Origin of the sequence: Bacillus basilensis, assembly GCF_050630465.1 — a bacterium.
In the GTDB taxonomy this organism is placed as follows: Bacteria; Bacillota; Bacilli; order Bacillales; family Bacillaceae_G; genus Bacillus_A; species Bacillus_A basilensis.
Genome location: NZ_JBNTQO010000002.1, coordinates 516,425 through 611,642, shown reverse-complemented (window position 1 = coordinate 611,642; position 95,218 = coordinate 516,425). Strand labels below are relative to the sequence as shown.

General features: G+C 34.8%; 86 protein-coding genes, 3 pseudogenes and 1 riboswitch (1 of these 90 only partly in view). Of the genes and pseudogenes, 17 read left to right on the top strand and 72 right to left on the bottom strand.

Annotated elements, in window-relative coordinates; translation table 11 throughout:
• On the top strand, positions 1-1,773 hold a 1,773-nt coding region (locus ACQVV1_RS06570; RefSeq protein ID WP_431168693.1), incomplete at its 5' end, for a Gly-Xaa-Xaa repeat protein.
• A gap of 80 nt (positions 1,774-1,853) precedes the next feature.
• Here ACQVV1_RS06570 and hfq read toward each other — a convergent pair.
• Together hfq and miaA are read right to left on the bottom strand one after the other, a co-directional pair.
• Positions 1,854-2,078, bottom strand: a complete 225-nt coding sequence (gene hfq, locus ACQVV1_RS06565) for an RNA chaperone Hfq (protein ID WP_000813896.1) — start codon at positions 2,076-2,078, stop codon at positions 1,854-1,856.
• Positions 2,079-2,099: 21 nt separating this feature from the next.
• Entirely contained in the window at positions 2,100-3,053 is a 954-nt protein-coding gene (miaA, locus tag ACQVV1_RS06560) for a tRNA (adenosine(37)-N6)-dimethylallyltransferase MiaA (RefSeq protein WP_242251937.1), read from the bottom strand.
• 182 nt (positions 3,054-3,235) lie between these two features.
• On the opposite strand from miaA, the gene ACQVV1_RS06555 reads away from it, so the two are divergent.
• Complete coding sequence (locus ACQVV1_RS06555) at positions 3,236-3,481, top strand: hypothetical protein (protein ID WP_242251938.1); 246 nt, start codon at positions 3,236-3,238, stop codon at positions 3,479-3,481.
• Between the two features lie 62 nt (positions 3,482-3,543).
• On the opposite strand, the gene entD is transcribed toward ACQVV1_RS06555, so the two are convergent.
• From entD to gabP, 8 genes are all read right to left on the bottom strand, one after another.
• On the bottom strand, positions 3,544-4,476 hold the full coding sequence (entD, locus tag ACQVV1_RS06550) for a cell wall-binding protein EntD (RefSeq protein WP_242251939.1): 933 nt from the start codon (positions 4,474-4,476) through the stop codon (positions 3,544-3,546).
• A gap of 348 nt (positions 4,477-4,824) precedes the next feature.
• Complete coding sequence (locus tag ACQVV1_RS06545; RefSeq protein WP_242251940.1) at positions 4,825-6,684, bottom strand: PTS fructose transporter subunit IIABC; 1,860 nt, start codon at positions 6,682-6,684, stop codon at positions 4,825-4,827.
• Between the two features lie 13 nt (positions 6,685-6,697).
• The gene (gene pfkB / locus ACQVV1_RS06540; RefSeq protein WP_242251941.1) at positions 6,698-7,609 is read right to left on the bottom strand and encodes a 1-phosphofructokinase; all 912 of its coding nucleotides are present in this window, start codon (positions 7,607-7,609) and stop codon (positions 6,698-6,700) included.
• On the bottom strand, positions 7,606-8,358 hold the full coding sequence (locus ACQVV1_RS06535) for a DeoR/GlpR family DNA-binding transcription regulator (RefSeq protein ID WP_048530344.1): 753 nt from the start codon (positions 8,356-8,358) through the stop codon (positions 7,606-7,608). Before ACQVV1_RS06535 ends, pfkB begins: the two co-directional genes overlap by 4 nt.
• Before the next feature lie 158 nt (positions 8,359-8,516).
• On the bottom strand, positions 8,517-9,680 hold the full coding sequence (locus tag ACQVV1_RS06530) for an iron-containing alcohol dehydrogenase (protein ID WP_242251943.1): 1,164 nt from the start codon (positions 9,678-9,680) through the stop codon (positions 8,517-8,519).
• A gap of 117 nt (positions 9,681-9,797) precedes the next feature.
• Positions 9,798-10,340, bottom strand: a complete 543-nt coding sequence (locus ACQVV1_RS06525) for a DUF420 domain-containing protein (RefSeq protein WP_242251944.1) — start codon at positions 10,338-10,340, stop codon at positions 9,798-9,800.
• A 317-nt stretch (positions 10,341-10,657) separates the two neighbouring features.
• Entirely contained in the window at positions 10,658-10,996 is a 339-nt protein-coding gene (locus ACQVV1_RS06520) for a hypothetical protein (RefSeq protein WP_242251945.1), read from the bottom strand.
• Positions 10,997-11,130: 134 nt separating this feature from the next.
• Positions 11,131-12,525 (bottom strand): GABA permease, encoded by a 1,395-nt coding sequence (gene gabP / locus ACQVV1_RS06515; protein WP_242251946.1) that lies wholly within the window; start codon positions 12,523-12,525, stop codon positions 11,131-11,133.
• Positions 12,526-12,795: 270 nt separating this feature from the next.
• Between gabP and ACQVV1_RS06510 the strand changes: the two genes are divergently transcribed.
• Complete coding sequence (locus ACQVV1_RS06510) at positions 12,796-13,878, top strand: chitinase (protein ID WP_309259231.1); 1,083 nt, start codon at positions 12,796-12,798, stop codon at positions 13,876-13,878.
• A gap of 154 nt (positions 13,879-14,032) precedes the next feature.
• On the opposite strand, the pseudogene ACQVV1_RS06505 reads toward ACQVV1_RS06510, so the two are convergent.
• Positions 14,033-14,272: pseudogene (locus ACQVV1_RS06505) on the bottom strand (amidohydrolase); the annotation flags it as partial.
• 97 nt (positions 14,273-14,369) lie between these two features.
• Positions 14,370-15,275, bottom strand: a complete 906-nt coding sequence (locus tag ACQVV1_RS06500; protein WP_242251948.1) for a metallophosphoesterase — start codon at positions 15,273-15,275, stop codon at positions 14,370-14,372.
• A 193-nt stretch (positions 15,276-15,468) separates the two neighbouring features.
• Here ACQVV1_RS06500 and ACQVV1_RS06495 point away from each other — a divergent pair, with 193 nt between their 5' ends.
• Together ACQVV1_RS06495 and ACQVV1_RS06490 are read left to right on the top strand one after the other, a co-directional pair.
• Positions 15,469-16,284, top strand: a complete 816-nt coding sequence (locus tag ACQVV1_RS06495) for a formate/nitrite transporter family protein (RefSeq protein ID WP_242251949.1) — start codon at positions 15,469-15,471, stop codon at positions 16,282-16,284.
• 140 nt (positions 16,285-16,424) lie between these two features.
• Positions 16,425-16,697: an HU family DNA-binding protein gene (locus tag ACQVV1_RS06490; protein ID WP_001043904.1), complete on the top strand. Its 273-nt coding sequence runs from the start codon at positions 16,425-16,427 to the stop codon at positions 16,695-16,697.
• Between the two features lie 30 nt (positions 16,698-16,727).
• On the opposite strand, the gene ACQVV1_RS06485 is transcribed toward ACQVV1_RS06490, so the two are convergent.
• The 11 genes from ACQVV1_RS06485 to ACQVV1_RS06435 form a co-directional block, all read right to left on the bottom strand.
• The gene (locus tag ACQVV1_RS06485; protein WP_242251950.1) at positions 16,728-17,195 is read right to left on the bottom strand and encodes a GNAT family N-acetyltransferase; all 468 of its coding nucleotides are present in this window, start codon (positions 17,193-17,195) and stop codon (positions 16,728-16,730) included.
• A gap of 170 nt (positions 17,196-17,365) precedes the next feature.
• Positions 17,366-19,783, bottom strand: a complete 2,418-nt coding sequence (locus ACQVV1_RS06480) for a heavy metal translocating P-type ATPase (RefSeq protein ID WP_431168692.1) — start codon at positions 19,781-19,783, stop codon at positions 17,366-17,368.
• 96 nt (positions 19,784-19,879) lie between these two features.
• Complete coding sequence (gene copZ / locus ACQVV1_RS06475) at positions 19,880-20,086, bottom strand: copper chaperone CopZ (RefSeq protein WP_060631903.1); 207 nt, start codon at positions 20,084-20,086, stop codon at positions 19,880-19,882.
• Between the two features lie 203 nt (positions 20,087-20,289).
• Positions 20,290-20,592: a metal-sensing transcriptional repressor gene (locus ACQVV1_RS06470; RefSeq protein ID WP_063221009.1), complete on the bottom strand. Its 303-nt coding sequence runs from the start codon at positions 20,590-20,592 to the stop codon at positions 20,290-20,292.
• A 326-nt stretch (positions 20,593-20,918) separates the two neighbouring features.
• Positions 20,919-21,146, bottom strand: coding sequence for a hypothetical protein (locus ACQVV1_RS06465; protein ID WP_000849103.1), 228 nt, complete (start codon positions 21,144-21,146; stop codon positions 20,919-20,921).
• 275 nt (positions 21,147-21,421) lie between these two features.
• The gene (locus tag ACQVV1_RS06460; protein ID WP_242251953.1) at positions 21,422-22,240 is read right to left on the bottom strand and encodes an alpha/beta hydrolase; all 819 of its coding nucleotides are present in this window, start codon (positions 22,238-22,240) and stop codon (positions 21,422-21,424) included.
• A gap of 13 nt (positions 22,241-22,253) precedes the next feature.
• Positions 22,254-23,075 (bottom strand): ABC transporter ATP-binding protein, encoded by an 822-nt coding sequence (locus ACQVV1_RS06455; RefSeq protein WP_242251955.1) that lies wholly within the window; start codon positions 23,073-23,075, stop codon positions 22,254-22,256.
• Positions 23,076-23,089: 14 nt separating this feature from the next.
• Entirely contained in the window at positions 23,090-24,112 is a 1,023-nt protein-coding gene (locus ACQVV1_RS06450; protein ID WP_029439532.1) for a FecCD family ABC transporter permease, read from the bottom strand.
• Complete coding sequence (locus ACQVV1_RS06445; protein ID WP_242251958.1) at positions 24,105-25,112, bottom strand: FecCD family ABC transporter permease; 1,008 nt, start codon at positions 25,110-25,112, stop codon at positions 24,105-24,107. Before ACQVV1_RS06445 ends, ACQVV1_RS06450 begins: the two co-directional genes overlap by 8 nt.
• Before the next feature lie 27 nt (positions 25,113-25,139).
• Complete coding sequence (locus ACQVV1_RS06440) at positions 25,140-26,105, bottom strand: iron-hydroxamate ABC transporter substrate-binding protein (RefSeq protein ID WP_242251960.1); 966 nt, start codon at positions 26,103-26,105, stop codon at positions 25,140-25,142.
• Positions 26,106-26,405: 300 nt separating this feature from the next.
• On the bottom strand, positions 26,406-27,164 hold the full coding sequence (locus tag ACQVV1_RS06435) for an exodeoxyribonuclease III (RefSeq protein WP_242251962.1): 759 nt from the start codon (positions 27,162-27,164) through the stop codon (positions 26,406-26,408).
• 154 nt (positions 27,165-27,318) lie between these two features.
• Here ACQVV1_RS06435 and ACQVV1_RS06430 point away from each other — a divergent pair, with 154 nt between their 5' ends.
• Genes ACQVV1_RS06430 through ACQVV1_RS06420 form a run of 3 tightly spaced genes read left to right on the top strand, consistent with a single transcriptional unit; the run spans position 27,319 to position 29,334 of the window.
• Complete coding sequence (locus tag ACQVV1_RS06430) at positions 27,319-27,915, top strand: bifunctional transcriptional activator/DNA repair enzyme AdaA (RefSeq protein WP_242251964.1); 597 nt, start codon at positions 27,319-27,321, stop codon at positions 27,913-27,915.
• The gene (locus tag ACQVV1_RS06425; RefSeq protein ID WP_242251966.1) at positions 27,896-28,426 is read left to right on the top strand and encodes a methylated-DNA--[protein]-cysteine S-methyltransferase; all 531 of its coding nucleotides are present in this window, start codon (positions 27,896-27,898) and stop codon (positions 28,424-28,426) included. The genes ACQVV1_RS06430 and ACQVV1_RS06425 overlap by 20 nt, the downstream gene beginning before the upstream one ends.
• Positions 28,423-29,334, top strand: coding sequence for a DNA-3-methyladenine glycosylase family protein (locus tag ACQVV1_RS06420; RefSeq protein WP_242251967.1), 912 nt, complete (start codon positions 28,423-28,425; stop codon positions 29,332-29,334). The genes ACQVV1_RS06425 and ACQVV1_RS06420 overlap by 4 nt, the downstream gene beginning before the upstream one ends.
• A 37-nt stretch (positions 29,335-29,371) precedes the next feature.
• On the opposite strand, the gene pepT is transcribed toward ACQVV1_RS06420, so the two are convergent.
• Entirely contained in the window at positions 29,372-30,604 is a 1,233-nt protein-coding gene (gene pepT / locus ACQVV1_RS06415; RefSeq protein WP_063221019.1) for a peptidase T, read from the bottom strand.
• A 195-nt stretch (positions 30,605-30,799) separates the two neighbouring features.
• On the opposite strand from pepT, the gene ACQVV1_RS06410 reads away from it, so the two are divergent.
• Positions 30,800-31,444, top strand: coding sequence for a YczE/YyaS/YitT family protein (locus ACQVV1_RS06410; protein ID WP_242251968.1), 645 nt, complete (start codon positions 30,800-30,802; stop codon positions 31,442-31,444).
• Positions 31,445-31,536: 92 nt separating this feature from the next.
• Here ACQVV1_RS06410 and ACQVV1_RS06405 read toward each other — a convergent pair whose 3' ends face one another.
• The 3 genes from ACQVV1_RS06405 to ACQVV1_RS06395 form a co-directional block, all read right to left on the bottom strand.
• On the bottom strand, positions 31,537-31,854 hold the full coding sequence (locus ACQVV1_RS06405; RefSeq protein ID WP_242251969.1) for a hypothetical protein: 318 nt from the start codon (positions 31,852-31,854) through the stop codon (positions 31,537-31,539).
• Between the two features lie 319 nt (positions 31,855-32,173).
• A complete protein-coding gene (locus tag ACQVV1_RS06400) occupies positions 32,174-32,749 on the bottom strand; it encodes a histidine phosphatase family protein (RefSeq protein ID WP_242251970.1) in 576 nt (191 codons plus the stop codon).
• A 30-nt stretch (positions 32,750-32,779) separates the two neighbouring features.
• Positions 32,780-33,595, bottom strand: coding sequence for an alpha/beta fold hydrolase (locus ACQVV1_RS06395; RefSeq protein ID WP_242251971.1), 816 nt, complete (start codon positions 33,593-33,595; stop codon positions 32,780-32,782).
• A 439-nt stretch (positions 33,596-34,034) separates the two neighbouring features.
• Here ACQVV1_RS06395 and ACQVV1_RS06390 point away from each other — a divergent pair, with 439 nt between their 5' ends.
• Positions 34,035-36,755 (top strand): putative bifunctional diguanylate cyclase/phosphodiesterase, encoded by a 2,721-nt coding sequence (locus tag ACQVV1_RS06390; RefSeq protein ID WP_431168691.1) that lies wholly within the window; start codon positions 34,035-34,037, stop codon positions 36,753-36,755.
• Between the two features lie 98 nt (positions 36,756-36,853).
• Here the strand turns inward: ACQVV1_RS06390 and murG are convergent, their stop codons facing one another.
• From murG to ACQVV1_RS06370, 4 genes are read right to left on the bottom strand one after another with little or no spacing between them, the layout of a single operon-like run.
• Complete coding sequence (murG, locus tag ACQVV1_RS06385) at positions 36,854-37,918, bottom strand: undecaprenyldiphospho-muramoylpentapeptide beta-N-acetylglucosaminyltransferase (protein ID WP_242251973.1); 1,065 nt, start codon at positions 37,916-37,918, stop codon at positions 36,854-36,856.
• A gap of 48 nt (positions 37,919-37,966) precedes the next feature.
• Positions 37,967-38,284, bottom strand: a complete 318-nt coding sequence (locus tag ACQVV1_RS06380; protein WP_242251974.1) for a DUF6572 domain-containing protein — start codon at positions 38,282-38,284, stop codon at positions 37,967-37,969.
• Positions 38,285-38,309: 25 nt separating this feature from the next.
• Positions 38,310-39,221 (bottom strand): SDR family oxidoreductase, encoded by a 912-nt coding sequence (locus tag ACQVV1_RS06375; RefSeq protein WP_242251976.1) that lies wholly within the window; start codon positions 39,219-39,221, stop codon positions 38,310-38,312.
• Entirely contained in the window at positions 39,218-40,204 is a 987-nt protein-coding gene (locus ACQVV1_RS06370; protein WP_063221028.1) for a UDP-N-acetylglucosamine 4,6-dehydratase family protein, read from the bottom strand. Before ACQVV1_RS06370 ends, ACQVV1_RS06375 begins: the two co-directional genes overlap by 4 nt.
• Positions 40,205-40,502: 298 nt before the next feature.
• Here ACQVV1_RS06370 and ACQVV1_RS06365 point away from each other — a divergent pair, with 298 nt between their 5' ends.
• A complete protein-coding gene (locus ACQVV1_RS06365; RefSeq protein WP_242251978.1) occupies positions 40,503-41,681 on the top strand; it encodes a DUF2515 domain-containing protein in 1,179 nt (392 codons plus the stop codon).
• The gene (locus ACQVV1_RS06360) at positions 41,587-42,057 is read left to right on the top strand and encodes a CBO0543 family protein (RefSeq protein ID WP_336584245.1); all 471 of its coding nucleotides are present in this window, start codon (positions 41,587-41,589) and stop codon (positions 42,055-42,057) included. The genes ACQVV1_RS06365 and ACQVV1_RS06360 overlap by 95 nt, the downstream gene beginning before the upstream one ends.
• A gap of 26 nt (positions 42,058-42,083) precedes the next feature.
• Here the strand turns inward: ACQVV1_RS06360 and ACQVV1_RS06355 are convergent, their stop codons facing one another.
• The 11 genes and pseudogenes from ACQVV1_RS06355 to ACQVV1_RS06305 all read right to left on the bottom strand — a co-directional run bounded on the left by ACQVV1_RS06355 (position 42,084) and on the right by ACQVV1_RS06305 (position 51,239).
• Entirely contained in the window at positions 42,084-42,941 is an 858-nt protein-coding gene (locus ACQVV1_RS06355; RefSeq protein WP_242251979.1) for a PhzF family phenazine biosynthesis protein, read from the bottom strand.
• A gap of 165 nt (positions 42,942-43,106) precedes the next feature.
• The gene (locus tag ACQVV1_RS06350) at positions 43,107-43,532 is read right to left on the bottom strand and encodes a YfmQ family protein (RefSeq protein ID WP_242251980.1); all 426 of its coding nucleotides are present in this window, start codon (positions 43,530-43,532) and stop codon (positions 43,107-43,109) included.
• Positions 43,533-43,553: 21 nt separating this feature from the next.
• The gene (locus ACQVV1_RS06345; RefSeq protein WP_242251981.1) at positions 43,554-44,225 is read right to left on the bottom strand and encodes an LrgB family protein; all 672 of its coding nucleotides are present in this window, start codon (positions 44,223-44,225) and stop codon (positions 43,554-43,556) included.
• 23 nt (positions 44,226-44,248) lie between these two features.
• On the bottom strand, positions 44,249-44,605 hold the full coding sequence (locus tag ACQVV1_RS06340) for a CidA/LrgA family holin-like protein (protein WP_242251982.1): 357 nt from the start codon (positions 44,603-44,605) through the stop codon (positions 44,249-44,251).
• A 33-nt stretch (positions 44,606-44,638) separates the two neighbouring features.
• Positions 44,639-46,072, bottom strand: a complete 1,434-nt coding sequence (gene pdxR / locus ACQVV1_RS06335; RefSeq protein WP_242251983.1) for a MocR-like pyridoxine biosynthesis transcription factor PdxR — start codon at positions 46,070-46,072, stop codon at positions 44,639-44,641.
• A gap of 76 nt (positions 46,073-46,148) precedes the next feature.
• Positions 46,149-46,922, bottom strand: a complete 774-nt coding sequence (locus tag ACQVV1_RS06330; RefSeq protein ID WP_242251984.1) for an alpha/beta fold hydrolase — start codon at positions 46,920-46,922, stop codon at positions 46,149-46,151.
• Positions 46,923-46,945: 23 nt separating this feature from the next.
• Complete coding sequence (gene bshB2, locus ACQVV1_RS06325) at positions 46,946-47,626, bottom strand: bacillithiol biosynthesis deacetylase BshB2 (protein WP_242252296.1); 681 nt, start codon at positions 47,624-47,626, stop codon at positions 46,946-46,948.
• A gap of 53 nt (positions 47,627-47,679) precedes the next feature.
• Positions 47,680-47,871 carry a hypothetical protein gene (locus ACQVV1_RS06320; RefSeq protein WP_242251986.1) on the bottom strand — a complete coding sequence of 64 codons (192 nt, stop codon included), beginning with the start codon at positions 47,869-47,871 and terminating at the stop codon, positions 47,680-47,682.
• Positions 47,872-48,085: 214 nt separating this feature from the next.
• A pseudogene (locus ACQVV1_RS06315) lies at positions 48,086-48,199 on the bottom strand (GntR family transcriptional regulator); the annotation flags it as partial.
• 31 nt (positions 48,200-48,230) lie between these two features.
• The gene (gene plcA / locus ACQVV1_RS06310; RefSeq protein ID WP_242251988.1) at positions 48,231-49,220 is read right to left on the bottom strand and encodes a phosphatidylinositol diacylglycerol-lyase; all 990 of its coding nucleotides are present in this window, start codon (positions 49,218-49,220) and stop codon (positions 48,231-48,233) included.
• Positions 49,221-49,397: 177 nt separating this feature from the next.
• Positions 49,398-51,239, bottom strand: coding sequence for a S8 family peptidase (locus ACQVV1_RS06305; protein WP_242251990.1), 1,842 nt, complete (start codon positions 51,237-51,239; stop codon positions 49,398-49,400).
• Between the two features lie 294 nt (positions 51,240-51,533).
• Here ACQVV1_RS06305 and ACQVV1_RS06300 point away from each other — a divergent pair, with 294 nt between their 5' ends.
• From ACQVV1_RS06300 to ACQVV1_RS06290, 3 genes are all read left to right on the top strand, one after another.
• The gene (locus ACQVV1_RS06300) at positions 51,534-52,331 is read left to right on the top strand and encodes a cell wall hydrolase (RefSeq protein WP_242251991.1); all 798 of its coding nucleotides are present in this window, start codon (positions 51,534-51,536) and stop codon (positions 52,329-52,331) included.
• 265 nt (positions 52,332-52,596) lie between these two features.
• Complete coding sequence (locus tag ACQVV1_RS06295; protein ID WP_242251993.1) at positions 52,597-53,934, top strand: NAD(P)/FAD-dependent oxidoreductase; 1,338 nt, start codon at positions 52,597-52,599, stop codon at positions 53,932-53,934.
• Positions 53,935-54,403: 469 nt separating this feature from the next.
• Entirely contained in the window at positions 54,404-56,323 is a 1,920-nt protein-coding gene (locus ACQVV1_RS06290) for an LTA synthase family protein (protein ID WP_242251995.1), read from the top strand.
• A 99-nt stretch (positions 56,324-56,422) separates the two neighbouring features.
• On the opposite strand, the gene ACQVV1_RS06285 is transcribed toward ACQVV1_RS06290, so the two are convergent.
• On the bottom strand, positions 56,423-59,206 hold the full coding sequence (locus tag ACQVV1_RS06285; protein ID WP_242251996.1) for a dynamin family protein: 2,784 nt from the start codon (positions 59,204-59,206) through the stop codon (positions 56,423-56,425).
• Positions 59,207-59,778: 572 nt separating this feature from the next.
• On the opposite strand from ACQVV1_RS06285, the gene ACQVV1_RS06280 reads away from it, so the two are divergent.
• On the top strand, positions 59,779-59,958 hold the full coding sequence (locus tag ACQVV1_RS06280; protein WP_242251997.1) for a hypothetical protein: 180 nt from the start codon (positions 59,779-59,781) through the stop codon (positions 59,956-59,958).
• A 219-nt stretch (positions 59,959-60,177) separates the two neighbouring features.
• Positions 60,178-60,376, top strand: a pseudogene (locus tag ACQVV1_RS06275) (GNAT family N-acetyltransferase); the annotation flags it as partial.
• Between the two features lie 186 nt (positions 60,377-60,562).
• Here the strand turns inward: ACQVV1_RS06275 and mutL are convergent.
• The 29 genes from mutL to ACQVV1_RS06130 form a co-directional block, all read right to left on the bottom strand.
• Positions 60,563-62,506, bottom strand: coding sequence for a DNA mismatch repair endonuclease MutL (mutL, locus tag ACQVV1_RS06270; protein WP_242251998.1), 1,944 nt, complete (start codon positions 62,504-62,506; stop codon positions 60,563-60,565).
• Positions 62,507-62,514: 8 nt separating this feature from the next.
• Positions 62,515-65,193 (bottom strand): DNA mismatch repair protein MutS, encoded by a 2,679-nt coding sequence (gene mutS / locus ACQVV1_RS06265; RefSeq protein WP_242251999.1) that lies wholly within the window; start codon positions 65,191-65,193, stop codon positions 62,515-62,517.
• Between the two features lie 181 nt (positions 65,194-65,374).
• Positions 65,375-65,917, bottom strand: coding sequence for an outer spore coat protein CotE (cotE, locus tag ACQVV1_RS06260; protein ID WP_001288800.1), 543 nt, complete (start codon positions 65,915-65,917; stop codon positions 65,375-65,377).
• Positions 65,918-66,041: 124 nt separating this feature from the next.
• Complete coding sequence (locus ACQVV1_RS06255) at positions 66,042-66,473, bottom strand: YlbF/YmcA family competence regulator (protein WP_016086647.1); 432 nt, start codon at positions 66,471-66,473, stop codon at positions 66,042-66,044.
• Between the two features lie 3 nt (positions 66,474-66,476).
• Positions 66,477-68,006, bottom strand: a complete 1,530-nt coding sequence (gene miaB, locus ACQVV1_RS06250) for a tRNA (N6-isopentenyl adenosine(37)-C2)-methylthiotransferase MiaB (protein ID WP_242252000.1) — start codon at positions 68,004-68,006, stop codon at positions 66,477-66,479.
• A gap of 428 nt (positions 68,007-68,434) precedes the next feature.
• Positions 68,435-69,301: a 2-oxoacid:ferredoxin oxidoreductase subunit beta gene (locus ACQVV1_RS06245; protein WP_000190154.1), complete on the bottom strand. Its 867-nt coding sequence runs from the start codon at positions 69,299-69,301 to the stop codon at positions 68,435-68,437.
• Positions 69,288-71,045, bottom strand: a complete 1,758-nt coding sequence (locus ACQVV1_RS06240) for a 2-oxoacid:acceptor oxidoreductase subunit alpha (protein ID WP_242252001.1) — start codon at positions 71,043-71,045, stop codon at positions 69,288-69,290. The genes ACQVV1_RS06245 and ACQVV1_RS06240 overlap by 14 nt, the downstream gene beginning before the upstream one ends.
• A gap of 226 nt (positions 71,046-71,271) precedes the next feature.
• Entirely contained in the window at positions 71,272-72,195 is a 924-nt protein-coding gene (locus ACQVV1_RS06235; RefSeq protein ID WP_149293650.1) for a dipeptidase, read from the bottom strand.
• Positions 72,196-72,259: 64 nt separating this feature from the next.
• A complete protein-coding gene (gene spoVS, locus ACQVV1_RS06230; RefSeq protein ID WP_000404341.1) occupies positions 72,260-72,520 on the bottom strand; it encodes a stage V sporulation protein SpoVS in 261 nt (86 codons plus the stop codon).
• Positions 72,521-72,669: 149 nt separating this feature from the next.
• Complete coding sequence (locus tag ACQVV1_RS06225) at positions 72,670-73,464, bottom strand: TIGR00282 family metallophosphoesterase (RefSeq protein ID WP_003199419.1); 795 nt, start codon at positions 73,462-73,464, stop codon at positions 72,670-72,672.
• Between the two features lie 164 nt (positions 73,465-73,628).
• Positions 73,629-75,191 (bottom strand): ribonuclease Y, encoded by a 1,563-nt coding sequence (gene rny / locus ACQVV1_RS06220; RefSeq protein WP_063221052.1) that lies wholly within the window; start codon positions 75,189-75,191, stop codon positions 73,629-73,631.
• Positions 75,192-75,673: 482 nt separating this feature from the next.
• A complete protein-coding gene (gene recA / locus ACQVV1_RS06215) occupies positions 75,674-76,705 on the bottom strand; it encodes a recombinase RecA (protein WP_001283854.1) in 1,032 nt (343 codons plus the stop codon).
• A 143-nt stretch (positions 76,706-76,848) separates the two neighbouring features.
• Complete coding sequence (gene cinA / locus ACQVV1_RS06210; protein WP_242252003.1) at positions 76,849-78,087, bottom strand: competence/damage-inducible protein CinA; 1,239 nt, start codon at positions 78,085-78,087, stop codon at positions 76,849-76,851.
• A gap of 20 nt (positions 78,088-78,107) precedes the next feature.
• Positions 78,108-78,686, bottom strand: a complete 579-nt coding sequence (gene pgsA / locus ACQVV1_RS06205) for a CDP-diacylglycerol--glycerol-3-phosphate 3-phosphatidyltransferase (RefSeq protein ID WP_060631950.1) — start codon at positions 78,684-78,686, stop codon at positions 78,108-78,110.
• Between the two features lie 63 nt (positions 78,687-78,749).
• A complete protein-coding gene (locus ACQVV1_RS06200; protein ID WP_242252004.1) occupies positions 78,750-79,661 on the bottom strand; it encodes a helix-turn-helix domain-containing protein in 912 nt (303 codons plus the stop codon).
• A gap of 21 nt (positions 79,662-79,682) precedes the next feature.
• Positions 79,683-80,468, bottom strand: a complete 786-nt coding sequence (locus ACQVV1_RS06195; protein WP_000574107.1) for a DUF3388 domain-containing protein — start codon at positions 80,466-80,468, stop codon at positions 79,683-79,685.
• 139 nt (positions 80,469-80,607) lie between these two features.
• A complete protein-coding gene (locus ACQVV1_RS06190) occupies positions 80,608-80,856 on the bottom strand; it encodes a DUF3243 domain-containing protein (RefSeq protein WP_029439572.1) in 249 nt (82 codons plus the stop codon).
• 75 nt (positions 80,857-80,931) lie between these two features.
• Positions 80,932-81,645, bottom strand: coding sequence for an elongation factor P 5-aminopentanone reductase (gene ymfI / locus ACQVV1_RS06185; RefSeq protein ID WP_242252005.1), 714 nt, complete (start codon positions 81,643-81,645; stop codon positions 80,932-80,934).
• A 103-nt stretch (positions 81,646-81,748) separates the two neighbouring features.
• Entirely contained in the window at positions 81,749-83,035 is a 1,287-nt protein-coding gene (gene yfmH, locus ACQVV1_RS06180; protein WP_098554995.1) for an EF-P 5-aminopentanol modification-associated protein YfmH, read from the bottom strand.
• Positions 83,036-84,310, bottom strand: coding sequence for an EF-P 5-aminopentanol modification-associated protein YfmF (yfmF, locus tag ACQVV1_RS06175; RefSeq protein ID WP_242252006.1), 1,275 nt, complete (start codon positions 84,308-84,310; stop codon positions 83,036-83,038).
• Between the two features lie 198 nt (positions 84,311-84,508).
• Positions 84,509-85,468, bottom strand: a complete 960-nt coding sequence (locus ACQVV1_RS06170; RefSeq protein WP_000008857.1) for an ABC transporter permease — start codon at positions 85,466-85,468, stop codon at positions 84,509-84,511.
• Positions 85,469-86,527, bottom strand: a complete 1,059-nt coding sequence (locus ACQVV1_RS06165) for an ABC transporter permease (RefSeq protein ID WP_060631955.1) — start codon at positions 86,525-86,527, stop codon at positions 85,469-85,471.
• Positions 86,520-88,052, bottom strand: coding sequence for an ABC transporter ATP-binding protein (locus ACQVV1_RS06160; RefSeq protein WP_242252007.1), 1,533 nt, complete (start codon positions 88,050-88,052; stop codon positions 86,520-86,522). The genes ACQVV1_RS06165 and ACQVV1_RS06160 overlap by 8 nt, the downstream gene beginning before the upstream one ends.
• A 117-nt stretch (positions 88,053-88,169) precedes the next feature.
• Positions 88,170-89,246, bottom strand: coding sequence for a BMP family lipoprotein (locus tag ACQVV1_RS06155; RefSeq protein WP_242252008.1), 1,077 nt, complete (start codon positions 89,244-89,246; stop codon positions 88,170-88,172).
• 90 nt (positions 89,247-89,336) lie between these two features.
• Complete coding sequence (locus tag ACQVV1_RS06150; RefSeq protein WP_000114176.1) at positions 89,337-90,062, bottom strand: GntR family transcriptional regulator; 726 nt, start codon at positions 90,060-90,062, stop codon at positions 89,337-89,339.
• Between the two features lie 232 nt (positions 90,063-90,294).
• Positions 90,295-90,396: riboswitch (purine riboswitch) on the bottom strand.
• Positions 90,397-90,599: 203 nt separating this feature from the next.
• Positions 90,600-92,981: a DNA translocase FtsK gene (locus ACQVV1_RS06145; protein WP_063221062.1), complete on the bottom strand. Its 2,382-nt coding sequence runs from the start codon at positions 92,979-92,981 to the stop codon at positions 90,600-90,602.
• A gap of 211 nt (positions 92,982-93,192) precedes the next feature.
• Entirely contained in the window at positions 93,193-93,396 is a 204-nt protein-coding gene (locus tag ACQVV1_RS06140) for a YlzJ-like family protein (protein ID WP_063221063.1), read from the bottom strand.
• On the bottom strand, positions 93,393-94,142 hold the full coding sequence (gene tepA, locus ACQVV1_RS06135) for a translocation-enhancing protein TepA (RefSeq protein ID WP_060631960.1): 750 nt from the start codon (positions 94,140-94,142) through the stop codon (positions 93,393-93,395). The genes ACQVV1_RS06140 and tepA overlap by 4 nt, the downstream gene beginning before the upstream one ends.
• 104 nt (positions 94,143-94,246) lie before the next feature.
• Positions 94,247-95,218, bottom strand: partial view of a ribonuclease J gene (locus tag ACQVV1_RS06130; protein ID WP_063221064.1) — the 3' portion only. It continues 699 nt past the right edge of the window; only the last 972 of its 1,671 coding nucleotides appear in the window; its start codon lies beyond the right edge, outside the window — the gene reads right to left on this strand; the stop codon is at positions 94,247-94,249.

Below are 95,218 nucleotides of genomic sequence, written 5' to 3'. Positions count from 1 at the left end.
GCTACTGGCGCTACTGGACCTCAAGGTAACACTGGCGCTACTGGCGCTACTGGACCTCAAGGTAACACTGGCGCTACTGGCGCTACTGGACCTCAAGGTAACACTGGCGCTACCGGTGCTACTGGTGCTACTGGTGCTACTGGTGCTACTGGTGCCACTGGCGCTACCGGTGCTACTGGTGCCACTGGCGCTACTGGTGCTACTGGTGCTACCGGTGCTACTGGACCTCAAGGTAACACGGGTGCTACTGGTGCTACTGGTGCCACTGGACCTCAAGGTAACACTGGCGCTACCGGTGCTACTGGACCTCAAGGTAACACGGGTGCTACTGGTGCTACTGGCGCTACTGGACCTCAAGGTAACACTGGCGCTACCGGTGCTACTGGACCTCAAGGTAACACTGGCGCTACTGGTGCTACTGGTGCTACTGGTGCCACTGGCGCTACTGGACCTCAAGGTAACACTGGCGCTACCGGTGCTACTGGACCTCAAGGTAACACTGGTGCCACTGGCGCTACTGGACCTCAAGGTAACACTGGTGCCACTGGCGCTACTGGACCTCAAGGCGTTCAAGGTAACACTGGCGCTACTGGCGCTACTGGACCTCAAGGTGCTCAAGGTAACACTGGTGCTACTGGTGCTACCGGTGCCACTGGCGCTACTGGGCCTCAAGGTGTTCAAGGTAACACTGGTGCTACCGGTGCTACCGGTGCCACTGGCGCTACTGGGCCTCAAGGTGTTCAAGGTAACACTGGTGCTACTGGTGCTACTGGTGCTACTGGTGCTACTGGACCTCAAGGTAACACGGGCGCTACTGGTGCTACCGGTGCTACTGGACCTCAAGGTAACACTGGTGCTACCGGCGCTACTGGACCTCAGGGACCTCAAGGTAACACTGGCGCTACTGGTGCTACTGGTGCCACTGGACCTCAGGGTGTTCAAGGTAACACTGGTGCTACTGGTGCCACTGGGCCTCAAGGCGTTCAAGGTAACACAGGTGCTACTGGGCCTCAAGGTGCTCAAGGTAACACAGGTGCTACTGGGCCTCAAGGTGTTCAAGGTAACACAGGTGCTACCGGCGCTACTGGACCTCAGGGACCTCAAGGTAACACGGGCGCTACTGGTATAGGAGTTACCGGACCTACCGGACCTTCTGGTGGGCCTCAGGGACCTACTGGACCTCAGGGACCTCAAGGTAACACAGGTGCTACTGGACCTCAAGGTGTTCAAGGACCAGCTGGTGCTACCGGCGCTACTGGACCTCAAGGTGCTCAAGGACCAGCTGGTGCTACCGGCGCTACTGGACCTCAAGGTGTTCAAGGACCAACGGGCGCTACTGGTATAGGAGTTACCGGACCTACTGGGCCTACTGGACCTAGCTTCCCTGTAGCAACAATTGTTGTAACAAACAACATTCAACAAACAGTACTCCAATTTAACAACTTCATTTTTAATACTGCAATTAATGTAAACAATATTATCTTCAACGGCACAGATACAGTTACTGTTATCAACGGTGGTATTTATGTAATTAGCGTATCCATCTCTACAACTGCACCAGGATGCGCTCCACTCGGAGTAGGAATTTCAATAAATGGAGCAGTCGCAACTGACAACTTCTCTTCAAATCTAATAGGCGACTCACTTTCATTTACTACAATCGAAACATTAACTGCCGGCGCAAACATTTCTGTCCAATCTACTCTTAACGAGATTACGATCCCCGTAACAGGAAACACTAACATTCGTCTAACTGTATTTAGAATCGCTTAAATTTCACTATTTATTGTTTATGGCAAATAAAAAAAGAGCGAGAAACTCGCTCTTTTTTTGTTATGTACAATAATTCATTACTACTCTAATTCAATTGAAACATTTTTTTGTGGAACAAATGTAGAAATTGCATGTTTATAAATAAGCTGTTGCTTACCTTCTGTTTCCAGTAGGACTGTAAAATTATCAAATCCTTTAATTAATCCACGAAGCTGGAAACCATTTAATAAGTACAGCGTAACAAACGTATTCTCTTTACGGAGTTGATTTAAAAACTGATCTTGAATATTGATTGATTGCTTCATGTCGAATCCTCCTCTTTTTCTCTACTTACTATTATTCGACTTTAGTTGTAACTTTCCTTCTATGTATCGTAAAATTTCTGACGTTTTTTCACCGTCTGTAACATCAAACCATGTGACATCCATCTTATTACGGAACCACGTTAATTGACGCTTTGCATAACGACGTGAATTCGTCTTTAATTGTGATACCGCTTCTTCTAAAGAGACACGATCCTCAAAATAATTATATATCTCTTTATACCCAATTGCTTGAATAGATTGACAATCACTTATCCCTCTATTATACAATCCTTCTACTTCTTCTAATAAACCTTGGTCCATCATTATATCAACTCGTAAGTTAATGCGATCGTATAGCATTTCTCGATCCATTGTCAAGCCAATCAAGGAAACATTGTATAACAACTCGTTTTCTTGTTTTTCAAGTTGATCACTCATTTTTTCACCCGTCGTGTGGAAAATTTCTAACGCTCTAATGACACGGCGTACATTATTTGCATGAATACGCTCAGCGCTTTCTGGGTCTACTTCTTGTAATTTCTTATGTACATATTCCACACCACGTTCTAATGCTAATTTTTCCATTTGCTCTCGATATATAGTATCACCAGCATCATCCGTAAACTGATAATCGAATAAAACAGATTGTATATACAGACCAGTTCCACCAACGATAATTGGCAATTTACCACGCTCTGTAATCTCTCGAATATGCTTACGAACACGTTCTTGAAATTCGGCAACTGAAAATGATTCTTCCGGATTTTTTATATCGACCATATAATGTGGAATTCCGTCCATCTCTTCTTTCGTCACCTTTGCAGTTCCAATATCCATCGTACGATAAATCTGCATGGAATCTCCACTTATAATTTCACCATTCAACGCTTTGGCAAGATCAATACTTAACTTCGTCTTCCCAACAGCAGTTGGTCCAATGATGACAGCAACTTTTTCACGTTGCACTTCTCCCATATCATTCAACTCTCTTTATGTAATGTACTCCATCTATTGATTATATCCAATCTTACCAATTTTAACGGCATGATTGCAAGTTCTTTCATTTCGGTACATGAAATTATAAATAAAAAAAGAACATAGTTTGTCCAATTCCGCATATACATGATTAAAAGTACCTTCGAGAGGATGAGTTGACTATGAAACAAACCACCATTAATTTTTCATCTTTAACAAAAGACCTCATTTTAGCTACTGCTACAAAAGAACAAAATTGTTCACAAGAAGAATTATACTTCGCCTTAAATTGTTTGCTACGCTCTTTTCATTCTACTCTCCAAGAAACAACATTACATCCAGAAAATAAAGATACAGAGTATATACAAAATCAATTTTGCAGTGCATATAAAATTATTACAGGTAAAACTATTTATCCTTTTCAATAATCCATAAAAGGCGGTTGCTTACATACTTTCAAGCAACCGCCTTTTATATTAATACATATACACTACTGGATAACTTTCACTTTTACAGATTTGCGCCCCCAGCTATTAGCAGTACCATCTGAGCCTACTAATACATCAATACGATTTCCTTTAATCGCACCACCAGTATCTCCAGCAATCGCTTCTCCATATCCTTCTACCCACACTTTTGATCCTAGTGGAATTACTTTAGGATCAACAGCAATTACTTTCATGTTTGGATTCGCTGTTAAATCATGCCCCATTGCAGTTAATACACGACCACCATACGTACCATTCTCACTTGGATGCGCTGTATACGCTGTCGCTTCTACTGTTATTTCACGTCCACCAGCAGGTGCACTTGTTTCAGTAGATTTCGCAACTTGTTTCGTAGTTGACTGCTGTTTTGCCACAGGTTTACTTGAATCTACATTCTTAACAGATTCTTTACTCTTAACTACTTTATTATTTTTAACCGGCGTATTTACCCTTACCGGCGCTTCTTCTTGCGTTACAACTTCTTTCTTTTCAATCACTGGTGCCGTTCCTGTTAAAAATGGCACGTGAACATATCCAACTTTTCCATTGTAGTCGAATTGTAACCATTCATTTTGAACCTGATTTGTCGTTTCAATTACATCATCTTTATTCAGTTTACCAAGAATTTCAGAGTCAGTATTCGCTCCGGCACGAACATTTAACACGCCTGCCGTTACATAATATGTACTTTTTGTAAATTCAGCACTTACAAACGCTTCTTTACCATTTACTTTAATTTTTGTCCATCCATTTTCTGTATTTATAACGTCTAATTTATTTCCACTTAACATTTTACCTACAAGCTTTGACTCTACAGTTGGGTTTTCTCTAACATTTAATACGTCTGTTGTTACAATCGTTTCTGCTTTCGCAGAACCTGTAAAAATCCCAAGACCAAAAACTGCCGCCGTTGCTATACCTAATAATTTTTTCATGAATAGCCTCCATTTGCTTTGTTTTCGTATTTTCATTATAGCAACGGATTTTTAAAATTTTTAGAAAACACACAATTACAAACCATTCGTAATATACGATTAATGATTTGTAACATAAATTTCCATATTAATGAATTACATTTCCAATAGAACCCCCAATAGTTTTCATATATTTTCCACATACAAGCACCAGAATTTTTTTCCAGAAAAAATTACAGTATTACTTTTTTGTTACAAAAAAACCATATTTCATTACATCTTTTACTAAAATTCATCTTTCTTCAATTATTAACCTCCTTTCTTGTAATAAAAGGGAGCAGCTAATAAAAGCTACTCCCTTTACACGTATTATTTAACTTTCTTTTTCCAAATTCCCATCATAAGAGCAGAAACAACTGCCCCTATCAATATCGAGAAAATATATAACACTGGTTTATTTACTAATGCGATAACAAACAATCCACCATGCGGTGCCGGTAATGTAATTTGGAATAACATAGATAATGCACCTGCAATACTTGAACCAACAACACAACTTACTATTACTCGAACCGGATCTGCAGCTGCAAATGGAATCGCACCTTCTGTAATAAACGATGCTCCCATAATATAATTTGTTAAACCAGACTTACGTTCCGCTTCTGTAAACTTCGATTTAAAGAATGTAGTTGCTAATGCAATTGCTAGCGGCGGTACCATACCACCAGCCATAACTGCTGAGTGAACACCAAAGTTCCCTGCTGAGATTGCAGCGATACCAAATGTAAATGCTGCTTTATTAATTGGTCCCCCCATATCGATTGCCATCATCCCACCTAAAATTAAACCTAATAGTATAGCATTTGTACCACCTAAACTATTTAACCAACTCGTTAACATTTCGTTTAACGCAACTACAGGTGGATTAACTACTTTTAACATGATAACACCTGTAATTAATAACCCTAATACCGGATAAATCAAGACTGGTTTAATACCTTCTAACTGCGCTGGTAAACTAGAAAATAATTTTTTCAAACCAACAACAACATATCCAGCTAAGAACCCAGCAATTAACCCACCTAAAAAGCCAGCATTTGCTTGCGCTGCTAAAAATCCACCTACAATACCAGGCATAAAACCAGGTCGATCAGCAATAGAACTTGCAATAAATCCAGCTAAAATTGGTACAAGGAATAAAAAGGCTCCTTTTTCTCCACCGCCAATAGTCATTAATATTTCAGCAATAGGACCTTCCGCCTTAATTCCACCGAACATAAATGCTAATGCGATTAAAATCCCGCCACCAACAACGAATGGAAGCATATTACTTACACCGTTCATTAAATGCTTATAAATTCCTAATCCTTTTTCTTTCTCCGTATTTTCTGCCTTTCCATCCTCTTTTACACCTTTAAAGATTGGTGCATCTTGTTTTACAGCACGATTAAGAAGATTTTCAGTTTTTCTAATCCCGTCAGCGACTGGCACTTGAATGACATGCTTCCCAGCAAAACGGTTCATTTCTACTTGTTTATCTGCCGCGACGATAATAGCCGTTGCACGTTCAATATCCTCTTTCGTTAAACCGTTTTTTATACCTGTTGATCCGTTTGTTTCAACTTTAATTACTATTCCTAACTCTGCTGCTTTTGCTTTCAAGCTATCCGCAGCCATGTATGTGTGAGCGATTCCAGTTGGGCAAGCCGTAACTGCTAATACGTACGGTTCATTTCCTTCTGGTTTTGCAACTTCAATATCAGCTTCTTCTTTTTCATTTTCTTTTTCATCAAATAAACGAAGAAGTTCCTCTTCATCCTTTGCTTCTAACAATTGCTTACGAAACCCTTCATCCATTAATAGTGTAGATAGGCGTGATAACGTTTCTAAATGAGTATTATTCGCCCCTTCACTCGCAGCAATCATAAAGAATAAATGTGCAGACTGTCCGTCAAGCGATTCATAGTTGATACCGCTTACACTTCTACCAAAACAAATCGCTGGTTGCTTAACAGCTTTTGTTTTCGCATGAGGTATAGCAATCCCTTCACCAATGCCGGTTGTACTTTGTGACTCCCGCTTTAAAATAGCTTCTTTAAATTCGGCTTTACTATTTAAACGATTTGCCCCGTTTAATTTCTCAACTAATTCATCTATGACAGCTTCTTTATTTGAAGCTGTCAAATTCATAATAACTGTATCCCTTTTTAATAGTTCTGTAATTTTCATATGTTACTTCCCCCTATCGCTTAGTTACAATTACTTGCGACAATAATTCTTCTACTTTTTCCTTTTCACATAAATCAGCTGAAAATGCTGTTGCACTCCCTGTAGCAACGCCATATTGAAATGCCTTTTCAATATCTTTTGTCTGTTCATATTTACCTATAAATCCCGCAACAAGAGAATCTCCAGCCCCAACCGAATTAATTACAACACCTTTTGGAACAGTTGCTTCATATATACCTTCTGCCGTAAACAATAAAGCTCCATCTCCGGCCATTGATACGATAACGTGCTCTACACCTTGTTCAATTAATTTTCTTCCATACGGTAAAATATCTTCTACTGTTGAAATCTCTACTCCAAATAACTCACCAAGTTCATGATGATTTGGCTTTATTAAAAATGGTTTGTTTTTAATTACATGCTGCAGCGCATTACCACTTGCATCTACCACTACACGAATGCCTTTTCCAGCTCCGAACGCTGCGATTGATTCATAAAAAGTAGTTGGGATAGACGCGGGTACACTTCCAGCTAGTACAACACAATCTCCCTTTTGCATACTTTCAATTTGTTCCATTAATTGTTCAAATTGCTCATTTGTCACACTAGGTCCTTGCCCATTTAATTCCGTCTCTTCTTGCCCTTTTATTTTCACATTAATTCGAGTATCTTCATTTACTTGGATGAAGTTTATTATTACCCCTTCATCATGTAATACATCTTTAATAAATTGACCGGTAAATCCACCAGTAAATCCAAGCGCTACATTTTCAACACCTAAACGATGAAGAACGCGAGAAACATTAATGCCTTTTCCTCCAGGAAACTTCATATCTTTCTCCGCTCGATTTACTTCTCCTAAATCGAAGGTATTAACTTGCACTACATAATCAATAGATGGGTTTAAAGTAACTGTATAGATCATTGTTTATCAGCCTCAATTACATTGGTTTGTCTTTTATATTTTTCTAAATCGATTTCTAAATGGTTTGTAATAATATTTGCATCTTCAACATTGGCAATTTTCGCAAACGCAACTTCTGAAAACTTACTTTCATCAATTAAGAAATATCCTTCGTTTGCTAATGTTAATGCCATTTGCTTTAAAAGTGCCTCTTCTGGATCTGGAGTTGTAAAACCAAGCTGTTCATGTACACCATTCGCCCCTAAAAAACATTTATCAAAGCGATATTTCTGTATACTTTCCTGCGCCATTGCACCGATTAAAGCTTTCGTCCTACTCTTCATCATCCCGCCTAGTAAATATGCACGAATATTATTTTCAACTAAAGCTTCAATATGCATAAGTCCATTCGTAACGACTGTAACATCTTTATTTATTAAAAATGGAATCATTTCAAATGTTGTACTTCCTGCATCTAAATAAATACAATCACCTTGTTCAACTATGTTAGCCGCATACTTCGCAATTTGTTGTTTTATTTGAATGTTTTTGGATGATTTTTCAACCATCGTTGGCTCCTGTCCTTTTCCTGTTAAAACAGCAGCACCACCATGAACTCTCTTTAATAACCTTTGCTTTTCCAATTGTGCTAAATCACGACGAATTGTTGATTCAGAGCTTTCTGTTCTTTCCACTAATTGTTGTAATTTAACAACCTTCTGCTCTTTTACAAGTTGTAATATCATTTGATGACGTTCAGGAGTTAACATTTTACTCACCTCTTCTTTGATTACAGTATAATGAAAACGATCACAAAAATCAACCATAAACATTCACAAATAACCAAAAACAATCAAAAACGGTTATAAACAACAAAAAAGAAACCCATTTGATCGTTATATCAAATGGGTTTCTTTACTCAATTCACTTATAAGGAAGCTTTATATATACTGAAAACATCATCTTTATTTAATTTTTTAAAGTTACCAAATTCGCCATAAGCCATCGCTTTATCCGCCATTAAATCAATTTCATTTTCACCAATAGCGTAATCAGATAATGTTACTGGTGCCTCAATCGAAGTCCAAAATTGACGTAACGCCCCAATTCCTTCTAACGCAATTTCTCGATCAGTCTTTCCATCTGTTTCTACATCGAATACACAAATAGCAAACTGTTTAAAACGACTTACATTTTCATCTACAACATGCTTCATCCAGTGCGGGAATAGAATTGCAAGGCCACCCCCGTGTGGTATATCATGAACAGCTGAAACTGCATGCTCAATATTATGAGTTGCCCAGTCTCCTTTTACTCCCATCGCTAAAATGCCGTTTAACGCCATAGTACCGCAATATAAAATAGTTTCTCTATGCTCATAATTTTCTAGATCACTTAAAAGCTTAGGAGCTGTCTCAATTACTGTTTTTAAAACAGATTCACAATAACGATCTTGTAGTTCTGTATTTGTTCCATGGTGGAAATATTGTTCTAATACGTGCGACATAATATCCACCATACCATAAATTGTTTGATCTTTCGGTACAGAAGCAGTATGCACTGGATCTAAAATTGAAAACTGCGGGAAGGTAACTGAGCTACCCCAACCATACTTTTCATTCGTTTCCCAGTTTGTAATGACAGAGCCAGCATTCATTTCAGATCCTGTTGCTGCAAGAGTAAGCACAGTACCAAATGGTAATGCCTCACTAGCAAATGTTTTTTTCGTTACAATATCCCACACATCTCCATCGTACTTACTACCAGCTGCAATTGCCTTCGTACAGTCGATTACACTTCCTCCACCAACTGCTAAAATAAATTCAACACCATTATCTTTACAAATTTGAATTCCTTTCTTTACAGTTGATACACGTGGATTCGGTTCAACACCTGTCAATTCAAATACTTCTGCATTTATATCCTTTAAAATAGAAATTACATTATCATAAATACCGTTTCTTTTAATGCTGCCTCCCCCGTATACGAGAAGAACTTTTTTACCAAAATGTGGAATTTCAGTTTTTAACTGTTCTAATTGACCTTTACCGAAAATAAGTTTCGTTGGATTACGAAATACAAAATTTTGCATATTCCTTTACCATCCCTTCTATATGAAAAGCAACTATACTTTTGTATACCATATTTTTTTCATTTCACAAAAATATTTGCTTAATAAAAAAATCCCAGCCTACAGGCTGAGATTTTTTTATTGGTAATAAGGTGAGATCATTAAGTAAACAATAACACCAGATAAACTTACATATAACCAAATCGGCATCGTCCAACGTACAATTTTACGGTGACGTGTTAATTGATTTGTAAAACCAAATACAAGTGCAAACAATGCAAGTGGTACAATAATTGCTGCTAGGATAATATGTGTAATTAAAATAATGAAATACACATATTTAATAAATCCTTCTCCACCAAAATGTGTTGCTGGCGCTAAGTAATGATACGATAAATACGAAACACAAAATAGCAACGTTGTTATAAATGCTGCTAGGATGAAACCACGGTGCATTTTCACATTCTTCTTAATAATAGAATATAAAGCAGCTAATAAGAATACGAACGTAAAACTATTAAAAATTGCGTTTAACATTGGTAAAATCGTTACATCAAAATGTACTTCTCCTTCATAGCCAACAGGTCCAAAGAACAAAAATAAAATAATCGCATTTACAATTACAGAAAGCGTTATCACAATAGGAGCATAGCTTTTCTGATTTGTTGATTGATCTACCAAAATGGTCACTCCTTCTTCCTTCAAATATGTATACGTAACCTCACTATTTTAACATACTATTCACAGTGTAAATGTGACAATAGTTTGACACAGCAAGACAAAACAAAGAAAAAATCCTTCTTAATAAAACTTCTTAAGAAGGATTTTATCGCTTTATTATTCAAATAGCAACGCGATTAGTTTTTGTTAAAAAATGTATCGCTATATGCTTGAAAAATTTCAGACACTTGATATCCCATTAATGAAATTGCTGTTAATGAAAAGAAACCAATCATAAGAAATCGAAACCACATATAAATCTCCTCCTTGTATTTAGCTTAAAAAACATTCGCTATATTACAAGTTGAATGGCACTCTTCATCGTCACTTTCCTTTTTCTTTACAATTGCTGTAATAAATCGAATCATAAAGAAAGCTACAAAAGGAAATTGTTCGTAATTTACCTTGGCATAGTTCAGCAACGGCTCGCGTTGCACATCGAACGGGGATGAGAAAGAATAGAACATACCTTGCTCTTCCATATATACAATTACAATCTTCATACAAAATACGATTCCTAGAAACGAAACAATATCTTGCCATTCTGTCGTATATAACAGGTTATACAGCTCTAATACGTACTCTTCCATCTTCATCCCCCCTTCCTTTTTTACCATTTTGCTCGCCTTCGTATAAAAAGTCAAGAAAAAAGTTTATATTCACTATGACAATAGTAATTACTCTTTTCTTTACTTATATATGAATCTTTTCTACTAATGATTGGATGTAGCATTTCTTAGAAAACAAGAAATTAGAATCGAACAGATTCCTCATTCTTACTTTTAGTATTCAACACTGTACTATTTTTATTTCTATTAAAAAGAAAATAAGAAATGATTATAAGAACTGTAACAAGCATCGTCAAAAGTGCTTGTGAACGTAAAGATTCAATTGCAAGCATCGCAACTAAAACTACTATAATAGCTGCAATTGTAACATACGTCACATACGGGAAGAACCACATTTTCACTTTCAAATTTTGTTGTTCCACTCTTCCCATTTTTTTACGAATCTTTAAATGCGAAACAGCAATAACGAGATAAACGAGTAACGCAATCCCGCCAGATGCATTCACTAAAAATAAAAAGACTTTATCTGGAGATATGTAGCTAAAAACAACTCCAATATAAGCGAAGAACGTTCCGAATAAAACTGCCCGGACTGGAACACCACTACTGTTTAATTTCAAAAACGCCTTTGGAGCATCTCCTCTTTCTGCCATCGAAAAAAGCATTCTTGAGTTTGTATATAAACCCGAATTTAAACATGAAAGTACAGCTGTTAAAACGATAAAATTCATAATTTGTGCTGCCGCTGGTATTCCTATATGTTCCAGTACCGCTACAAACGGACTTTTTAGTATGTTCGCTGAATTCCATGGAAGAAGTGTAACAACTACAGCGATAGATCCAATGAAAAATACGAGAATACGCCAAATCACGCTATTTGTTGCTGTTTTAACTGCTTTTACAGGTTCAGCAGATTCACCAGCTGCTACTGCAACAATCTCAGATCCCATAAATGAAAATATAACGACAGTAATTCCAAGTAGCACCGAACTTATACCGTTTGGCATAAATCCTCCTTGTCCTACTAAATTCGAAGTACCAGGTGCTTCCGTTCCTGGTACAAATCCTAAAATAACAGCTAGTCCAAGACAAAGGAACAAAACAATACTAATTACTTTAATAAAAGAAAACCAATATTCAAACTCTCCAAATGATTTCACCGAAAAAACATTCGTCAATGTTAATAAAATCGTTAATATTAGGCTTAATAACCAGAGTGGGATTTCTGGAATCCAGTATTGAATAATACCAGCACCTGCTGTGGCTTCAATCGCAATAACAATTACCCAGAAAAACCAATATAGCCATCCAATTGTATAACCTGCCCATGGCCCAATTGCTTCTCGTGCATATGTTGCAAATGAACCACTTGTCGGGTTAATAGCCGCCATTTCTCCTAACATTCTCATAACGAAAATAACTAGTAGGCCTGCTAAAGCATATGAAACGATAGAGCCCGGTCCTGCTGAATGCACAACTGCACCGCTCCCAACAAACAAACCAGCTCCTATTACGCCGCCAATTGAGATCATTGTAATGTGGCGTATTTTGAGGTCTTTCTTAAGATTTTTATCCAACTCTTGTACATCCCCTTCCAAACTTAATTTTGAAATTTATGTAAGAGTATTATGCGAAAAACCTTGTCCCATACTTTAAAATATATCAAAATATTCTGAAATTAACAATTGTAATGCAATCTCCTATAGAAATTATTACATTAGGTTTAATATTTTTCCATGCACAATTGTTGAGAAAATTATAGCCACCTTACAAAAGGAAGAATTTTCAGATATTATTAAATTGACAAGATTATACATCTAGACAACTTTTTGTATAGGAGTGTTAATATGTTAAACAAGTTCAAATTCATTTGTTGTACTTTAGTAATCTTCTTACTGCTACCGCTGGTTTCCTTTCAAGCACAAGCAGCAAACAATTTAGGATCAAAATTACTCGTTGGATACTGGCATAACTTCGATAACGGTACTGGCATTATTAAATTAAAAGACGTTTCATCAAAATGGGATGTAATCAACGTATCTTTCGGTGAAACTGGTGGTGACCGTTCCACTGTTGAATTTTCTCCTGTATATGGTACAGATGCAGAGTTCAAATCAGATATTTCTTATTTAAAAAGTAAAGGAAAGAAAGTAGTTCTTTCAATAGGCGGACAAAATGGGGTCGTTTTACTTCCTGACAATGCTGCTAAGCAACGTTTTATTAATTCCATACAATCTCTGATCGATAAATACGATTTTGATGGAATAGATATTGACCTTGAATCAGGTATTTACTTAAATGGAAATGACACTAATTTCAAAAACCCAACTACTCCTCAAATCGTAAATCTTATTTCAGCTATTCGAACAATCTCTGATCATTATGGTCCAGATTTTCTATTAAGCATGGCTCCTGAAACAGCTTATGTTCAAGGTGGTTATAGCGCATACGGAAGCATCTGGGGTGCATATTTACCAATTATTTACGGAGTGAAAGATAAACTAACATACATTCACGTTCAACACTACAATGCTGGCAGTGGCATTGGAATGGACGGTAATAACTACAATCAAGGTACTGCAGACTACGAAGTCGCTATGGCAGATATGCTCTTACATGGTTTTCCAGTAGGAGGTAATGCAAATAACATTTTCCCAGCTCTTCGTTCGGATCAAGTAATGATTGGACTCCCTGCAGCACCAGCGGCAGCTCCAAGTGGCGGATATATTTCTCCAACTGAAATGAAAAAAGCTTTAGATTATATCATTAAAGGCATTCCTTTCGGCGGAAAGTATAAACTTTCAAATCAAAGTGGCTATCCTGCCTTCCGCGGTCTAATGTCTTGGTCTATTAATTGGGATGCAAAAAATAACTTTGAATTCTCTAGTAACTATAGAACATATTTCGATGCTATTCCCTTTCAAAAATAATAAAAAACAACAATAGGTTATAGGACCTATTGTTGTTTTTTATTTATGTAAATTACTTTTTCACTTCTACATGATGAAGAGATTTTTTTCGATCTCTTACATAACTATTTACAAGGCTTAAAAGTAATTTACCACCAATTAACATCGCGCGTTCATCAAAATCAGCACGTAACGCCATCGTCTCTCCAGGTCTTTCACCTTCAATTACACCGATTACCCCTCTTCCCCCAACATCTGTTGTCACATCAATATGAAAACTTTTTAAGATTTTAGCTATTTTTTTCGGCGTTTCTATTTCTTGAAACGATAGCTCTGGGTATTGATGAAAATCTCTTCGCCACAAAACCATTTGGTTATATAAACTTTCCAATTCTTTATGCCATGTTTCTATCATAGAAATTCCCCTTTCTTTTTTAACACTTTAAATAAAAGTTACATAATATTCTGTTTTTAATCAATAAAAAAGAGAACTTTCTCTGAAAGTCCTGCTACTATTGAATAGGCAAGTTACTATTTTGCTTCAACACAAATACTGAAAGTTCAGGCACACTCCAAAATCTAACAGGCATTCGAGTTGTCCCAATACCACGATTTACGTATAAATGTAACTGCTTATTCTTCCCTTCTAATTCATACATACCTTCAACATGACTTTCAGCTAGTTTTGTAGTAATTAATGGACCTATAAAAGGAATTTGAACTTGTCCTCCGTGACTATGTCCTGACATTTGAAAATCAACCGGATAACGAGCTACTTTATCTACAACATCCGGCTCATGTACTAATAGCATATTGAAATCTTGTTGCCTTACATGTTTTAAAGTCGAGTCTATTTGCGGCTTACCTAATAAGAAATCATCCAAACCTGATATTGTAATATATTTACCGTTTTCCGCTTTAATTTTCTGCACTTCATTTACTAACACAGAGAAACCAGCTTCCTCCATATACTTTTTATAAAATAAACTACCTCCACCGCCCCTGTCATGATTCCCAAACACAGCATATTTCCCTAAGGGCGCATGTATTTTCTGTAAAATACTTTTCGCTTCTTCTCTTTCTGCTTTATACGATCCAAACTTATCTATTAAATCCCCTGTGAAAACTACTACATCTGGACTTAATGCATTCATCTTCTCCACCAAATTTTCTAGTTGTTTCAATGTGAATTCTGGCCCTAAATGTACATCTGAGAACTGCAATATTTTTTTATTATTAAACTCTTTAGGAATTGTAGAAGCTTCTATTTCATTCCACGTAACTGTTACTAGTTTTCGTTCTATTTCTGTCGCATAGAAATACAAACTTATAGAAATCATTACTATACTTATGAAACTGATTATAGATATCTTGACGATTGATTTTTTTTGTTCTTCTTTTACATGATACGTATTCATGTTCTCACCTCTAGACGTACTTTAAAGCCTTATTGTTACATTAATGTGACAACACGAACAACATTAGTTATATCCAATTCCACCCCTGCTCACTTTGACAAATTTATACAGAAGTCATAACATATTTTTATAATACATAGATTCTTAAAAATGTTCCATTTATTTTTATCATTTTATTAAGGAGAGATTATTCATGTCTGTATTTACACCAGAAGAAATTACGGAACTTGCTGCTAATTCTGGAAGAAAAAAAGCTCATTTATCATTACTCCCTATGCTAATTCTCGGTTTTTTTGGCGGTGCTTTCATAGCATTAGGGTATTTACTCGATATTCATGTTATTGGAACAATGCCAAAGTCTTGGGGATCATTTACTAGTTTTCTAGGTGCTGCTGTATTCCCTATCGGACTTATACTCGTTATTCTTGCAGGCGGTGAGTTAGTAACTGGAAATATGATGACCGTTTCAATGGCGTGGCTTCATAAAAAAATTGACTTATTTCACTTCATTCGAAATTTAGTTATTGTTACGTTTAGCAACTTCATAGGTGCTGTATTCGTTGCTTATTTTTTCGGTCATATCGTCGGATTAACAGAGGGAGCTTTTTTAGCGAAAACAATTTCTATTGCGCAAGCTAAACTACAAGATACACCACTACAAGCTTTCATTTCTGCAATCGGATGTAATTGGCTCGTTTGTTTAGCTGTTTGGCTCAGTATGGGAAGTAAAGAATTTATCGGAAAGATTATCGGCATTTGGTTCCCAGTTATGACTTTTGTTGCGATTGGATTTCAACACGTTGTAGCCAATATGTTTGTCATCCCAGCTGCAATTTTTTCCGGTCATTTAACTTGGGCTGAATATTTTCCAAACTTCATTTTTGTTTTCTTCGGAAACTTAGTAGGCGGTATGTTCTTTGTAGCATTACCTTATTTCATATCTTATAATAAGAAACTATCTCTAAATAAAGAGAAGAATGAAATAAAGAACAAATCTGTATCGGCTTAAATTAGAGGTCTATAAAGTGACTCTAAAAATATTACAAATTTCATTTTTTTTGCGAATATATGTACGTACACTTGTTCTCGAATGTTTTATACGTTATAATAACAACTTAAATAGCATTATTTACATATGAGGTGAAAAACATGAACAAAACAGAATTAATTAAAAACGTAGCACAAAATGCTGAGATTTCTCAAAAAGAAGCTACTGTAGTTGTACAAACTGTAGTAGAATCAATCACTAACACTTTAGCTGCTGGTGAAAAAGTACAACTTATCGGATTCGGTACATTCGAAGTTCGCGAAAGAGCTGCTCGTACAGGCCGTAACCCACAAACTGGTGAAGAAATGCAAATCGCAGCTTCTAAAGTACCTGCTTTCAAAGCTGGTAAAGAACTAAAAGAAGCTGTAAAATAATGAAAAATAGCCTTCTCGTTTACGAGAGGGCTATTTTTTCATTATATAATTAATAAAAATCTGACCATTATGCTGTTTCTTTTGTTCCTTTATGCAAATAAAACCTTTACTTTCAAAGAAAGGTTTTGCTGTAATACTCGCCTCTGTATATATCTCCCTATGTCCCAAGTTCACTGCTTCTTTTTCTAACTTCTGTAATATGGATGAAGCTATCCTTTTCCCTTGATAATCTTTATGTGTAAATAAGCGATCTACGTAATAATCCTCATTATAATCTCCAAATCCGACTATCACACCGTTATGATCCGCTACATAACTAATATTCTTCTCTAAAGACTTTAACCAGCTTTCCCTATCTAGTTGATCTGATGCCCATGCCTGTAACTGTAACACGTTATAATCTTTTGCATTAATTGTATGAACTGTTTCATAGAACAACTGTAATACTTGGTCTAAATCGTCTTTATGGAATGTCCTAATGATCGTATCTTTTAACATATTTGAGCCTCCTTACTAAACTATCATTTAACTTTTCTACCATTTACGATTCAATATTTCTGCTTTATTATAACTTTTTTCTTCCTATATAAACAAAAAACAATACTTATTTCAAAGTATTGTTTTTTGTTTAAAAGCATATTCAATTACTCTATAGATTTACATTTTTATTATTTTAATTTCACTCTTTGCAATCGTAATGCATTTAATACGACCGATACAGAACTAAATGCCATAGCCGCTCCTGCAACCCAAGGTGCTAAGAAGCCGAACGCTGCAATCGGGATTCCTAAGCCGTTATAAGCTAGTGCCCAGAATAAATTTTGCTTAATATTTCTTATCGTCATCTTACTCATAAAGATTGCATCAGCAATACTATTTAAATCACCACGAATTAACGTAATATCTGCTGCTTCCATCGCTACATCCGTTCCTGTTCCAATTGCCATACCGATATCCGCCGTAGCAAGAGCAGGTGCATCATTTATTCCATCTCCAACCATTGCTACTTTCTTACCTTGCGCTTGAAGTTTTTTCACTTCTTCTGCTTTTCCTTCTGGTAATACTTCTGCAATTACGTGATCAATACCAACTTGCTTAGCGATTGCTTGAGCAGTTTGTGTATTATCTCCTGTAATCATAACAACGTCTAGACCCATTTTCTTCAGTCTAGCGATTGCTGCTTTTGAAGTATCTTTTACAGTATCTGCAACAGCCACTATACCAGCATATTCTTTATTGATCGCAATAAGCATTGCTGTTTTTCCTTCTCGTTCTAGCTCTTCCATCGATTTAGAAATTTCTTCAATATCAATATCGAATTTCTTCATTAATCGACGTGTACCAATTAATAGTTGTTTCCCTTCTACAACTGATTCGATACCGAATCCCGGAATCGCTTCAAACGTTTCTGAACTTGGGATATCAATTTTCTTTTCTTTAATTCCTTCTACAATCGCTTCTGCGAGTGGGTGTTCAGAATTTTTTTCTGCCGCACCTACTAAACGTAGTATCTCTTCTTCGTGGAATCCATCTGCTACAATTACATCTGTTAACACTGGTTTCCCATTTGTCACAGTACCTGTTTTATCTAGAATAACTGTATCTAATCGATGCGTTGCTTCTAAATGCTCCCCGCCTTTAAATAAAATGCCATACTCAGCTGATCTTCCTGATCCAGCCATAATAGATGTAGGTGTCGCAAGACCTAGTGCACATGGACATGCGATAACAAGTACTGCTATCATTTTCTCAAGTGCCCCGCCAAAATCACCTGGTGTAACAAATATCATCCACACTACAAATGTAATAATAGCAATTACAACTACAACCGGTACGAAAATACCTGAAATTTGATCTGCTACCCTTTGAATAGGAGCTTTTGAACCTTGAGCCTCTTCTACTACTTTAATAATTTGAGCTAATGCAGTATCTCTTCCTACCTTAGTTGCTTTCACTTTTAAAAATCCATTTTTATTCATTGTAGAACCGATTACTAAATCCCCAATTGTTTTATCAACTGGAATACTTTCACCCGTTAACATCGATTCATCAATTGCTGATTTCCCTTCTACAATCTCACCATCTACCGGAATTTTTTCACCAGGCTTTACATAAACGATATCACCAGCTACTACTTCTTCGATTAAAATTTTCATTTCTGTTCCATCTCGCACAACTGTAGCTGTCTTTGCTTGTAAACCCATCAATTTTTTAATTGCTTCTGATGAACGTCCCTTTGCTTTTGCTTCAAATAATTTACCTAAAATAATTAGTGTAATAAGTACCGCGCTTGTTTCAAAATATAAATCTGTCATATGTTCCGAAGAACCGATAGATTGAATGCTTAAATATACACTATAGAAATAAGCAGCCGATGTTCCAAGCGCCACAAGAACATCCATGTTAGCACTTTTATTACGTAACGCTTTATAAGCCCCAACATAAAACTGTCCACCAATGATAAATTGAACTGGTGTTGCAAGAGCTAGCTGCACCCAAGGATTCATAAGCATATCAGGTAAATAAATAAACGATGTAAATGAGAAGTGACTTACCATTGCCCACAGTAACGGGAATGATAAAATAAACGAAATGATAAACTTTTTCTTTTGTCGCTCAATTTCTTGTAAGCGATGATCAGTTGATCCATCTTGCTCATCTGATTTCACTTCCAATTTATATCCTAATTTTGTAATTGCACTCTTCATTTCATTTACATTAACTTCATCAGGATTAAAATCTACTGTAGCCGTTTCCAAAGCGAAATTTACTGTCGCTTCATTCACACCTTCTAATTTATTTAAACGCTTTTCTACTCTATTGGCACATACTGCGCATGTCATTCCTGAAACAGTAAATTCAGCTTTATCACTTAAAATTCCATATCCTAACGATTCAACTTTTTCCTTAAATTGTTGTGGATTTGTTTTTTGGGGATCATACATTATTTTTGTTTTTTCAAGTGCAAAATTTACATTTGCATCATGAACACCTTCTACTTTTTTTAGACCTTTTTCAATTCTATTTGCACACGCCGCACATGTCATTCCTGATATTTGAAGATTGGCCTCTTTTTTTTCATTCATGTCTCTCACCTCTACATACCCTTATGAGGTATAATTATTAGCAAAATAAATCGTACTTCCTATAAAGTACGATTTATTTCCATATCTAAAAAATAATTATTGAACATCGTATCCTTGATCTTCGATTACAGCAACGATATCTTTTAATGTTATAGCAGACGAATCGATAGTAACTTCAACAGTTCCTTCTGCCAATTGAACCTTCACTTGTTCAACACCGTTTAACTCTTTCACACTGCTTTCGATAGCATTTACACAATGTCCACAAGACATACCTTCAACTTTTAATGTTAACTGTTCCATTTAAAATCCTCCTCTTGTTTATTCATTGTTTGTTAATCACAACCTCATCTTACCATACCCCCCTAAGGTAATCAATGGTTTTGTGTCATGATTTTTCAATTATTTTCTAAAAATTTATTTTACACACACTTTTTCACACCAATACCTCGAAATCCTATATAGAGGTAAATAAAAAAACAAGCCAGTTACATACTAGCTTGTTCTTACGCTTTTGAAAAACGTTCAAATACTGTCATTAATTCTTCAATTGCTTCGTCACCATTACCGTTTTTAATAGCACCCGAAACACAATGATTCGTATGGTTTTTGAGAACACCCATCCCTACTTTTTTCATTGCTGCATTAATCGCTGAAATTTGCACTAAAATATCCACGCAATAACGATCATTTTCAATCATATTTTGAATACCACGAACTTGTCCTTCGATTCTCTTCAATCTATTTATAATTTGCTCTTTTTCTTTTTCTGATCTATGTGTTACTGATTCATGCTCTTTATGATCCATATTATCACCTTCTTAAAAGTTCTCTTCATCCAATAAAACAATTGATTTTATGAGTATACCAATTATAGCATTAAATATCTATGTATGATACCCCATATGAGTATATTTCCACTTTATGATTATTCTTAACACATTATTAGCTTCTCAGTCTCAATTTTCATGATACCCTTTCCTTTTTGTCAAAAAATCATTATATGTCCGATCAAAATCCAATAAATTAAAACAATAATAAGCGAGGATTATCCATCCCCGCTTATTATTCGTCTACAAATATAAAAGCCTCAATCTTCACATATTTGAATTGAGACTTTTTTCTCCCTATATAATTATTGCTGATCACATACTTTTGTATCATTCACTACTGAAGTTCCTTCAACGGTTACCGTATGAAAACAATCATTCACTCGAACTGTCACAACATTATCTTGCCGATCAATGATATGATATTCATTAAAATTTTTATTCAGAGCACTGCGAATTTGTTCTCCTTCATAAATTGGGATGCCATGCGATAAAACCCAAATAAGTCCAGCGATAGCAAGAATAGTTTTCATACGATCTACCTCCTTGGGAATATAGTGAACTTTTCATCCATGCTTTTTCAGCTCTACGAATCCTGCTTGTAATAAACCAAGCCTTTTGGAAATAAGTTCATTTCGTCTATTTTATGTTTATGCTAATTGCGACCGAATTGTGACAACTTTTTGTCTCTTTAGACGAAAAGTTGAAACAAAACTTTCAAAAAGGACAATTCTACTTGCACAAACAAAAGGCTATGGAGAATTTCCCATAGCCTTTTGTTTGCATTTTATTAGATATTCATTTCAATTTATAGGTAACTAATAAATCTTAATCCTTTACTTAAAGAAGTCGGCACAATAGATGCATGATTTTCCCCTTCAGCCTCATAAAACGCAAATCGAAACTGGTCGTTTTTTACCTGAAGAAGGCGCTCTGATAATTCGTTTGCACCTACAACCATATGCTCTCGTTCTAGTGAACCAACTGTAAGAAATACTCCTGTTTTAACTTTTGCATTGTTTAATTCATTTATAAGATTCTCTTCTTTTTCAAGCACAGATTGGTTATTCCACCAAATAGATGGACTACTAATAAAGTAATTTTGAAAGGCATTTACGTTTGTAAATAATATATGTAAAGCAAATAGACCACCTAGCGAATGCCCAAATAATGTTTGTTTTCTTTCATTAATTTTATAATGTTTTTCAATTTGAGGTTTCAGTTCTTCTTCTATAAAAGTAAAGAAGTTATGCGCACCTCCTGTTTTAGGCCACGGTTTACCGTCTGGTTTTAAAGGCGCATCTTTTGAAATTACGCTAGGCGTAAAATCATAGCACCTTTCTTCACCTGAAAATGCCCCTTCAATACGATAACCAATCCCTACTATAACGGCTGGTGAAACACCTGTTTTTTCTGCTCTAACTGATTGTATTTTAACTGCTTCATGGAATGTTTGAAAAAAGGCATTGCCATCTAATACGTATATAACAGGATATCCTGACTCTGGTGCTGGCTGTCTCGGCTTTGAAATATGAATTTGATATTCCTTACCTTCTAATTTTGAATACATGTTCCACTGCTCTGTATTAGATGTTATAATCTGCTGTTTTTCAATAGTAGTATTCATCTTATATCCCCCCTTAACTCGTTACATATATTCCCACTTTTTCATCTTGAGGTACAACGCTATCGTATCCAAAACAAACAGGAGACCCATTATACGGATCAATCATGACACGTGCATCAATATGAAATACTTCTTTTAACACTTCATTTGTAATGATTTCTTCTGGGCTACCAGTTGTAACGATTTCCCCTTCCTTCATTGCAATAATTTCATCTGAAAACCTCGCTGCATGGTTAATATCATGTAGTACCATTACGACCGTACAATTATGCTCTTTGTTTAATTTTTCTACAATTTGTAATACATCTAATTGATGAGACATATCAAGATATGTAGTTGGTTCATCTAGTAGTAACACTTCTGTCTCTTGTGCTAACGCCATCGCTAGCCATACCTTTTGTCGTTGACCGCCTGATAAATTTGCAATTTGTCTCGTTCGAAATTCAGAAGTTTTCGTTATATCTAATGCCCAGTCAATCATCTCTTTATCTTTTGAAGTTAGCTTATTTACATTATTTCGATGTGGATAACGTCCATAAGAAATTAATTCTTCTACTTTCAGCTCTCCTGGCGCAATTGGAGTTTGCGGGAGTAAAGCTAACTGCTTCGCAATTTCTTTCGTTGGAATTGTATTTAAATCCTGTCCTTGCAAATATACTTTACCGCTCTTTTGCTTTAAAATTCTTCCCATTGTTTTTAACAGTGTCGATTTACCGCACCCGTTTGGTCCTATAATTGTCGTTACTTTTCCTTCTTGTATTTCCACATTTAAATCGCGAAACACTGTAAGCTTTTCATAACTTGTTTCTAAATTTTTTGTACTTAAAATACTCACTTTTATTCCTCCTCTTACGCTTTCGCCTTATAAAGTAAATATAAGAAATAAGGTACACCGACAATAGAAATAACGATTCCAACTGGTAACTCTACAGGTGTGAAAACTGTTTTTGCAATAAAGTCTGAAGCAATTACAAGGAACATTCCGATTACTCCGCACGTCGGAATGATATGCTTATGCTGAATACCGACAAGTCGTTTCGCTATATGCGGTGCCATTAGTCCAATGAAACCAATACTTCCTGAAACAGCAACACATGCGCTCACAAGTCCAATACTACTTAGTAGTAAAATTGATTTCTCTCTTTCTACTGAAACACCTAAACTTGTAATACTCGTTTCTTCCAATTGAAATAAATCTAATAAATAAGCTTTCTTTTGTATGAGAGGAATTAATATAATAAGCCATGGCAACATAGCAATAATATATTTCCAGTTTGCATTATAAATACTTCCAGACACCCATACTGCAGCCATTTCAAAATCAGTTGACTTCATTTTGAGTGATAAGTACATAGAAAAGGCTCCAAATCCTGATCCAATCGCAATCCCTGTTAATAAAAGACGCTGCGAATCTAACTTACCGTTTTTCCAAGAAAACAGATAAATAATGATAGCTGCACCTAATCCGCCCACTAAACCAAACATTGGCATCATCATAATAGAAACCCAGTCTGTACTTTTTAATTGTCCTTGAAAGAAAAACATAAAAATAACGATGGCTGTTCCTGCTCCGGCATTTACGCCTAAAATACCTGGGTCCGCCAATCCATTTCTCGTAATCCCTTGAATTACAGCACCGGCAACGCCGAGACCTAATCCTACTAATCCAGCAATTACAATGCGCGGAAGACGAAACTCAAAAATAACTAAATCATGGTCTGGCACTGGATCTATTCTAAGGAGTGTTTTAAATACATCTGTAATTGTAATATCAAACGTACCATTCGTTAAACTTATGTAAATAGCACATAGTATTAAAAATATAATAATCCCCATCGTCATTCCAAAACGTTGACTTGAGCTTTTAAGCATGTCTCTCTCCTCCTCTTGTACGGATTAAATAAAGGAAGAAAGGAATTCCAATTAAAGATGTTACGACTCCGATTGGCGTTTCAAATGGATAATTTACAAATCTACTTAAAACGTCACATAATGCTAAAAAAACGCCGCCAATAACGCCTGCACATGGTAAAATCCATTTATAATCTACCCCAATTATAAAGCGAGTAATGTGCGGAATAATTAAACCTACAAAACCAACTTTCCCCACTAAAGCAACTGCAGTTCCTGTTAAAAAGATAACTGATAAAATAGCCATCGCTTTAACTAGTTTTGTACGCTGTCCTAGATTAATAGAAACTTCTTCTCCTAAAGAAAGAATAGTAATAGATTTTGAGATTAACAGAGCTAAAACTATTCCTATTATCCCAAAAGGTATCGTGATTTTAATTATATTAGGATCGACTTGATCTAATTTTGCATTAAACCAAAAACTAACATTTTGAGAAATTTGGAAATATGAAGCCATTGCAGCAGATACACTGCTTAAAAATGTTCCAATAACTGTCCCTATAATTGCTAACCGAACTGGTGATAAGCCATTTTGAAGAAGCGAACCAAAACCAAACACAATACCGGCTCCGAGTGCAGAACCAATCATTGAACATAAAACCATGCCAATTGAGGACATTCCTGGAAGAAAAATCATACAAAGTGTAATAACAAAGGCTGCCCCATCCGTCACACCCATAATAGAAGGGGATGCAAGATAGTTTCTTGTCATCCCCTGCATAAGTGCTCCTGATATGGCTAGAAATGCTCCGACTAAAAGAGCTGCAACTACCCTTGGCAAACGTGAAGTAATAATAATATTATGATTTACATCGCTTGAATCAAAATGAAATAATGCATTCCACACTGTTTGAGCATCGATGTTTTTCGCACCATATAATACAGAAAGTATAACTGTAAATAAAATCAATACGGGCGCTATACATAAAATGGTTACTGGTACCGCATTCGTTTTCTGCATATCATTCAACGCACCTTACTTATTATATTATTTAGATAAATTTTTCACTGCTTCTTTTAAGAATGCTGTTTTACTCCAAGCTGTACCACCTTGTGCCATTGGGTCCACAACGTTTACAAATACTTTCTTTTCTTTCGCAGCATTCATACTTTGCCAAATTGGATTGCCTTCAATTTCTTCTAGCACTTCCGGGTTTTTATTTTCAGTTGTCTCATATTGTAAGAAAATATAATCTGGGTTAAGTTCAGCAAGTTTTTCAAATGAGATTTTCTCTTGTGCTTTTACTGTTTTCAATTGTTCTGGAGCAGTTAATCCAAGATCTTTATAAATTACAGGGTTGAAGTACACTCCTTCTGGATATAGGAATAATTCGTTTGCTCTTAGTCTAATGACAAGTACTTTTTTGTCTTTTAACTTATCTCCTAGTTTTGCTTTTGCTTTTTCAGCATCCGCATTGTAATCTTTAATAATTTTTTCTGCTTTATCTTTTTTACCAGTTAATTCTCCCATTAACTTTAAGTTATCTTCCCAATTTGTTGAAACGTGTGATACCGGGAATGTCGGAGCTACTTTCGTAAACTTTTCAGCTGTTTCTGCTGGGAATTTCGTACTTGATGTAATAACATCTGGTTTTAATTGAAGTAATGTTTCGAAATTTGGTTGCATTTTCTCACCAACAGATTTCGCACCTTCTAAATCTTTCTCAAGATACTTTGGTAATTTTCCACCTACAGTAATCGCACCTACTGGTTTAATTCCAAGTACCGCTGCATCTTCCATTGACTCTAAACTAGCTGTCGCAATTTTATCTACTTTTGCTGGTACTGTATATTCTTTACCTAAGTATGTAATTTTTCGTTTTTCGTCTTTTTTCGTCTCACTAGCCTTTGTCTGTTGTGTTTTTTCTCCTGAAGTCTTATCCGCACTATTACATGCTGCTAGTCCTACACTTAAAACTGTAACCATCCCTAATGTAAATAACTTCTTATTCATCTTTATATATCTCCTCTCGAGTTTTCAAAACTATATTCTCAATAAAATTTAACTATATGAAACTTGTCTTACATATATATTTCATTAGATTAATAATTCTATCCAGAACTCATTCTCGTTCACTTCCCCTAGGATATAATTCTTTTACACCTCATCCATTGATAATCTTTTCCATTGATAATGATTATCGTTACTAAGTATATATTTAATATGCAATTATTTCAAGAAAGATTTGAAAAATTTTAACAAACTGAATTAAAAAAGAAGTATCCGCCTAATCTTAGGGGGATACTTCTTTTTTTAGAAATTTATATGTAATTCAACTGGGCAATGGTCTGATCCCATTACTTCACTATTAATTTTCGCCTCTGTTATTTGGTCTTTCATTCTTTCGGAAGCAACAAAATAATCTAAACGCCATCCAATATTTTTTGCTCTCGCTCCCATTCGATACGACCACCACGAATATGCGCCTTCCTGATCAGGATATAGATGACGATACGTATCAATAAATCCTTCTTCTAAAATACATGTAAACTTCTCTCTTTCTTCATCAGAAAACCCAGGATTTTTACGATTACTTTTTGGATTTTTCAAATCTATTTCTTTATGAGCAACGTTTAAGTCTCCGCAAAAAATAACTGGTTTTTTCTCATCTAATCGTTTAATATACGCCCGGAAATCATCTTCCCATTTCATTCTGTAATCTAATCGTTCTAATCCTCGTTTTGAATTTGGTGTATATAACGTAATTATGTAAAAATTTTCGAACTCTAAAGTAATAACTCGTCCTTCTTGATCATGCTCTTCAATGCCCAAACCATAAGTAACAGAAAGCGGTTCTTTTTTCGTGAAAATAGCCGTTCCTGAATAGCCTTTTTTCACAGCATAATTCCAATATGTATAATATCCCTCTGGATTTAAATCGATTTGCCCATCTTGTAATTTAATCTCTTGTAAACAAAATATATCTGCATTAGATTCCTCGAGATATTCTAAAAATCCACCTTTTGCGATAACTGCACGTAAACCATTTACATTCCATGAAATGAACTTCATTTATAGTCCTCCTCTTGATGTTTATTTCCAAATTTCATGCTATCACAAAATAGAAAAACAATCATATTTTCACCTTTGTAATCTTGCTCTTACATTTGTGAATACATACATACGTACATTATTCAGGTTATACTAATTTCAGAGGTGATGTTCTTTGCACAATGAAGGGTTTACGTTAACAAGTGAGCATTGGCAAGCAATTATTCATAATGATTCTTCCTATGATAACAAATTCTTTTATGCCGTGAAATCAACCGGAATCTTTTGCAGGCCGTCATGCAAATCAAGAATACCGAATAAAAACAATGTACGAATTTTTCTTCATGCAAATCAAGCATTAAGTGAAAACTTTCGCCCATGCAAACGTTGTAAACCAAATGGGCTCACTTTACCTAATGAAGAGTGGATAGAACAAATTAAAAATTATATTGAAAAGCACTTTGAAGAATTATTAACTCTCGACATACTTGCGGAAATGTGCCATGGTAGCCCCTTTCATTTACAACGTACTTTCAAAAAAATGACAGGAATAAGTCCAATAGAATATATACAACAATTCAGGATTGTTAAAGCAGAAGAATATCTATCAAATACAAATCAATCTATTAAAGAAATTAGTACTGCTGTCGGGATAGAAAACCCGGAGTATTTCGCAACTTTATTTAAAAAGAAAACCGGATTTACTCCTACTGAATATCGAAAAAAGAACGAAATGAAAGAGGGATACAATAATGAATTCCTACAAAAATAATTATATATATTGGACACTACTTACACATAAAAATTGGCATTTTCATATTGCTGCGACTGAAAATGGACTATGTTTCATTGGATCACAAAACGAAAACTTTGAAGAATTAAATATATGGGCTAGCAAAAAACTACCCCATCATATATTGATCCATAGTCCAGATTACTTGCAAATATATACGAAAGAAATTATCGAGTATTTAGAAAACAAGCGAGAAACTTTTACATTCTCTATCGATGCTTACGGAACTGACTTTCAATTATCTGTTTGGAATACGGTACGTGAAATTCCTTATGGAAACACATATTCTTATACAGAAATTGCCGAAAGAATTCAAAAACCTAAAGCTGTACGTGCCGTTGCTTCTGCTATTGCTGCCAACCCTCTTCTCATTACAATTCCTTGTCATCGTGTTATCGGGAAGAATGGTAAACTAACTGGTTTTAGAGGGGGATTAGAAATGAAGAAAGAATTGCTTGCATTAGAAAAGTTACAGGTGGAATTCATATGACAGCAAAATATAATAACGCATTAACTTTAGCAGTTCCAACAGAATTTAGTTTCCAAGAAAATTTGCGCTATCTATCCCGCTCTAACAATGAATGTATGTTTCACATTGAAGATAACAAAATTTATAAAGTTATCCCTGTTCACGATGTAAATCCTTTAGTTGAGATTAGTATGAATACGGATGATACTATTCAAATACGTTTTTTAGGAGAATCCTATATCTCTGAAAAGTGGATATGCAACGCTGTAGCTAACTATGTAACTGAATGGTTTGATTTAAATACTGATTTGGCTCCCTTCTATCAATTAGCTAAACTTGATCCACTCCTTCGAGGTCCTATTCAAAAGTTTTATGGACTTCGAACTTTAGGTATTCCTGATTTATTTGAGGCACTTTCCTGGGGAATTATTGGTCAGCAAATTAATCTTACATATGCTTATACGCTAAAAAGAAGATTAGTCGAGACATTTGGAAGTTATGTAGAATGGGACGATAGAAAACATTGGATATTCCCTTCTCCTGAAACGATTGGAAAGCTACATGTAGAAGATCTCAAAAAGTTAAAAATGACAACTAGAAAATGTGAATATTTAATCGGGGTTGCAAAGCTTATTACAGAAGGAAAACTATCAAAAGAATCTTTACTACAAATACAAAATATAAAAATCGCTGAAAAACAATTAACTGCTATACATGGTATAGGACCATGGACTGCCAACTATGTTTTAATGCGCTGTTTACGCTTTCCTTCCGCTTTTCCAATTGACGATGTCGGCTTGCACAATGCAATTAAATGCATAACAGGTTCCAAAAGTAAACCGACTAAACATGAAATAAAAGATTTTGCGGCAAATTGGATCAACTGGGAGTCTTACGCAACTTTTTATTTGTGGCAAGTTTTATACTAAAGAACCAAGTAGCACATCTGTACTACTTGGTTCTTTTTTAAGCCTGTTCTTCGAATCGTCTTGCAATTTCTACAATAACTTGAACTGCTTTTTCCATCGTATCTACCGAAACATACTCAAATTTACCGTGATAGTTTTCACCACCAGTGAAAATATTCGGCGTTGGTAATCCCATATATGATAATTGTGATCCATCTGTTCCTCCGCGAATTGGATGAATATTTGGTTCAATGTCTAAACTTTTCATTGCTTCATAAGCAATATCAACAATTTCTCTCACCGGTTCGATTTTTTCAAGCATGTTATAGTATTGATCATTCATTTCTAAAACGACTGCATCTTTCCCATACTTCTCTTGCATTTGTTTCACAATATTTTCAATGGTATTTTTACGTGTCTCAAAATTTTCACGATCAAAATCTCGAATAATATAATATGCTTTACTTTGCTCAACATCACCATTTAAAGAGAGTAAATGGTAGAATCCTTCGTATCCTTCAGTATACTCTGGTGCCTCTTCTACTGGTAAATGTCTATTAAACTCCATAGCAAGTTTAGTTGCATTACGCATTTTATTTTTTGCTGTCCCAGGATGTGTATTTGTTCCGTTAAACGTTAACTTAGCACCTGCAGCATTAAAGCTTTCATATTCTAAGCCACCTAATGGACCTCCATCCATCGTATAAGCAAATGATGCACCAAACGCTTCTACATCAAAATGAGCTGGTCCACGGCCGATTTCTTCATCTGGCGTAAATGCCACTCTAATTTTCCCATGCTTAATTTGTGGATTATGTATTAAATAATTCATTGCAACCATAATTTCTGTAAGACCAGCTTTATCATCTGCTCCTAGCAGTGTTGTACCATCAGTTGTAATAATCGTATGCCCTTTATAAGATGGTAATTCTGGGAACTGTTCCGGCGTTAACACAACATTTAGCTCTTCATTTAACGTAATCGCATTACCATCAAAGTTTTCATGAATTTGTGGCTTTACGTTTTTCCCCGTAAAGTCTGTTGCTGTATCTAAATGTGCTAAAAAGCCAATTACGGGAACATCCTTGTCCGTATTAGCCGGAAGTGTTGCCATTACATAACCATTATCATCCATCGTTATCTCTGTTAACCCAATTTCTTGTAGCTCTTCCACTAATAATTTACCAAACTCAATTTGCCCAGTTGTTGTTGGAACTGTATGGCTTTCCTCATTTGATTGCGTATCAATTTTGACATATCTCGTAAATCTTTCAATAAGCTCTTGTTTCAAATTTGTTCACTCCCTTTTATATTTCTTTCTTCATTATAATCCTTAAGACGAAATTTTTTAACTTTTTTGACTCTGAAAGTATATATTCCATTTACATTTTTAAAGATTTAAATAAATCAACAGAAGTCATAACATTTGTACATTTAAACTTTAACATGTAACATTCATAATTATAAAATATAGGAGGTATGAAAGATGAGGCTAACCCTCTTTCGCTATTTTCTTTTTTTCTTAGGATTAATTTTCTTTGGCCTTGGAAATGCTCTTGCAGTCAAAGTTAAATTTCTCGGTTTACATCCTTGGGAAGTTTTAAACATGGCTCTCTACCAAAGGTTTGGATGGACGATTGGTACGTGGAGTGTCATATGTGGGTTATGTCTCGTTCTCATTTCTTTACTAGTAGATCGAAAATATATAAATGTGGGAACATTTTTAAATACACTACTTATCGGTCCTATTATGGACTTTTTCTTACAATCAAATATTCTTCCAAATGCTAGTGATTATTTATGGATAAACTTACTCATTTTATTTTCTGGTATTGCCATTACAGGTATCGGTGGAGGTATGTATGTTGCAGCTGGAATTGGCGCTGGACCTCGTGATGGATTCATGCTTACTATTTCCGATAAAACAGGTCTATCTATTAGCCGTGCTCGAATCATTGTAGAATGCGTTGTACTAGTTATTGGATTTATGCTCGGTGGTCCTGTTTTTATCGTAACTTTTCTATACACTTTTATTCAAAGTCCAATCTTTCAGCAATCATTTAAAATGTTTCAAACACTCCTACATACTTTACAAAACAAAAACAAAGAGCAAATTAATGAAAATTTATAAAACACAACTTCATAAAAATAAATTCACCCTATCTACGATTCTTACCGCAAATAGGGTGTTTCTTTTTTCATCTCACAGTTTAAGAATATATACTATTTATTCACAATAAAAGTATATACATCATCATAAATACAACCGTTTACTCTAATAACATACTTCCCGGGTTTACTAAAACGAATTGTGTATTTATTTAGCTGAATTGCTTCTTTATCTCCAGAAAGAATATCAATACTTCTACCACTCAATACATAAAATTCACTTTGATTCATTGTTACATCAATTGTATTGAAATTTCCTTCTTTCACCTGCTGTATTTCCGCAGCGCTTACACTTGGTTCTAAAAACAGTAGTCCACTCAATCCAATCGTACCCGCTAAAGCTACTCCCGCAAACTTTTTAATCTTTTTCATCACAATGCCCTCCTTATAAATTTTGTGTAAAGGCAATATTCCCCTTTACACCACAAAGCCTATATGTAATGAAATGAAAAGTAAACGGGGACCGTAAGACAAAATTCTACATCTTTTTTTCCAATTGAATAGAAATCCAACGTTTGGAGTTTTGTCACATTTAAAATTGTTTTCTTAAGGAAACTTCCATTTGTATTATTCAGAAATTGAATAATTACTTATTGATTTAACATTCTAAAAATAGTTGATAAAAATGCATTCTATTAAAAAAGAGTGTGTTTTATAAGTACGAATTAAAACACACTCCATATATTCAGTTTCATTCTCTTATCCTTAATCTTTCTACATTCAATAATTGTTCATCATTAAATTCCAGCTTATATATGTCGGGCTTTGATGTATGTATTAGAAATTCAAATCCGTATTGATTATCAAAGTAATTCATCATTTGTGTCATTACAAGTCCATGTGTGCCAATTACAATTTTTTGCCCTTGAAAATCCATTAATATTTCCTTTAACACTTTCACTACCCGTCTCTGACAATCCTTATATGACTCTCCTTCCATATGTGCAAAGTCAGGATTAGAAAACATCTTCTTTACAAGTGGATACACCTCTTTATCTGGTATAATCTGATCCTCACTTGCAAACCTACATTCTTTGAGATTTTCATATACTATTATTTCTTTTTCATAGAAATTAGCTGCCGCTTCAATCGTTAACATAGCCCGATTATAAGGACTTGAAATAAAAGTATCAATTCCCTCCATTTTTAATACGTCAGTCACTCTATGAGTATCCATTTTTCCTTTTTCAGTTAATCCCCGTGTTCTTTCACTCCCTTCTAATTTTGGTGATTCACCATGCCTAACCATATAAATATATGTATTCATACTTCCTCCTTGAAAATATTCATTCGTTTTTTATAAACTTTGCTGATCTGTTCTTCTAATCCATTCTCCTACTAAACTCTCGAATAATTCAGGCTGTTCAATTTGCAAATTATGCCCTGCCATATCTAACACTGCTAATGTCGCTCTTGGATAATCATCAATAATTCCTATAATATCTTTATAACCGACCGATATATCTTGTCTTCCGACTAATAAAAGAACGGGTTTCTCATATGTCTTATGATGAAAATTCATAGTAAGAGAGTAATTCTTTTGCAATCTATCAATAAATTCATAATTAGCAATTGTTAGTCCTGGCTTAATCTCCTCTTTAAACCTCTTATATGTATATTCATTCGCGACCACTGCTAACTTGCAAAACTCTTCTCTATCAGTGGAAGTTAGTGTATTTAAAAACTCCTTATCCTCTACAATTACCTGTTTATTCGGACGAGTCCTTTTTTCTTGCTCCGCTACAACAACAGGGCATACTAATAGTAATCCATTAACTCTTTCGAACAGCTTTGTGAGTATACCTCTAGCTAAATATCCACCATAGGACTCCCCTACTAATAAAAAGCTTTTAGATGGAATGATTTTTTCAATACATCCAATTAACAGTTCTAACATATGATCTGAACTATTTATCCAATCCGGAGCATTCGATTTCCCCATGCCAGGTAAATCAATATATATTCTTTGGTAACCTTTATATTTTGCGAATACTGATTCCATGCACCTCTGCATTAACCTATGATCAGGAGCACAGCCATGTATGATAATGACTGGTTTACCCTCTCCCACAATTTCATAGTATACTTCTGCACCTTTCATTCGAAATAACATAAAAATCCCTCCCTATTTAGTAAAGATGCTATCCACTCTGTAAGAATACACGTTCTTATTTTATATCTCCATTTAATATTTTTACAAATGTTAATTTTCAGACCGAAAATAAAAACCTTACTTAAAATAAGCCTATAACAATCAAAAATCAGCTAGAAAAAAGATTCTCATCATTTTATATGCAATTGTGCATCTCCACTTACAAATTACTAAAAAACCTTTACAATTCGAAGGATGATTAAATATACAATTCCCATTTAAAATCTTGATGAAGTACATATTATTAAAAACAATATTTTTTTAATTTTAAGAAGTATTACACTTTTCAACACTTTCCTTATAAACATGATTTTTATAAGGAAATCTGATACAATTCTTAAATAATATTATTATGTATAGATATTACGAATATAGTGCATAATTAAAGAAGGTGATTTTAGTGAAATTAAATAAAAATTTACAAATATGTATATTAATTGGAACATTAATATGTTATTCAATCTATTTTATGTTTTTTTATCTGTTCCCTACTCATTTTTCAAATTCAGACGTACGCTTCGCTTCTCTTATTGTTGAAGCCATTACATTTGTGTCACTCATTTACTCTATATATTTTAAAAAAGTCAGTTCAAATCCGTTTTGGATATGTATCACAATAGCAATTGGGAGTTTTTTATTAGGAAAAATAGTATATACATATCAAGATAGCTTCTTCGAAATTCCAATACATCGTTTTACTATTTCTGATGTATTTTACATGTTTTTTCTACTCTTTTGTCTTATCGCTTTCAGTTATAAAATCTTAAAAGAATGCGATAAATGGGAAAAAGCGTTCTTTATTTGTGATATATGTATAGTACTTACTTCCATATTCACATTAGAGTGGTATTTATTTAATCAACCAAATTTAAATATATTCTCTCTTTCACTAGGAGATGTTTTTCTTTCATTTCTATATCCAATTGCAGATTTATTATTTCTTTTACTAGGTGTTAGTCTCTTTTTCCGTCCAACCATTTTTAATTCGAAACGGAAAATTTACATCTTTATTTTTGTATTAATAAGTTCTGCAACTTTTAACTATATTTATTTTTACCTAAATAACCATTTATCAACTGAAACGATAACATTATTACGTCTTTTATATAGAATACCTATATTACTTATTGCAATAGCTGGATCTATTTCAGAAGACCGTAATAGTCATAAAAATTATTTCATTGTAAACCCTATAATAGGAAAAAAAGCTCTAGTTGTATTTCCCTATCTTGCTGTTGCAATACTAATCGGGTTTACATTAAAAGAACAAACAGCATCTTCAACTCTCATTACAGGAAATTGTATTACTTTCATTTTCGTACTCATTCGTCATTCTATTGTACGTATGCAAAACAATTCCCTAACCAAACGTTTACAGGCATTTAATGCTCAACTAGAAGAAAAAGTTACTTTACGAACTTCTGATTTAGTTTATAAATCAGAGGCTCTATCCCAAAAACAACAAAAATTCAAATCATTATATGAATATCACCCTGATCCTATTTTTACAATTGATTTAAATGGAGTATTCTTAAATGTAAATACAGCTGGAAATATACTACTTGGAGCACCAACAGATGAGTTACTCGGTGAAACTTGTTTTTCGATTATTTTAGATGAAGACGAATATAAACTAGCATCAGCATTAGAAAAAGTGAAACAACAAGAATCGGCATCCTTGCAACTACGTTCTCAATATAAAGATGGCTTTACTTATTTTTTATACGTTACCATCGTCCCTATTATGATAGACGGGCAAATTTCTGGAAGTTATATTATGGTGAAAGATATTACTGCACTAAAGAAACAGCAAGAAGAAATAAAATATTTAGCATTCCATGATACTGTAACGAAAATTGGGAACCGTGCCTTTTTCCATAAGAAATTAAAAAGAGTTATAAAACATGCTAAAACGACAGAAAGCGAGTTTGCATTATTATATTTAGACTTAGATCGCTTTAAAGCAATTAACGATACACTTGGACATTCGGCAGGAGATCACATATTAGAAGAAGTAGCGAAGCGATTCCAATCATGTCTTCCATCACATACTCATCTGTCAAGAATCGGTGGTGATGAGTTTACAATCTTAATTGAAAATTATACTGACGAAGATGCCTTATTCGAGTTATGTAATCAATTATTTAAAAGCATAGAAAAGCCGTTTGTCATATATGAGCATACATTAACTTTATCACTGAGTATCGGTATCGCTATTTATCCACATTCTGGAATCGATACCGCTACACTTTTGAAAAACGCTAATGTTGCAATGTATGATGCAAAGACAAGAGAGCTTAACGCTGTCTCTATTTATGACGATGTAATCGCTAAAAAAATTGAAAGACGATTACGATTAGAAAAAGATTTACCAAATGCAATACAAAATGAAGAACTGTTCCTTTTGTATCAACCTCAAGTTGATAGTGAATCTAATAAAATTATCGGTGCAGAAGCTCTAATTAGGTGGAATCATCCTGAATTAGGCGTTATTTCTCCATACGAGTTTATTCCAATTGCAGAAGAAACACTACAAATTATTCTAATAGGAAAATGGACATTAGAGCAGGCTTGTGAGCAAATGAAACGTTGGCACGCACTCGGATATTCACATTTAAAAATAGGTGTAAATTTATCTGCTAAAGAATTTGAACAAGAGGATTTTGTAAAGTCTATTTCTTCTACTTTAGCAAATACAGGTTTGCCAGCAAGTTCTCTCGATCTTGAGTTAACAGAGCGAATTGCAATGATGGATGAGCGAGAAACATTGATAAAATTGCGTACACTAAAAAGTTTAGGGATTCACATTTCAATCGACGACTTTGGTACAGGCTATTCTTCGCTAGCTTACTTACCTTTATATCCAATCGATACATTAAAAATCCCAAGAGAATTTATTACAATGTCTGAAACATGTGACGATGGAATGGAAATTATTAAAACGATCATCACATTAGCAAATACATTAGGAATGTCTGTTATTGCTGAAGGTGTAGAAACGAAAGAACACGTGAATTTCCTTCAAAAAAATAAATGTCAGTTTATTCAAGGTTACTATTATAGTAAACCTATCCATACTAATGCATTTACTGAGCTATTAGAAATCGGGATTCACCCATAGTACATAGCCAATCTGGATAAGTACTAATGAATTTGAACAACTATAGTAAAAAGGAAAGAAGATATCTTCTTTCCTTTTGTTTTTTATTTACATTTCCATTACTTCACGACTTCATTGATTATATCTATTAATTGATGAATCCCCTCATTATTGGTTTTCTTATATCCATTCATGTTTTGAATATATCTCTCCTTATTTGTATACAACTTATTTACTGCATGTATAAATGTATTCGTACTTACTCTGTCTTGGAGTATAACTTCCGCATATCCTCGCCGAGAAAAATATTCAGCATTTAAAACTTGATCTCCTCTACTGGAACTGTTAGTTAACGGGATAAGCAACATCGGTTTCTTCAAGAATAGCAATTCAGAAATAGCAGTAGAACCCGCTCTTGAAATTACAACACTCGCCATATTTAGTATATGCGGCAACTCTTCCCCTATATATTCGAATTGCATATAACCTTCCATGCCAATAGATGAATCTACCTTCCCTTTACCGCACATATGAACAATATTAAAATTTAATAATAATGTTTCCAAACTTTTTCTTACCATATTATTTATCCATTGAGCACCTTGACTCCCACCCATAATTAACAATACTGGTTTATCTTGCTGAAATTTACAATATCTTCTCCCTCGTAATACGTTACCCTTCTCAAGTTCTCCCCTTACAATTGGTCCTACATAAACCTTCTTCTCATTACTTACATTTTCTCCTGTCTGAGGAAATGTTGTACATAGCTTTGTAGCAAAAGGTAATGCTATTTTATTGGCAAGTCCTAATGTGCTATCTGGTTCACGTATAATTATAGGCACACGATTTAACCATGCCCCTATAGCAACAGGAACTGAAACAAATCCTCCTGCTGAAAAGATAACATCAGGCTTTATTTTCTTAATCAACTTATAGCTTTGTAAACAACCGTGTATAATTTTGAAAGGATCTTTAAAGTTCTCCAAATCCCAATATCTCCTAAGCTTCCCCGTTGAGACACTATTGTATTTAACATTTTGCACTAATGATTTTTCAATACCATTTTTGGATCCAATATACTCAACTCTCCATCCTTGCTCTATAAATTTAGGAATTAATACAATATTAATCATAACGTGTCCGGCTGTACCGCCCCCAGTAAAGAGAATCTTTTTATTCATAATTTATATCCACCTTTATTATTAAAAATCTAGCTTTATATTAGCCTTTTAAATGTAAATAACTTTATCATTTATATAAATATTTAACTCCACCTCTATATCTTTTAAAAAATCTTTAATGAGTTCATAAAAATCATTTCCATACTCACTACACTCATATTGAGCAAAGACTTGAATCACATACCTAGTTTCCGCCTCTAATGCTGACTTTAGTCGATTAACTCTTTCTTCTTCTACATACGCTCGATATTTATTTATTGCCTCTGAAAGATGCAAAACATGTGCTTCTTCATCCCTCCAGTCCAGCGTATCAACAATTGAAAGAAATAGCATATTTTGATTATCTATTACTTCATAACCATTCATATATTTCTTACACCCTTTATATTTTTCATTGAATGCAGATGTCATTACACTTTGCATACTCAATTACATCTTTTAATGATTGATGAAATTGAATTTCTGGGATCCAACCTAATCTTTTTATTTCCTCTATTTCTAGACTCTCATTTGAGTCGCTTCCACTTTTCACTGTTTCTTCTATGAAAAAATTTAGCTTTGTTAATTCTTTATATTGTTCTAGTACATTTAATAAAGATCGTTTCACTCCTGACCCGACATTATATTGTTTTCCATTTATTCCATCTCGTAATAACACATGATACGCTTTAACCGCATCACGTACATCTAAAAAATCCCTGCTATCTTTCAAACTGTTTACTTCAATAATGGCTTTACTTCTACCTGATTCTATATCTATCATTTTTTTTGCGAGAATCGAACAAATGCCATTTGATACTCCTGGACCAATTAAGTTTGAGGGCTTTGCAATAATAATATTTGAATCCATTAATCCGCCCCAAGCCTCTGCAATAATGACTTGCATCGTTTTACTTAAACTATATGGATTTGAAATTTTTATTTCGTTTATACTATCTGCTTGCAAAGCAGATCCTATAACTAACGTTCTACAATGTTGTGCTTCTTGCTTAATTGCTTCTAATAAATATAACGTCCCTATTACATTAATCTCTACATATTCAAGTGCAGCTGTCCAAGACTCTATGACCGAATTCCTTCCTGCTAAATGCAATACATAATCTGGCTTTATTTGTTTAATCACCTTCATTACTTCGCTCTTATTTGTTAAATTACAAATAATACCATTTTCGTTTTTTTCTCTATGTGTACAATTTTGAAACATAGGAATTACATGAAAGCCCTGCTCTAAAAAATATTGGCAAGCATGGCGTCCTGTAAAACCATTTGCACCTGTTATTAAAAGGCTCGCATTTTTTTTCATTGTAAAAAACCTCCTTTTAATAACATTTGTTTCACCTCATGTTTTGCAAGTAAGTCTTGTTGAGAGCTAAAACTCTTCACATCCACAAGCGGATAACTAGCATAATATTCTTGAAGCCCTTCTATAGGCATAGTCGGTAGTACTACAAAATAATTTTGATCAAAACTTATACTCGTTTTACTCTCTACCTCAGATAAAAGCATTTCACTTAATTTTTCACCCGGCCTTATCCCTATCTCTGTTAACTTCACATTTTCTTTTTTTGAATCTTCAATTAACACTTCTGCTAAATCTGTTATTTTACATGCCGGCATTTTCATAACAAAGATTTCCCCGCCTCTACCTTGATATACAGCTTTAAATAACAATCCAACAGCATCTTCAATTGTTAAGAAAAATCTAGTCATATTTGCATCCGTAATCCCTACTTGTGAAGATTTTTTAATTTGTTTTTTAAAAAGCGGTACCACACTTCCACTCGTCCCTAAAACATTTCCACCACGAACACAAATGAATTTTGTTTTCTTCGTTTGTACATTCGCATGAACCATTAACTTCTCACCAATTGCTTTTGTCATCCCATACGTATTTGATGGATCGGCTGCTTTATCCGTTGAAACATATATAACTTTCTCAACTTGCATCTGTATAGATGCTTCAATTACATTTTGCGTACCATGTATATTGGTTTTTATAGCTTCATAAGGATAATACTCACATACTGGAACGTGTTTTAAAGCTGCAAGATGGAATACATAATGTACACCTTGACATGCATAGATTAATTGATGCTTATCACGAATATCTCCAATAATAAATTTTAATCTATCATCATTTATAAACTGTTGCTGCATTTCAAACTGAACCGTTTCATTTCTTGAAAAAACCCTAATTTCTTTCGGTGATTTTTCTAATAGTTGTTTTATAAGTTCATGTCCCCACGAGCCTGTGCCACCAGTAATTAAAATTATTTTATCTAGCATTTCTTTTCCTCCTACCAAGCATTTCAATTAAAATTTATTGAATTATTTTCAATTGATTCAAATCATAATCGTCGTTTGTTACATTTAATTGACAAAATAAAAAAACCGAAACTATTAAATATAGTTTCGGTTTTTCATTTCACCTTACAACAGTAAGGTTTTTTATACTGTTTTGCATGATAACTAAATTCCCTGTAAAAAAACACCGCTCATTTATTTCTTATACTCGTAATAAAATAAATAGAATGATTCATAGCCAATAGTCATGTTTAAATTTATGAAAAAGGGAGGTAACGGAATGTACCGAAGCAATTCAAATCATACATATAACGGACCTTCCAAAGCACTGCCACTCTCCCTATTTGATGTAAAAAATGAATTGAAACAAAAAAGCAAACTCATTCATTCTGGCACGATGTATAAATTAACGAAAGAAGAGCAACTCATTATCAACAACATAAAAATACAAACAGAACAGCTAAATAAAAATAATGTTACAAGAACACGCGCATACTACCAATTTTACATTCAATATCCAGAAATACATTGGGCACTACTTGGACATATGGTATCACGTAACGGCGGTTGGAATATGACTGATTTAAAGGGCGATTTATATACGAGAATTTTATCAGAGAAAGATCAAATTACATTTTTTTCTTTTTTAGAAAGAGGGAATTGGCTTATTTTCCAAGATGTTTATCCTCAATTTTTGCTGTACGAACAAAGTGTAAAAAAATCACAAAAGCTATTTCACCTTCTCCCTCACCTAAATGTTTCTACATTTATGGAAACGATGTGGAACGATTTTTGGAAAACAGGTAATAAAAAAACATTAGCGATTGCAACTATTATTAATGAACAAAACTATTTAGAAAAAAGAGTGATTCAAAATGTACACTTTAAAAAGACTGTACTAAATAGTATTGGATTTAAACTCTTTGATTTTTTTCAGTTTAATCATATCCTTTTCCCATTCTACGAAAATGATAAGAAACAAAAAGTATTACTATTTGGTGATACAATGAAGCATTTTACTTCCTTACATGAACGAATCTTAATCGGAAAAAGGTTGTATTCATTATTATTTCGGGATACACATGTTTTATCCCAAATAATAAGCTGGGCTCAACATCATCCGCATACAGGATCAAGGAAAGATTACTGGCCCCATTTATTTTCAAGTGTAAATGAAACTTTTTCCCGTGAGTTTTATAAGCGCCGAATAAAGAAATGCCAGTTGCGTAATGGCGCTTATCGTATATACAGCCCTGCACTCAGCTACGCATGGCGAGATATTGAGCATGAAGAAGTTGACAGTGAAGATTGGTTTACGGACTGGCAAGTTGTAAATTACTTAGTGGATAAGGAGGAAAATATAAATGGACAAATTACAGAAGACTACTGTAAAACGCTCGAAAAAATTGAACTTGCCATTCTTGCAAAGAAAAATGTTCTCCTTCGAGAAGACGAATAACCTTTTCGCACTAGTTATTACAATCTTACTCTCTTCTATTATCGGGACTTACTTAGATGCTTTCTTTATTGCGAAACAAATATATTCCTTTCCGGTTAGACCCTTTCCCTCCGTATTTTCAGTTAACATCGGCTTTACTTTGTTTGTACTACCAATTTTAACAACGACTTTTATACAAATTTCAAAAACATTATCTGTATTTTCTAGGACTCTATTTATTGTTGCAATAGGTATTTGTGCCAGCATTTTTGAACAGATTGCTGAAAGATTAGGTTTCTTTATTCATAGCGTAGATTGGAATCATACATACTCTTTATTTGGTTATATGATTTTCTTTTCTTTTATTTGGAAAATATATTATTTCATACAAAAATAAAGAGACCCTTATAAATCTCTTTATTTTCACTCAATATTTTCTACATTTAAATACTTAGTTTCACAGTAATAGCCTTTGCCGCCAACATAAACTTTTTCTACTTTATTGTTGCTATTGGTTGCTAATGTAACTAATATTTCAGAAGGCGAGTGTACAGAATAACCTTGTTCAAATACATAGACTTCTTTTTGCAAGTTGTGCTGTTCATAAAGGTAGCAAGCTAATGCACCGTTTGAAGTTCCAGTCGCTGCTTCTTCATTGATATCGTATAGTGGAGCAAAATTTCTGCATATAATACGATTGTCATTAAAAGTATATAGATGCATCCCGACAACATTATAATACTTGCTGATTTCTTTAATTTTTTCAAAATTAGGTTGCAGTGTATGTAATTGTGTTTCGCTTTTTATAGGAATTAAAATATCTTTTAAACCCGTGGAGACAATTTGAATTGGATATTTATTGTCTATAGCTTTAATGTCAAAACAGTCGATGAACTCGTTTGGAGATACAACATCATAGAATATCGGTTTGTTTTGTTCCATGAATATGATGTCATCTTTTATGGTAATAGTAAGAACACCGCTGTTCGTTTCAATCGTATAGCGATTCCTGAAAAGTTTATTTAAATGCATCAGTATCGCGAAAGAGCCAATTGTGGCATGACCACATAAATCAACTTCTTCTTTTGGTGTAAAATACTGAAATTTATAATCAGCAATTTCAGATTCTGATATAAATGCGGTTTCCGCATAGCCCAGTTGTTTGGCTATTGCCATTTTTTGAGTAGTGGTCAATGTATTCTCAATAAATACCACTCCTGCTTTATTTCCACCTTTATGATCCTTGCTGAATGCACTTGCAACATAGACGGATATTTCCATAAGACACCTTCCTTCCTCACTTGTAGTAAATTGTAGCATAGAAAGCACTACGTATAAATGTTAATGGATAAACCTTCCATAAAACAAGAGACAAACTATTTTTTAGCATCTGAACTCTCAAAAAATAGTTTGTCTGCGGTCTGAGAGATTCTTATAGATCTCTTCTTAAGCATAATCTTTGGTTACCATTAATGATGTAGGGTTTTGAAGACTTTTTGAACGTAAACGATAGGCAACGATTTTCTTCTTATATTGCTTTATTACATCAATGTGTTCCTCATAGCTATACAGAGAAAACCTAATCTCTTTATTCCCTTTCTTCGTATTAATAACAATTGGTATGCCTTCCCCGTACGGTGGAAAATAATGTTTATCTAAAAATAAAGCCTCATTAAATTCATGAATAACTTGTAATTTCATTTCTCCCTCTATATTTTTTCCCTCTATCGATATAGAGGTATTCTCCGCCTCAAGCTTTTGATGCAATTCAAATCTACTAATAATTGATTCTACAACAGAAGTGGGCATACTAGAAACTAATACTTTAATAGCTCCAAAAATAAATAATGTAACTATAAACCATGTTGTCATTTTCATCATCTCCATTACATTTTAAAATATAAATTTCGTTCCATACGGTATGACTATACTAATAAGTATTCCGGTTACAATCATCGTCACCGAACCGATCGTCGCTTCTTTCTCGCCTTCCTTCACGAGACGGCTCACACCGATAATATGTGAGGCGCAACCCATTCCCACTCCTTTTCCAATCGTGCTCGTTATACGGAAAAACTTAAGTACCGTTGGTCCGATAATAGCACCTGTGATTCCTGCAACAACTACAAAACTAGAAGTCATAGATGGAATACCACCAATTTGATCCGCTAATGAAATAGCAATAGGCATCGTCGCTAATTGCGGGAGTGTTGTTAATATGAGTTCCTTATCTATATTCAACATCTCACCAACCACTACATTCATACTCGTTAAAGCCACTATACCTACCGCTACACCGATAAGTATCGAAAAAAAGTTTTTCATAAGTATTTTTCGCTCTTTAAATAAAGGTATCGCTAACGCTACAATTGCAGGACTCAATAAACCGGAAAGAATGTCTCCCCCATTTTCCCTATACTCACGATGAGAAATATCAAAAGTCAGAAATAAACAAATCATAATTGCCGTAACTGTTAACACTGGTAATGTAAATGGAAACGGAAATTTTTTATATAACTTTGTCGCCAATACATACATTACTACAGTAATAATAATGAAGACCATTTGCATCGTACACCTTGTCGATTTTATTTTTTTGATGTTACTAATAATTGACTTATATACCCTGAAACAATCAAAGTCACTACTGTACTTACTACTACTAAAAGGAATATACTACTCCCCTTACTGAAAAGAAAAGACCCGTTTTCCATCAGCCCTGTTGTCGAAGGAATTAGAAATAACGGTAAAAATACTATTAATTTTTCCGCACCTTCCTCAAACCACTTTAATGGTACAATACGAGTAGAAAGGAGTAGAAACAGCATTAACATCCCTATTAAACTTCCTGGCATTGATAGATGGAACACTCCCTGAATCCACGTACCAACTAAGCTAAATACATATAACACGCCTACTTGAAGTAAAAGCGTCACGTACTTCATTTCTTTTCCTCATTTCAATATTACGCATCACTATTATGAAATTTCATTTAACGTTTCCGCAAACCTCGTAATTCCCAGTTGAATTTGTTCGACATCTACTCTCCCAAAAGTAAATCGAATATATTCACTCTTAGTACCTAAAACACTTCCTGGGACAAACGCTACACCATTTCGTATAGATTCACCTAATAAATGATATTCATCAAACGTTCCTTGCACTTTGCACCATAAATGTATTCCACCCTCTGGAACAAAAAATTCAACCTGGTCCCCTAATATTTCTTCAAGCTTTCTAATTAACGCATCTCTTTTTTCCTTTAATTGTCCACGAAGCATTGTAATATGAGCATGAAAATCTTCTGATTCTAAAAATTGATTTGCCACCCACTGCGTAAATACGCTATGTCCAAAATCAACTTGCTGCTTCGCATCCGCTAAGCGTTCTATTACACGCGTAGGGCCAATTACCCAACCAATACGTAATCCTGATGCAACAATTTTTGATAATGAACTTACATAAAGAACATTTCCGTTTTGATCCATTGATTTTAATGTTGGATTCACTTCTCCATTAAAAGAAGTTAAACTATACGGATCATCTTCTACAATCGGTATACCAAATTCAGAAGACAACTCTAAAATCTTTTTACGTCTCGCTAATGAAAGCACAGTACCCGTTGGATTTTGATAATCTGGATTTAAAAACACCATACGAATACGATGCTTTTTATGCAAATCAATTAAGTCATCTGGATTCATTCCATGCTGATCTACAGGTAAATGGAATATTTTTAAACCAGCAGATTTAAACATAGGCAATGAGAAACAATACGAAGGGTCCTCAATTGCAATCGCATCGCCAGGTTTTAATAAGCATTGAACGATAAGATTAAGTGCCTGTTGTGCTCCAGATGTAATAAGGATAGAATTTGAATCTGCTTCAATTTGTTTATATTGCTGAACATGTGCTGCAATTGTTTTTCGCAACATTTCATTTCCAAGTGGATGGTCATAACCGAGGTTTTCCATAAATGTTTTCTCCGACAAAATCGTTCGGAATCTATCACTCGGAATTAATTCTGGTGACAATTCACCACTCGCTAAATTAATTAAGTCATCTTTTTGTGTTTCCGTTCTAATTTGTTGAACGAGTGGTACATTAGGTAAGAACGATCCATCCTCAACGTACCTACCCCAGTTCGGTATTCGTTTATGTGAAACACCCCATATGTCTGTATTCACCCTTGTTCCGCTTCCTTTTTGCCGTTCTACTACTCCAAGTGATTTTAATTCTTCATATGCAGCTACTATTGTACTCCGGTTCACCTGTAACTCTTTTGCTAACATACGCTCAGAAGGTAACTTGCTATCAGAAGGAAACTCACCTGAAGAAATACCCCTTTCAATATAATCCGCTATTTGTTTATATACAGGCGTTTTATCTGCACGATTTGGTTTCCATTCCATATAGTTGCCTCCTCTCAAAACTAACTATATTTTACTCACTAGTAACAGTATTGACTGTAATAATAGTATTAATTAATTAATTAATTACATGATTTAAAAATCTTTCTACCGTCATATTAAAGCTGCTCGGTTGTTCTAAATAAGGTAAGTGTCCACTATTTTTAAACTCAATAAAAGTTGTATTTTTCAAACGTCTTTCAAACTCTCTTACATATTTCTTGGGGACAAAATCATCATTTTCCCCTCTTATAATTAAAGCGGAACATGAAATATTCGAAAGAAATGGTCTTTGATCATAATCTACTAACTCAGCAAATAATCTTTGAATATGTACCGGATTAATAAACTGTAAAGATTGATAAAACCCCCTGACAATTACTTCATTATTTGCTACTCCCATCGCCTTCAACAATGTATCCGCCCATGTTTTCCCGTTATCATGTAAGCTAAGTAAATCATATACTTCAAGCCGTTTCTTTCGATCTTCAGGCTCCAAATAGGGAAATGCATTTACAATAATTAAACTAGAAACAAAGTCAGGATATTGAATAGCAAAATCAATACCTACCCTAGCTCCTTTTGAAAGTCCACAAATGACTATTTTTTGTAACTTTAAATAATTGCATAACTCATACAAAACATTTACATATTCTTTAAAGTTAATTTCTAGCCCTTCAGATTTCCCATGACCTGGTAAATCAAGAGAGATTACTGTCCATTTCCCCTTGAAATATTGCCTTTGATATAACCAATTATTTGCGTTTCCTCCAAGGCCGTGTAAAAACAATATGACAGGACCCGACCCTTCTATATTGTAAAAAACCTTTCGATTCTTATATTCAAAATACATATTCATCACCTTCTGCTGTAGCATCACTTATTTTTATCTTTGAATGGATATATCCAAAACGGTTCTCTTTCTAACCACTCGACTGTTTCTGGTACACCATCGTCATACTCTCTTTTCAGTTCCGTTACTTTAGTCGCAAATTGTGATGCATGTGCTTGCAATGCTTCTAGCTTTTTTGGAACATATTCTTTTACTTCATTTTTAAAATGTGGCGGACCTATTTCCACTTCATGATTATTTGAAAAAGCTACCGCATAAAATGTTGGCCTTTTATTTTCAGGAATATTAGATAACGCTTCGACCACCGCTTCTCCTGTTGCATCATGATCTGGATGAACTGCATATCCCGGATAAAAAGAAATGACCAATGAAGGATTCAATTCTTCTACACATTTTTGTATTACACGTCTTAACTCTCCAGGAGTTTCAAATTCAAGAGTTTTATCACGATATCCCATCATACGTAAATCTTTAATCCCTAAAATATTTGTAGCGCTCTTTAGTTCTTTCTCTCTTATAGCATATAACGATTCACGTGTTGCAAAAGGCGGATTTCCCATCGCTCTCCCCATTTCACCTAGCGTTAAACAAACGTAAGTTAAAGGAACGTTCCGCTGAGCGTAAGCCAAAATTGTACCTGCCACGCAATATGACTCATCATCTGGATGCGGAAAAACAATTAAAACGTGGCGTTCATTTTTTATCAAAATCATACTCCTCCATCGTACACAATATTAATCTTTTTCTTTAAAAACTATTAAATCACTACCGCATACCACGTTACTCCAACAAGTAGTACGAAAAGAAGGATAATATAAATAGTTGATAAGTTTTTTACATTTTTCTTTGTAGACTTTCCGTAATTCTCCTCCACATTTCGTGCAACTAGTACGGTCCCAAACAGTGATATAATTACAATAATAACGACTAGTGAAATCGCAAAGCTCATTGTATTTTCACCTCTCTAAGGCTAGTCTATTTTTATTAAGAACTTCCTCTTTAAAACGTTGATAACATACTATCTTTCTTCTCTTATCATAATAGATGTTTGCAAAAAACGGACCAACCACTTTTACGTTTTTTTGCTCATCCACTTTAAAAATAAAAAGCAACTGAACACTTACGATCAGTTGCTTTTTTGCAAGATAAATTATTTTCTTTTTTCATTTGAAATTAATTCGATTTAAAAGTTTAGTCTTTTCATAATGAAACATCGATTGAGATAACTCGAAAATTGTCCCATTTACAAGATACACTGTATTTTCAATAAGAAGCGACGTATTTTATCGCTTCTTACTCTCATCATCTTTATTCTTTTATAAGTGACTTATTCGCTCTTATAACTTCTTGATACAGCAATGGTGACCATTTTTCATTTATGTAGTCTTGAATTATCCAGCCTACTCTTGTAGGGTCCTTTTGTTTTATATGATTTGCAATTTCAGGATTTATATAGGAGGCATAGTAATACGGACTATTCCATGCTGTACCACCAGAAGACAAGCTTGTAAAATTAATATACAGATGATTTAAATCCTCACTATTGTTCATCGTTTCATTTATCGTATCTTTAATAGATTTTACTTTCTCATCATAACTCACTTTATATTTATCTTGTACGGTTACATTTACATTTTGATTTACAGTTGTAGTAAACGTCTCATTATCTGGCCAATAAAAATTATTATATCCTCCAGATTCATTACTACCACTATATCTTTTTAGTAGTACAATTTTCCCACGAGCATCTCCCAATTTTATATTTCCTTCTGTTTTAAAAAAGATAGGATCAACAAAATAACTTTTTTCAAACGTACTACTAAATGAACCTTCTGCCCCTTTCATATCCTCATACTCTTTTTTTAAAGACATAATAATCGTTTCACTTGGGTTATCTTTTAGAAATTGTTTCGCTTCGTTTATGAATTCATGCAGTGTTACATAAAGATATAATGGCCCATGATGAAGAACTATCGTATTATCATCTGTTAAACGTCCTCTTATATCAAAAATTCTAGCTCCATGATTCATTTGGTAACGAAAATCATATTCTTGCGTCATTCCCCATACTTGCTTAATCGGATTTTGCAACTTGAACGTCCCGCTATCATGTGTTCCTGGAATTGAAATTCGTGCTAATGGGATATTATCAGGTATAGGTTGCATCCACTTTGACCAATTTTCAAGCTCATTAACAGAGCTTGCTGCAACTACTTGCTTATCATGTAAAGCAAATACAAATGTGATAAATATCGTACTACATATGAATAATTTCAAAATAAATTTTTTACTGCTCATTATTATTCCTCCTTTTTCTGTTTTATATCATACTTATTGAATATAATATAATCTGGTGAGTAAAAAATAAATAACATTTCATAAGTATGAAATATTGCATAGAAGTAACGTTAAAAAATCATTCACATATCCTGAATTAGAAAAATTTAAAGGAACTTCATCTGAAGTTCCTTTCGTTTACTTTATATTCAATACATATGAACCATCTTTATTCTCATACTTATAGACGTATAAATAATATTTACCTGGCCTTGCATTATAAGTACCTTTAATTACATTTCCTTCATTTTCACCATATGCTACATAGTTATTTAAATCTGATTCATGATGAAGTACCCATGTCATTCCGATATTTTGTTCATTTAGTAGAGAAATATTAATATTTTCTGGTGAGTCAATTTGGAAAGTAAATACATCTACATTATCACTATTATGTAGCGTTCCTTTCACCGGTGTATGAATGTTAACTTTATTTGCCTGTCTAGGCTCATTATTTGGTTCATTTTCTGTTACTTGTAACTCATTCCCACCGTTTGGTTTTCTTTGTCCATACCCTAAGTTTACCAGTATAGACTTCAAATCTGGTAAAACACCAATTTTATCTGAATATGGATCTTTAGATTTTGTTCCTGTGTTGTGGTTGCTTAATATTGCTCTTAGTTCACTCGGTCTATATGGTTTTCCTAAATTTTCTTTAGCAATGCTTTGTACTAAAGTCGCTGCTCCGGCAATAATAGGCGAAGCACTCGACGTGCCACTAAAGCTAGATGTATAAAGATTTACAGCACTTCGACTTTGCTCAGCTGTAGTTGTATCTACATTTTCTCCCCAGCCATACACATCAATACGGCTTCCATAATTCGAAAACCACATACGCTCATGAGGTAAAGATGAGGAGCCCGCTCCTACCATAATTGCACCTGAATCTTTAAAATCTTTACTATTACGATTTAAAATTTGTTTACCATTTCTATCTTTAAATTGATCTAAATCATTCCAACCATTTGCTCCAGCTTCTATAATGACAACACCTTTATCTGTACCAGCACGAATTGCATCAAAGATATCTGGTTGTACCTCAACAGGTAAATATTTATCACCGTATCCATCAAAGGAAGCCTGTGCCTCTAATAATAAAACATCCCCAGCTTCTAACTGATTCACAGCACTTAATATTGCATCAGCTGTATTATACTGTCCGTTATCTCTTATTTGAGAAATCACCTTTGCTTTCGCTTTTGGCGCAATCCCAATATTCCCAACTTTATTGTCCTCAGAGGATACAATTCCTAGTACAGACGTCCCATGACCGACATGTTGATCTATATTTATTCCAGACATTAATTCAATATTTTGATGTACTAAATCCTCATGATTTAATAACCATCCATATTCCATATCAACAAAGGTGACATCGCTTCCCTTACCGCCTTGAACTCCCCAGGCGAAAGGCGCATTAATACCGTATGGTGCTGCTTCAAGATAACCTTGTTTTTCATATCTAGGATTGTTATTCGGATTAAAAGATATACTTAATGGTTGTACCTCCGGTGGTGTTATTTTTTCTTGTTTCTTCATATACACATCTTCTATTAAAGAAGATGTCTTTAACTTATCTACTAGTTCTTCTTCATGCCCACTATTTTGAGTTTGAAGAATATAGTAGTTTAATAAACTTGTAGATACATTATTGGGTGCTTTCACTTCAAGATTTTGTATTTGTTCCGGGCTTACAGATGTGAATAAACGAGTAAATGTTACATCTGGATATTCTGTCAAAAGATCTTTTATTACTTTATCGTTCGTTTGAGATTGTATTTGTTTTTCAATACCATCTTCATATGGAAATTTCAAATCCGCTTTAAATTTTACAATGATTTGCTCATCTGTTTCTTGTTCTATTCCTAATTTACTCTGCTGTTCTATAGAATCAGCATGTACACTATTGACAGTTCCTCCTATTCCTAAAAGTGTTGTAATGATTACAGTTGACGCACACATTTTTTGAAATATTTTCATTACATCAATCCTCCTATTAATAATTATTAATCATTATATTAATCTATAATAATTTTATTTCTATTACGTATTCCCGTTCTACTAAATAGATTATAGTAATCAGAAATATGAACTTCAATGTATTTTCATATGCAATATTTCATATTCGGACTCTACACTACATGAATAAGAAACTTTTGATGATTATTTATTTTATATGTGCTAATATACTTACATTGATATATAGCATATATAAACATTTCAAACTACATTACTTAACAGTTTCACCTTAATTTTTTCTTAGGAGGATTTACAATGAAATTACTAAAAATAAAATATATAATCCCTTTATCTGCGGCTGCAATTACATTCGTATGTGGTCAAAGTACAGCTGAAGCTTCTACCATTCATACAGTAAAAAAGAACGATACACTTTGGGGCATTAGTAAACAATACGGTGTTTCAATACAATCCATTAAACAGGCTAATAATAAAAGAAACGATCAAGCTTTTATTGGCGAACAATTACATATTCCAGGATCCGTGAACTCAAATGAAATCACTGTTCGTCAAAACGCCAAACCTGCGAACATTTCTGGACAAATTATTTATCAAGTACAACCGGGAGATTCATTAGAAACGATAGCAAAGCGTTACAATGTTACCGTTCAATCTATAAAACAAATTAACACTATAGTCGGAAACAAGCTTTATACAGGACAACATTTAAAAATCAACACAAGCATTTCAGAAAAAGAAAAAGACTTAATGGCACGCTTAGTTACTGCTGAAGCAGGTGGCGAATCTTATAAAGGAAAAGTGGCCGTAGCAAAAGTTATCCTAAATCGTGTAAACGCAAAAGGTTTTCCAAATACAATAACAGGCGTTATTTATGAACCTATTAAATATGGATATGCATTTACTCCTGTTACAGATGGAAGAATTAATCATCCTGCAAGCCCAGAAGCAAAAATGGCAGTAGAAGAGGCTATCTCCACAAATGGAATACATTCTGATTGGCTTTATTTCTATAATCCGAAAACATCAACAGACAAATGGATTACGACACGTCAAACAGTAGCAGTAATCGGTAACCACGTCTTCGCTAAATAAGATTTAAAATCATTAACAGACCTATTCACTTAAAAGGTCTGTTTTTTTATATGTAAGATTTTATTAATCATATGACATAGTGATTTTTTAAAACTATTTCTTTTTTCAAATAAAAACATTTGTATTTACTCCACCAGTCGGAGAAATTAAAAAGCATCAAGTTCAAAAACTCCCTCTTTATTAATAAAAGCTATTTCTTAACTTCATAAAATTGTTATACACTAGAAAAATAAAAAACAAACTATTCGTTAGCAGGTGAAAGAATATGTATGATGTTACAATTATCGGCGCTGGAGTAAGTAGCATTTTTATGGCTTATTCACTAGCTAAAAGTAACAAAAAGGTTTTAATTCTTGATAAAGGTAAAGCGCTAGAAGATCGACATTGTCCTTTAGACGAAGGGAAAACATGCAATTGTACTACATGTGATAAATATTTCGGGTTTGGTGGTTTAGGAAAATCTGAAGGGAAATTTAATTATACAAACGGATTTGGCGGAGAACTTGAGCAAAAAGTTGGTAAAGAGGACTTTTTGCAGCTTATGGCTGAAGTAGATGAAATTCTATGTCAATTTGGAGGAAGTTCAGTTCCAAAATATTCTACAGAAAATCCAAATCTCAACAAAAGAGCTGAAGCATGTGGTTTACAAATGCTCACAACAGAAGTAAGGCATCTTGGTACTACACTTTCAAGTGACATATTTCAGCAACTCTACGAATTTTTACTTACGAAAATAAATATACAATTTCATATAGATGTACAACATATTACGAAGCAGAAAGATCACTTTACAATTGAGACAAATGAAGGAACAGTTCAATCTAAGCAACTAGTATTTGCAACTGGGCGTTCCGGAGCGGATTGGTTGAAAGAAATGTGCACTTCTCTAAATATTTCTCAGGAACAAACTCGTGTAGATTTAGGTATTAGAGTAGAGATGAAAGAACACCAATTACGTTCTATATTAAAAGATACATTTGAGACTAAACTTTCTTATGAGCATGAAGGTTTCACAGCAACTACTTACTGTATGAATCCAAAAGGACGTATTATTAGAAAATATGAAGAAGGTTTAGTTATGCCTGACGGTCAAAATTTTCGAGAGAAAGGAACTGGCACACCTAACTTGAATTTCACTTTATTTATTCCGCGCTATTTTTCAACTCTCAAAGAAGCAAATGTATATGCAAGTTCAATTATTAAAAACATTAACCAAGGACGAGATCGAATCGTTATACAGCGCTTAGAGGATTTACTAAATAAACAGCCTACAACAGCGAACGACATGAAACATAACCATATACAGCCTACACTACAAGGGGATTATGGAGACTTGAATACAGAAATTCCTCCATTATATATTGAAGGACTTAAAGAATTTTTATTACGCTTAGAACAATTCATCCAAGAACCGATCGATACAGATACTTTATTATATGGAATTGACGGAAAGTTCTATGCTCCTACGATAAAACTCAATAACCACTTTGAAACCAGTATAAATGGGCTATATTTAGTTGGAGATTGTTCAGGCATCACTCATTCATTATCTCAAGCTGCTGCAAGTGGGCTATATGTTGGAAAATATGTATCTAATATTTAAATTCTTTAATTAAGATACCAATCAAATATTTTAAGGTTCACAACGCTTTATTTATGTACCTTATCCCTCCCCCGCTAACGATTATCCCGCAAAGAATCGGGATTTTATGAGATACATATGTAACATAACTATGTATGTAAAACTATTGACATTCCATTCTAACAAATGGAATGTCAACAGTTTTACAAGTCTCTATTCGTTTCCACTTTCATTTGTTCGATATTTTGTAACATCATCATAGTGTTTAATATGTTAGGATGTCTATAAGTATTTTTTACTACAACTATGACTTTTTCTGTTCTGCTTCTAAAAAATAGATTTGTGCTTTAAAATTCCCCATTGTACGTATGTGAATACTTCATATTATTACCTTTAGAAACCATTAGTTAAATGGTTCATTACACTCTAATAGTTATAAAAATATAATATATAACACAAGTTAAATAAATTGTATAAAGAAGGAGTAAAAATGAAAAATAAAATCAATTTACAAATGCAAAATATAAGCTTTGTTTTAATAATCGCTTTAGCAGTATGGTTAAAAACATATCTTATTACGCGATTCAGTTTTGATTTAAAAATTGAGTCTTCTACACAAGAGCTTATTTTGTTTATTAGCCCACTCGCTACATCATTAGCTTTTGTCGGACTAGCATTATTTGCAACCGGTGAAAAACGAAATTATATCGCGCTATGTATCAATTTCTTATTAACAATTGTTCTCGTTGGGAATGTAATGTTCTATGATTTTTATAGTGATTTCGTTACGTTACCAGTACTTGGACAAACATCAAACTTCGGCCAATTAGGCGGCAGTATTATAGAAATATTGAACTACAAAATTATTCTCGCATTCGTAGACATTATTTTCTTCTTTATTTTATTAAAGAAGAAGTCACTAGTCTTCCAAACAGGACGTGTAACTCATTCGGCACGCTTGTTATATTTTCTCTTAACAATTGGTGTATTTTCTGCAAATCTACATCTTGCAGAAAAAGAACGACCTGAACTATTAACGAGATCATTCGACCGAGTCATGCTTGTTAAAAATTTAGGAATATACACTCATCAAGTATATGACTTAACACTGCAAGTAAAAGCAGGATCACAAAAAGCACTTGCTGATAGTAGCAAATTACAAGAAACAGAAAACTATGTAAAGGTAAACCAAAGTGAACCAAACCCTAATATGTTTGGTGCAGCGAAAGGAAAAAACGTAATTGTCGTTACTCTTGAATCCTTGCAAACCTTTTTAATAGGTACATCAGTCAATGGCCAAGAAGTTACGCCATTCTTGAATGAATTCATAAATGAAAGCTATTACTTTGATAATTTTTTCCATCAAACTGGACAAGGAAAAACATCCGATTCTGAATTTCTCATCGATACGTCGTTGTATCCATTAAATCGAGGAGCTGTATTCTTCACACACGGTAACAACGATTATACTGCGACTCCAGAAATTTTACGTCAGCAAGGTTATTTCACTTCTGTATTCCATGCGAATAACGCAACATTTTGGAATCGTAATATCATGTACTCTGCTCTCGGTTATGATCGTTACTATAATGAACTTGATTACAAAATTACGCCTGAAACAAATTTAAATTGGGGCTTAAAAGATATCGAATACTTTGAACAATCAGTAGATATATTAAAAACTGTTAATCAACCATTTTACGCTCGTTTCCTTACTCTAACAAACCATTATCCATTTACGTATGATGAAGATACAAAATTCATTGAACCATACAACTCTGGTAATGGCGTATTTGATCGTTATATCGTAACAGCACGTTACTTAGACGAATCAATTAAAAAATTTATTGAGCGTTTGAAAGCCGAGGGAATGTATGATGATTCTATTATTGTTTTATATGGTGATCATTATGGCATTTCTGAAAAACATAATCGCGCAATGGCACAGTTTTTAGAAAAAGATCAAATAACAGAATTTGACACTTTAAATTTACAACGCACACCTTTATATATTCATATCCCTGGACAGACAGAAGGTCAAACTATTGCAAAGCCTACGGGGCAAATTGATATGAAACCTACTATTCTAAATTTATTAGGAATTGATACTACGAACGATATTCGTTTTGGTCATGATATGTTTTCAGATGAATATACTGGCTTTGTTGTTTTACGTGATGGTAGCTTCGTTACAGACAAGTATGCTTACAAAAACAATATTTTCTATGACCGCATAACAGGTGAAATTGTAAATTTACCAAAGAAAGAAGCGCAAGCACTCATTAACCGTGCACAAAATGAATTACGAATGTCTGACAAAATTATTGAAGGCGATTTATTACGTTTCTCAGAAAGTAATAAAATTAAAACTGGCGAAGTACAAACTAAAATTAAAGAAATAGAAAAATAATCTAAATATAAAAAGGGAGCAACTCATTACAGTTGCTCCCTTTTATTCTCTTATAACACATGATGCAATTTCATATAAAAAACCTGAAATTTTTAACTTTTATTCTACGCTTGTTTCTAAAGTTACATCTGTATAGGTATGATCATCACCTATATGTAAAATCGCTTCACATTGACGTAATCTCAATTCAAAGAGCACGATAGAATCATGATAAACTTCAGGATTTGATTTCATTTTATGTAACATCTCTTGTTTTTCTTGTATTTCTAATTGCATATTTTCTACAGCTTGTTTCAAGGAGTTAAATGGATTCCTAAAGAATATATTAATATCTCGCTCTTGTGTGTTTTCAAACAGCTCAAATTGCAAGAAAAACTTCTTCATAATAGAATCCGTTACCTCGGTATAATCTTCATTTTCTACATACTGTTTGTATTTGTTATACAGCATAGATTTATTTTTAGGAAGAACTCCAAATAATTTACCGGCACTTTTCAGTAAAAATTGTGCTGGCGTAAATCGACGTAAAATATTTACTTCATCCATTTGTATTCTAGTCGTCATCCTGTCAGTATCTCTACGCCAGTCATCAAGCACTTTAAAGTCACATTCTAACTGTATTCTATTTTCTCCAAATAGTGAATTAAGCCCTTCACTAAGTTCTTCTAAATACGTTTGACTTTGAAGAAGCTCATTATTAGAAGTTGCAATCCAATTTTGCATAGAAAGAGCAAGATTAGGTAATACAGTTTGTTCTAAATATTTATGTACTCTTTCATTCATTGCTTTATTTAGTTCCGTATCCATGCGCCCGAAATCGCTTTCTTCACTAATTAAATTAGAACAGCTCTTTAATATCTTCGGAATATTTTCGGTAAGATCATTTGTAATTTCAGTCTTCATTGAACGATATGATTGTGTAATGAAATGAATTTTTTCCCTCTCAAATGCAGTAAGGTTATTAATGCTACCGTTTAGTTTCACTAGCATATCCTCATTCCAATTCATAGCATCCACTAGATTATTTTCTTTCTCAACTCGTTTATCTAAAAGATATGTAATTGTTTTTCGAATGAAAAACAATAGCTTTTCAGTACGTTCTGCATCGATATTTTTATGATTAAAGTTAAAATGAATAAACTCTGTTAATTCATTCAATTGCTGACTACTTGTATATAACGAAGAGTAAGGGAAAATTCTCGCATGCGGGAAATATGTGTTTATTCTCGCTGCCGTATCATGTAATACTCTTTTCACTTCTGCTTCACTATAGATGTTATCGATTTTATTTAATAAGAAATGCACTTGTAAATTTGGTGTATGTTCTTGAATGCTTAATAGAATATCACGCTCTTTATCAGTAAAAGGTGAATCCGCATTCAATACAAACAATAATTCATCCACAGAATTTAGATATTCAAATACCTCATCCCTAGTGTCGTTATTCCTATTAAAGCCAGGTGTAACTACAAATGTAAGTTTATTTTCACTTAAAAATCTGCATGGTAATTTAAATTCAACACATGCTCTATCTCTATATGTTTGATGGTGCTGAGACATCATATTATGGTAATCAGAGACATCTTCCGTTGTTGTAATTGCAGCGTCTGTTATGGCGTTAATTTCTGTATGAGCATCATTTTTTAAAACTACTACATTTGAAATTGATTTTTCTAATATATTTTCTCCTAATATAGAGTTGATAAATGTAGTTTTTCCGTTCCCTGAAGTTCCCGTTACTAAAATACGAGTTGTTCTTAAATCTGCGAGTTCGTCAACTAACCATCTAAATCGGTGACCTATTTCTATATTGTGCTTTTGTGCCCACTGTGTAATAGAATCAAAAAGATGTAAACTGTACTCTAAACCATTCACATGATTAATAGAATATGACATTAGGTTTTCCGCATGTTTTATATTTGCTGAATCTATTTTGGAAGGGAAAATCTCCTCCCATGCCAATACAGCTGCTGATGGAAATACAGCATAAGATGGATTGACTACTTTTAACCAATTCGTTAAAAGATTTGGAATGATATCGTGTAATTGTCTAAGCATATATTGCCCTTGAATTAATGCAAAGTACGTTTCTTCGTAAAGAGAAGAAATTTTGTCCCATATATCGGACGAATGTATTTCAATATGTAAGAAAAATTCATTTATTGTATTAAGCCATAATAAGTAATTTTGTTCATTTCTATAACTGTTCCAAAGTGATGAAACCATTTGTGTAAATTGTACTTGATCTACATTATTTAATGTAATTAATGCATCATAAAAATAATCTGGTGAAATATGTTTAGTAAATCCTTTATCAATATATCCTTTTAACACCTCAAACCATGGATAAGATTCTGTTCGAATTAACTCATTCACAGCAAGCTCTACTGCACTATCAAAATCTTGCTGTTCCTCATAAAAAGAACGGGCAATTTTTGTGACATTTGGATAATCAGGATTTAAGGAAACTGCTTCTTTAATAACAGAGAAAGCTGAGTCAAAATTATTTTGCTCTATATAAAGAGAAAGTAATTGTAGTCCAATCTCGGTCATCAATATTTTATTATCAGTAGTAATGGAAGTATAAACATTTTCAGCAACTGATAATTGATTAAGTTCGAAATAAGCATCCGCAATATTTTTTTGTGCCCATGGTGCTAATTCATTACTAACCTTCTCCCATTTAAAAATAGCTGCTTCAAAATCTTGATGGCGATAATAAAATTCACCTTGCGCAAAACGAATATAAGATCCATCAGAAATCTCATTTTTTTCTTCGTTTACATAAGCTTGTCCAAGTACGTCAAGAGTTGGTTTTGTTTCATTCTCCATTAGGAATGTTTCATAATACATCTTTTTTATTAATTGTTTTTCTAATCTCATCTTTTCCCCCACTATATCTTGAAAATACATTTTTAAGATATGTCAACACTTTATTTATGTATGCTTTTTATCTTAACAAAGAATATCTTGTGAAAAATTTCATTTTCCTTTCATTTTTCAAGTTAGATTGAATTTTTATGAGAAAAGTTTCAGTTTTTTTTCAATTCCCTTTCAGTTGTGAAACAGCATTAAATGTTCCTAATAACCTAATAAAACTATAATATCCCACATTATATTATCAGGAAAAACCTATATGGATTACATTATAAAAACAATTTATAACGAATATATATGCACAATTAACTTCACCTATATAAAAGAACTCGTCACATAGTGCTTGTTAGATAAACTGATATGCTACGTGAATTTCAAATATACCATGATAACTTAAACAACAATAATAGCGAGTGGCTATTCACACAATATCTTTCTCGAATTGTTTTCCTTTAAAATACTTCAGTAGTTACGTAATTAAATTCCATTAACCTCTATAAATAACTAGTCCAAAAAAAATCTATATGCATATCATGTTATAGTAAAGAATTCAGGAAATCCTAAAAGGAGGCATTTTCATGTTTGAAGATAAATCTAAAATCAACTACCCATATGAATTTACAGAAACTACAACAATCCCTCTAAAGAATCCTATCAATAAAAATTTTAAAAACGGCTCTGGTACACACACTTTCCCAATTAAGAAGCACTATAAAGAACAGGTGTTATATACGGAAAAAATTAATAAAAATAAATAATGATATTGATCCTTATGACAATTAGCCAAATAAGAATCAATATTTGGCCATTCATAGTTATGTGTTTAGTAATGTAGAAATCTTTATTATACAATTTACGTACCTTTAAAAAGTGCTGATATACAGCGCTTTTTTATACATAGATAAATCAAAGTTATCTTAGTCTAGAACTACTTACAACCTTAAGATTGATACGCTCAAATTTAAATAAACTACAAAATCACTCCGCCAGATAGTTATGTTATTTATGATGTCATGACAAAAGAAACATTTAGAGGTAAAGGAATTGGCAGTGACATGTTTCAATTTCTTCTAAATCAAACAAAAGCCAGTTGTATTACAAGCTTCAGATGATGGGAAAAATATTTATAAGCGATTTGAATTTATAGATGTCGGGGAAATGGTTGTATTTGAATAAAAGCTTTTCTTATTAAGCTACCAGGCGGGATTGTTGAGCAATATCGGCAGGAAATAATCCAACTTTTTATAAAAAATGATCCAATTGACACAAACAAAAAGATGTTTTCGGCATTATACCGAAAACATCTTTTTTATAATTTATTTTTAACTCAGTAAGATTAACTTTGACCTCAATATATTATCCCTACATAACCCTCTTAAACATCTTCTCCAACTCATAAGTAGAATGATGCACAAGAATCGGTCTTCCGTGCGGACATGTGTATGGGTTTGTTGTTGTACGAAGTTCTTCCAGTAAAGCAAATATTTGATCGTTCGTTAAATATTGATTTGCTTTAATGGAAGCTTTACAGCTCATCATGATAGCGGCTTCTTCACGCAACTTTTTAATATCAACTTTTTTTAGTTTGACGACTTGCTCCATCATTTCGTCGATAATTTCTGTTTCTTGTCCTTTCGGGAACCACGTTGGATGCGAGCGGACGATAAAGGATTGATGGCCGAATTGTTCCAGGAATAAACCGACTTTTTTTAGTTCTTCTAGCTGCTCTTCAACACGTAAAAATTCGGTAAGAGATAAATCAATACGGTACGGTACAAGTAGTTCTTGTACTTCTTGTGCTACTCGTCCTACTTTATCACGGAAGTATTCATAATTAATACGTTCCTGCGCGGCATGCTGGTCAATCATATATAAGCCTTTATCATTTTGAGCGAAAATATATGTTCCGTGCATTTGCCCAATTGGATAAAGCGGTGGTAAGTCATTACCGTTCATCTCAATCTCTTCTATTTTCTGAACATCTTCTTCCAATTCCTCTAATTCAAAGTCTTCATCGTTACTGTTCCACGATTTCTCTTTTTGAATTGGTTCTTCCATTATCGGTTTAGTAGATGGCTGCCAACTTTGTTCTTCCCTTACGAGCGACTGTGGTGGTTGCCATTCTTGTTTCGGCGGTTGCCACAGTTGTGCTGGTTGTTTCACAGTTATTGGTTCTTCTTGTTTTTCATCCATACCAGTCGGTAAAACGATGTCCGGCATGGATGGTTCTTTCGGCTTCGCATGCTCAAACTGGAATTGTTCTTGCACACTTTCATCTTTTTCTTTTTTCTTCGTTGTTACACCTGCATCTGGAATGAGCTGTATTTTTTTGAATGCCGCTTGCAATGTTTCTTCGATAAGCTTTAGCAGTTCTTGTTCTTTACTAAAACGAACTTCTAATTTCGCTGGATGTACGTTAACGTCAACAAGCATTGGATCCATTTCAATTGATAAGAAGCCGATTGGATATCGTCCGACTGGTAGTAATGTATGATATCCTTGCTGAATGGCTTTCATTAATACGAAATTTCGAACGTAACGGCCATTTACGATTGTTGACATATAATTTCGAGATGCTCTCGTTACTTCTGGTAATGTTACATAACCTTTAATTGTGAAATCTAAAGATTGTGCTTCAATCGGAATAAGCTTCTTCGCAACTTGAATGCTATAAATCGATGCAAGTACTTGTCTTACATCACCATTTCCTGATGTATGAAGCAATTTCTTTTCATTATGAAACAGCTTTAATGATACTTCTGGATGTGACATTGCAATACGATACACAATATCTGTAATATTCCCAAGCTCTGTATGAATGGTTTTCATATATTTTAGACGCGCTGGTGTATTAAAGAATAAGTTTTGTACTGTAATATCTGTTCCTTTTCGGCTCGCTGTTTTTTCCTGCTTTATAATGTCTCCACCTTTAATAATAAGGTGTGTACCAGGCGCATCACCTGTGCTAGTGATTAATTCTAATTCACTAACAGAGGCAATACTCGGCAATGCCTCGCCACGGAAACCGAGTGTTCTTATGCGAAACAGATCGTTTTCATCTTTAATTTTGCTCGTCGCATGTCGTTCAAAGGCGACGATACAATCTTCTTCTGCAATGCCATCTCCATTATCAATGATGCGAATTTTCGATAAACCAGCTTCTTCTAAGTGGATTTCAATAGATGTACTATTCGCATCGATAGAATTTTCCACAAGTTCTTTTACGACTGAGGCAGGTCGCTCTACTACTTCCCCTGCCGCAATTAAGTTAGAGAGTTGGTCATCGAGTTTGCGAATTTTCCCCATCTACTTACTCATCCTTTCTTTAACTTTTTCTGTAAGCGATACAGTTCATTCATCGCTTCTAAAGGTGTCATATCAAGTAAATCAATTTTTTTAATTTGCGCAAGTACTGCCGTTTCTTTTGCATCTAGAACTGGCTTGTCTTGTTTTTTCGAAGACTGTTCTCCACCAAAGAATGATAGTTGCGATTCTTCTTCAGTCTCTACTTTCGTCTCTTGTATTTCTACTGGCGCTTCTTTTACAACTACAGGTTCTGGAATAACTTCTTGCTCTTGCACTTTCACTTCTACACGCTTTGGAATAATAATTTCTTCTTGTCCTTCTAGTTGTGCTAACACTTCTTTCGCGCGAGCGATTAAACTATCTGGAAGCTCCGCAAGTTGCGCAACGTGAATTCCGTAACTTTTATCAGCTGCTCCATCTTGAATTTTATGAAGGAATACTACTTTTCCGTTCTCTTCAATAGCTGAAACATGTACATTCTTCAGTTGATCTAAACTCTCTTCTAACACTGTCAATTCATGATAATGCGTAGAGAATAACGTTTTTGCACCAATTTGGTCATGAATATGTTCAATGATTGCTTGTGCAAGCGCCATCCCATCATACGTAGATGTACCGCGTCCAATTTCATCAAATAAAATTAAACTTCTTTCTGATGCGTTTGCAATTGCATTTTTCGCTTCTAACATTTCGACCATAAATGTACTTTGGCCTGATATTAAATCATCCGCTGCACCAATTCTCGTAAAGATTTGATCAAATACAGGTAATATTGCTTCTGTTGCTGGTACGAAACAACCGATTTGCGACATAACAGTTACAAGTGCTAATTGTCTCATATACGTACTTTTACCAGACATGTTCGGTCCTGTAATTAAAAAGACATCCATCTTCTCTGGCATAATACAATCATTCGGTACATACAATTTCCCGTTCAATACTTTTTCAACGACAGGATGACGACCATCTTTAATAAAGATTTCGCGCTTCGTTGTTAGTACAGGTTTTACAAACTGTTCTTCTTCACTAACTGTCGCGAAACTTTGCAGTACGTCTAATTCACTAATTACTTTCGCTAAATGTTGTAATTTCGGAATAAATACTTTTACTTCTTCACGAAGCGCTGTAAATAAATCGTATTCTAGTTGTACAATTTTTTCTTCTGCCTCTAAGATTAATGTTTCTTTTTCTTTCAGTTCATCTGTAATGAAACGTTCCGCATTAGCAAGTGTTTGTTTACGCTCATAGCGCCCTTCTGGAAGTGCTGCAAGATTCGCCTTCGTCACTTCAATGTAGTAGCCGAAAATACGGTTGTACCCGATTTTTAACGATTTAACTCCTGTAATATCACGCTCTCGTTTTTCAAGCTCAGCGATCCACGTTTTTCCGTTTTTACTAACGTAACGATATTGATCAAGCTTGTCATTATAACCGTCTTTAATAATATCTCCATCTTTAATAGAAAGCGGTGGGTTTTCTTGAATACTTCTTCCTAGTAATTCAGTTAAGCTCTCACATGGATCCGCCCCTTGAATTAACCTTGCTGCATAAGCATCATCTAACAAACTAATCGCTTCTAAAATAGCTGGTACTTGAAGTAAAGATCGTCTTAACTGTAATAAGTCCCGTGCATTCACATTACCAAATGCAACTTTCCCTGCTAAACGTTCTAAATCATATACTTCTTTTAGTTTTTCTTTTAAATCTTCACGTAAGAAGTAATCATTTACAAATGTTTCAACCATTTCTAAACGCTCTTCAATTTTTTCTTTCTGAATAAGTGGACGTTCCATCCACTGTTTTAACATACGACCACCCATAGCTGTTTTTGTTTTATCTAATAGCCATAATAATGATCCTGTTTTTTCTTTCGTTCGAAGTGTTTCTGTCAGCTCTAAATTTCGCTTTGAATGCACATCAATTTTCATAAATTGATTTGTATAATAAATTTCTACTGGTTGTAAATGATCTAATGAACGTTTTTGCGTTCTTATCACATAGTTAAATAAGCGTCCAATTGCTTTAATTAACTTTGCTTGCGAAACATTTTTCACAAGATGTTCTAATCCTTCAGGAATTGCCGTTGCATCTTCATATGAAATTGTCATTTTTAATGTTTCAGTTAATTTATTTAATTCATCTTTAGAAAATGAAGAATCTACAACAATTTCCTTTGAACCAGTTGCATACACTTCTAATAAAATATCTTCTACTGAACCTGTTAACAACGTTACTGTATTTTGTCCAGTCGTTAAATCATTACAAGCTAAAGCATACGATCCATCTTCAAAATGTGTTAATGCTGCTAAGAAGTTATTTTCTTTCTCATCAATCGTACGCCCTTCCATCATCGTTCCTGGCGTAATTAGTTGTACTACTTCACGGCGCACTACACCTTTAGCTGTTTTGGGATCTTCCACTTGCTCACAAACAGCTACTTTATATCCTTTTTCAACAAGTTGCTCAATATAATTTTTAGCTGCATGATGCGGTACACCGCACATCGGTATACGATCACTACTACCACCATCTCGGCTCGTTAATGTAATTTCAAGCTCATGAGCTGCTTTAATCGCATCTTCAAAGAACATTTCATAAAAATCACCTAATCGGAAAAATAAAAAGGCATCTTGATAGTCTGCCTTAACCTTTAAATATTGCTGTATCATAGGGGTATATTGCGTCATACTTTTCCTCCATAATTCTTACATAGTAATCAATTTTCATATATGTCACATTTCACGGACATCCATATCTCCTATTTCAGGAGTCTTTCTTCATTATAGCACATTTCATAAGGAACCATGTTCATTCAAGCACTACTTATGTAAAGTAAAAAGCTAGGAAGAACTTCTCCCTAGCTTTCTATTACTCTTCTTCTGCATCAACGATAAAGTTCGGATCTAACTCTTCAAACTCATCATCATCGATTTGGAAATCTTCGTCTGATTCTACACAACCTTCAGGATTTACACTTACACAAATTTTCGTTTCGCCAACTACTTCTGTTACAAATTCACGTTCTACAGTTACAACAATTTTATTACCATTTGGTGACACAAGAGCTTCTAAACAATTTGGTGGCTGAATGACACGAGCAATAATTTCTAAATCATCACCAGAAAAGTTTTTATCACGATACCCAATACTTACTTCATCCGTGTAGTTCACACGTTCTGTTACAACTTCTGTCTTTGTATTGCCATCAAATGAATACCAAGTGTTCACATCATAGAAACCTTCAATTTCCACATGCTTTCCGTTCTTTCTTGCTTCGTACGAGTGGTTAATTACCCAGCACCCTAAAATACTTGTTGGCTCATTATTCGATTCACATGTATGCGTTGACTTTGTATACTTACGTCCTTTTCCAACCACTGCTTTTGTAATAATCTCTCTAAATTCGGACATTCGTAACCCTCCTCAATCACTATTCACTTAATCATATGCGTGACAATAGCGGAATGTGTCATTCTTTTTTCGAGAAGAACTACGTTTAATCCACTAAAAAAAGAGATGTCAATTCGACATCTCTTTAACAACCACAATTTCCTTTTTTACTTTCTACCGCTGCACCCGTTTCACCCTTCAATACATCGCCATTAGTTGAAATTAATATTTCATCTGTTACGTTGTTAGAAATCGTACTTGCAACTAGCTGTAGTAAGTCATTTACGTATGTTTGTGAAGATTTAAATTCTTGTACGACTGGAATACTGTCTAACTTATCTTGCAGGGCATCAATTTCAGCTTCTACTTTTTTCAAAGCTTCCCATTTCCCGTAATGCTGCAAATTTACTGCTTGCTTTTGCAGTGCTTTTATTTCATCAATTGCGCGCTTTACATTTTCATTTTTATGAATTTGCGCCTCTGCTTTCTTAAAGAAATCAACTTCTTCTGTTTCAGAAATCATTTTTGCTAATTCTTTCGCTTGTTCAACAATTTCATCTTTCGAATATGCTTTCATCTATTATTCCACCTCAATCGGCTCTTCAACTAATTCCCCGTTAAGAGACCAAGTTTTTGCTTCCGTTACTTTTACTTTCACAAGCTGACCAATTAAAGATTTTGAAGCGACGAAGTTTACAAGTTTATTCGTACGAGTATAACCTGCAAGTACTTCTGGATTATTTTTACTTTCCCCATCAACTAACACTTCTACAATTTGACCTTTGTAACGATTATTCTTTTCAATTGCCAACGTATTTACTAGTGTATTTAAGCGTTGAAGACGTTCTTTTTTCACTTCCATCGGTACATTATCTTTCATTTTTGCAGCTGGTGTACCTTCGCGCGGTGAATAAATAAAGGTAAAGGCAGTATCAAATCCTACTTCACGATATAACGACATCGTTTCTTCAAATTGCTCATCTGTTTCATTTGGGAAACCGACGATAATATCAGTTGTGAATACTGCATTTGGAATTGTTTCTTTAATTTTTCTTACAAGTTCTAAATAATGCTCACGTGAATATTTACGCGCCATAATTTTCAACATATCTGTACTTCCAGATTGAACTGGTAAGTGAATATGTTCTACTAAGTTTCCACCTTTTCCAAGCACTTCAATTAAGTGATCATCGAAATCGCGTGGGTGGCTCGTTGTAAAACGAATACGGGCTATATCAACTTTACGGAGTTCGTCCATTAAATCGCCTAGACCATATTCTATATCTTCAAAGTCTTTACCATATGCATTTACGTTTTGTCCAAGTAACGTAATTTCTTTATAACCATTCGCAGCTAAATGACGAATTTCTTGGATAATGTCTTCTGGACGTCTGCTTCGCTCTTTTCCGCGTGTATACGGTACGATACAATATGTACAGAACTTATCACAGCCATACATAATATTTACCCAAGCTTTAATATCACCACGGCGTACTTTCGGAAGGTTTTCAATTACGTCCCCTTCTTTTGACCAAACTTCAACTACCGTTTCCTTCGAGAACATTGCATCTTTTAGAATGTACGGTAATCTATGAATATTATGCGTCCCAAACACCATATCTACATGCTGATTTTTTTGCATAATTTTATTTACAACAGATTCCTCTTGAGACATACAACCACATACACCAATTAAAAGGTCAGGATTTCTTCGTTTTAGTGACTTTAAATGACCTAGTTCACCGAACACTTTATTTTCAGCATTTTCACGAATGGCACAAGTATTTAATAATACTACATCTGCATCTTCAGTTGAAAAGGTTGGCTCATATCCAAGTGCAGTGAAAATACCAGCCATTACTTCAGTATCATGCTCATTCATTTGACAACCATATGTACGAATATAGAACTTTCTCCCTGTACCAAAATTGCGAAACTCTTCAGGTAAGCCAAAATCCCGTTCAATTTTAACTTCTTCTTTCCCTCGCTTTTTCGCATCTTTTAAGGATGGTGGTTGGTATACATTTTCAAAGTATTTGCTATAATCTTTCTCTTCTTTTTTCGTAGAGGAATTTGCTTGTTGACTTACTAATCGTTGTTGCTCGTTCATCGGTAATCTCCTTTCACCCTTAACTATACACACTCTATAGTCCATTTTAATGCGCCTAGACCCACCTCAAAAATGGTTAGATAGCTTGAGAGATAACTTGTCCTTTGAAACTCGAGTAATCAATCTAATCATCCGTAAGAATGAAGTCTTCCCCACACAAATAGACATTCCCTTTTTGTATTTCTTTTGTCCTACCCAAAAGCATATTGCTTTATCCCTATAAACATTACCATAGTATGAAGCGTTTCGCCAATTTTTACAAAGAAGAAGGCTTATCCTATTATTACATTTCCTAGTTAATGAACATGCAATTTTCATACAACGATTTATATATTATTTTACCATTCTGAATTTTCTAAGTAAATATAACTACCTTATATTTTTCCTCATTAAAAAAGGTTGCCAAATGGCAACCTGCTCTTCTTACATTACATAAATTCAGCAACAAGCTCATCAAACATTTTCTGATCCATATTTAAATCAGATTGCACTAAAGGCTTCTCGCTATAGCCTTTTACAAGTTCTTGGTATGAAGGTTGTGCTGTATTTTGATAAATTAAACCTGTTACTAATCCGTTATTTTCCATTAACGTTTGCATAGCCATCATGCGATTAGACGGATCATATCCCTCTACTGTACTTAGTTTTGTTAAATTTTCTTTAAACCAATCGTAAGTATTTACTTTATTGTAAGTAACACATGGGCTGAACACGTTAATTAATGAAAATCCTTTATGATTAATACCAGCTTCAATAATTTGTGTTAATTCTTTTAAATCACTTGAAAAGCTTTGCGCCACAAATGTTGCACCAGCTGTTAAAGCCATTTCCATAACATTTAGTGACGGTTCAATTGAACCTTGTGGTGTACTTTTCGTTTTAAATCCAGCTTCACTACGTGGTGAAGTTTGCCCTTTTGTTAATCCGTAAATTTGGTTATCCATTACGATGTACGTAATGTCGATGTTACGACGAATAGAGTGGATTGTATGTCCCATACCAATCGCAAATCCATCACCGTCACCACCTGATGCAATAACTGTTAAATCACGGTTTGCCATTTTCACACCTTGTGCAATTGGAAGGGCACGACCATGAATACTATGCACACCATATGAATTAATATAACCTGAAATACGACCTGAACAGCCGATACCAGAAATAACAGCTAGTTCATCTGGATTTAAACCAACGTTAGCTGCCGCACGTTGAATTGCAGCTTGCACTGAGAAGTCTCCGCAACCTGGGCACCAGTTTGGTTTTACACTGTTACGAAAGTCCTTAAATGTTGCCATTTAATACAACCCCTTTTTTGCATTCGTTGTAAATCTCTTTTGGCAAGAATGGGTTCCCATCATATTTTAAAAGACTAGAAATTTTCTCACCGTTACCAAGATTCATTTTCATAATGTTAGCAAGCTGACCTGTTGCATTGTTTTCTACCACTACAACACGCTTCGCATTTTTCACAAGTGGATCGATTTCAGCTGTTGGGAACGGGTGAATTAAACGCACATGAGCATGGTTTACTTTCATGCCCTCTTGTTCTAAGCGCTCCATTGCTTCTTCGATTGCACCACGAGTTGAGTTAAATCCAACAAGTAATACGTCTGCTTCTTCATGCTTAACATTTTTATAGACAGGGGTATTGAACTTCAAGTTCTCCATTTTACGGAAACGTTTGTCCATTTGATCTTTACGGTTTATTGCTGATTCAGATGGTTTACCAGTTTCATCATGTTCTACACCTGTAACATGGTGAACACCATTTTTCATACCAGGTAAAACACGTGGTGAAACGCCATCTGCTGTTACTTCATAACGCTTGAAGTATGCTTTATTTTCACGTTCTGGCAATTCCGCTTCTAAATCAAGCTTACCACGACGAATTTCCACTTTATCTAACTTAAGTGGTTCTACCGTTTGTTTCCCTAAAGAAAGCTGTAAATCTGTTAAGAAAATAACAGGAACTTGATATTCTTCAGCTAGGTTAAATGCTTCTACAATATCATAGAAAGCTTCTTCAACTGTACTTGGCGCCATTACGATTTTTGGAATCTCACCGTGCGTACCGTAAATCATAGCCATTAAATCAGACTGCTCTTGTTTCGTTGGTAATCCTGTACTTGGACCACCACGTTGTGTATCAACAATCACTAATGGCGTTTCTGTAATACCCGCTAAACCAATCGCTTCCATCATTAAAGATAGACCTGGACCAGCAGATGCAGTTAATGTACGAACACCAGCATAGTTTGCACCGATTGCCATTGTACAAGCTGCGATTTCATCCTCAGTTTGGATTACTGTCCCGCCAACCTTTGGCAATTTTTTAATTAAGTATTCCATAATTTCAGATGCAGGTGTAATTGGATATGCAGACATAAAGCGAGCACCACCAGCTACCGCACCAAATGCGATTGCATCGTTTCCAATCATAAACATGCGTTTCTTACCATCAGCTTTTTCAAGCTGCATCATGTTTACTTTCTCACCTAGTAACTCTTTCATATATTGAGAGCCGCGCTTAATTGCGTCCATATTCTTTTGAACAACTTGCTCTCCTTTACGACCAAAGATCTCTTCAACAACATCTAAATAAGCTGTCTCATCTAATCCTAATACCGCACTTGATGCCCCAACAGCAACCATGTTTTTCATTAATGATGTGCCTAATTCTGAAGCAATATCTGTAAACGGTATCACATATAGATTTACATCTGTATTGTCAGGTATTGTCGGATTAAATTTCGCATCTGCAACTACAATCCCGCCCGGACGTAGTTCGTGGAAGTTAAAATCAATTGTTTCTTGATCAAAAGCAATTAAAATATCTAAGTCATCTGAGATCGCGCGTACTTCTGTTGTACTTACACGAATTTTATTATTTGTATGGCCGCCTTTAATACGTGATGAGAAGTGGCGGTAACCGTATAGGTAATATCCTAATCGGTTTAATGCAATACAGAAGATTTCTCCTGTACTTTCAATTCCTTCACCTTGTTGGCCTCCAACTTTCCATGAAAGTTGACTAATCATCTCCTACACCCCTTTTGGCTGCATTCATTGTAGTGTATTTTTTTACAGTAATAGTTTAGCATTTTTTATACAAATAAACTACAACGGACGCAAATTATGCCTCTTCTGATTTCCCTGAATCTTTAGTATAAAGCTATTTTGTTTTTCATTCTAGTATTAGGTCTTAAAAAAAGCAATAATATCAAATGAATTAATTCTAATTTTTCTGGATTTTTAAAACAAAATCTCAAAAACTTATATGTTCAACAAAATTATCATATAAAAATCGCTCTACAGTAGATGCAGCATAGTGTTTACAAAGCTCATTCATTACATTTTCATAATCTCGATACGCTGATACATTTACAACCGTTTCTAAAATCCCATCAAAATCTGAACCAAATCCTATATTGTTCTCTCCACCTAATGAACAAATATATTCGATATGTCTTACTATATCTGCTATATTCGCTTGTTTTTCATTTGTTAAAAACTGCGGTACAAAAGTGACACCTATCATGCCATTTCGCTTTATAAGAGCTTTAAGTTGTTCATCGTTTAAATTACGTGGATGCTGACAAAGTTTCATACAGTTTGAGTGGGAAGCAATAGGATTTTTTGCACTTTCTACAACATCCCAAAAACTTCTTTCATTCAGATGAGACACATCAGTCCATGCATGTAACGTATTAAGTTCTTGTACAACTTCTTTACCGAAAGTCGTTAAACCTGCCCCACGTGTCTCTAGCGCACCATCAGCTAATAGATTGGCATAATTCCATGTTAGTCCAAAAGAACGTACTCCTAGGCGATACAACAACCGTAATTTCATTGCATCTCTTCCAATTGCTTCGCATCCTTCTAGTGTTAATATCGCTCCAATCTCGTCCTGTTTTAACATGTTAATATCATCTTTTGTCTGAATAAACTTCACACCTGGTAGGGATAAAATTTCATTATAAAAAATATCTACCATTTGTAATGCTACTTCAAATCGGTTTTCATATGCCACTGTTTCTGGCACATATATAGCAAAACATTGTATACTTCCTTTTCTTCTCTTTAATTGTTCAAATGTAATATGTAATTGCGGATCATGTTTAAAATTCTTTTTCCCTTGTGCACTCCATAACTGAAGAAGCACATCACAATGAGCATCAAAAATTTTCATTTTCATTTTCATTCCTCCATTATAAAAACAACCTGTTTGCATACTGCAAACAGGTTGTTTAAGCTTAACGAGGTTCTACAATTAATTTTATTGCTGTACGTTCTTCCCCATCAATCATAATATCCGTAAACGCTGGGATACAAATCAGGTCCAAACCACTAGGCGCTACAAATCCTCTTGCAATTGCTACTGCCTTTACCGCTTGGTTCAATGCACCTGCACCAATAGCTTGAATTTCTGCTGTTCCGCGTTCGCGAATAACACCTGCAAGTGCACCAGCTACAGAATTAGGGACCGACGTTGCTTTAACTTTTAATATTTCCATTCCGCGTTTCCTCCTCGTTTCTATAAAAAGTATTAGCAATTATTTCACTTTAACTTATATTCACGAGGAATGACGCGTATTCCTGCTAAATTTCTGTAATTTTTCTAAAAAATTAAAAAATAATAACTTATCTAAATTTTAGCCAAGAATTACTCAAAAAATGGTTGATCATCATTAATTAAGATACGCTCAATTTTCTTAGCTTTTCCTGTATTAGGATCCACATCAATTAGCACTGCACTTAATTGCGTTCTACCATTTGTTACTTCAAATCGTACTGGTAAGTTTGTTAAAAACTTCTTCAATACCGCTTCGCGGTCCATACCTAAAATTCCATCGTACGGTCCTGTCATACCAACATCTGTGATATATGCCGTTCCGCTTGGTAAAATACGATTATCTGCTGTAGGAACATGCGTATGTGTACCTACTACCGCTGTAGCACGACCATCTACATACCAACCTAACGCTTGTTTTTCACTTGTAGTTTCTGCATGAAAATCAATAAAGATAATATTCGTACGTTTTTTTGCAATATTAATTAATTCATCCACTTTACGGAATGGACAATCAATTGGAGGAAGGAAAGTACGTCCTTGTAAATTAATAACTGCAACTTCTGTTCCATTACAGTTTACAAAGATAAGCCCTTTTCCTGGAGTTCCTTCTGGAAAGTTAGCTGGTCTTGCAAGATATTTTGCATCATCAATAAATTCAAATACTTCACGGTTATCCCAAGCATGGTTTCCAAGTGTAACCGCTTGTGCCCCGCATTCTAAAAAGTTTCGATATATTTTTTCTGTAATTCCACGTCCACCTGCTGCATTTTCTCCATTAATAATGGTTACTGTAGGTGTATATTTCTTCTTTAATGCCGGTACGTATTGTTGAATCATACCTCTACCAGGAGATCCTACTACATCCCCAACAAATAATATTCTCATATGTCTTACCCTTCCTATGTACTACATTTTTTATTACTATAGCTTCAAGTGATTTCCTTACAATATATTTATTATAAGTTTGTTTCATTTGTATGCTATATATAACTAATTTCCTTTATTTTAACCAATTCCAACACAAAAAAATAAAGTGGTGTTTCACCACTTTATTTTGCGTATTCCACTGCACGTGTTTCACGAATAACAGTTACTTTAATATGTCCTGGGTAATCCAGTTCATTTTCAATACGTTTTCGAATATCACGAGCTAAACGATGAGCTTCTAAATCATCAATTGTATCTGGTTTTACCAGAATACGAACTTCTCGTCCTGCTTGAATTGCGAAAGATTTTTCTACGCCTTCATAAGACTCTGAAATCTCTTCTAGCTTTTCAAGACGACGAATATAGTTCTCAAGTGTTTCACTACGAGCTCCAGGTCTTGCAGCTGATAATGCATCTGCTGCTGCAACTAAAACTGCAATGATAGAAGTTGGTTCTGTGTCCCCATGGTGAGATGCAATACTATTTATAACTACAGGATGCTCTTTATATTTCGTTGCGAGTTCAACACCAATTTCAACGTGGCTACCTTCTACTTCATGGTCAATCGCTTTACCGATATCATGTAATAGACCAGCACGTCTTGCTAGTTTTTCATCCTCACCAAGCTCTGCTGCCATAAGTCCAGTTAAATATGCAACTTCCATAGAATGTTTTAAGACGTTTTGTCCGTAACTTGTACGGTATTTTAAACGACCTAAAATCTTAATTAAATCTGGATGTAATCCGTGAACACCCACTTCAAACGTTGTTTGCTCTCCGACTTCACGAATATACTCGTCCACTTCACGTCTTGATTTTTCGACCATCTCTTCAATACGCGCTGGGTGAATACGTCCGTCCTGTACTAGTTTATCAAGAGCGATACGAGCTGTTTCACGACGAATTGGGTCGAATCCAGAAAGGATAACCGCTTCTGGTGTATCATCGATAATTAGGTCAATACCTGTTAACGTTTCTAACGTACGAATATTTCGACCTTCACGTCCGATAATACGTCCCTTCATTTCGTCATTTGGAAGATTTACAACCGAAACGGTTGTTTCAGCAACATGATCAGCTGCACATCTTTGCATTGCAAGAGATAAAATCTCTTTTGCTTTCTTATCCGCTTCTTCTTTCGCACGAACTTCACTTTCTTTTACCATTACGGCAATTTCATGAGAAACTTCACTTTCTACTTTACCAAGAATAATTGCTTTCGCTTGTTCGCGTGTCAGATTGGAAATGCGCTCTAATTCTGTTTGTTGCTTTTGAACTAACTCTCCCACTTTGCTTTCCAACTCTTCAATCTGTTGTTGTCTCGCTACAAGAGAATCCTCTTTCTTTTCTAACTGTTGCTCGCGTTTATCGAGCGTTTCGTCTTTACGATCAAGGTTCTCTTCTTTTTGCATTAAACGATTTTCTTGTTTTTGTAATTCGCTTCTACGGTCACGAATTTCTAATTCAGCTTCTGTACGAAGTGTATGAATTTCATCCTTTGCTTCTAAAAGCGCTTCTTTCTTAAGTGCTTCAGCCTCACGATTCGCTTCGTCTAGAATACGTTTCGCTTCATTAGATGCACCATTAATCTTCGCTTCAGCAATAGACTTTCGAACAAAAAAGCCAACAACTGCACCGACTGTTGCAAGCAAAATGGAGATGAGTATCCAAACTGTACTACTCATGATTTCACCTCCCCTTGCTATGAATGAAAAAAGACTGTCGGCATGTACATTGAATACCAACATACAGCAAAGACCGTCGTCCCGCTTTTTTAAGGGACTTTCTTCATTTCACAATTAAAATGTCATATTATTATTTCGGCAAGATTTAAGTCTTACTCCGAATATTACTTCTCTTCTTGAGAAGAGTATTTCGTATATAAGAAAAAATATACATTCTCATTGTATCTATCGCAATTTTCATTGTCAAGCGTTGTCTACTTTTACTTTCTTTACCTTCAGCCCTGAATGTTGTCTGAATTTGAAAAATAGATAGCATATTATCCTGGAAAACCTTAGTAAATACCATTTCATTTACTTAAAACATATAAATATTCCTCTTTACACATCCCATTTGAGTCAAAAAAATATTTTTATCACTGCGATATATTCCACTTTAATAGAAGATAAAAAAATAAAAGACACGGTCCCGTGTCTTTTATTTTTTAATCTTGAAGAGTTGAATCTTCCGTGTCTTCCACACCAGAATCTTCACCAATTCCGTGATGATCACGAACAAAGAAGGCAATTTCCTCTCTTAAATCCGTATTCTCTTTTAAGAATTGCTTCGAATTCTCACGACCTTGTCCTAAACGCTCTTCATTATAAGAATACCAAGCACCACTCTTTTGAACGATATCAAGTTCAGAAGCCATATCTAAGATTTCACCTTCTCTTGAAATACCTTCTCCGTACATAATATCAACTTCAGCAACACGGAATGGTGGTGCTACTTTATTCTTAACTACTTTTACTTTCGTTTTATTACCAACGATGTCGTTACCTTGCTTTAATTGCTCCGCACGACGTACTTCAAGACGAACTGTTGAATAGAATTTCAACGCACGACCACCTGGAGTTGTTTCTGGGTTCCCGAACATAACCCCAACTTTTTCACGAATTTGGTTAATAAAGATTGCGATTGTTTTTGATTTATTGATTGCACCTGAAAGTTTACGAAGTGCCTGTGACATTAAACGAGCTTGTAAACCTACGTGAGAGTCACCCATGTCCCCTTCAATCTCAGCTTTCGGTACAAGAGCTGCTACAGAGTCAATTACAATAATGTCAACCGCGCCACTTCGTACAAGTGCTTCTGCGATTTCTAGTCCTTGCTCCCCTGTATCAGGTTGTGATAATAGTAATTCATCTATGTTAACGCCTAATTTTTGTGCATATACAGGATCCATCGCATGCTCCGCATCAATAAACGCTGCTTGTCCACCTTGACGCTGTACTTCAGCGATTGCGTGTAATGAAACTGTTGTTTTACCCGAACTTTCAGGTCCGTAAATTTCAATAATACGGCCACGCGGGTATCCGCCTACCCCTAGTGCCACATCAAGTGCTAAAGAACCACTTGAAATTGTAGAAATTCTACGCTCCGCTTGTTCTCCTAATTTCATAATTGAACCTTTACCGAATTGCTTCTCTATTTGTTTTAACGCCATATCTAATGCCGCTTGACGATCACTCATTCAAAATTCCTCCTTAACTGAATTGCTAATCTTATTATACCTATTTTCAATTCAATTTGCCAACAAAAATCGAACATTTATTCGATTTTTTTATTTTCCATTTAATAAAACTCCATTTTTGCATTAAAAAAGCTAGAAGAGACTCACATCTCTTCTAGCTTTTTATACAAATGATAAAATCCATATTTCGCCGAACGTTCCCTAATTTGTTGACGACTTCCACTTAAATGGAGAGGAAAGACTATAGTTGGTTCATCCTTAATCGCCAATCCAATGAATACCGTTCCCGGCTCTTTCTGTTCTGAAGCATCCGGTCCTGCTACCCCAGTGAAACTAATTCCGATATCCGCTTTTAATATACCTTTAACATTTTCAGCGAGATAACAAGCACATTCTTTACTAACTGCACCATCAGTAGACAACACTCCCCCAGGTACATGTAGAACATGTTGCTTCACATCATTATGATAACAAATGACACCGCCTTTAAATACTGAAGACACACCAGCACTTTCTGTCACTTGATTGCCGAAGAGACCACCTGTTAAACTTTCTGCACACGCTAAAGTTAATCCTTTTTTCTTCAATAACTCTATCGCTTTATAGTGCAGAAACTCTTGGTCATATCCGTAGAAAAATTCTCCTACTCTTTCTAAAATCAAATCTTCCATATGCTGGATGAGTTTCGCTGCTTCATCAGCATTTTGATGTTTGGCAGTTAAACGTAGTGTCACTTCTCCATCATTCGCAAGGGGGGCGATTGTCGGGTTCGTTTGTCTATCAATTAAATCTTGAACTTTCACTTCTAATTGAGATTCCCCAATTCCGAAAAAACGAAGCACACGAGAATAAATGTTTTCTCCTGTTGTAAAGTTACGTAAAAAAGGCTCTACATAACTTACATACATCGGCTTCATCTCTTTTGGTGGTCCTGGTAATAAAATATAAACTTTTCCGTTCTTATTTAACCCCATACCAGGTGCCATACCGTGATCATTCGCAAATACAGTTGCTCCATCTAAAACGAGCGCCTGCTTTTTATTATTCTCCGTGAATTCGCGGCCTGTACGCTTAAAGTAATCGCTTATTGAGGCTAATGCTTTTTCATCATACACAAGCTCTCCACCCAAACAAGAAGATATCGTTTCTTTCGTCAGATCATCTTTTGTCGGACCTAATCCACCTGTGAAAATAAGCATGTCAGCACGTTCTTCCGCAACTTCAATCGCCTGCTGTAATCGTTTGTTATTATCTCCAACTACAGTATGGTAGTACACATTAATTCCAATTGAAGCTAACTTCTCAGATAAAAACTGGGCATTTGTATTTGCAATTTGTCCAAGTAATAATTCAGTTCCAACCGCAATAATTTCAGCATTCATCCCAATTCCCCCATAAACTTCTATTTTGAGTTTACAAAAGCTTCTCTATTTTTCCAGAAATAATCCCATCCTGAAATAACAGTAAAAATTAATGCAATCCATATAAAGATATCAGCTACCGGAATATGGATTAAATTTAAAGGTACATCGTGTAATAAGTATGCTGCGATCGCAATAATTTGTGTCCATGTCTTAATTTTCCCTAGCTGATTTGCCGCAACTACTTCTCCTGTCCCAGCAAGTACAAGGCGTAAACCAGTTACCGCAAACTCACGGCTTATAATTACAATAACAATCCAAGCAGGTACGTATTGCATCTCAACTAATGTAATAAGTGCTGCTGAAACAAGTAATTTATCAGCTAACGGGTCAAGAAACTTCCCTAAATTCGTTACAAGATTATACTTTCTTGCGTAATGTCCATCAATCCAATCTGTAGCCGAAGCAATAATAAAGATAAGTGCTCCTACTAAATGTTGAATTGGTAAATCAACATCACCAATTGTGTATGAACCCCAATCAAAGGGTGCTAACATAATTACCATAAAAATTGGAATTAAGCAGATTCTAGATATTGTAATTTTATTTGGTAAATTCACAGCTATTCCTCCATCATATCAAAAACATTTGTTCATTGAAAAAAGTCATCGAAGCGATGACTGTTATTGTGCTGGTTGCTCTATCCCTTGGTTTTTTATCACCAATCTTTGGTGAAGTTCTTTTTCTGTATCCAATGGGTAAGCGACCACTTGGCCATTCAGTTTAACTTCAACATTCGTTGCATTTCCAATATTAAGTCGCACTTCTTTTATTGTTGATACATCATGTTTTTCTACTTGACCCTCTTGTACTGTAGTGTTTAGAATTACATTCCCAGCATCATCTTTAACATCTACATAACTCGCACCTTTACTCGATATTTCCAGTTCTAATGTTTTATTATTATGAATTTCCAAAGTAGATACTATACCAGTTGTTCCAACTACTTTCACCTCTTGTTGTCCAGTTGGTTGTGCGGGTTGTTCTTCTTTCTTTGGCTCTTCTTTCTTTGGTTCCTCTTTTTTCGGTTCTTCCGCTTTCACTTCTTCTTTCTTCGTGTCTAACGGAGAGTTTTCCGCTTTTTTAACTTCAATTTTTTCACTTTGAGCATTCGGAACTTTCTCATCATCTTTTCCAGTTAACGCTTGAAACACAAACCAAATTACCACTCCAACTGCGATTACTAACAGCGCAACTAAGATTTTCGGCATATGATCTGCAATTGGCCAAGATGAAGATTTTTGCATTGTTTCTTGTGTTTTTTGTCCAGTTGATACTTGTGGAACGTCGCGTTTTTCAGATTGTGGTATCGTACTCTGATACTCTACAAGCAGTTCCTCTCCACTTAATCCAACCGCATCTGCGTATTGTTTAATGAATGCACGCGCATAAAAAGCTCCTGGCAATACATCATAATTGCCTTCCTCAATCGCTACTAAATGGCGCTTTTGAATTTTTGTAATCTCATGCAGCTGATCAATAGACAAGCCTTTCGTTCCTCTTGCTTCTTTCAGCTTTTGTCCTAATTCTGTCACTACTAACACCTCAATATTTCTTTAAAAGTCAAACATAGAGAAATTATTTTGCGTACCTTGCTCAATTTCATCTACTAAATTATATTGAATTTCTTCATCATAATCGTTACGCAACTCGATAATATAATCAAAATCATCCAACGTGTATTCTGATTGACTCACAAATACGTCAGGATGTTCCACAACTTTTGTTGCAGGCAATCTCATAATTTCACGAACAAGCTGCCAATGCCTTTCGTTAGCACGCTTTGTTGACACGATTCCATCTAAGATAAAAATATTGTCGTCGCTATACTCATCTTCAATCAATTGACTACGAACAGTTTGCTTAATAAGAGTAGATGATACAAATAACCATCTTTTATTTGCACAAACACTTGCGGCAACAATGGATTCTGTTTTTCCGACACGAGGCATTCCTCGTATCCCGATTAGTTTATGACCTTCTTTTTTCATTATTTCAGCCATAAAGTCTACAAGTAATCCTAATTCATCACGCACAAAACGAAATGTCTTCTTATCATCTGCATCCCGTTGTATGTACCTACCATGTCTAACCGCTAGCTTATCTCTTAGCTTTGGCGGACGATATTTCGTTACCGTTATGTTATCCATCGTATTTAAAATTGATTCAAGTCTAGAGATTTGCTCTTGATTATCACACATAAGGAGTAATCCACGTCGTGCATTATCTACACCATTAATTGTGACAATATTAATGCCGAGCATACCGATTAACGAAGAAACGTCACCAAGCAAGCCAGGTCGGTTTTTATGTATTTCATATTCAAAATACCATTCAATCATCCAAGATCACTCCCCTTGCTTACTTTACACCTACGTACTATATTATATGATTTCACCTTAATAGGGAAGCTAAATGTATAATCTATCCCGCGTTATTGTTATACAAAAAAAATAGAGAGGAGAATCTCCTCTCTATTTTTTACTTATGTTGTACAAACTTTACCATTAAGTTTGCGATTGTATGTTGCTCTTGTTCATCAGCAACTTTCCAAAGCTCAGACAATAATTTCTCTTGATCGTTGCGCGCTTCTACTTCATTTGCTAAATAATCACCAACACGAAATGCCATATCTGATACAGCACCACTGTTAAGCCCTTTTCCTTCTGCTTGTTCTAAACGTTCTCCTAAAAAGCTCTTCCATTGATCAAAATTATCTAAAACTGACATGTGTAAGCACCTCACTACTTAGTAATAGAATCATGCTTAATTTGTACAGTTTTTCATTTTTTATGTAAGAAATTTTTAACAATGCCAACCGCCATTTACTCCGATAATTTGTCCAGTTATGTAAGATGCACCTGGCGATACGAGAAATGACACTGTTTTTGCTACTTCTTCTGGTAATCCCAACCTACCTAACGGAATCTCTTCAGCAATTTCATTCTTATCCTCTTCTGAAAATACACTTAACATTTCTGTTTCAATTGCACCTGGCGCCACCGCGTTAACTCTTAATCCACTTAATGAAACTTCTTTTGCTAAAGCTTTCACATATGAATTTTGCGCACCTTTTACCATCGAGTAAAGCACTTCACATGATGCACCAATTTGTCCCCATATAGACGAAACAATTACAATATTACCACTTCTCCGCTGAATCATAGATGGCAGTGCCTTTGATAATAGTTTATAGATGCTCTTCACTTGAAGTTCTACCATATAATTCAATTCATCGTTCGTTACATCTGTTACGAGTCCAAAGATACTCTTCCCAGCTGCATATACGATAACATCAAGAGGATGTTCAATTTGTGCCCACAATCGCTCTGCCCCGTCACTAGAAGCTAAATTCGCTTGAACAGGAATCACTTCAGCCCATTCTTTCTGCAACTCATTCACTTTCTCTTCACTGTTATTATAATGAACATATACTGTATATCCATCTTGAATTAATTGTTTTGAAATAGCAGAGCCAATCCCTCCGCTTCCTCCAGTTACTAATGCATACTTTTTCATAAATTCCCTCTCTTATCTCGACAAAATCTTTTTCCTATAAATAAATAATACCCTCATCTTACAATTTATCAATGATAAGATGAGGGTATTATTATGAAACCTTTTATTTTTTCGGTAAAACTTGACAAACGCTCATTTTCTCTTCTGACAACAATAATTTGGCTACTTCTTGTAAATCTTGAACCGTTAGACTTTCTAATACAGTCAATGCCTCAAACAGACTCGATTCATTAAACGCATATCTTGTAAATTGATTCGCAATATATTCAGGTGAATTCAAGGAGCGTAAAAAGCCACCTATTTTCTTTTTCTTGACCCGTTCTAATGCCGCCTCATCTAATTGATCATAATTTGTGTTTAATAATATTCCTTTCAAACGCTCTTCCAGCTCATCAGGTTGCTTCGTATCGCCGCCTACCATTGCAAAACCGAAGTTATTCTCTTCCGTATAATCATACGAGAACGAATCATCAATGAGTCCTTCATTATATAAAGATTCGTAATGAACGGAGCTTTTCCCAAATAAATAATCTAAAAGTAACGTAAGCGCAATTTCTTGTTTTAAAAGGGCTTCCCCTTTTTCTTTTAAGTTTGTCGCTTTAATACCGACTAAACATTTCGGTGTTTGTACAGGCATTGAAATAATTTTCTTCTTTTCATTTACCTCATCTGGTTCTTCTTCAAATGAACGTACAATTTCTGGCTGGTTTTTATAATCTTTTTTCGCTTGATTTTCACGTATCAAATCCATCGTTTTCTCTGGATCAATTGCACCTACAACAAACATCAACATATTACTTGGATGATAAAACGTTTCATAACATTCATATAATAGGTCTTTCGTAATTTTACTAATAGACTCGATTGTCCCTGCAATATCAATTTTAATTGGGTGCTTTACAAACAAGCTATCAATTAATCCAAAGTATAAGCGCCAATCTGGATTATCCTGATACATTTGAATTTCTTGCCCGATAATCCCCTTCTCCTTTTCAACTGTTTTTTCAGAGAAGTAAGGCTCTTGTACGAAGTTTAACAATGTATTTAAATTTTGTTCTACATTTGATGTACACGAAAAAAGATAAGCTGTTCTTGTGAAAGATGTGAAAGCATTTGCCGATGCTCCTTGTTTACTAAACAATTGGAAAGCATCGTGATCTTCTTTTTCAAATAATTTATGCTCAAGAAAATGAGCAATCCCATCAGGCACACGAATCATTTCTTCTTTGCCTAGTGGTACAAATGTATTATCCATAGAACCATATTTTGTCGTAAACGTTGCAAATGTTTTATTAAATCCTTGCTTCGGTAAAATATATACATCTAATCCATTAGGAAGTTTTTCATAATAGAGTGTCTCTTTCAATTGCTCATAAACAATTTTCTCCATTTATTCTCCCTCCGTTCCGTGTAAAAAGTAAATTGTATCTAGTTCAATATTTTTAGCAACTTTCACAATCTCTTCTTTCGTCACACTTTCAATGCCTGTAAGCCATTCTTCAACCGGACGCGTACGGTCTGAAATAATACCATGATACAGCATTTCCACAAATCCGCGTGGTGTATCAATTGCTTCTAATATTTGATTTTGAATGACACTTTTCGTTTGATGCATCTCTTCTTCAGAAAAATCACCATTTTGCATTGCAAGCATTTGCTCTTTAATAATCTCAACCGCTTTTTCATAATTTTTCGCTTCAATCCCTGACATGACAAATAATAAGCCTTTATGACTTTCAAAGCGGGATGCTGCATAGTACGCTAAACTATTTTTTTCACGAACATTAACGAATAACTTCGAATGAGAAAATCCTCCAAACAATCCATTGAACAATTGCAGCGCAAAATAATCTTCGTCTTTATACGTAATAAATGTACGATAACCGATGTGTAATTTACTTTGTTTTAATTCTTGTTTTTCCACAACTTCTTTTTCTTCATTATTTCTCTTATGAAGAAGTACATTTCTTTCTCTCGCAGGACGCGCTGAAATTGAAAAATACTTACTTACAAGATCAACTGCATTTTCTGAAATATCACCAATAATGTATAGATCCATTTCGTCTTCCGCTAACACTTTTTGATAATATTGATACAAACTTTCATTTGTAATAGATGCAACACTCTCTTTTTTCCCATTTGCGCTTAAACGATACGGTTCTACTTTGCACATTTCTTCAATTAAACGCTCGTTTGCATAACGCATTTTATCATCATAAGTCGCTTCAATTCGTTGCAAGAGCGCTCTCTTTTCACTTTCTACAATAGAAGATAAAAAACTGTTCCCCTCTGTTGCTGGATGTAAAACGATATCCGATAACATAGAAAGCGCTTTTTCAAATAACGGTGGTGCATCATGTAAATATACTTCATTTGCAATGTCTACATAAATAGAGATGACATGGTCTTCTCCCTTTTTACTTACATCTACTGCCAAAGAAGATCCGTATAATTCTTCTAAATATTGACGAAGACGAATTACAGAAGGAAGCTTTTCTGTCGCACTTTGCAATACGTATGGCAATAGGGCACGCTCTGTCACCGTCTCCTCATTTAAAGGTGCTTTAAAACGAAATACAAATGTATTTGTTTTATATTTATCAGTTGGAATAATATGTACTCGTAAACCACCTAACTCATGTAACTGTTGTTCCATCAGTTTCATTTATAGCCCTCCTTTACGTATATAGGAATATTCCTCTTCAATATACAGTTTTTAGAAATGAAAAATCAACTTTTCTTCCTCACTATACTTACATTAGCCCCTTTCTAAAAACTGTAATATGTAAGGAACATAGTAAAATTCCGTATTAAATATAGTCTATGTAAAAAAGCCCGCACTAATGTGCGAGCTTTTTTATACTTATCGTTTTCCTTTTTCATAAGGAGTTCCTAATGCTTTCGGAGCTTCAGAACGACCTACAAAACCAACAAGTGCTAATATTGTGAATACATACGGTAATATTGTTAATAAAACACTCGGAATTTGATCTAATACAGGAATTGTCCCACCTGTTACACTTAATGATTGCGCAAAACCAAAGAATAGCGCTGCACCTAATGCACCTAGTGGATTCCACTTCCCAAAAATCATAGCAGCTAAAGCTAGGAAACCTTGTCCTGTAATAGTTGCCCCTGAGAAGTTATTAGAAATTGACATTGCAAAAATCGCTCCACCAATTCCAGCAAACACTCCCGATATACAAACTCCGATATAGCGCATTTTATATACGTTAATCCCCATCGTGTCCGCTGCCATTGGGTGTTCACCAACAGCACGCAATCGAAGACCGAACGGTGTTTTATAAATAACATACCAAACAACGAATGCTAAAATAATGGCAATATACGACGTTATTGGTACGTTTGAGAAGAATATTTTTCCTAAAACCGGAATATCCGAAAGGCCTGGAATGTCAATCTTTTCAATACGATACTGAATAAAGTCAGTTTGCCCTTTATCAAAAATCTTCTTAATTGCAAATACTGTTAAACCAAGAGATAAGAAGTTAATCGCTACACCACTTACAACTTGATCCGCTCGAAATGTAATAGAAGCTACCGCATGAAGTAATGCAAATAACCCACTACCAATTGCCGCAAATAATAACGCAATCCAAGGAGTCATCGTTCCCCAAGTATCACCCATTAATAAGTTTGTAACAACTCCAATAAATGCACCAAATAGCATTAGTCCTTCTAATCCTATATTTACAACACCCGATCGTTCACTAAATACACCACCTAGTGCTGTAAAAATTATAGGTGCTGATGTATATAACGTACCCGTCACAAGAATGGCTAATATATCTAAAAAGCTCATTTATTTCCCCTCCTTGCTCATGCGTGTAAGCGCCCATCTTAACACATAACTACATGCAACAAAGAAGATGATACATGCAATAATTACGTTAATAAGCTCTGATGGTACATCTGCCTCAAAGTTCATTTGAGGGGAAGCACTTTTTAAACCACCAAATAATAAAGCTGAAAGGATAATACCAAACGGATTGTTCCCTCCAAGTAAGGCTACAGCTATCCCGTCAAATCCTACTCCTGTAAACGAAGACATTGCTGTCATACTTTGGAATGTTCCTAATCCTTCCATCGCGCCACCAATTCCCGCAAATGCACCAGCAATTGTCATGGAGAATACTACATTACGAGAAACTTTCATACCTGCATATTGAGAAGCATGTTGATTAAAACCTACCGACTTTAATTCATAACCTAAAGTTGTTCGATCTAATAAGAACCACATTAAGATAGCTACTAAAATAGCCACAATAATTCCCCAGTGAAGGCGTGAACCATCAGTAATAGAAGCAAGCCAGTCTGAAGATAATGACGCACTCTCTTTAATATCGTATGTTTTATCATTACCCTCATGTAAAAAGCGCTTAATGATGTCATATGTTACATATAATGCGATATAGTTCATCATAATTGTTACAATAACCTCATTAACTTGAAACTTGCCTTTTAAATATCCAGGAATGAATCCCCATATTCCGCCCACTAATGCTGCAAATAAAATAGATAATGGAATGTGAAGAACAGCTGGTAGCGAAACTGCATAACCGAACCAAACCGCTGCAAGCCAACCAACTAACAATTGACCTTCTACTCCGATATTAAATAAACCTGTACGAAATGCAAACGCCACCGATAAGCCAGCAAGAATAAGCGGTATCATTGTACGAAGCGTTTCACCAATTGCACTTGAACTGCCGAACATTCCTGTCCAAAGTGCACTATAACCAACAATTGGGTCATAGCCACTAACTAGCATTACAATTGCTCCGACAAGTAAGCCGAAAATAACGGATAGTACTGGGACTAAAATATTTATCGTTCGTTCTGTTAAAAGTTTTTTAGCCATTTGTACCCACCTGCTCCTTCTTTGTTCCTCCAGCCATTAACAACCCAAGCTGTTGTTCATTCGTTTCTTTCGCATCAACAATTGCTACGATTTTCCCTTCATAAATAACAGCAATTCGGTCACTAACATTTAAGATTTCATCTAACTCTAGTGATAAAAGTAATACTCCTTTTCCTTTATCCCTTTGCTCTATTAATCTCTTATGAATAAATTCAATTGCTCCTACATCTAAACCACGTGTTGGCTGTGCCGCAATTAACAAGTCAGGATCACGGTCCACTTCACGTGCAATAATTGCTTTTTGTTGATTCCCCCCAGATAAAGCGCGTGCTAACGTTTGCTCACTAGGTGTACGTACATCAAACTGTTCAATAAGCGCCTTTGCTTTTTCTGTAATTTTACTGAAATTTAAAATCCCTTTCTTTGAAAACGGATTTTTATAGTACGTTTGCAGCACTATATTATCTCTAACAGAAAAGTCAAGAACGAGGCCGTGTTTATGACGATCTTCTGGAATATGACCAATTCCTTCTTCTGTTATTCTTCTAACAGGCCAATTTGTTATTTCTTTTCCTTTAATTGCAATAGAACCTGACTCAACTTTTCGTAAACCAGTAATTGCTTCTATTAATTCACTTTGTCCATTTCCATCAATCCCTGCAATTCCAACAATTTCTCCCGCACGAACAGTTAAGTCAAGGCCTTTTACAGCAGGTAGTTGGCGTGCATCTTGAACAACAAGATTTGCAATTGAAAGTACCTCTTCTTTTGGCTTCGCGTCTATTTTTTCTGTTTTAAAATTCACTTGACGTCCGACCATTAATTCTGCAAGTTTATTTTCATTCGTATTTGCAACGTCAACCGTTCCAATCCCTTTTCCTTTACGAATAATCGTACAACGATCGCAAACTTCCATAATTTCTTTCAACTTATGTGTAATAAGAACAATAGATTTCCCTTCTTGTACAAGCTTTTTCATAATTTGAATTAGCTCATGAATTTCTTGCGGTGTTAACACAGCTGTCGGCTCATCAAATATTAAAATTTCTGCCCCACGGTAAAGTGTTTTTAAAATTTCAACACGCTGTTGCATACCAACTGAAATATCCTGTATTTTCGCATATGGATCTACAGCTAAACCGTATTGTTCAGACAATTCCTGAATTTCTTTAGCAGCTTCGTCAACAGCAATTTTCCCTTTTTTCTTCGGCTCATTTCCGAGAATAATATTCTCTGTAACTGTAAAATTATGAACAAGCATAAAGTGCTGATGAACCATTCCAATACCAAGGTCATTTGCCACATTCGGATTGGTAATGTTTACAGGCTTTCCTTTAATTTTAATTTCACCTTGTTCTGGTTGGTACAAACCAAATAGTACATTCATCAATGTGGATTTCCCTGCACCATTTTCTCCAAGTAAAGCATGTATTTCTCCTTGCTTTACTTGCAGCGTAATGTCATCATTCGCTACAATGCCTGGGAATACTTTCGTAATGTTATTCATCTCAATTACGTATTCCATTGTGTTCCTCCTTTTAACAGGGAACATTCCCTATTACACTATTAACTTATTAAGCAATTTGGAAGTTTTATACATACAAAGGTTAGTTCTATGAACTAACCTTTGCTATTTCTCTATTTATTTTTTTAGAGAAGCTTCATATTCTTTATACTCTTTATCTGTAGCTGGTACTTTAATTTCACCATCTGTAATTTTCTTTTCAAACTCTCCTACTTTTGTTAAGATTTCAGGGTTAACTTTTTTCACGTTGTCAGTTGTTTTTGCAATACCAACACCGTCATCTTTTAAGCCAAACGCTTCTATTTTACCGCCTTTTAATTTACCGTCTTTTGCTTCTTGTGCTACTTTTTCAACAGCGATATCTACACGTTTTACCATTGAAGTTAATGTTACGTTTTCAGGCATACCTTCTTGGTTTTGGTCACGGTCAACACCAATTACCCAAACATTTTCACCTTTTTTCTTACGGTTTTTCGCTTCAGTGAACACGCCGTTACCTGTACCACCAGCAGCATGATAAATTACATCTACACCTTGACCATACATTGCTGATGCAAGAACTGTACCTTTTTCAGGTTTATCAAATGCTTCCGCATATTCAGATACAATTTCAATGTTTGGATTTACTGCCTTTGCACCAGCTTTAAATCCATTTTCGAATTTACTAATTAAATCACTCTTCATTCCACCAACAAATCCTACTTTATTTGATTTTGTTGACATAGCTGCTACTGCACCTACAAGGAATGATCCTTCATGATCTTTAAATGTAATACTTGTTACGTTCGGTGCATCTACAACCGTATCAACGATTGCGAATTGTTGTTTTGGAGATTCTTTTGCAACTTCTTTAATTGCACCTTCTAATTTATAACCAATTCCGAAAGATAAATCATACTTATCTTTTGAAAATTTCTTTAAGTTTGGAATATAATCTGCTTCTTTTTCAGACTGTAGGTAACGATAATTTGTCTTTTCTTTTAATCCATTATCTTTACCAAACTTTTTTAATCCTTCCCAAGAAGATTGGTTGAATGATTTGTCATCAACGCCCCCAACATCTGTAACCATACCAACCTTAAACTCTTTATCTTCTTTCTTGTCACTGCTCGCCTTATCCGAGTTACCACATGCACCTAACACCGTGCTTGCTGCTAATGTTAATGATAATAAAAGACCTGTTTTTTTCTTCATACTAGAAACCCCTCCTGAAATGATTTATCTATTTTTTTATACGCTGCTGTCCCTAACTTCTTGCTGTCACCTCCCTAAAAAGGAACTCACCTACATACGTTTTCTTAGTACGTGGAAGCTAAACTTGTCAGCTCTAAAGTAATTGATAGAATATAAGATTGGCTCATCATTTTGATCATAGTGCATTTGTTTTAATACTAGCAGTGCTGTTTCTGGCTCACATTCTAAAATCGGTGAGATTTTCGGGTGATAACCAATTGGCTCAATATGAGCAACCGCATATGTTATGCGCTTATGCGTGTTATTATGTATCACCGTTAGTAATGATTCTTCATTGTATCCCGATAAATCCGGCAATATTTCTTTTGCAAGTTTATCGATACAATATACAACAGGTTCCCCATCTGCTGTACGTACACGCTCAATCATCACTGCATTAAAACCATCTTCACTATTAAACTTCTCTTTTTCTTCTTCTGTTAAACTTGTTGTAGATGATGATAAAAAGATAGTTCCTGGTGTTTTCCCCACACTAGAAATCATATCTGTAATACTAGAAAGTTGTTCAATTCCAGAAGAAAATAACGGCTTGGCATTTACAAATGTTCCTACACCATGTCTACGAATGACAACATTTTCTTCTTCTAAAATACGCAGCGCTTCCCTTAAAGTCGCTCTACTTACGCCAAGTTCTTTCGCTAAATCAAACTCTGATGGTAGCTTCTGTCTTTCTTTGTAAGCTCCATCTTTAATTTTTTCTTTGATGTGATCAATCACCCGTAAATATAGGTGACGACTATCGGATTTTACTGACATAAGACTCCCCCGCATTTCAATTATTCGACCTCTGATGTAAGACTTCTTTTCTCTTTTTTCAACTTACAAAATAATAAAATTACTCAATACTAAAAATAATCATAATTGCCGAATAAATATTAATAATTTTTTAAGATTAAATTTTCACTCTTTACTGCATAAAAAAAACTTTGCACCATAAACATTCCTCATTTCGAGAAAAAGTTCGGCACAAAGATCTCTTACATCCTTTGTTACACACTTTTCCCCTCATAGTCCAGCAATTCATGGTTGCCAGGTAGAAACTTATGGACCTTATCTCCAAGATTATATGAGGCAGTGATTCTTTTCGAAGTAATCTTACCACTTGCTCCCATACGTGTCAACAAAATTTAACATTTTTCTACATTAAATATCGAACGTTCATAAAAAACCACACCAAAGTATTCGTATTCTAAAGAATCACTTTAAATGTAAGCCCTTTCTTTGCCGCTGGATATAGTATATAACAAAACCAGCATATAAAAAAGCCTAATTGTAAAAACAATTAGGCTTTTTTTATGAACTTTTTTCTTGTACATCATTAATGAGCACTTCTCGTGGTTTACTACCTTCATACGGACCTACTACACCATTCATTTCCATTGCATCAATTAAACGGGCAGCCCGCGTATAACCAACTCTAAACCTACGTTGTAACATAGAAACAGATGCTGTTTGCATTTCCACTACGAGCTGAACTGCTTCATCATATAAATCATCTTCTACTTCCTGCTTTGTATCAGGAACATCTTGCGGAATCATATCTTCTTGATATTGCGCTTTTTGCTGGCCAATAACATATTCTACAACTCTCTCAACTTCATCATCTGATAAAAACGCACCTTGTACACGTACAGGCTTCGATGCACCAATTGGTATAAACAGCATATCTCCACGACCTAGTAGCTTCTCTGCACCACCGCCGTCAAGAATTGTACGAGAATCTGTTTGAGAAGATACAGCGAATGCAATACGTGATGGAATATTCGCTTTAATAACTCCCGTAATAACATCAACTGATGGACGCTGCGTTGCAATAATTAAATGAATACCAGCAGCACGAGCCATTTGCGCTAGACGCATAATCGCATCCTCTACATCAGACGAAGCAACCATCATTAAATCTGCTAACTCATCTACAATTACTACAATATACGGTAATTCCGGTTGTTTCGCTTCTGATTGACTATTATGTTCTTTAATATAGTCATTATACCCTTCAATATTACGTGTACCACTATGAGCAAATAGTTCATAACGACGTTCCATCTCACTCACAACTTTTTTCAATGCTTGTGATGCTTTTTTCGGATCAGTTACAACTGGCGTTAACAAATGAGGTACACCGTTATATACATTTAACTCTACCATTTTCGGATCAATCATCATTAATTTTACTTCATGTGGTTTTGCACGCATTAAAATACTAACAATAATACCGTTAATACATACACTCTTCCCACTACCTGTCGCACCAGCTACAAGCAAATGGGGCATTTTATTTAATCGAGCTAATACAGCTTCACCTGTAATATCTCGTCCAAGACCAATTAACAACTTCTCTTCCGGATGATTATTAGCCTTAGAATCAAGAACTTCCCTTAGTGTTACCATAGAAACTTCTGAGTTCGGAACTTCAATCCCTACAGCTGATTTCCCGGGAATTGGAGCTTCAATACGAATGTCCTTTGCAGCTAAAGCAAGCGCTAAATCATCACTTAAACTGACAATTTTACTTACTTTTACCCCCATATCAGGGTACACCTCATACTTCGTAACTGCAGGACCTCTATGTACTTTTGTTACTTTCGCTTTCACACCAAAACTTTGGAATGTACGTTCTAATTTACGAGCGTTCTCATAAATTTCCGCATTTTCATTTGTAACTTGTTTATTCTTTGGAAATTTCAATATATCAAGTGCAGGAAGCTTGTAATCTTTATTTTCTACATTTGAAAATTGCATAGGAGGCGCTTGTGTTTCCCCCTCTAGCGATTCAACGATTTTTTCTCCACGCTTTTTCTTCGGCTCTTCAATTGGCGGAGCCTCTTCGATAGACGGTGAAGTGATTAACTCTTCTTGCTCTACTTCAATTCGTTTATCCTCTTCTTCATTTACAGGATAATTCTCAGTGAAATTTGAAATAATTGGAGGATCAATTGAGATTTCTTCCATCGGCTCAATAATTTCTTCTTGTTCTGCAGCACGTTTGCTCCTTGTGCTTCTTGTTGTTTTTTTCTTTTCTGTTTGTTCAGCCGTTCTTTTGGCTCTCCAATCTTTATAATCCCCTTGCATCACTTGAAATTGACTTCTAAGAATTCTACCAACTGGAGCTAACACTTCTCCAATATGCTTATTTGTTATACAAAGTATACCGAGAATAACTAAAATAATACCAATGATATAAGCTCCTACTTCGTCAAATAAGAAGTAACATGTAGCAAACATAAGCGCACCAAACATGCCACCACCTAAATGAACACTATCTGGTCCTTTTTTCATTTCAAGAAAGAAATTATCTTTCGTACTCACAATAACAGAAGTATTTTGCACTGCCCCGTCTTTCGTAAGAAGGTTAAATAATGTAATATGGCTAAACATTAATATCGCCAATACTATTAAATAAAAACCGATTAACCGTTTATTTAATAGATTCGGCCATCCACGTTTTATAACGAACGAAACGGATAAAGCTATTACACCTAACACACCAATTATGTACCACTCACCAAAGAAGAAGCGAAAAAATAACACAAACGATTTCCCTACAACACCTAGCTGTAAAATCGTAATGATTGAAAGTGCAAAAAGAGTTAAACCGACGATTTCATAATACAAAGTTGGCTTTATCGTACGTCTTGCCTTTGCCTTCGTCCCTCTTTGCTTTTGTTTTGCCATTTCTTCACCTCGTGTTCTACATATAAGTAAAGCCCCCTAAAAAACTCCACCTATATGTCCGTTTTCTCTATTTTTTCAGGTCTTTATATCTTCTATTTTTACACTTCTTGTAAAATGTTAAATAAACAGAAGAAAGCAGCCCTCTCATGGCTGCTCAACCGTCTTGTTTTTTATATTATACCATAGCTTCTACACAAAATCCTTCTTTTTGCTAAAAGGTTATTTGCTGGCCAGGCTCAAACTCTAAGTAGTGAAGCGGGTCCGTACTTAACACCCGCACAATCGAATAACTCCCACGTTCTTCTTCAGAAACCATTAATTCAACACCGTTTATATTTACGATTTTTTGACTTTCACATTGTGAATAATCGGCTGGATACACGAGTTGCTCTGGCATAATTGTATATAAAATCATTGTAACATTGTCCCTTCTGCACTATCATTCCCGCGAGCATCTATTAATTCGTTTAATTTTCGAATCGCATTTCCAATACCACCGACATCATCTATAAGACCATACTTCACTGCATCTCCACCAATTACATTCGTACCAATATCTCGCGTTAGATTCCCTTTCGCAAACATAAGCTCTTTAAAACGATCTTCCGTCACTTTCGAATGCTTCGTCACAAATCGAATGACTCTTTCTTGCATTTTATCTAAATACTCAAATGTTTGCGGTACACCTATAACAAGACCTGTTAGACGAATAGGATGAATTGTCATCGTCGCAGTTTCTGCAATAAATGAATAGTCCGTAGAAACGGCTATTGGTACCCCGATAGAATGCCCTCCACCCAGAACAAGTGATACCGTTGGCTTTGAAAGCGAAGCGACCATCTCAGAAATTGCTAGCCCTGCTTCAACGTCACCTCCGACCGTGTTTAATATTAAAAGCAAGCCTTCAATTTTCGGATTTTGTTCTATCGCAACAATTTGCGGAATAATATGCTCATATTTTGTTGTTTTATTTTGCGGCGGCAACTGAACATGACCTTCCACCTGTCCAATGATTGTTAAACAATGAATACGCGATTCATTCATTTGTGGTACATTCGTTTGTCCAAGCTGTTGAATTTTTTCCACTAATGAAGCTTCTTTCCCACCTTCTTTCGGCTCAGCCTCTTTCTCTTCATTTGTATAACGATCACGTTCTGTCATATCGCATCCCCTTTCACTCGTATATAACTATTATTTCTTAAGTTATAAATTTCATTCGATAGAGTGAAAAAAGAAAAAAAGATCACCCGTAAAGGTGACCTTTTTTATACTTCCATAATAATCGGTAAAATCATAGGCTTTCTCTTCGTCTCTTCGTACAAGAATTGCCCTAATAATTCACGAATATTTTGTTTTAACATAGACCATTCAATTGAATATTCTTTAATTGATTGCTCAACAATCATACGTACAATCTCTGTAGATCTGTCAATTAACGCTTCTGATTCACGAACATATACAAAGCCACGTGAAATGATTTCTGGACCAGAGATAATTTTCTTTTCATCTTTACCAAGTGTTACAACAACTACTAATATTCCATCTTGAGATAACATTTTTCTATCTCGAAGAACGATATTACCAACGTCACCTACACCTAGTCCATCAATTAAAACATTACCAGCTTGCACTTTGCCAACTAAGTTTGCTTCATCGTCACCAAAAGCAATTACATCGCCTTTTTCTACGATAAAGATATTTTCTCTTGCAATACCTACATCTTCAGCTAAATATGCATGTGCTTTTTGCATACGAAACTCACCATGTACGGGTACAAAATATTTCGGTTTCATTAAATTTAACATTAGTTTTAATTCTTCTTGGCTACCGTGACCTGAAACGTGAACTTTTCTTTCACCGTAATAAACAACCTCAGCTCCAGCTCTAAATAACAAGTCAATAATTTTCGATACAGATATTTCATTACCCGGAATTGGAGAAGCCGCAATAATAACCGTATCACCTTTACGAATTGAAATTTGTTTATGAGCTTGCTTTGCCATTCTAGAAAGGGCTGCCATCGGTTCACCTTGGCTACCTGTCGTTAAAATAGCTACCTTTTTCTCTGGGAAATTGTCTACTTCTTGTAGTGAAATAACCATACCCTCTGGAACATCTAAATAACCAAGACGTCTTGCGATATCTACCACTTTTACCATACTACGTCCTACAACCGCTACTTTTCGTCCTGTTTCAGCAGCTGCATCAAATACTTGTTGAATACGATGTACATTCGA

Bases quoted from the DNA above. Each gene is read 5' to 3' on its own strand.
- hfq (WP_000813896.1), bottom strand. From the start codon at position 2,078: ATGAAGCAATCAATCAATATTCAAGATCAGTTTTTAAATCAACTCCGT.
- miaA (WP_242251937.1), bottom strand. From the start codon at position 3,053: ATGGGAGAAGTGCAACGTGAAAAAGTTGCTGTCATCATTGGACCAACT.
- ACQVV1_RS06555 (WP_242251938.1), top strand. From the start codon at position 3,236: ATGAAACAAACCACCATTAATTTTTCATCTTTAACAAAAGACCTCATT.
- entD (WP_242251939.1), bottom strand. From the start codon at position 4,476: ATGAAAAAATTATTAGGTATAGCAACGGCGGCAGTTTTTGGTCTTGGG.
- ACQVV1_RS06545 (WP_242251940.1), bottom strand. From the start codon at position 6,684: ATGAAAATTACAGAACTATTAAAAAGGGATACAGTTATTATGAATTTG.
- pfkB (WP_242251941.1), bottom strand. From the start codon at position 7,609: ATGATCTATACAGTTACTTTAAACCCATCTATTGATTATGTAGTGCAA.
- ACQVV1_RS06535 (WP_048530344.1), bottom strand. From the start codon at position 8,358: ATGTTAACTCCTGAACGTCATCAAATGATATTACAACTTGTAAAAGAG.
- ACQVV1_RS06530 (WP_242251943.1), bottom strand. From the start codon at position 9,680: ATGCAAAATTTTGTATTTCGTAATCCAACGAAACTTATTTTCGGTAAA.
- ACQVV1_RS06520 (WP_242251945.1), bottom strand. From the start codon at position 10,996: ATGGTAAAAAAGGAAGGGGGGATGAAGATGGAAGAGTACGTATTAGAG.
- ACQVV1_RS06510 (WP_309259231.1), top strand. From the start codon at position 12,796: ATGTTAAACAAGTTCAAATTCATTTGTTGTACTTTAGTAATCTTCTTA.
- ACQVV1_RS06500 (WP_242251948.1), bottom strand. From the start codon at position 15,275: ATGAATACGTATCATGTAAAAGAAGAACAAAAAAAATCAATCGTCAAG.
- ACQVV1_RS06495 (WP_242251949.1), top strand. From the start codon at position 15,469: ATGTCTGTATTTACACCAGAAGAAATTACGGAACTTGCTGCTAATTCT.
- ACQVV1_RS06490 (WP_001043904.1), top strand. From the start codon at position 16,425: ATGAACAAAACAGAATTAATTAAAAACGTAGCACAAAATGCTGAGATT.
- ACQVV1_RS06485 (WP_242251950.1), bottom strand. From the start codon at position 17,195: ATGTTAAAAGATACGATCATTAGGACATTCCATAAAGACGATTTAGAC.
- ACQVV1_RS06480 (WP_431168692.1), bottom strand. From the start codon at position 19,783: ATGAATGAAAAAAAAGAGGCCAATCTTCAAATATCAGGAATGACATGT.
- copZ (WP_060631903.1), bottom strand. From the start codon at position 20,086: ATGGAACAGTTAACATTAAAAGTTGAAGGTATGTCTTGTGGACATTGT.
- ACQVV1_RS06470 (WP_063221009.1), bottom strand. From the start codon at position 20,592: ATGGATCATAAAGAGCATGAATCAGTAACACATAGATCAGAAAAAGAA.
- ACQVV1_RS06465 (WP_000849103.1), bottom strand. From the start codon at position 21,146: ATGAAAACTATTCTTGCTATCGCTGGACTTATTTGGGTTTTATCGCAT.
- ACQVV1_RS06460 (WP_242251953.1), bottom strand. From the start codon at position 22,240: ATGAATACTACTATTGAAAAACAGCAGATTATAACATCTAATACAGAG.
- ACQVV1_RS06450 (WP_029439532.1), bottom strand. From the start codon at position 24,112: ATGCTTAAAAGCTCAAGTCAACGTTTTGGAATGACGATGGGGATTATT.
- ACQVV1_RS06445 (WP_242251958.1), bottom strand. From the start codon at position 25,112: ATGCAGAAAACGAATGCGGTACCAGTAACCATTTTATGTATAGCGCCC.
- ACQVV1_RS06440 (WP_242251960.1), bottom strand. From the start codon at position 26,105: ATGAATAAGAAGTTATTTACATTAGGGATGGTTACAGTTTTAAGTGTA.
- ACQVV1_RS06435 (WP_242251962.1), bottom strand. From the start codon at position 27,164: ATGAAGTTCATTTCATGGAATGTAAATGGTTTACGTGCAGTTATCGCA.
- ACQVV1_RS06425 (WP_242251966.1), top strand. From the start codon at position 27,896: ATGAATTCCTACAAAAATAATTATATATATTGGACACTACTTACACAT.
- ACQVV1_RS06420 (WP_242251967.1), top strand. From the start codon at position 28,423: ATGACAGCAAAATATAATAACGCATTAACTTTAGCAGTTCCAACAGAA.
- ACQVV1_RS06410 (WP_242251968.1), top strand. From the start codon at position 30,800: ATGAGGCTAACCCTCTTTCGCTATTTTCTTTTTTTCTTAGGATTAATT.
- ACQVV1_RS06405 (WP_242251969.1), bottom strand. From the start codon at position 31,854: ATGAAAAAGATTAAAAAGTTTGCGGGAGTAGCTTTAGCGGGTACGATT.
- ACQVV1_RS06400 (WP_242251970.1), bottom strand. From the start codon at position 32,749: ATGAATACATATATTTATATGGTTAGGCATGGTGAATCACCAAAATTA.
- ACQVV1_RS06395 (WP_242251971.1), bottom strand. From the start codon at position 33,595: ATGTTATTTCGAATGAAAGGTGCAGAAGTATACTATGAAATTGTGGGA.
- murG (WP_242251973.1), bottom strand. From the start codon at position 37,918: ATGAATAAAAAGATTCTCTTTACTGGGGGCGGTACAGCCGGACACGTT.
- ACQVV1_RS06380 (WP_242251974.1), bottom strand. From the start codon at position 38,284: ATGAATGGTTATGAAGTAATAGATAATCAAAATATGCTATTTCTTTCA.
- ACQVV1_RS06375 (WP_242251976.1), bottom strand. From the start codon at position 39,221: ATGAAAAAAAATGCGAGCCTTTTAATAACAGGTGCAAATGGTTTTACA.
- ACQVV1_RS06370 (WP_063221028.1), bottom strand. From the start codon at position 40,204: ATGCTAGATAAAATAATTTTAATTACTGGTGGCACAGGCTCGTGGGGA.
- ACQVV1_RS06365 (WP_242251978.1), top strand. From the start codon at position 40,503: ATGTACCGAAGCAATTCAAATCATACATATAACGGACCTTCCAAAGCA.
- ACQVV1_RS06360 (WP_336584245.1), top strand. From the start codon at position 41,587: ATGGACAAATTACAGAAGACTACTGTAAAACGCTCGAAAAAATTGAAC.
- ACQVV1_RS06355 (WP_242251979.1), bottom strand. From the start codon at position 42,941: ATGGAAATATCCGTCTATGTTGCAAGTGCATTCAGCAAGGATCATAAA.
- ACQVV1_RS06350 (WP_242251980.1), bottom strand. From the start codon at position 43,532: ATGACAACATGGTTTATAGTTACATTATTTATTTTTGGAGCTATTAAA.
- ACQVV1_RS06345 (WP_242251981.1), bottom strand. From the start codon at position 44,225: ATGGTCTTCATTATTATTACTGTAGTAATGTATGTATTGGCGACAAAG.
- ACQVV1_RS06340 (WP_242251982.1), bottom strand. From the start codon at position 44,605: ATGAAGTACGTGACGCTTTTACTTCAAGTAGGCGTGTTATATGTATTT.
- pdxR (WP_242251983.1), bottom strand. From the start codon at position 46,072: ATGGAATGGAAACCAAATCGTGCAGATAAAACGCCTGTATATAAACAA.
- ACQVV1_RS06330 (WP_242251984.1), bottom strand. From the start codon at position 46,922: ATGTATTTTGAATATAAGAATCGAAAGGTTTTTTACAATATAGAAGGG.
- ACQVV1_RS06320 (WP_242251986.1), bottom strand. From the start codon at position 47,871: ATGAGCTTTGCGATTTCACTAGTCGTTATTATTGTAATTATATCACTG.
- plcA (WP_242251988.1), bottom strand. From the start codon at position 49,220: ATGAGCAGTAAAAAATTTATTTTGAAATTATTCATATGTAGTACGATA.
- ACQVV1_RS06305 (WP_242251990.1), bottom strand. From the start codon at position 51,239: ATGAAAATATTTCAAAAAATGTGTGCGTCAACTGTAATCATTACAACA.
- ACQVV1_RS06300 (WP_242251991.1), top strand. From the start codon at position 51,534: ATGAAATTACTAAAAATAAAATATATAATCCCTTTATCTGCGGCTGCA.
- ACQVV1_RS06295 (WP_242251993.1), top strand. From the start codon at position 52,597: ATGTATGATGTTACAATTATCGGCGCTGGAGTAAGTAGCATTTTTATG.
- ACQVV1_RS06290 (WP_242251995.1), top strand. From the start codon at position 54,404: ATGAAAAATAAAATCAATTTACAAATGCAAAATATAAGCTTTGTTTTA.
- ACQVV1_RS06285 (WP_242251996.1), bottom strand. From the start codon at position 59,206: ATGAGATTAGAAAAACAATTAATAAAAAAGATGTATTATGAAACATTC.
- ACQVV1_RS06280 (WP_242251997.1), top strand. From the start codon at position 59,779: ATGTTTGAAGATAAATCTAAAATCAACTACCCATATGAATTTACAGAA.
- mutL (WP_242251998.1), bottom strand. From the start codon at position 62,506: ATGGGGAAAATTCGCAAACTCGATGACCAACTCTCTAACTTAATTGCG.
- mutS (WP_242251999.1), bottom strand. From the start codon at position 65,193: ATGACGCAATATACCCCTATGATACAGCAATATTTAAAGGTTAAGGCA.
- cotE (WP_001288800.1), bottom strand. From the start codon at position 65,917: ATGTCCGAATTTAGAGAGATTATTACAAAAGCAGTGGTTGGAAAAGGA.
- ACQVV1_RS06255 (WP_016086647.1), bottom strand. From the start codon at position 66,473: ATGAAAGCATATTCGAAAGATGAAATTGTTGAACAAGCGAAAGAATTA.
- miaB (WP_242252000.1), bottom strand. From the start codon at position 68,006: ATGAACGAGCAACAACGATTAGTAAGTCAACAAGCAAATTCCTCTACG.
- ACQVV1_RS06245 (WP_000190154.1), bottom strand. From the start codon at position 69,301: ATGGCAACATTTAAGGACTTTCGTAACAGTGTAAAACCAAACTGGTGC.
- ACQVV1_RS06240 (WP_242252001.1), bottom strand. From the start codon at position 71,045: ATGATTAGTCAACTTTCATGGAAAGTTGGAGGCCAACAAGGTGAAGGA.
- ACQVV1_RS06235 (WP_149293650.1), bottom strand. From the start codon at position 72,195: ATGAAAATTTTTGATGCTCATTGTGATGTGCTTCTTCAGTTATGGAGT.
- spoVS (WP_000404341.1), bottom strand. From the start codon at position 72,520: ATGGAAATATTAAAAGTTAAAGCAACGTCGGTCCCTAATTCTGTAGCT.
- ACQVV1_RS06225 (WP_003199419.1), bottom strand. From the start codon at position 73,464: ATGAGAATATTATTTGTTGGGGATGTAGTAGGATCTCCTGGTAGAGGT.
- rny (WP_063221052.1), bottom strand. From the start codon at position 75,191: ATGAGTAGTACAGTTTGGATACTCATCTCCATTTTGCTTGCAACAGTC.
- recA (WP_001283854.1), bottom strand. From the start codon at position 76,705: ATGAGTGATCGTCAAGCGGCATTAGATATGGCGTTAAAACAAATAGAG.
- cinA (WP_242252003.1), bottom strand. From the start codon at position 78,087: ATGAATGCTGAAATTATTGCGGTTGGAACTGAATTATTACTTGGACAA.
- ACQVV1_RS06195 (WP_000574107.1), bottom strand. From the start codon at position 80,468: ATGATTGAATGGTATTTTGAATATGAAATACATAAAAACCGACCTGGC.
- ACQVV1_RS06190 (WP_029439572.1), bottom strand. From the start codon at position 80,856: ATGTCAGTTTTAGATAATTTTGATCAATGGAAGAGCTTTTTAGGAGAA.
- ymfI (WP_242252005.1), bottom strand. From the start codon at position 81,645: ATGAAAAAGTATGCATTAGTAACTGGAGGAAGCGGAGGGATTGGCTCT.
- yfmH (WP_098554995.1), bottom strand. From the start codon at position 83,035: ATGGAGAAAATTGTTTATGAGCAATTGAAAGAGACACTCTATTATGAA.
- yfmF (WP_242252006.1), bottom strand. From the start codon at position 84,310: ATGAAACTGATGGAACAACAGTTACATGAGTTAGGTGGTTTACGAGTA.
- ACQVV1_RS06170 (WP_000008857.1), bottom strand. From the start codon at position 85,468: ATGAGCTTTTTAGATATATTAGCCATTCTTGTGACGGGTACGTTATAT.
- ACQVV1_RS06165 (WP_060631955.1), bottom strand. From the start codon at position 86,527: ATGGCTAAAAAACTTTTAACAGAACGAACGATAAATATTTTAGTCCCA.
- ACQVV1_RS06160 (WP_242252007.1), bottom strand. From the start codon at position 88,052: ATGGAATACGTAATTGAGATGAATAACATTACGAAAGTATTCCCAGGC.
- ACQVV1_RS06155 (WP_242252008.1), bottom strand. From the start codon at position 89,246: ATGAAGAAAAAAACAGGTCTTTTATTATCATTAACATTAGCAGCAAGC.
- ACQVV1_RS06150 (WP_000114176.1), bottom strand. From the start codon at position 90,062: ATGTCAGTAAAATCCGATAGTCGTCACCTATATTTACGGGTGATTGAT.
- ACQVV1_RS06145 (WP_063221062.1), bottom strand. From the start codon at position 92,981: ATGGCAAAACAAAAGCAAAGAGGGACGAAGGCAAAGGCAAGACGTACG.
- ACQVV1_RS06140 (WP_063221063.1), bottom strand. From the start codon at position 93,396: ATGATTTTATATACAATTATGCCAGAGCAACTCGTGTATCCAGCCGAT.
- tepA (WP_060631960.1), bottom strand. From the start codon at position 94,142: ATGACAGAACGTGATCGTTATACAAATGAAGAGAAAGAGGCTGAGCCG.